Source organism: Pseudomonas sp. P135 (assembly GCF_020312125.1).
GTDB lineage: Bacteria > Pseudomonadota > Gammaproteobacteria > Pseudomonadales > Pseudomonadaceae > Aquipseudomonas > Aquipseudomonas fragariae.
Genome location: NZ_JAGPYR010000003.1, coordinates 1 through 115,343, shown reverse-complemented (window position 1 = coordinate 115,343; position 115,343 = coordinate 1). Strand labels below are relative to the sequence as shown.

General features: G+C 59.4%; 102 protein-coding genes and 1 riboswitch (1 of these 103 running past the window's edge). Of the genes, 49 read left to right on the top strand and 53 right to left on the bottom strand.

Annotation, left to right across the window (positions count from 1 at the left end):
• The 8 genes from KBY08_RS05385 to KBY08_RS05350 all read right to left on the bottom strand — a co-directional run.
• A protein-coding gene (locus tag KBY08_RS05385) for a dermonecrotic toxin domain-containing protein (protein WP_111522079.1) crosses the window boundary here: on the bottom strand, nt 1-2,157 show its 5' portion. It extends 1,179 nt beyond the left edge of the window; the window shows 2,157 of its 3,336 coding nt (coding positions 1-2,157); it begins with the start codon at nt 2,155-2,157; its stop codon lies off the left edge, out of view.
• Nucleotides 2,158-2,286: 129 nt separating this feature from the next.
• On the bottom strand, nt 2,287-4,101 hold the full coding sequence (atzF, locus tag KBY08_RS05380; RefSeq protein WP_111522078.1) for an allophanate hydrolase: 1,815 nt from the start codon (nt 4,099-4,101) through the stop codon (nt 2,287-2,289).
• 35 nt (nt 4,102-4,136) lie between these two features.
• Nucleotides 4,137-8,459, bottom strand: a complete 4,323-nt coding sequence (locus tag KBY08_RS05375; protein WP_111522077.1) for a 5-oxoprolinase/urea amidolyase family protein — start codon at nt 8,457-8,459, stop codon at nt 4,137-4,139.
• A 109-nt stretch (nt 8,460-8,568) separates the two neighbouring features.
• Nucleotides 8,569-9,186 carry an urea amidolyase associated protein UAAP2 gene (locus KBY08_RS05370; protein ID WP_003405298.1) on the bottom strand — a complete coding sequence of 206 codons (618 nt, stop codon included), beginning with the start codon at nt 9,184-9,186 and terminating at the stop codon, nt 8,569-8,571.
• A gap of 11 nt (nt 9,187-9,197) precedes the next feature.
• On the bottom strand, nt 9,198-9,923 hold the full coding sequence (locus KBY08_RS05365; protein ID WP_058399190.1) for an urea amidolyase associated protein UAAP1: 726 nt from the start codon (nt 9,921-9,923) through the stop codon (nt 9,198-9,200).
• On the bottom strand, nt 9,920-10,702 hold the full coding sequence (locus KBY08_RS05360; RefSeq protein ID WP_058399191.1) for an ABC transporter ATP-binding protein: 783 nt from the start codon (nt 10,700-10,702) through the stop codon (nt 9,920-9,922). Before KBY08_RS05360 ends, KBY08_RS05365 begins: the two co-directional genes overlap by 4 nt.
• Entirely contained in the window at nt 10,699-11,514 is an 816-nt protein-coding gene (locus tag KBY08_RS05355; protein WP_111522076.1) for an ABC transporter permease, read from the bottom strand. Before KBY08_RS05355 ends, KBY08_RS05360 begins: the two co-directional genes overlap by 4 nt.
• 27 nt (nt 11,515-11,541) lie before the next feature.
• Nucleotides 11,542-12,609, bottom strand: coding sequence for a putative urea ABC transporter substrate-binding protein (locus KBY08_RS05350; protein ID WP_011268762.1), 1,068 nt, complete (start codon nt 12,607-12,609; stop codon nt 11,542-11,544).
• 63 nt (nt 12,610-12,672) lie between these two features.
• A riboswitch (guanidine-I (ykkC/yxkD leader) is annotated at nt 12,673-12,775 on the bottom strand.
• Between the two features lie 479 nt (nt 12,776-13,254).
• On the opposite strand from KBY08_RS05350, the gene KBY08_RS05345 reads away from it, so the two are divergent.
• Nucleotides 13,255-13,641 (top strand): hypothetical protein, encoded by a 387-nt coding sequence (locus KBY08_RS05345; RefSeq protein ID WP_161632398.1) that lies wholly within the window; start codon nt 13,255-13,257, stop codon nt 13,639-13,641.
• 208 nt (nt 13,642-13,849) lie between these two features.
• Nucleotides 13,850-14,542 carry a uracil-DNA glycosylase gene (gene ung / locus KBY08_RS05340; RefSeq protein ID WP_003405314.1) on the top strand — a complete coding sequence of 231 codons (693 nt, stop codon included), beginning with the start codon at nt 13,850-13,852 and terminating at the stop codon, nt 14,540-14,542.
• A 30-nt stretch (nt 14,543-14,572) separates the two neighbouring features.
• Here ung and KBY08_RS05335 read toward each other — a convergent pair whose 3' ends face one another.
• From KBY08_RS05335 to KBY08_RS05320, 4 genes are all read right to left on the bottom strand, one after another.
• Nucleotides 14,573-15,607, bottom strand: a complete 1,035-nt coding sequence (locus KBY08_RS05335; RefSeq protein ID WP_024651045.1) for an AbrB family transcriptional regulator — start codon at nt 15,605-15,607, stop codon at nt 14,573-14,575.
• Nucleotides 15,600-17,114, bottom strand: coding sequence for a tripartite tricarboxylate transporter permease (locus KBY08_RS05330; RefSeq protein ID WP_003405319.1), 1,515 nt, complete (start codon nt 17,112-17,114; stop codon nt 15,600-15,602). The genes KBY08_RS05335 and KBY08_RS05330 overlap by 8 nt, the downstream gene beginning before the upstream one ends.
• Before the next feature lies 1 nt (nt 17,115).
• Complete coding sequence (locus KBY08_RS05325; RefSeq protein ID WP_011268760.1) at nt 17,116-17,574, bottom strand: tripartite tricarboxylate transporter TctB family protein; 459 nt, start codon at nt 17,572-17,574, stop codon at nt 17,116-17,118.
• Nucleotides 17,575-17,636: 62 nt separating this feature from the next.
• Nucleotides 17,637-18,620, bottom strand: coding sequence for a Bug family tripartite tricarboxylate transporter substrate binding protein (locus KBY08_RS05320; protein WP_173924670.1), 984 nt, complete (start codon nt 18,618-18,620; stop codon nt 17,637-17,639).
• 463 nt (nt 18,621-19,083) lie between these two features.
• On the opposite strand from KBY08_RS05320, the gene KBY08_RS05315 reads away from it, so the two are divergent.
• The gene (locus tag KBY08_RS05315; protein ID WP_003405325.1) at nt 19,084-19,755 is read left to right on the top strand and encodes a response regulator; all 672 of its coding nucleotides are present in this window, start codon (nt 19,084-19,086) and stop codon (nt 19,753-19,755) included.
• Nucleotides 19,748-21,130, top strand: coding sequence for a sensor histidine kinase (locus tag KBY08_RS05310; protein ID WP_003405326.1), 1,383 nt, complete (start codon nt 19,748-19,750; stop codon nt 21,128-21,130). The genes KBY08_RS05315 and KBY08_RS05310 overlap by 8 nt, the downstream gene beginning before the upstream one ends.
• A 10-nt stretch (nt 21,131-21,140) precedes the next feature.
• On the opposite strand, the gene KBY08_RS05305 is transcribed toward KBY08_RS05310, so the two are convergent.
• Complete coding sequence (locus KBY08_RS05305; protein ID WP_003405327.1) at nt 21,141-21,962, bottom strand: HDOD domain-containing protein; 822 nt, start codon at nt 21,960-21,962, stop codon at nt 21,141-21,143.
• A 111-nt stretch (nt 21,963-22,073) separates the two neighbouring features.
• Nucleotides 22,074-23,015, bottom strand: coding sequence for a YgfZ/GcvT domain-containing protein (locus KBY08_RS05300; RefSeq protein ID WP_164990161.1), 942 nt, complete (start codon nt 23,013-23,015; stop codon nt 22,074-22,076).
• 152 nt (nt 23,016-23,167) lie between these two features.
• On the opposite strand from KBY08_RS05300, the gene KBY08_RS05295 reads away from it, so the two are divergent.
• Both KBY08_RS05295 and KBY08_RS05290 read left to right on the top strand, forming a co-directional pair.
• Nucleotides 23,168-23,422, top strand: a complete 255-nt coding sequence (locus KBY08_RS05295; protein WP_003363729.1) for a succinate dehydrogenase assembly factor 2 — start codon at nt 23,168-23,170, stop codon at nt 23,420-23,422.
• Nucleotides 23,406-23,870 (top strand): protein YgfX, encoded by a 465-nt coding sequence (locus tag KBY08_RS05290; protein ID WP_024660704.1) that lies wholly within the window; start codon nt 23,406-23,408, stop codon nt 23,868-23,870. Before KBY08_RS05295 ends, KBY08_RS05290 begins: the two co-directional genes overlap by 17 nt.
• Here KBY08_RS05290 and nadB read toward each other — a convergent pair.
• Complete coding sequence (gene nadB, locus KBY08_RS05285; RefSeq protein WP_003405338.1) at nt 23,839-25,455, bottom strand: L-aspartate oxidase; 1,617 nt, start codon at nt 25,453-25,455, stop codon at nt 23,839-23,841. The two genes, KBY08_RS05290 and nadB, sit on opposite strands and share 32 nt — an antisense overlap.
• A 497-nt stretch (nt 25,456-25,952) precedes the next feature.
• Between nadB and rpoE the strand changes: the two genes are divergently transcribed.
• The 11 genes from rpoE to pdxJ all read left to right on the top strand — a co-directional run bounded on the left by rpoE (nt 25,953) and on the right by pdxJ (nt 36,311).
• A complete protein-coding gene (gene rpoE / locus KBY08_RS05280; RefSeq protein WP_002554912.1) occupies nt 25,953-26,534 on the top strand; it encodes an RNA polymerase sigma factor RpoE in 582 nt (193 codons plus the stop codon).
• A gap of 33 nt (nt 26,535-26,567) precedes the next feature.
• Nucleotides 26,568-27,158 (top strand): anti sigma-E factor RseA C-terminal domain-containing protein, encoded by a 591-nt coding sequence (locus tag KBY08_RS05275; protein WP_003405339.1) that lies wholly within the window; start codon nt 26,568-26,570, stop codon nt 27,156-27,158.
• A gap of 8 nt (nt 27,159-27,166) precedes the next feature.
• Nucleotides 27,167-28,126 (top strand): MucB/RseB C-terminal domain-containing protein, encoded by a 960-nt coding sequence (locus tag KBY08_RS05270; protein WP_024642771.1) that lies wholly within the window; start codon nt 27,167-27,169, stop codon nt 28,124-28,126.
• A 299-nt stretch (nt 28,127-28,425) separates the two neighbouring features.
• Nucleotides 28,426-29,856 (top strand): DegQ family serine endoprotease, encoded by a 1,431-nt coding sequence (locus tag KBY08_RS05265; protein WP_225651094.1) that lies wholly within the window; start codon nt 28,426-28,428, stop codon nt 29,854-29,856.
• Between the two features lie 171 nt (nt 29,857-30,027).
• A complete protein-coding gene (gene lepA / locus KBY08_RS05260) occupies nt 30,028-31,824 on the top strand; it encodes a translation elongation factor 4 (protein WP_024660706.1) in 1,797 nt (598 codons plus the stop codon).
• A 9-nt stretch (nt 31,825-31,833) separates the two neighbouring features.
• A complete protein-coding gene (lepB, locus tag KBY08_RS05255; protein WP_003363711.1) occupies nt 31,834-32,688 on the top strand; it encodes a signal peptidase I in 855 nt (284 codons plus the stop codon).
• 114 nt (nt 32,689-32,802) lie between these two features.
• Nucleotides 32,803-33,180, top strand: coding sequence for a DUF4845 domain-containing protein (locus KBY08_RS05250; protein WP_003405344.1), 378 nt, complete (start codon nt 32,803-32,805; stop codon nt 33,178-33,180).
• The gene (rnc, locus tag KBY08_RS05245; protein WP_002554906.1) at nt 33,177-33,866 is read left to right on the top strand and encodes a ribonuclease III; all 690 of its coding nucleotides are present in this window, start codon (nt 33,177-33,179) and stop codon (nt 33,864-33,866) included. The genes KBY08_RS05250 and rnc overlap by 4 nt, the downstream gene beginning before the upstream one ends.
• Nucleotides 33,859-34,761 carry a GTPase Era gene (gene era / locus KBY08_RS05240; RefSeq protein WP_003363707.1) on the top strand — a complete coding sequence of 301 codons (903 nt, stop codon included), beginning with the start codon at nt 33,859-33,861 and terminating at the stop codon, nt 34,759-34,761. The genes rnc and era overlap by 8 nt, the downstream gene beginning before the upstream one ends.
• Nucleotides 34,762-34,821: 60 nt before the next feature.
• Nucleotides 34,822-35,505: a DNA repair protein RecO gene (recO, locus tag KBY08_RS05235; RefSeq protein WP_003405347.1), complete on the top strand. Its 684-nt coding sequence runs from the start codon at nt 34,822-34,824 to the stop codon at nt 35,503-35,505.
• Between the two features lie 59 nt (nt 35,506-35,564).
• Nucleotides 35,565-36,311 carry a pyridoxine 5'-phosphate synthase gene (gene pdxJ, locus KBY08_RS05230; RefSeq protein WP_024660707.1) on the top strand — a complete coding sequence of 249 codons (747 nt, stop codon included), beginning with the start codon at nt 35,565-35,567 and terminating at the stop codon, nt 36,309-36,311.
• A 55-nt stretch (nt 36,312-36,366) separates the two neighbouring features.
• Here the strand turns inward: pdxJ and KBY08_RS05225 are convergent, their stop codons facing one another.
• The 6 genes from KBY08_RS05225 to lon all read right to left on the bottom strand — a co-directional run bounded on the left by KBY08_RS05225 (nt 36,367) and on the right by lon (nt 44,749).
• Nucleotides 36,367-37,713, bottom strand: coding sequence for a DNA-processing protein DprA (locus tag KBY08_RS05225; RefSeq protein ID WP_080267694.1), 1,347 nt, complete (start codon nt 37,711-37,713; stop codon nt 36,367-36,369).
• Complete coding sequence (locus KBY08_RS05220) at nt 37,710-39,785, bottom strand: RecQ family ATP-dependent DNA helicase (protein ID WP_024660708.1); 2,076 nt, start codon at nt 39,783-39,785, stop codon at nt 37,710-37,712. Before KBY08_RS05220 ends, KBY08_RS05225 begins: the two co-directional genes overlap by 4 nt.
• 152 nt (nt 39,786-39,937) lie before the next feature.
• Nucleotides 39,938-40,897, bottom strand: coding sequence for a tRNA 5-methoxyuridine(34)/uridine 5-oxyacetic acid(34) synthase CmoB (gene cmoB, locus KBY08_RS05215; RefSeq protein ID WP_024660709.1), 960 nt, complete (start codon nt 40,895-40,897; stop codon nt 39,938-39,940).
• Entirely contained in the window at nt 40,894-41,637 is a 744-nt protein-coding gene (gene cmoA, locus KBY08_RS05210; protein ID WP_003405350.1) for a carboxy-S-adenosyl-L-methionine synthase CmoA, read from the bottom strand. Before cmoA ends, cmoB begins: the two co-directional genes overlap by 4 nt.
• Before the next feature lie 100 nt (nt 41,638-41,737).
• Nucleotides 41,738-42,130 carry a protease inhibitor I42 family protein gene (locus KBY08_RS05205; protein WP_003405351.1) on the bottom strand — a complete coding sequence of 131 codons (393 nt, stop codon included), beginning with the start codon at nt 42,128-42,130 and terminating at the stop codon, nt 41,738-41,740.
• 201 nt (nt 42,131-42,331) lie between these two features.
• Complete coding sequence (gene lon / locus KBY08_RS05200) at nt 42,332-44,749, bottom strand: endopeptidase La (RefSeq protein WP_024642772.1); 2,418 nt, start codon at nt 44,747-44,749, stop codon at nt 42,332-42,334.
• A 178-nt stretch (nt 44,750-44,927) separates the two neighbouring features.
• Here lon and KBY08_RS05195 point away from each other — a divergent pair, with 178 nt between their 5' ends.
• Genes KBY08_RS05195 through KBY08_RS05180 form a run of 4 tightly spaced genes read left to right on the top strand, consistent with a single transcriptional unit; the run spans nt 44,928 to nt 49,260 of the window.
• On the top strand, nt 44,928-45,602 hold the full coding sequence (locus tag KBY08_RS05195) for a methylamine utilization protein (protein ID WP_024639458.1): 675 nt from the start codon (nt 44,928-44,930) through the stop codon (nt 45,600-45,602).
• Nucleotides 45,599-47,953, top strand: a complete 2,355-nt coding sequence (locus KBY08_RS05190; protein WP_024642773.1) for a putative bifunctional diguanylate cyclase/phosphodiesterase — start codon at nt 45,599-45,601, stop codon at nt 47,951-47,953. The genes KBY08_RS05195 and KBY08_RS05190 overlap by 4 nt, the downstream gene beginning before the upstream one ends.
• Before the next feature lie 3 nt (nt 47,954-47,956).
• Complete coding sequence (locus tag KBY08_RS05185; protein WP_003405355.1) at nt 47,957-48,832, top strand: DUF3034 family protein; 876 nt, start codon at nt 47,957-47,959, stop codon at nt 48,830-48,832.
• The gene (locus KBY08_RS05180) at nt 48,832-49,260 is read left to right on the top strand and encodes a group I truncated hemoglobin (RefSeq protein ID WP_003405356.1); all 429 of its coding nucleotides are present in this window, start codon (nt 48,832-48,834) and stop codon (nt 49,258-49,260) included. Before KBY08_RS05185 ends, KBY08_RS05180 begins: the two co-directional genes overlap by 1 nt.
• Before the next feature lie 1,062 nt (nt 49,261-50,322).
• On the opposite strand, the gene KBY08_RS05175 is transcribed toward KBY08_RS05180, so the two are convergent.
• Complete coding sequence (locus KBY08_RS05175; protein ID WP_371834307.1) at nt 50,323-51,315, bottom strand: GntR family transcriptional regulator; 993 nt, start codon at nt 51,313-51,315, stop codon at nt 50,323-50,325.
• Nucleotides 51,316-51,662: 347 nt separating this feature from the next.
• On the opposite strand from KBY08_RS05175, the gene KBY08_RS05170 reads away from it, so the two are divergent.
• The 8 genes from KBY08_RS05170 (at nt 51,663) to KBY08_RS05135 (ending at nt 59,527) form a co-directional block, all read left to right on the top strand.
• A complete protein-coding gene (locus KBY08_RS05170) occupies nt 51,663-53,036 on the top strand; it encodes an amidase (protein ID WP_024639275.1) in 1,374 nt (457 codons plus the stop codon).
• A gap of 76 nt (nt 53,037-53,112) precedes the next feature.
• Nucleotides 53,113-53,994, top strand: a complete 882-nt coding sequence (locus KBY08_RS05165; RefSeq protein WP_002554892.1) for a polysaccharide deacetylase family protein — start codon at nt 53,113-53,115, stop codon at nt 53,992-53,994.
• A 27-nt stretch (nt 53,995-54,021) separates the two neighbouring features.
• Nucleotides 54,022-55,362 (top strand): MFS transporter, encoded by a 1,341-nt coding sequence (locus KBY08_RS05160; RefSeq protein WP_011268749.1) that lies wholly within the window; start codon nt 54,022-54,024, stop codon nt 55,360-55,362.
• A 10-nt stretch (nt 55,363-55,372) separates the two neighbouring features.
• Complete coding sequence (locus KBY08_RS05155) at nt 55,373-56,134, top strand: SDR family NAD(P)-dependent oxidoreductase (protein WP_096135700.1); 762 nt, start codon at nt 55,373-55,375, stop codon at nt 56,132-56,134.
• A gap of 124 nt (nt 56,135-56,258) precedes the next feature.
• Entirely contained in the window at nt 56,259-57,008 is a 750-nt protein-coding gene (locus KBY08_RS05150; protein WP_003412971.1) for an SDR family NAD(P)-dependent oxidoreductase, read from the top strand.
• 22 nt (nt 57,009-57,030) lie between these two features.
• Nucleotides 57,031-57,330 (top strand): hypothetical protein, encoded by a 300-nt coding sequence (locus KBY08_RS05145; protein ID WP_003405362.1) that lies wholly within the window; start codon nt 57,031-57,033, stop codon nt 57,328-57,330.
• Entirely contained in the window at nt 57,327-58,334 is a 1,008-nt protein-coding gene (locus tag KBY08_RS05140; protein WP_011268747.1) for a CobW family GTP-binding protein, read from the top strand. The genes KBY08_RS05145 and KBY08_RS05140 overlap by 4 nt, the downstream gene beginning before the upstream one ends.
• A complete protein-coding gene (locus tag KBY08_RS05135) occupies nt 58,331-59,527 on the top strand; it encodes an ABC transporter substrate-binding protein (RefSeq protein ID WP_003405364.1) in 1,197 nt (398 codons plus the stop codon). The genes KBY08_RS05140 and KBY08_RS05135 overlap by 4 nt, the downstream gene beginning before the upstream one ends.
• Before the next feature lie 721 nt (nt 59,528-60,248).
• Here KBY08_RS05135 and KBY08_RS05130 read toward each other — a convergent pair.
• The gene (locus KBY08_RS05130) at nt 60,249-62,672 is read right to left on the bottom strand and encodes a glucose/quinate/shikimate family membrane-bound PQQ-dependent dehydrogenase (protein ID WP_057457071.1); all 2,424 of its coding nucleotides are present in this window, start codon (nt 62,670-62,672) and stop codon (nt 60,249-60,251) included.
• A gap of 440 nt (nt 62,673-63,112) precedes the next feature.
• Between KBY08_RS05130 and KBY08_RS05125 the strand changes: the two genes are divergently transcribed.
• Together KBY08_RS05125 and KBY08_RS05120 are read left to right on the top strand one after the other, a co-directional pair.
• Nucleotides 63,113-63,340, top strand: coding sequence for a VF530 family DNA-binding protein (locus KBY08_RS05125; protein ID WP_003405366.1), 228 nt, complete (start codon nt 63,113-63,115; stop codon nt 63,338-63,340).
• Nucleotides 63,341-63,393: 53 nt separating this feature from the next.
• A complete protein-coding gene (locus KBY08_RS05120) occupies nt 63,394-64,053 on the top strand; it encodes a Pr6Pr family membrane protein (protein ID WP_003405376.1) in 660 nt (219 codons plus the stop codon).
• Between the two features lie 15 nt (nt 64,054-64,068).
• On the opposite strand, the gene KBY08_RS05115 is transcribed toward KBY08_RS05120, so the two are convergent.
• The 4 genes from KBY08_RS05115 to KBY08_RS05100 all read right to left on the bottom strand — a co-directional run bounded on the left by KBY08_RS05115 (nt 64,069) and on the right by KBY08_RS05100 (nt 69,516).
• On the bottom strand, nt 64,069-64,836 hold the full coding sequence (locus tag KBY08_RS05115) for a siderophore-interacting protein (RefSeq protein ID WP_096135630.1): 768 nt from the start codon (nt 64,834-64,836) through the stop codon (nt 64,069-64,071).
• Nucleotides 64,833-65,423: a PadR family transcriptional regulator gene (locus KBY08_RS05110; RefSeq protein WP_096135629.1), complete on the bottom strand. Its 591-nt coding sequence runs from the start codon at nt 65,421-65,423 to the stop codon at nt 64,833-64,835. Before KBY08_RS05110 ends, KBY08_RS05115 begins: the two co-directional genes overlap by 4 nt.
• Nucleotides 65,424-65,510: 87 nt before the next feature.
• On the bottom strand, nt 65,511-68,630 hold the full coding sequence (locus KBY08_RS05105) for a transglycosylase domain-containing protein (protein ID WP_177410918.1): 3,120 nt from the start codon (nt 68,628-68,630) through the stop codon (nt 65,511-65,513).
• A gap of 172 nt (nt 68,631-68,802) precedes the next feature.
• Nucleotides 68,803-69,516: a hypothetical protein gene (locus KBY08_RS05100; protein WP_096135627.1), complete on the bottom strand. Its 714-nt coding sequence runs from the start codon at nt 69,514-69,516 to the stop codon at nt 68,803-68,805.
• 403 nt (nt 69,517-69,919) lie between these two features.
• On the opposite strand from KBY08_RS05100, the gene KBY08_RS05095 reads away from it, so the two are divergent.
• Nucleotides 69,920-70,669 (top strand): hypothetical protein, encoded by a 750-nt coding sequence (locus KBY08_RS05095; protein ID WP_177410920.1) that lies wholly within the window; start codon nt 69,920-69,922, stop codon nt 70,667-70,669.
• A 329-nt stretch (nt 70,670-70,998) separates the two neighbouring features.
• Here KBY08_RS05095 and KBY08_RS05090 read toward each other — a convergent pair whose 3' ends face one another.
• Nucleotides 70,999-72,129 carry an OpgC domain-containing protein gene (locus KBY08_RS05090; RefSeq protein ID WP_011268737.1) on the bottom strand — a complete coding sequence of 377 codons (1,131 nt, stop codon included), beginning with the start codon at nt 72,127-72,129 and terminating at the stop codon, nt 70,999-71,001.
• Nucleotides 72,130-72,423: 294 nt separating this feature from the next.
• Here KBY08_RS05090 and KBY08_RS05085 point away from each other — a divergent pair, with 294 nt between their 5' ends.
• The 3 genes from KBY08_RS05085 (at nt 72,424) to KBY08_RS05075 (ending at nt 74,355) form a co-directional block, all read left to right on the top strand.
• Nucleotides 72,424-72,705 (top strand): type B 50S ribosomal protein L31, encoded by a 282-nt coding sequence (locus KBY08_RS05085; RefSeq protein WP_096135623.1) that lies wholly within the window; start codon nt 72,424-72,426, stop codon nt 72,703-72,705.
• Between the two features lie 151 nt (nt 72,706-72,856).
• A complete protein-coding gene (ddlA, locus tag KBY08_RS05080) occupies nt 72,857-73,948 on the top strand; it encodes a D-alanine--D-alanine ligase (RefSeq protein WP_024660518.1) in 1,092 nt (363 codons plus the stop codon).
• Nucleotides 73,945-74,355, top strand: coding sequence for an NUDIX hydrolase (locus KBY08_RS05075; RefSeq protein WP_011268734.1), 411 nt, complete (start codon nt 73,945-73,947; stop codon nt 74,353-74,355). The genes ddlA and KBY08_RS05075 overlap by 4 nt, the downstream gene beginning before the upstream one ends.
• Nucleotides 74,356-74,395: 40 nt before the next feature.
• On the opposite strand, the gene metR is transcribed toward KBY08_RS05075, so the two are convergent.
• On the bottom strand, nt 74,396-75,313 hold the full coding sequence (gene metR / locus KBY08_RS05070) for a transcriptional regulator MetR (RefSeq protein WP_003405405.1): 918 nt from the start codon (nt 75,311-75,313) through the stop codon (nt 74,396-74,398).
• 106 nt (nt 75,314-75,419) lie between these two features.
• Between metR and KBY08_RS05065 the strand changes: the two genes are divergently transcribed.
• The 3 genes from KBY08_RS05065 to KBY08_RS05055 all read left to right on the top strand — a co-directional run bounded on the left by KBY08_RS05065 (nt 75,420) and on the right by KBY08_RS05055 (nt 77,985).
• The gene (locus KBY08_RS05065; protein WP_003405407.1) at nt 75,420-76,154 is read left to right on the top strand and encodes a 5-methyltetrahydropteroyltriglutamate--homocysteine methyltransferase; all 735 of its coding nucleotides are present in this window, start codon (nt 75,420-75,422) and stop codon (nt 76,152-76,154) included.
• Nucleotides 76,155-76,277: 123 nt separating this feature from the next.
• Nucleotides 76,278-77,270, top strand: coding sequence for an alpha/beta fold hydrolase (locus KBY08_RS05060; protein WP_080267666.1), 993 nt, complete (start codon nt 76,278-76,280; stop codon nt 77,268-77,270).
• A 67-nt stretch (nt 77,271-77,337) separates the two neighbouring features.
• On the top strand, nt 77,338-77,985 hold the full coding sequence (locus KBY08_RS05055) for a DsbA family oxidoreductase (protein WP_011268731.1): 648 nt from the start codon (nt 77,338-77,340) through the stop codon (nt 77,983-77,985).
• Nucleotides 77,986-78,204: 219 nt separating this feature from the next.
• Here the strand turns inward: KBY08_RS05055 and KBY08_RS05050 are convergent, their stop codons facing one another.
• From KBY08_RS05050 to KBY08_RS05005, 10 genes are all read right to left on the bottom strand, one after another.
• Nucleotides 78,205-79,533, bottom strand: a complete 1,329-nt coding sequence (locus KBY08_RS05050) for a sigma-54-dependent transcriptional regulator (protein ID WP_011268730.1) — start codon at nt 79,531-79,533, stop codon at nt 78,205-78,207.
• 10 nt (nt 79,534-79,543) lie between these two features.
• On the bottom strand, nt 79,544-81,451 hold the full coding sequence (locus KBY08_RS05045; RefSeq protein WP_024641755.1) for a sensor histidine kinase: 1,908 nt from the start codon (nt 81,449-81,451) through the stop codon (nt 79,544-79,546).
• Between the two features lie 60 nt (nt 81,452-81,511).
• Nucleotides 81,512-82,246 (bottom strand): amino acid ABC transporter ATP-binding protein, encoded by a 735-nt coding sequence (locus KBY08_RS05040; RefSeq protein ID WP_024639292.1) that lies wholly within the window; start codon nt 82,244-82,246, stop codon nt 81,512-81,514.
• Nucleotides 82,243-82,908, bottom strand: coding sequence for an amino acid ABC transporter permease (locus KBY08_RS05035; protein ID WP_002554865.1), 666 nt, complete (start codon nt 82,906-82,908; stop codon nt 82,243-82,245). The genes KBY08_RS05040 and KBY08_RS05035 overlap by 4 nt, the downstream gene beginning before the upstream one ends.
• The gene (locus KBY08_RS05030) at nt 82,909-83,655 is read right to left on the bottom strand and encodes an amino acid ABC transporter permease (RefSeq protein WP_011268727.1); all 747 of its coding nucleotides are present in this window, start codon (nt 83,653-83,655) and stop codon (nt 82,909-82,911) included.
• Nucleotides 83,656-83,783: 128 nt separating this feature from the next.
• The gene (locus KBY08_RS05025) at nt 83,784-84,698 is read right to left on the bottom strand and encodes a glutamate/aspartate ABC transporter substrate-binding protein (protein ID WP_024641756.1); all 915 of its coding nucleotides are present in this window, start codon (nt 84,696-84,698) and stop codon (nt 83,784-83,786) included.
• 347 nt (nt 84,699-85,045) lie between these two features.
• Entirely contained in the window at nt 85,046-86,584 is a 1,539-nt protein-coding gene (gene glpD, locus KBY08_RS05020; protein WP_024641757.1) for a glycerol-3-phosphate dehydrogenase, read from the bottom strand.
• Nucleotides 86,585-87,104: 520 nt separating this feature from the next.
• Nucleotides 87,105-87,860, bottom strand: a complete 756-nt coding sequence (locus tag KBY08_RS05015) for a DeoR/GlpR family transcriptional regulator (RefSeq protein WP_011169330.1) — start codon at nt 87,858-87,860, stop codon at nt 87,105-87,107.
• Nucleotides 87,861-87,959: 99 nt separating this feature from the next.
• The gene (gene glpK, locus KBY08_RS05010) at nt 87,960-89,465 is read right to left on the bottom strand and encodes a glycerol kinase GlpK (protein WP_003405430.1); all 1,506 of its coding nucleotides are present in this window, start codon (nt 89,463-89,465) and stop codon (nt 87,960-87,962) included.
• 59 nt (nt 89,466-89,524) lie between these two features.
• A complete protein-coding gene (locus tag KBY08_RS05005) occupies nt 89,525-90,382 on the bottom strand; it encodes an MIP/aquaporin family protein (protein ID WP_024642597.1) in 858 nt (285 codons plus the stop codon).
• A 342-nt stretch (nt 90,383-90,724) separates the two neighbouring features.
• Here KBY08_RS05005 and ybaK point away from each other — a divergent pair, with 342 nt between their 5' ends.
• Nucleotides 90,725-91,195, top strand: coding sequence for a Cys-tRNA(Pro) deacylase (gene ybaK / locus KBY08_RS05000; RefSeq protein WP_003405434.1), 471 nt, complete (start codon nt 90,725-90,727; stop codon nt 91,193-91,195).
• Between the two features lie 8 nt (nt 91,196-91,203).
• On the opposite strand, the gene KBY08_RS04995 is transcribed toward ybaK, so the two are convergent.
• Both KBY08_RS04995 and argF read right to left on the bottom strand, forming a co-directional pair.
• On the bottom strand, nt 91,204-92,277 hold the full coding sequence (locus tag KBY08_RS04995; protein ID WP_111522070.1) for an ABC transporter ATP-binding protein: 1,074 nt from the start codon (nt 92,275-92,277) through the stop codon (nt 91,204-91,206).
• Nucleotides 92,274-93,194 (bottom strand): ornithine carbamoyltransferase, encoded by a 921-nt coding sequence (argF, locus tag KBY08_RS04990; RefSeq protein WP_003405436.1) that lies wholly within the window; start codon nt 93,192-93,194, stop codon nt 92,274-92,276. Before argF ends, KBY08_RS04995 begins: the two co-directional genes overlap by 4 nt.
• 453 nt (nt 93,195-93,647) lie before the next feature.
• On the opposite strand from argF, the gene KBY08_RS04985 reads away from it, so the two are divergent.
• From KBY08_RS04985 to grxD, 3 genes are all read left to right on the top strand, one after another.
• Nucleotides 93,648-93,941, top strand: a complete 294-nt coding sequence (locus KBY08_RS04985) for a hypothetical protein (protein ID WP_003405437.1) — start codon at nt 93,648-93,650, stop codon at nt 93,939-93,941.
• Nucleotides 93,942-94,073: 132 nt separating this feature from the next.
• Nucleotides 94,074-96,182: a molybdopterin oxidoreductase family protein gene (locus tag KBY08_RS04980; RefSeq protein ID WP_024660260.1), complete on the top strand. Its 2,109-nt coding sequence runs from the start codon at nt 94,074-94,076 to the stop codon at nt 96,180-96,182.
• An 88-nt stretch (nt 96,183-96,270) separates the two neighbouring features.
• Nucleotides 96,271-96,597 (top strand): Grx4 family monothiol glutaredoxin, encoded by a 327-nt coding sequence (gene grxD, locus KBY08_RS04975; protein ID WP_003405440.1) that lies wholly within the window; start codon nt 96,271-96,273, stop codon nt 96,595-96,597.
• Between the two features lie 126 nt (nt 96,598-96,723).
• Here the strand turns inward: grxD and bfr are convergent, their stop codons facing one another.
• The 4 genes from bfr to pyrC all read right to left on the bottom strand — a co-directional run bounded on the left by bfr (nt 96,724) and on the right by pyrC (nt 99,540).
• Nucleotides 96,724-97,194, bottom strand: a complete 471-nt coding sequence (gene bfr / locus KBY08_RS04970; protein WP_002554851.1) for a bacterioferritin — start codon at nt 97,192-97,194, stop codon at nt 96,724-96,726.
• Between the two features lie 200 nt (nt 97,195-97,394).
• A complete protein-coding gene (locus KBY08_RS04965) occupies nt 97,395-97,613 on the bottom strand; it encodes a bacterioferritin-associated ferredoxin (protein WP_003350768.1) in 219 nt (72 codons plus the stop codon).
• Between the two features lie 209 nt (nt 97,614-97,822).
• Nucleotides 97,823-98,500, bottom strand: coding sequence for a ribonuclease T (gene rnt / locus KBY08_RS04960; RefSeq protein ID WP_003412908.1), 678 nt, complete (start codon nt 98,498-98,500; stop codon nt 97,823-97,825).
• Nucleotides 98,497-99,540 (bottom strand): dihydroorotase, encoded by a 1,044-nt coding sequence (gene pyrC, locus KBY08_RS04955; RefSeq protein WP_024660111.1) that lies wholly within the window; start codon nt 99,538-99,540, stop codon nt 98,497-98,499. The genes rnt and pyrC overlap by 4 nt, the downstream gene beginning before the upstream one ends.
• 149 nt (nt 99,541-99,689) lie before the next feature.
• On the opposite strand from pyrC, the gene KBY08_RS04950 reads away from it, so the two are divergent.
• On the top strand, nt 99,690-100,592 hold the full coding sequence (locus tag KBY08_RS04950) for a flagellar protein MotY (RefSeq protein WP_011268722.1): 903 nt from the start codon (nt 99,690-99,692) through the stop codon (nt 100,590-100,592).
• A gap of 120 nt (nt 100,593-100,712) precedes the next feature.
• Nucleotides 100,713-101,930 (top strand): argininosuccinate synthase, encoded by a 1,218-nt coding sequence (locus KBY08_RS04945; protein WP_003363593.1) that lies wholly within the window; start codon nt 100,713-100,715, stop codon nt 101,928-101,930.
• 383 nt (nt 101,931-102,313) lie between these two features.
• Here the strand turns inward: KBY08_RS04945 and KBY08_RS04940 are convergent, their stop codons facing one another.
• Nucleotides 102,314-102,841: a hypothetical protein gene (locus tag KBY08_RS04940; protein WP_024652099.1), complete on the bottom strand. Its 528-nt coding sequence runs from the start codon at nt 102,839-102,841 to the stop codon at nt 102,314-102,316.
• A 1,271-nt stretch (nt 102,842-104,112) separates the two neighbouring features.
• On the opposite strand from KBY08_RS04940, the gene KBY08_RS04935 reads away from it, so the two are divergent.
• Nucleotides 104,113-104,739: a response regulator transcription factor gene (locus tag KBY08_RS04935; protein WP_002554843.1), complete on the top strand. Its 627-nt coding sequence runs from the start codon at nt 104,113-104,115 to the stop codon at nt 104,737-104,739.
• 156 nt (nt 104,740-104,895) lie between these two features.
• Here the strand turns inward: KBY08_RS04935 and KBY08_RS04930 are convergent, their stop codons facing one another.
• From KBY08_RS04930 to metG, 4 genes are all read right to left on the bottom strand, one after another.
• Complete coding sequence (locus KBY08_RS04930) at nt 104,896-105,078, bottom strand: PA3496 family putative envelope integrity protein (RefSeq protein ID WP_011268720.1); 183 nt, start codon at nt 105,076-105,078, stop codon at nt 104,896-104,898.
• A gap of 106 nt (nt 105,079-105,184) precedes the next feature.
• Nucleotides 105,185-105,823, bottom strand: coding sequence for an endonuclease III (gene nth, locus KBY08_RS04925; RefSeq protein ID WP_003405450.1), 639 nt, complete (start codon nt 105,821-105,823; stop codon nt 105,185-105,187).
• Entirely contained in the window at nt 105,820-106,695 is an 876-nt protein-coding gene (rsxB, locus tag KBY08_RS04920) for an electron transport complex subunit RsxB (RefSeq protein WP_024660110.1), read from the bottom strand. The genes nth and rsxB overlap by 4 nt, the downstream gene beginning before the upstream one ends.
• A gap of 128 nt (nt 106,696-106,823) precedes the next feature.
• Entirely contained in the window at nt 106,824-108,872 is a 2,049-nt protein-coding gene (metG, locus tag KBY08_RS04915; RefSeq protein ID WP_024660109.1) for a methionine--tRNA ligase, read from the bottom strand.
• Nucleotides 108,873-109,057: 185 nt separating this feature from the next.
• Between metG and apbC the strand changes: the two genes are divergently transcribed.
• The gene (gene apbC, locus KBY08_RS04910) at nt 109,058-110,152 is read left to right on the top strand and encodes an iron-sulfur cluster carrier protein ApbC (RefSeq protein WP_011268717.1); all 1,095 of its coding nucleotides are present in this window, start codon (nt 109,058-109,060) and stop codon (nt 110,150-110,152) included.
• Nucleotides 110,153-110,296: 144 nt separating this feature from the next.
• On the opposite strand, the gene KBY08_RS04905 is transcribed toward apbC, so the two are convergent.
• Entirely contained in the window at nt 110,297-110,506 is a 210-nt protein-coding gene (locus KBY08_RS04905) for a cold-shock protein (protein WP_002554837.1), read from the bottom strand.
• 319 nt (nt 110,507-110,825) lie between these two features.
• On the opposite strand from KBY08_RS04905, the gene dcd reads away from it, so the two are divergent.
• Nucleotides 110,826-111,392, top strand: coding sequence for a dCTP deaminase (gene dcd / locus KBY08_RS04900; RefSeq protein WP_002554836.1), 567 nt, complete (start codon nt 110,826-110,828; stop codon nt 111,390-111,392).
• Nucleotides 111,393-111,505: 113 nt separating this feature from the next.
• Entirely contained in the window at nt 111,506-111,727 is a 222-nt protein-coding gene (locus KBY08_RS04895) for a hypothetical protein (protein WP_003405455.1), read from the top strand.
• 65 nt (nt 111,728-111,792) lie between these two features.
• Here KBY08_RS04895 and pdeM read toward each other — a convergent pair whose 3' ends face one another.
• Nucleotides 111,793-112,449: a ligase-associated DNA damage response endonuclease PdeM gene (pdeM, locus tag KBY08_RS04890; protein WP_011268716.1), complete on the bottom strand. Its 657-nt coding sequence runs from the start codon at nt 112,447-112,449 to the stop codon at nt 111,793-111,795.
• Entirely contained in the window at nt 112,446-114,938 is a 2,493-nt protein-coding gene (locus tag KBY08_RS04885; RefSeq protein ID WP_024660108.1) for a ligase-associated DNA damage response DEXH box helicase, read from the bottom strand. The genes pdeM and KBY08_RS04885 overlap by 4 nt, the downstream gene beginning before the upstream one ends.
• A 220-nt stretch (nt 114,939-115,158) precedes the next feature.
• Here KBY08_RS04885 and KBY08_RS04880 point away from each other — a divergent pair.
• Nucleotides 115,159-115,343: hypothetical protein (locus KBY08_RS04880; protein WP_225651087.1), on the top strand; the 185-nt coding region annotated here is incomplete at its 3' end.

Genomic DNA, 115,343 nt, shown 5'->3' with positions numbered 1-115,343 from the left:
ACACAACGAGTGGCTCATGGCCTGTCGCGTGTCAGGGTTGTACAGCGCATCGGTCCAGGGGCGAAGGATGGAAACGGGTGGGTTGGGCGCCTGTGTCCCGCCCCATAATTTGAGCAGGTAGTCCAGGCGCTGGTGATGACGGCGGGGAACATACCGCATGACCGCCTCACGCCATTCCGGATTGGCCGTTGCCCGGTTCAGATGCAGCTTCAGCGCCGTGTCATCTGCAAACTCGATGAACGCATCGGCGTGGCCCGCCTGATAAAGCACGTTCGGTGAGCCCGGTTGCTCAAGAACCAGCAGGCCGGTGTACTGTTGTTGCATGCCGTCGATCAACGCGCCCTGGACGAAAAAACCGAGTGACCGCCATTGATCAGGCGCCGAGGGCGCAAGGGTTTCCACGAGCAGATCGAAGGTGCCGCGCGTGAGGCTGCCGCGCTTGAGGCTGATCAGTGCCTGGCTGATGAACGTGGTTCTGAACGCCTGTTCGATGGCGGTTCTCCGCTGGTCCCAGAAGTCGTGGATGCGCTGGGTCATCCAGGTCAGAAAGTCGAAGGCTCTGATGTAATCCTCGAGCGCCTGCGGACTGATCTCCAGCAACTGACCCTGCTCACTGTCGCCCTGCCCGGTGGGGTCGAGGAAGACGATGGTGCCGCCGCCGTGGTCGATGTAGCCAGCTGGGTGATCGACTCGATAATTGCTTATCAGCGCCTCGCTCAGGCTGATCGGCCTCGGGTCGGGCGTGTGAATATACGTAGGCGGCAATCTGGGGTTGCCCAGGGGGTTGCTCGAATAGCCGGGTTGATAAGCGATGAATACCTGTTCGGGGTTGAGCGTCAGCGCGTGGTTTTCCTGTAGATAGCTCGCCATGACCTGGCCGGCCATTTTCGATGCAGCCGGGATCTGCTCCAGAATGCCTGGCTGTACCTGCCACAGGTCTGCTGCACCAGCCAGCGCCAGACTGCGCGCTACCGGTCTGAGCAGGTCGAGCGTGCTGCGCGCGTGGCTGTCGGCTAGAAGCCCGGCGAACCAGGCCTGGGTCAGTGCGGTGAACAGGTCGCCTTCGATCAGCGGCGCCTCGGCAACGATGCCTGCATGCTGCTCAAGCGAAAGAAATACCTGGCCGTAGAGCCCCGAGGCGTTCATCGCCGCCAACAGGCGTCTGCTCATTTGCCGTGGATCATCGCTGATGTATTCGACGACGTTGCCCTTGGCACCCAGGATGTGAATGAAACAGTGCGAGGTGGTTTTCGAGCTGATCTGAAATATTTCCGGCACCCGTTTGCCATTCAGGGTCAGGATCCGGACCTCGGATTTTTCCCCTCGTCCACTCATGCTGATCGTGTCGGTGTCGATGGGAGACCGGTCAAGTCCCATGGCGTCCAGCGCCAGCCAATAGCCGTCCCGGCTGATGTGCCTGTGATTGAGCTGCCGAGCCAGGTTGTCAAGGAACGCCAGCCGCGACAATGTGCGCCAGGTCGCCTCGTGTCGGGCTCTGAAAGCCTGCAGTACGGCGTGGTAATTGCGTTTGAGCGGCAGCTCGCCAATCAGCTTGAACATCTGCGCGGTTGTCAGCACAGGCGTGTTTTCGCACAGTGAAAGATCGGCAAGGGTGCTACGCGACAGCGCCTGGAAGTGCGCAGGCTCGAAGCTGGCCAGCGCCACATCGGTCAGCGACAGGCTGACGCTGTAATGCTCGTGTCCATTGTCGTCAACAGCAGGTCGGTCATTGTTGCTGAAGGTGATCTGCAGGACGTCCGGGTCGAGTGCCTTGCCGCTTTTCTGTCTGAGCAGCTCGGTCAGGTGCTGGCGAACGTAATCCTGTCGGGTCGGCGGAAAGTCCATGTCCAGCTGGCAGGCTTGCAGGAGCAATGGCGAGTCGGCAATCAGCCGGAAGCCTGCACTGTTACGCATGGCCCTGAGCTGACGTTCGATGTGTGGTGCGGCGTCTTCCGGCTCGCTTTCTTCCGCTACCGCAGGCAACGGCGTTGGTTCGGGCATTGAAAAGCCGTCCGCCAGGGTAAACGGTATCGATGCGTTCAGCGTGTCGTGTCTGCTACTGCTGTGCTCGGGGCGCAGAACGCTGGTTTGTTCCAGCAGCAATGAGGATGGGTGAAACAGCGTGTCCTGGCGAAGCGGACTCCAGATGGGATTCATGACGTGCGGTCAAAATGAATGAATGCCCATTATTTCGAGAAGCGTGATGGGGAAGGTCACAACTATGTATCGCGACACGCCAGCGCGCTGAAAGAGTGAGGCAGCACGCCCGAGCGTGCCGCCTTGCGCTTACTGCTGTTGCAGGTGCGCACGCCAGCCGCCGAGATGGCTGATATCGCGGGCACCCTCCAGGCCATAGGCTTCGCAGATGAAACCGGTCTCCCAGCGGCCGTCGGCCAATTGCACCTTGCCCAGCCCGAGCGGTGCCGGAATGCCGGTCAGGAACGATCCCAGCTCGACACTTGGCAACTCCCAGACCTCCACGTCGATGGCTACGCCCTGTTCGGCCACCCGCACCATGCCGGGCCGAAACGGCGGACCACCGGCCAGCGCATACAGCCGATAGTCGGCCGAGCTTTGCGTGGTTTCCAGCAGGCGTGCCCCGCGTTGCCTGAGCTGCCAGTTCAACGCCAGTCCGTCCAGATGGGCACCGCAGACCACCAACCGCGCCATATCGTTGCGCGCAGTGCTCTGCGGCGCAGGCAGTCGAGGTGCTTCGCCGCCAATCAAGGGCAGGCCGGTTTGCCGCTGCAAGGCGTCGGCCAGGCTGAGCAGGTACTGATCGGTGAACGCTCGTCCGAACAGCGTCACGCCCCACGGCAGACCATTGCTCATGAACGTGCTGGGCACGGCGACGGCGGCGTAGTCGAGCAGGTTGACGAAATTCGTGTAGTAACCCAGCTCCGAATTGCGCAACACCGGCTCGGCCGCCAGCTCTGCGGATGTCACCGGGCGGCCGATGCTTGGCGTTACTACGCACTCCAGCCCTTCAAGCGCCCGATCGCACGTCGCCTTGAGTGCTTGCAGGCGGTATTGCGCGCGAAACGTATCGACCCCGCTGACCTGGGGAGCCTTGGCCAGCACGTCGCGGATCACCGGCAATACCGCGTCAGGACGTTCTTCCATCAACTGCCCGGCGACGCTGTAGCGTTCGGCAACCCACGGCCCCTCGTACAACAACCGCGCCGCTTCGAGAAACGGTGACAAGTCCACCGTGACCGCTTCGCCACCCAGCGCGGTGAGGTGGTCGATGGCTGCACTGAACAGTCCGGGCCCCTCGGCACAGCCAAAGAACTGCAGGTCCTCGGCGCGGGGTACACCGAAGCGAAACGGGCGAGGTGTGCCGAACGCCGAGGCGTCGTTCCACAGCGGGTTGCGATGGCTGTACTCATCGCGCGGATCAAAGGCGGCGATCAGTGCCAATAGCTCGCTGGCTTCCCGCGCCGTGGCGGTGAAGGTCGAGACGCAATCCTGCGTGCGGCATGCGGGCACCACGCCCGCCGTGGAAATCAGCCCCTTGCTGGCTTTCATTCCCACCAGGTTATTCAGTGCCGCGGGCACTCGGCCCGAGCCCGCCGTGTCGGTGCCCAGCGAGAAGCTGCTGACGCCCAGGGCCACGGCCAGCGACGAGCCGGCGCTCGAGCCGCCGGACGGGTACTCGTTCAATACGCTGTTGGGGCAGGCGCCATAGGGCGAGCGGCTGCCGTTCAAACCCGTGGCGAACTGGTCCAGATTGGTCTTGCCCATGGGCACTGCACCCAGTGCGATCAGTTGCGCGACGACGCTTGCCGAGTGCTCGGGTGTGTAGGCGTAGTCCGGGCAGGCTGCGGTGGTTGGAATGGCCGCTAGATCAATATTGTCCTTGATCGCGAAGGGCACGCCGAACAGCGGCCGGTCTCTGGGATCACGATCGTCCAGTGCGGCCAGGTAAGGCTCGAGTTCAGCCGGGCTGAGCAGGTGGATGAACAGGTGATAATCGCTGTTCAGCCTTGCGGCTTTTTCGCGCAGCGCCAGGATCAGCTGGCGCGGGGATATCCGCCCGGACTGGTAGGCCGTGCGTACGGTGTCCAGGCGCAGGTCATTGGGCAGTGCTGTGTCGTTCATGACGGGATTCCCTTGAAAGTGAAAAGTTGTTCGATTCAGTCTGCGCTCAGTACCACCACCCGTTGCCCTGCGCGTACTGCCGAGCCGGGTTGCACCCTGACGTCCTGCACCACGCCGGCGATCGGGGCGAGCAGGGGGATTTCCATTTTCATGGACTCCAGAATCACCAGCACATCGCCTGCTTCCACGCGCGCTCCCGGTTGCACCTGGACTTGCCAGAGATTGCCGGCGATGTGGCTGTCGACGCCTTGCTGGCCGGGTTGCAGGGGCTGTTCTTCAGTGTTCGGCGCCACGCCTTCATCGCTCTGGAAATCGGCCTGCCCGTTGGCGATCCAGCGTTCGCGCTCGGCGTTGAAAGCGGCGTTTTGCTGGGCGCGGAATGCCGTAATGCCTTCGGCTTCGCGGCTCAGGAAGGCCTGGTAATCAGCCAGATTCAGGGTGCTGTGTTCGATGTTCAGGGCGAAGCGACCCAGCGGGAAGTCGCGGCGGATACGCACCAGTTCGTCGGCGCTGACCGGGTAGAAACGGATCTGATCGAAGAAGCGCAACAGCCATGGTTTGCCCTGGAAGGCGGCGACGTCGCGATAGCGATTCCACATCTGCAACGTGCGGCCAACGAACTGATAACCGCCGGGGCCCTCCATGCCATACACGCACATGTAGGCGCCGCCGATGCCCACCGAATTCTCGGCGGTCCAGGTGCGTGCCGGGTTGTACTTGGTGGTGACCAGCCGGTGGCGCGGGTCCAGCGGCGTGGCCACCGGTGCGCCGAGGTACACATCGCCCAGGCCCATGACCAGATAACTGGCGTCGAACACCGTACGTTGCACTTCGTCGAGGTTGGGCAGGTCATTGATACGGCGGATGAACTCCAGGTTGCTTGGGCACCACGGTGCGTCCTTGCGCACGGTGGTCATGTATTTTTCGATGGCCAGCTGGCAGGCCGGGTCGTCCCAGGACAGTGGCAGATGGACGATGCGTGACGCCACTTGCAGGTCTTTCGCGGCGCACACCGCGTCCCATTCTCCGGCGACGATGTCGAGCAGTTGCCGAAGCGGCAGATGCTCGGGGCGGTAGTGGACTTGCAGCGAGCGAATGCCTGGCGTCAGGTCGATCACACCCGCCAGCGCCTTGGCCTCCAGCGCAAGCATCAGTGCGTGGCCACGCAGGCGCAGCACCAGATCCAGCTCCGGCGCACCGATTTCCAGCAGCAGATGGGTATCGCCGGACAGACGTGCGACCAGGCGTTTATCGTCCTGGCCGATGTCGAGGATGACCGGAGTGCGCAGATCCTCTACGCGAACAACTTCGCTCCTACTGGAGTTTGCGGGGCCTTGTGGGAGCGAGCTTGCTCGCGAAGAGGGCGTTGCAGTCGATGGATTTTCCGCGTCAGGAATACTGCCTTCGCGAGCAAGCTCGCTCCTACGGGAGTTCGCGGAGTCTTGTGGGAGCGAGCTTGCTCGCGAAGAGGGAGGTGCAGTCAATGGATTTTCTGCGTCAGGAATATAGCCTTCGCGAGCAAGCTCGCTCCCACGGGAGTTTGCCGGGCCTTGTGGAAGCTGGCTTGCTCGCGAAGAGGGAGGTGCAGTCAATGGATTTTCTGCGTCAGGCATATAGCCTTCGCGAGCAAGCTCGCTCCTACGGGAGTTCGCGGAGTCTTGTGGGAGCGAGCTTGCTCGCGAAGATGGCGGTGCAGTCAATGGATTTTCTGCGTCAGGAATACTGCCTTCGCGAGCAAGCTCGCTCCCACGGGAGTTCGCGGGGCCTTGTGGGAGCGAGCTTGCTCGCGAAGAGGGCGTTGCAGTCGATGGATTTTCTGCGTCAGGCATATAGCTTTCGCGAACAACTTCGCTCCTACTGGAGTTTGCGGGGCCTTGTGGGAGCGAGCTTGCTCGCGAAGAGGGCGTTGCAGTCGATGGATTCTCTGCGTCAGAAATACTGCCTTCGCGAACAAGTTCGCTCCTACGGGAGTTTGCGGGGCCTTGTGGGAGCGAGCTTGCTCGCGAAGAGGGCGGCACAGTCGATGGATTTTCTGCGTCAGGAATACTGTCTTCGCGAGCAAGCTCGCTCCCACATCGTTCTGCATGACACGCCTCGACACTGACCGGGGTGAATCGGACCCTGTCGCCAGCCTTCAATTGCCCCAGCTGCCACAGGTCTGCCTCGATGATGGTCACCGGGCAGACGAATCCGCCCAAGCTGGGCCCATCCGGCCCGAGGATTACCGGCATGTCCCCAGTGAAATCCACCGCGCCGATCGCATACGGGTTGTCGTGAATGTTGGAAGGGTGCAACCCCGCCTCGCCGCCATCGGCACGCACCCATTCGGGTTTGGGACCGATCAGGCGCACGCCGGTGCGGCTGGAGTTGAAATGCACTTCCCAGTCGGTCGCGAAAAACCTCTCGATGTACGCTTCGGTGAAGTATTCCGGGGCTGCATGCGGGCCGTAAATGACCCTCATCCGGCGCACGTCTGTCAGCGCTTCAAGTGCTTCGTCGGCAATCCGCTGCCCCGCACTTCGCTCCACCAGGGGCGCGATGTGCAGCACATCGCCGGCGCGCAGCGCGCGACCGCCATGACCGCCGAACTGGCCGAGGGTAAAGGTACTTTTGCTGCCCAGATAATCCGGCACGTCGAGCCCGCCGCGCACGCACAGGTAGCTGCGTACACCGGCACCTGCGATGGTGCCGAGCGACAACGTCGAACCGGCGCTCACCAATAGCGCGGTGTTCATCGCACAGGATTGGCCATCGAGGGTGATCGGGATGTGCGCACCGGTCACTGCGACCACCGCATCGGTGTTGAAGCGCAGTAGCGGCCCGCTCATGGTGATTTCCAGCGCAGCGCATCCTTCGGGGTTGCCCAGCAGCTCATTGCCCTGGCGCAACGCGCGGCTGTCCATCGGCCCGGATGGCGGTACACCGACCGCCCAGTAGCCCAGTCGTCCCGGGTAATCCTGAACGCTGGTCTGGGTGCCGCCGCTCAGCACTTCGAAGGTGTCAGCGCGATACACCAGATCTTCCAGACAGCGGGTCCATGGCTGGCCACTGGCGAACGGCGCGTCGGCAATGATCTGGCGCAAGTAGTCGCGATTGGTTTCCACACCGTACAGACGCGTTTCGTTCAGCGCGTCGATCAGCCCGGCGCTGGCGTCCTCGCGGGTCGGTGCCCAACTGATCAGCTTGGCGATCATCGGGTCGAAGTACGGCGGTATCTCGCAACCGGCTTCGACCCAGGTGTCGATGCGCAGCGTCCGGCCATCGGCAGGCGGGAAATCAGCCGCAGTCAGCAGGCCAGGGCAGGGCTGGAAGTCACGGCCCGGATCTTCCGCGTACAGCCGCGCCTGAATCGCATGGCCAAGCGGTTTCAGACCGGCCTGCAACTGATCCAGCGGCGGCAGATCACCGGCGGCCAGTTGCACCATCCAGCTGACCAGATCCACGCCCCAGACCTGCTCGGTGACGCCGTGCTCGACCTGCAAGCGTGTGTTCACTTCCAGAAAATAGAAGCGCTGATCTTCACTGTCGAAGACGAACTCGACCGTCCCGGCGCTGCGATAATTGACTGCCCTGGCGAGTTTGACAGCCGCTGCGCAGAGTTCTTCGGCCATGCCGTGCGGCAGGTTCGGGGCCGGGGTTTCTTCCAGTACTTTCTGATTGCGCCGCTGTACCGAGCAGTCGCGTACGCCAAGCGCCAGCACCTCGCCCTGACCGTCGCCGAACACCTGCACTTCCAGGTGGCGGGCGCGCTGGATGTATTTCTCGATGAACACACCCGCATCGCTGAAATTGTTCTGACCGAGGCGCTTGACCGCCTCGAACGAGTCAGCCAGCTCTTCGGCACTGCGACACACACGCATGCCGATGCCGCCACCGCCTGCCGTGCTCTTGAGCATCACAGGGTAGCCGATGGTGCGAGCTGCCGCGATGGCCGACTCCAGACTGTCGAGCAGTTCGGTGCCTTCGAGCATGGGCACGCCATGCTGCTTGGCCAGCGCTCGGGCGGTGTGCTTGAGGCCGAATACGCGCAGCTGCTCGGGCGTCGGGCCGACGAAGGCGATACCGGCGTCTTCGCAGGCCTGAGCGAATGCAGCGTTTTCGGAGAGAAACCCGTAGCCGGGATGAATGGCTTTGGCGCCGCTGGCGTTGGCGATGGCGATGATCTTGTCCACCGCCAGATAGGTTCCGGCTGCGCCACCTTCGCCCAGGCTGTGGGCTTCGTCGGCCTGCATCAGGTGCAGGCTGGCAGCGTCGGCTTCGGAATACACCGCCACGCCCTTGACCTGCAAGGTGCGCAGGGTCCGCAGGATGCGGCAGGCAATGGCGCCACGGTTGGCGATCAGCAGTTTGTCGAACATGGCATAACCCCGGAAACCCAGTCGCACTCGGTTTCGTGATGGGAAGCGGGCCGTCCCGCTATTGATCAATCTACGCAACGGTCGTCCGTTGCTGAGGGCAGGTGCCGGGTCAGTCGCGAATCAACAACTGCGCAGGCGTCGGGTTGTAGCCGTTGCAGGGGTTGTTGAGCTGCGGACAGTTGGAAATCAGCACGATCACGTCCATTTCAGCGCGCAGCTCGACGTATTTGCCGGGCGCGGAAATACCGTCTTCGAAGGTCAGGCCGCCTTCGGCGGTTACGGGTACGTTCATGAAGAAATTGATGTTGGGGCCGATGTCAGCCTTGCTCAGACGGCCGTCATGCACACAGGCGCGCAGGTAGTTGTCGCGGCAGCTGTGCATGTAGCGCTTTTCCAGGGCGTAGCGCACGGTGTTGCTCTCTTGCGCGCACGCGCCACCGAGTGTGTCGTGGCGACCGCAGGTGTCATCGACAATGGTCAGCATCGGCTGGCCGAGGTTGGAAAACAGCACGCTGCCGGTGGTCAGGTACACGCTGTTCTGACGGCGCAGGGTGCGCTGCACGTCGTAGCGTTCACGCGGGTTGCTCAGGCTGAAAAACAGCGTGTCGACGGCCTGATTGCCTTGCAGGTCGAGGATGCGCACGGTCTGCCCGGCCTTGACCTCGGCCAGAAACGGCTCGCCGGCCGGGATGGTCGCGTCGCAGCAAAGGTGAGTGGGTGAGTTCATGACAAGGCTCCTCAGGCGAACAGGCGGTCGGTATTGATGAAGCCGCGCGCGTTTTCCGGGCGCGAGGTGCGGCAGTGCTCGGCAACGCTGGCGTCAGCCTTCATCCAGCTGAGCTTGAGCGGTTGCGGGGCATATTCCGGGTTGGGGTCCATCGGGTGTTGCAGCGCGGTCAGCACCACCAGCGTGTCCATCGGTGCGTAGAGTTCGATGTAGTCGCCGGCTTTGGAATTGTTCGGGGCGAAGTGCAGGGTTCCTGCCTCGTCGACATCGACACGGCTGAACAGGTTGAGGGTCATCAGCAGGTCGGACAGTCCCAGCCCCCATTTGCCCAGCTCGACCAGCAGGTTGTCGACGCCATTGCGAAAGAAGCCGTTGCGCAATTCCTGGTAGCGACCCTGGCCATACTTTTCAGCAACCTCCTGAGCATTGAGCACGCCAGCAATGCTGTCGCTCCAGCCGCAGGTATCAGTGACGATGGCCGCCAGTACGCGGCCCATGTCCGAATACAGGCAATGACCGTTGCTCAGGCGAGCGGTGTGCTGGCATTTGAGGCTGTCGGGCAGGTTCAGCCGCTCGGTTTTTTCGTGGGCGTTGAGCAGGGTCAGGCTGACGTTGGCGTTGCCGTGCAGGTCGGTCAGGCGCAGCAGTTCGCCGCGCTTGAGGATGAACGAACGATGGCCGCCACCGGGTAGCAGTTCTTCGGCGAAAACCGGGTACAGCGTGGTTGAGTCAGTCATTGAACAGGCTCCTCTGAAACGTTGAGCAGCGAATCGATAGCGGCGCGCTCGGCGCGGCGTTCGCTGTTGAGGGGGATGTCGTAAGTGATGCGTGCGCCATAGGCGCCGGGTGCGTGCGGGTCGTGGCGTACCTTGTCGAAAACCAGCAGGCGGGTGCCGAGGTTGAAACCTTCGGACAGGTCGTGGGTAACCATGAACACGGTCAGTTTCGTTTCGCGCCACAGGTCCAGCAGCAGGTGGTGCATGTCCTTGCGGATGCCGGGGTCGAGCGCGCCGAACGGCTCGTCCAGCAGCAGGACGCGCGGTTTCATGATCAGTGCCTGAGCGATGGCCAGGCGCTGCTGCATGCCGCCGGACAATTGTGTCGGATACTTGTCCAGCGCATGCCCGAGGCCGACCTTGCCGAGCAACTGCGCGGCGTGCTCGCGGGCCTCGCCTTTTGCCTGGCCGAACAGCCGGCCGAGCAAGGGCGAGCGTGGCAGCTCCAGACCCAGCGCCACGTTATCGAGCACCGACAGGTGCGGGAACACCGAATAGCGCTGAAACACCACGCCACGGCTGGCATCCGGCTCATTGCGCAGGGGCGTGCCGTCCAGCGTGATCAGGCCGCGACTGGGGGATTCCTGACCCAGCAACAGGCGCAGAAAGGTCGACTTGCCGCAGCCCGACGCGCCGACCAGCGTGCAGAACTCGCCTTCGGCCACGTTCAGGTTGAGGCCCTCGAGCACCACCTGGTCGGCGTATTGCTGCCAGACGTTGCGCACACTGATAAAGCTCATGCCCGCGCTCCTTCGTACCAGGGAAAGGCACGTCGGGTCAGGGCCTTCAGGCCCCAGTCCATCAGCCAGGCGAGCAGGGTGATCCACACCACGTACGGCAGAATCACGTCCATCGCCAGATAGCGCCGCACCAGGAAGATCCGGTAGCCCAGACCGTCAGTCGAAGCAATCGCTTCGGCGGCGATCAGGAACAGCCACGCCGAACCCAGCACCAGGCGCAGGGCGATCAACAGGCGTGGCAGCAATTGCGGCAGGATCACCCGCAGGATCAGTGTCCAGGTCGAGGCGCCGAGGGTTTGCGCCTTGATCAGCAGTTCGACCGGGATTTCACGGGCGCGCTGTTCCAGATCACGGGCCAGAATCGGTGTGATACCGATCACGATCAGCATCACCTTCGACAACTCGCCCAGGCCGAACACGATGAACAGAATCGGCAGAATGGCCAGCGGCGGCACCATCGACAGCACCGTCAGCAAGGGCGACAGCGGTGCGCCGCACAACGGCAGGATGCCCGCTGCGATGCCCAGGCACAGACCCAGCAGCGCGCTGATCCCCAGGCCGATGGCCAGGCGTTGCAGGCTCGATGCGCTGTCCTGCCACAGCAAATAGTCACCGCTGCGCGGGTCGGCAACGAACGCCATGCGCTTGACCGCATCGGCCATCTGTACCGCGCTGGGCAGCAGTTTGTCGCTGGGGTTTTCCGCAAGCCGGGTGGCCGAGCCCATGAAATAGGCGAACAGCAACAGGGCGAACGGCAGGATCACCAGTATCAGGCGACCGGCATGATCCGGATGGCGGTTTATCAAACGCATGGCAATGACCTTTCTACTGAACGTGATTTACAGCTTGCCGTCGACGGCCATCTGCACGTAGCTAGGATCAAAGTGCAGCTTGAGATTGCCCTTGTCGCCGAGCGTCACACCATTGGCGAACGACATGCCGACCGCATCGGCGTCGCGTGCACCTTCGCCGAGCAAACCGTGGGCGAACGAGAAATCAGCCACCTTGCGCTGGGTGTCCGGCAGCTGTTTGCTGGTGGCGAACTCAAGCGCTTCCTTGGGCGTGGCAAACAGCTTGGTGGTGTCCAGTTGCGCCTGGAAACCGGCCAGATCGGTGCCCGATGCCTTGGCCATGTGTTCCAGCGCCGCCTTGGCCTGAGCGTTTTTGGCGTTCATCAGCGCGACCACTTCAAACCAGGCGCCAGTCAGGGCTTTGCCCAGTGCCGGGTTGTCTTTCAGGGTCTGGGTGTTGACGACCATCATGTCCATGATCTCGCCGGGGATCTGGCTGGAGTTGAACACTTCGGTGACGCCGGGCCTGGCCTTGATGTCCGAGAGCATCGGGTTCCAGGTGGTAACCGCCTGTACATCGTCGGTATTGAAAGCGGCCGAGATATCGGCATCCGAGGTGTTGACCACCTTGAGGTCTTTTTCACTGAGCTTGACGCTGTCCAGCGCTCGGGCCAGCAGGTAGTGAGACACCGACAGTTCGACCAGATTGACGTCCATGCCCTTGAGGTCGGCGACTTTCTTGCCTTCGCCCTTGAGCACGATGCCGTCGTTGCCATTGGAGAAGTCGCTGACGATCAGTGCCGTGCTTTCCACGCCACCTGCGGCCGGGATGGTCAGGGCGTCCATGTTGGTCATGGTGCAGCCATCGAACTGGCCGGCGGTGTACTGATTGATGGATTCGACGTAGTCATTGAGCTGGGTGACATCGATCTTGATGCCGTACTTTTTCGCCCACTTGTCGACGATGCCCTGGCTACCTGCGTATTCCCACGGCATCCAGCCTGCGTAGATGGTCCAGCAGACGTTGAAGTGATCTTTCTGGGCGGCATTCGCCGAGAGGCTCAACGCAGCAAGCAGGCCTGCCGTCAGCAGACCGAAGAGACGAGACTTTTGCATGTTGAGAAATCTCCAGTAGTGAAAAAAGGCGGCCAGGAGCAACGTGACACCACTGGTGTCCCTGTCTCCCGGGCTTTTGTCCCGCCGTGTAACCTCTACTGGAGGTCGCCAACTCTCGGACCAGCCACTTGCCTGGCGGCAAGCCGGAACCCTAGTCGGCTATTGCAAATTGTGGTGCCGCGAACCTGTGTTGACTCCTGCACACCGCTCACTCAAGCGAGAGTTGTGCCAACTCGTGCTGCGCCTTGTTTTTCAAGGGCTGGCCGAGTCGTCCACAGTCAGCTGCCGCAGGAACTGCCTTGTGCTGGTGCGAGGGCGCACCGTGATGAGGCAACGGCGGATGAAATGTTTTGTAGCATCTTTGTAGAACGTTGAAATACGCCTGCAGGCCTTGGTCGCAGAGCCTTTGCGAGCCAGTGGGCAACCATTCGTAGTCAGGCCTCAAGGCTGCCCCAAGGCACTAGAAGGCCTTTTCGATGTCAGACAATTCGTCCGCCAACCGCTTTGACGGACGCCGCCCAGCGTCGCTGGTTTGGCCCAATCGCGGTCCAGGAGGCCGCCATGTATCGAAGACCCTTGCTTATCACGTTGCTGACCCTTTTCCTTTCTGGTTGCTACGCAGGTCCCGGTTACTACGAATCCGATGTGTACACGCAGCCGACTGTCGTTGGCGGCGCCTACGCGTATGACAATGGCTATCGCGCTACCTACTATCAGGAGCGACGCATCTATGTGGCGCCTCAACCGCGCTATTACACCCAGCCTCGCTACTACGCCCCGGCACCACGCTATTACGCGCCACCGCCCCCGCCGCGCTACTACCAGCCGGGACGTCCACCGGGCTATGGCTGGAGAAACGACGGCTTTCGTGGCAATGGCGGTTTCGGCCGCAATGACGGCTTCGGACGTAACGACGGCTTCCGCGGCGACCGAGGCAATCGTGGCTGGGATGACCACGGTGGGCGTGGCGGACGAGATGGCCGTGATCATGGACGAGGCGGGCGCGGCGATGGTCGTGGCGGGCATCGCTAGCTGAAAGCCGCGCGCTCACGATCGTGTCAGCGCTGTGAACTGACTGCTGCAAACTGACTGCTGCAACATGACTATGGTGCCGACGCTCCGCGTCGGCACGCCTTTCTGGACGCTCTGCGTCCGATCTTGAAGGTGCATAGCGCGACCGGCATTGACTTTGCTGCCCGGCTTTCCTAGTGTCCGCGCATTGTTTTTACCGGATGTAACCATGACTAGCGACGACCGCATCAAGCTTGAGCCCAGCTGGAAAAATGCCCTGCGTGACGAATTCGAACAACCCTACATGGCTCAATTGCGCGAGTTTCTGCGTCAGGAGCACGCGGCGGGCAAGGAAATCTATCCGCCCGGTCCGCTGATTTTCAATGCGTTGAACTCCACGCCGCTGGATAACGTGAAAGTGGTCATTCTTGGCCAGGACCCGTATCACGGCCCGAATCAGGCGCATGGTCTGTGCTTCTCGGTGCAACCGGGTGTGCCGACGCCGCCATCGCTGGTCAACATCTACAAAGAGCTGAAACGCGACCTGAACATCGATATTCCGAACCACGGTTGCCTGCAATCCTGGGCTGATCAGGGCGTGCTGTTGCTGAACACCACCCTGACCGTCGAACGTGCCAACGCGGCGTCGCATGCGGGCAAAGGCTGGCAGCACTTCACTGACCGGATCATCCAAGTGGTCAGCGAGCATCAGCCGCATCTGGTGTTCCTGCTGTGGGGCGCTCATGCGCAGAGCAAGCAGAAACTGGTCGATGCGACCAAGCATCTGGTGCTGACCTCTGTCCATCCTTCGCCGTTGTCAGCCTACAAAGGCTTCCTGGGCAACGGGCACTTCGGGCGGGCCAACAAGTACCTTGAGCAAAACGGCATCGCGCCGATTGACTGGCGCTTGCCTGCGCTCTGATTTGAATTTGAAAGGGTTCCAGCGACCTGTTCAGTCAGCGAGCCGTTTGTTCCAGCGTCGGTACAGCGGCTCGGCGAGAAACAGCACGAACAGCAGGCGCATGACCTGCATGGCCGTGACCAGCGGCACCGACAGTTGCAGCACTTCGGCGGTCAGGCTCATTTCTGCGATGCCGCCGGGCATCATGCCCAGCGTCAGCGAACGCAGGTCCAGGTGGGTGAGGGCGCTCAGCGCCAGTGCCGCCAGCGCGGCGATCAGCATGGTCAGTGCAGTGCCCAGCAGCGTGCGCGCCAGGAACGATGGCGCACGCCGAAAGAACTCCCGATTGAAATGACAACCCAGCCCGCTGCCGATCAGCAACTGGCCAAGCTGGCTGGCACCGTTGGGCAGGCCGATTTTCAGATCCCAGACCACGCTCACCACGGCACTGAGCAGCAGCGGGCCAAACAGCCACGGATTAGGCTGTTTGAGGCGTTGCCACAGCCAGGCCAGCGCAGCCCCGAGCGGCAGCAGAACGGCCAGCCAGCGCCAGTCGACGACGCTGGCATGCAACGCGGGTGCGCCATCACCCAATAGGTATTTGAAGATCGCCGGCACGCACAGCACGACGGCAAGTACCCGCAGACTTTGTGCGGCCGCGACACTGCTCAGCGTTGCACCGTTACGAGCGCCGAGGTTGACCATCTCCCCGGAACCGCCCGGCATGCTGGAGAAGAACGCCGTAGGGCGATCCTCTCCGGTACGCAGCATCAGCCACACGCCGACCAGACACGACAGACTGGTAACCAGCGCACCGATGAAAATCAGCCCGAAATGCGCCAGTACCTGTTCGATGACTACCGGGGTGAAGTGCAGGCCGATGCCGATCCCGATGATCAGCTGACCACACTTGCGCCCGCCGGGAATCTGCGCCAGCTGCCAGGGTGTCAGGCAGCGCACCAGGATGATTGCCAGCAACGAGCCCACCATCCACGGCAACGGCCAGCCGACCTGGCTGGCGAGGTAGCCGCCCAGCAGGCCGATCAACGGTGTTGCCCACCATTGGCGCAGAGAGGAATCAGCCATGCGTCGCAGCAGCCTGCTGTTTGGCGCGCTTGCGCCAGATGCGCAGCAGCGGGAACAGCAGCATGAACACGGTCACCACCCAGACGCCAAGGGTAATCGGGCTGGACCAGAGGATCCCCAGTTCGCCGTTGGAGATCGACAGGGCACGACGCAGGTTCTGCTCCATCAGGCCACCAAGGATGAAGCCGAGCAGGATCGGCGACAGCGGGAAGTCCAGCTTGCGCAGGATGTAACCGAAGATACCGATGCCGACCATCAGGAACAGGTCGAACGTGGTGGCGTGCACTGCATACACACCGATGCCGGTGATGATCGCAATCACCGGCACCAGCGCCCAGTTCGGCACGGCAAGGATGCGCGTGAAGATGCGAATCATCGGGATGTTGAGGATCACCAGCATGATGTTGGCGATGAACAACGACGCGATCAGGCCCCAGACAATGTCCGGCTGCTGCTGAAACAGCATCGGGCCGGGCGTGATGTTGTACAGCGATAACGCGCCGATCATCACCGCCGTGGTGCCTGAACCCGGAACGCCCAGTGTCAGCATCGGCACCAGGGCGCCACAGGCTGTCGCGCCGATGGCAGTCTCGGGTGCCGCCAGGCCACGCATGTCGCCCTGGCCGAACTTGCCGCCAGCGCCGGCGATGCGTTTTTCCGTCATGTAAGCGACCGCGCTGGCCAGCGTCGCACCGGCGCCAGGCAATACGCCAAGGATGAACCCCAGCAGACCGCAGCGAATATTCACCACGAACACGGCAGCGGCTTCCTTGACGTTGAACATCATGCGCCCGGTGGCCTTGACTGCCTCCTGGCCGCGATGGGTTTTCTCCAGCAGCAAGAGGATTTCGCTGATCGAAAACAGGCCGAGCACCAGCACCACGAACTGAATGCCATCGGTGAGGTGTATGTTGTCGCCCGTGAAACGGTACACCCCGCTGTTGGCATCGATACCGACCGCAGACAGGAACAGCCCGATCAGCGCGGCAATGAACGTCTTCAACGGCCGGTCACCGGCCATTCCGCCCAGGCAGACGATCGCGAACACCATCAGCACGAAGTATTCCGCAGGACCGAAGGCAATCGCCCATTTGGCGAGCAACGGCGCGAACAGCACCATGCCGCAGGTGGCGATGAACGCGCCGATGAACGAGCTCCAGGCCGACAGCGACAGTGCGACCCCGGCCAGGCCCTGGCGGGCCATCGGGTAACCGTCCAGGGTGGTCATCACGGTGGACGCTTCACCCGGAATGTTCAGCAGGATCGAGCTGATGCGTCCGCCGTATTCGCAGCCCAGGTACACGGCTGCCAGCAGAATCAGCGCCGATTCGGGCGGCAGGCCCAGCGCGAAGGCGATAGGGATCAGCAGCGCGACACCGTTGATCGGTCCAAGCCCCGGTAGCAGGCCGACGACAGTACCAATCAATGTTCCGCACAGCGCCGTGATCAGGTTGTAAGGCGTCAGGGCGACACCGAAGCCCTGGCCCAGATAACCGAAAGTATCCATTTTAATTCTCCAGAACGCTGAGCAGGCCCAAAGGCAAGGGGACGTCCATGGCCTTGTCGAACAGCAGGTACAGGCCGACGCTCATCAGAATCACCACCACCACGCTCGGCAGCCAGCGACCGCCATACAGGCGGGCCATGGGGATGCCGATCAGAATGCTGCTGAGGATGAAGCCCAGCGGTTCGAACAGCCCTGCGAATACCAGCAGCAGGACGATGCACACGCCGATCTTGATCAGGGTCTCGCGGTCCAGCTCCGGGTCTTCCTCGGTGTGCACGATGGGTGTGGGTCTGATCAGCAGGTACAGCAGGGCGACGCCCATCAGCCCGAGCATCAGCAGCGGGAAGGCGCGCGGTCCGACCGGTTCATAGGAAAAAGGTGCCTGATAAGGCCAGGCCATAAGGGCAAGGCCTATGCATGCCAGCAACAGCACGCCAGCGAAGATGCGTTGTATGACCATGAGAAGCTCCTGAGTCGCGCCCTTTAGGCGGGCGCAACGGAATGTCAGTCAATTGAGTTCAATCACTGAATCAGGCCGAATTCCTTGGCCATCACTTTGTAGTCGGCAACCTGCTTCTTGACGTAGGTGTCCAGTTCCGTGCCGCTCATGGCGAACGGGAACAACTCGCGCTGGTCGCGCAGTTTGGCGAAGTCTTCGGAGGCCAGGATCTTGTCGAACGAGGCTTTCCACCAGTTGTAGTCTTCGTCGCTGACCTTTGGCCCGAGGTAGAAGCCACGCACTACAGGCCAGACGATGTCGTAGCCCTGCTCCTTGGCGGTAGGGATGTCTTTCATTTCGGGTTCGTCGATACGCTTCTCGGCGAATACCGCGAGCAGGCGCATGTCGCCGCTCAGAATGTGCGGCATGGAGTCGGAAATATCGGTACTGCCCACCTGGATGTGGCCGCCGAGCAACGCGGTGGCGATTTCACCGCCGCCTTCGAGTGCCACGTAGCGCAGGGCGCGCGGGTTGATGCCTGCGGCCTTGGCGATCAACGCGGTCTGCATCCAGTCCTGGCTGCCCACGGTGCCGCCCGAGCCGATCACGACTTTGCTCGGGTCGGCCTTGAGCGCCTGGACCAGGTCGTCGAGGTTCTTGTAGGGCGAGTCGCTCTTCACGGCGATGGCGCCATAGCTGGTGCCCACAGCGGCGAGCCAGCGCACTGCGTTTTCATCGAAACGACCGAATTTGCCCTGTGCCAGATTGAGCAGCGAACCGCTGGACCACGCGACCAGTGTGCCGGCATCGGCGGGGCGCTGCGCGACGACTGCGTTGTAGGCCACCGCGCCGACACCGCCTGGCATGTAAGTGACGCGCATCGGCGAGTTCAGAATCTTCTCGTTGATCAGTGCGCTCTGCACCAGTTTGCAGGTCAGGTCGAACCCGCCACCGGGCGAGGCAGGGGCAATGCATTCCGGACGTTTGGGTTCGGCAAGCAACTGGCTGGCAATCAGCATGCACCCAGCGGTGGCGGCTATATGGCGCAGGGAAAATTTCATGTTCAGTCTCCAGAGATATTGTTGTTTTTGGCAGAGAGAAGCTGTTCAGCAGGCGCTTTTGTCACGCGCATGGCGAAACCTGAGTGCTGTGTCACAGGGGCGGGCGTTTGCGCTGGTGTGTTGTTTCGAGGCGGGTAGCGGTAAGAGTGTGCAGAGCAGCCCTCGACGGGATGTGCTCCATGGGCTGGTGAGCCTGGGCGGGCGTAGACATGGCGTGACTCCGTTTAGCGATTTATTGTTTTTATTGTTCAGACGCATCCGGGCGCCTGTTTTTTACGTACCCTTTTGTCGGGTCTTCTCGCGATGCTAAACGACAAACCTTTCGTAAACCTTTCAGCTGCCTTTCGCGTCGTGATTGAAGAGCCGCGAAGCGTTTCTGGCCTTCACAGACGGCGGCCGGCCTGTAAACTCCACCGCCACGAGCCTCGATACCCCGATCGATAACAACAGTGACAATCAGGAGACGGCGATGCGTGTTCTTCTTGTGGAAGATCATCTGCAATTGGCTGAAAGTGTCGCGCAGGCGCTCAAAAGCGCGGGTTTGACCGTTGATGTGCTGCATGATGGCGTGGCTGCCGACCTGGCGTTGAACAGCGAGGAATACGCCGTTGCCATTCTCGATGTCGGGTTGCCGCGCATGGATGGCTTCGAAGTGCTGGCGCGTCTGCGCGCGCGCAGCAAAAACCTGCCGGTGCTGATGCTGACGGCGCGCAGTGACGTCAAGGACCGGGTCCATGGCCTGAATCTGGGCGCCGACGACTACCTGGCCAAGCCTTTTGAACTCTCCGAGCTGGAAGCCAGGGTCAAGGCCTTGCTGCGGCGCAGTGTGCTGGGTGGCGAGCGGCAACAGTGTTGCGGCGTGCTGGCCTACGATCTGGATACGCGACGTTTCACGCTTGGTGAAGAACTGCTGACCCTGACCTCTCGCGAACAGGCGGTGCTGGAAGCGCTTATCGCCCGGCCGGGTCGGGTGATGAGCAAGGAGCAACTGGCGGCGCAGGTGTTCGGGCTCGATGAAGAAGCCAGCCCCGACGCCATCGAGATCTATGTCCATCGTCTGCGGAAAAAGCTCGACGGGCATTCCGTGGCCATCGTGACCTTTCGCGGTCTGGGGTATCTGCTGGAAAGCCGTGATGATTAACGACAGCCTGCGCTGGCGGTTGTTGTGGAACCTGGCCTTGCTGCTGGTGGTGTTGATGCTGGCCAGCGGCATGAGCGCTTACTGGAATGGCCGCGAAGTGGCCGACACCGCCTATGACCGCACATTGCTGGCTTCCGCGCGGACCATCGCTGCCGGTCTGACCCAGCGTGATGGGACGCTGAGCGCCGACATCCCCTACGTGGCGCTGGATACCTTCGCCTACGACAGCGAAGGGCGCATCTACTATCAAGTCAATGACATTCATCAGAAGCTGATTTCCGGCTATGAAAACCTGCCTTCGCCGCCGCCCGGTACCTTGCGTACCGACGATTACCCGGCCCTGGCGAAATTTTATAACGGAACCTATCAGGGGCAGGATGTGCGTGTCGTCAGCCTGCTCAAGCCGGTGACCGACCCGGGCATGAACGGTACCGCTGAAATCCGCGTTGCCGAAACCCAGGAAGCGCGCAAGGGCATGGCGCGCAGCCTGATGGCCGACACATTGCTGCGCCTGGGCATGCTCGGAGGGGGCGCGCTGCTGCTGGTCTGGTTCACGGTAAGCGCGGCATTGCGACCGCTGGAGCGGCTGCGTACTGCCGTCGAGGAGCGTCAGCCGGATGATCTGCGCGCGTTGCCGATGGTTGAGGTGCAGCACGAACTGCGTCCGTTGGTGGGCGCGCTGAACCACTTTACCGAGCGACTGCGCGTGCAATTCGAGCGTCAGGCGCAATTCATTGCCGATGCCGCCCACGAACTGCGCACCCCGCTGGCCGCCTTGAAGGCGCGGGTCGAACTGGGGCTGCGCGAACGCGACCCGCAGCATTGGCGCAGCACGCTGGAGTCGGCGGCGCTCGGCACCGATCGACTCACGCATCTGGCCAACCAGTTGCTGTCCCTGGCGCGCATCGAAAACGGCGCGCGGGCCATCGCCGAGGGTGGGGCGCAACAGCTGGATCTCAGTCAACTGGCCAGGGAGCTGGGCATGGCCATGGCGCCGTTGGCTCATTCCCGGGGCGTGGCGCTGGCGCTGGAGGCTGATGAGCCGGTCTGGCTGCGCGGCGAGCCGACCTTGCTGAACGAGTTGCTGAGCAATCTGATCGACAATGCGCTGGCCCATACCTCGCCAGGCGGCAACGTGGTGTTGCGGGTCTATGCGCCGGGTGTTCTGGAGGTCGAGGATGATGGTCCCGGCATTCCTGCAGATGAGCGTGAACGGGTCTTCGAGCGTTTTTACCGTCGCAGCCAGCAGGGCAGCGGTGCCGGGCTCGGGCTGGCGATTGTGGGTGAGATCTGCCGGGCACATCTGGCCAGAATCACCTTGCACGAGGGCGCCGAGCGCGGCTTGAAGGTAAGGGTCAGTTTCAGCGCCACCTGATGGGTCGAGGCTAGTAGAGCATGCTCTTGGCTTCGTCCATCTGGGCGCTGAGCACGTCTTCGGCTCTGGCAAGTCTCAACTGGCTGTAGGCAGGCAGGTCGACCATTTCAATGAGGCTGAAGGGGTGGTCGGTATTTCTGTGGATATGCACCGTGGCGATCTGTACCAGATCGGTGTAGTCCGGGTTTTTCGAGACGCGCGCGAAGTTCTGGAACTGGCCTGGCACACAGGCCAGCGGTTCAGGGAAGTCCCATGAGCGCAGCAGGCGCTCGCCGATGACCGGATGAATGCTGTCGATCACGTGGTTGAGGCTGATCGGGTCGGACAGCAACTCGTAATGGTCTTCGGCATAGGTCAGGATCGGCAGAATCCCGATCAGGTGGATCAGCCCGGCGAGCGTGGCCTGATCAGGTTTCAGATTGGTGTAGCGTTGACACAGGGTGTAGCTGATACCGGCAACCTGCAGGCTTTGCTTCCAGATATCGCGCATTTTCTGTTCGATGACCGGCGATTTGGCGTGGAACATCTGCTCGACCACCAGACCAATGGCCAGGTTGCAGGTGTAGTTGACGCCCAGGCGTCGAATCGCGGTATTGACGTCGCTGACTTCAAAGTTCGGGCGCAGCAAGGGGCTGTTCGCAACCTTTATCAGGCGTGCCGAAAGGGCTGTATCGCTACCGATGACCTTGCTCAGGGCCGAGATACTGATCTCGGTGTCCTCTGCAGCCAGGCGAATTCTCAGTGCCACTTCCGGCAGGGTGGGGAGAAACAAGGCATCTCTGTCGATGGCCTTGATCAAGTTTCTCTGCACCTCGTCAGCCATCTTGCTCATGTTGCATCTCGCAGCTGTTGGGGGTGTCCAGAGTTATCCGCGCGCCCTTCAGAGCGCCAGGCTGTACTGGATCGCTCTAAAGACACTAGGAAGCTGAATGTGTTCGTCTGGCTAGCGCTGAGTTTCGAGTTTGCTGTCCAGTGTGTAGGGCAGTTCACTCATTTGCAGCGCTGCGCCTTCTGGCGAGCCAAGATTGATACGGCCGTCTTCTGCCGCATCACCCTGCAATACCGCGAGCAGTTCGATGTTCTGCCCATCCTGTGCGGCGATGACAACGTTGCCCACCGCGCTGGCATGCACCGGTGAGAACAGTGCCGTACCGGGCTGCGGGATATCTTCGCCGCTCAGGGTCAGGCGATAAAGCCTGCGCTTGAGTTTGCCAAGATATTGCATTCTGGCAACGATTTCCTGGCCGGTGTAGCAGCCTTTCTTGAAGCTGACGCCGCCAACCGCTTGCAGATTGATCATCTGCGGAATGAACTCTTCGCGAGTGCTGCCGAACACCTGGCCGATGCCGACACGTATCTGGCCCAGTAGCCAGTTGTTCAGCGGGGCTTCATTCAAGTGCGATGCCAGACGCGACTTGATGCTGTCGGCCTCTGCGCTGCGCACCCAAAGCTCGGCCCGGCCTGGCGAGACGCGGATCGCCATCAGATCGTTGGCGCGCACCACGCTATCGGTTTGCTGTGGCAGATCCAGCCCCAGGCTGACCAGCGCAGCGTCCCCGTCCTGCAGGCCGAAGCGCACCCAGTCTGCGCTTTCGTCCGTTAGCTTCGATTTGGAGAACACTGCGTATTTGCGCAGGTCGAGCAGTTGCGCCTCGATCAGTTCGCCAGCCATCGCCAGCAGGCAGCCATCGCCTTCGAACACGATGCGAAAACTCGACTGCATCCGGCCTTTCTGCGTGCAACGGGCACCCAGGCTGGATGTGTCTTCATTCAGATAGTTGAGGTTGCACGTCAGCTGACCCTGAAGAAACTTGCTGGCATCCACGCCGCGAACGGCGAGAACGCCCTCATGGGTTAGCGTGCAGAAAAAAGCTGTGTGGGCCATGGTCATCGCAGATTGGGAAAAAAGTCCGGGGGCACATCATAGTGCCGAGTCGAGGTTATGCATACGGGTACATGAAAACTGCTGCGACCATTGCGAGATTCGCGCGCCCGGCTCACGGCTGTATACTTGCCGCCTACTTTGAGGAGCGCTCCATGGTCGAAGACGTTGAACTCAACCGCCTTTACTGGCACAGCCGCCGCGGCATGCTTGAACTGGACGTGCTGCTGGTGCCGTTTGTCCGTGAGGTCTATCCACATTTGAATGACGTGGACCGCGATTTATACCGCCGCCTGCTGACCTGTGAGGATCAGGATATGTTCGGCTGGTTCATGCAGCGTGCCGAATCCGAAGATGCTGAATTGCAGCGCATGGTTCGCATGATCCTGGACCGTGTCCAGCCCCAGTGATCGCTTTGAATGTCACTGGCAGGCTTCACGTCTGCTGGTGACGGTGTATCTCGCGGTCCAGTGTCTGGCACTGGTCGCGTTGTACTGGCTGGACATCGCTGTGTGGGCTGCGGCGCTGGGTGTGCTGATATGTCTGGCGCACGCTGTCCGGGTGATACCACGCGCCATCCTGCTGACGCATCCGGCGGCATTCACCGCGCTCAGGCGCGATCATCAAGGCTGGCAGCTGTGGAATGCACGTGACGGCTGGCAGCCTGTGCAGTTATGTCCTGACAGTCTTGCCTTGCCGTGGGTGGTCATTCTGCGTTTTCGCCCGATTATCGCCGGTCGGCCGGCACGATCAATAAACAGTTGTTGTATCCCGCATGACGCATTGACGCCGGACATTCACCGACGTCTGCGCGTGCGTTTGAAATTCAGCAGGCATAGGTGGGCGGCACCAGAATAGTGTCCAGCGCCTCCGGCAACATATCGGGATAGTCCAGCGTGTAGTGCAGACCGCGGCTTTCCTTGCGCTGCATGGCCGAGCGGATCATCAGTTCCGCCACCTGCGCCAGGTTGCGCAACTCGATCAGGTCGCGGCTGACCTTGTAGTTGCTGTAAAACTCGTCAATCTCATCCAGCAGCAAGCGCACGCGGTGCTGAGCGCGCTGCAGGCGTTTGTTGGTGCGCACAATGCCGACGTAGTCCCACATGAACCGCCTCAGCTCGTCCCAGTTGTGCGCAATGATCACGTCCTCGTCCGAGTCAGTGACCTGGCTGGCATCCCAGGCCGGAAGGTCGGCGGGCATCTGCACGTCAGCCAATTGTTTCTCGATGTCTGCGGCGGCCGATCGGGCATAGACGAAGCATTCCAGCAGTGAGTTGCTGGCCATGCGGTTGGCGCCGTGCAGGCCTGTGAAGCTGGTCTCGCCGATGGCGTACAGGCCCGGCACATCGGTATGCCCCTTGCTGTCCACCATCACGCCGCCACAGGTGTAATGCGCGGCGGGGACCACTGGGATCGGCTCGCGAGTGATGTCGATGGAAAATTCCAGGCAGCGTTCATAGACGGTTGGAAAGTGCGTCTTGATGAAGGCTTCCGGCTTGTGGCTGATGTCCAGATACACACAGTCGATGCCCAGTCGCTTCATCTCATGGTCTATCGCGCGGGCCACGATATCGCGCGGGGCCAGTTCTGCCCGCTCATCGAAGCGTTGCATGAAGCGCTCGCCGTTGGGCAGCTTGAGGTAGGCCCCTTCACCGCGAAGTGCCTCGGTGATCAGAAAGCTCTTGGCTTGCGGGTGATACAGGCAAGTGGGGTGAAACTGGTTGAACTCAAGGTTCGCCACCCGGCAGCCGGAACGCCAGGCCATGGCGATGCCGTCGCCGCAGGCTCCGTCAGGGTTGCTGGTGTACAGGTAGACCTTGGCGGCGCCGCCCGACGCCAGGATGGTGAAGCGCGCGCTGTACGTATCCACTTCGCCACTGTGGCGATTGAGCACATAGGCACCAAGGCAGCGCTCTCCGTCCAGGCCGAGACGGCGTTCGGTGATCAGGTCGATGGCAGCGCGCTGCTCGAGCAATTCGATGTTGGGTCGCTTGATGGCCTGTTCCAGCAGGGTGCGAAAAATGGCGGCACCTGTGGCATCTGCAGCATGAATGATCCGCCGATGGCTATGGCCGCCTTCACGCGTCAGGTGAAATTCAAATCCACTTTCGTCGGTGTCTGCGTTATCGCCACGAGTGAAAGGCACGCCTTGATCGATCAGCCATTGAATCGCCTCGCGGCTGTGTTCGACAGTGAAACGCACAGCGTCTTCGTGGCAAAGGCCGCCGCCTGCGTTCAGCGTGTCCTCAACATGAGACTGCACGGTGTCGGTGTCATCCAGCACTGCCGCAACACCGCCCTGCGCCCAGAATGTCGAGCCATTGGCGAGATCGCCCTTGCTCAGGACTGCAATCCGCAGGTGGTCGGGCAGGGTCAGTGCCAGGCTCAACCCGGCAGCTCCGCTGCCGATTACCAGTACGTCATGCTGAAAATGTTGACTCATCTGCGAATTCTGCCCTTGGCGACCACTAGTATAAGTATTGGGGTAACGGCACAATAGCCGCGCCTACATGGCAATGTGAGACCACGGCGGGTCTGGATTGTGCTCCAGTCCCGGACGGCATGCCTATTGTTTTCCTTTTGTTCGGCCACTGGAAATACTCCAGTGTGTTGATTCAAAGGAGTTTTATGCCATTTGCGGCTCACGCCGGCGATTGTGTCAATGGAACTTTTTGTAAAGAACCATGCTCAATAGCAGGTTGCCTACACAGGAACAGCGTCGATTTCGCAGGGTTAGATAAGTGATCATCAACTGCGAAACTGGCGACAAGACTATTCGCGCAGCCGACCGTGTCGAGCTGCGTTTTTCGTGCACGCTTTAAGATGGCTTGCAGGAAACTTGCTTGAAGGGGGAGAACTTTTGCGAAAAGCCCGAGTCTATGTTTGCGAGCCTGAACAATATCAGTTGCAACACTCCTTCATGCTCAACGAGGAGTGTTCATGCTAACCCAGGAAGAGGATCAGCAGCTTGTCGAGCGCGTACAGCGTGGCGATACGCGAGCATTTGATCTGTTGGTGCTGAAGTATCAGCACAAAATTCTAGGGTTGATCGTGCGATTCGTGCACGACACCCATGAGGCTCAAGACGTTGCACAGGAAGCCTTTATCAAGGCTTACCGTGCTCTCGGAAATTTTCGCGGTGACAGTGCTTTCTACACGTGGCTGTATCGCATCGCCATTAACACGGCGAAGAACTATCTGGTCTCGCGAGGTCGGCGACCACCGGATAGCGATGTAAGGTCTGAAGACGCGGAGTTCTACGACGGCGACCACGGCCTCAAGGACATCGAGTCGCCGGAGCGTGCATTGTTGAGGGATGAGATCGAAGGCACCGTCCATCGGACCATCCAGCTTCTCCCGGAAGATTTACGTACGGCACTAACTTTACGTGAATTCGATGGTCTGAGTTATGAAGACATTGCGAGCGTCATGCAGTGTCCTGTTGGTACCGTGCGCTCTCGGATCTTCCGCGCTCGGGAAGCCATCGATAAAGCCCTGCAGCCGTTGTTGCAGGAATCCTGAGACAGCGGCGATAGCCCAAGAGAGGAACCCGCCATGAGTCGTGAAGCCCTGCAGGAATCGCTGTCCGCGGTACTGGATAACGAAGCGGACGAACTGGAATTACGTCGGGTATTGAATGCCATTGACGATGCCGATACTCGCGCCACCTGGTCGCGTTACCAAGTTGCTCGTGCAGCGATGCACAAAGAGCTGCTGGTGCCTCATCTGGATATCTCGGCTGCTGTGTCTGCCGCGATCGCCGATGAAGTCAGCCCGCTCAAGGCAGCTCGCGGTCCTTGGCGTACGCTGGGTCGTCTGGCCGTTGCAGCGTCGGTTACCGTAGCCGTTCTGGCTGGTGTCCGCCTGTATAACCAGGATGACATTGCCGGTGCACAACTGGCACAGCAGACCCAACAGCCTGCCAACCTGACTGTTCCGCAAGTCAAAGGCCCGGCCGTACTGGCTGGTTACACTGAAAGCGCCGAGCAAGCGCCTGGTCCTATGGCCAATGGTGTGTTGCAGGGCGGTGGTCAAGGTGACCAGCGTCTGCCGGGCTATCTGCGCCAGCACGCCCAGGAAGCGGCGTTGAAAGGTACTGAAAGCGCGCTGCCATACGCACGTGCTGCGAGCCTGGAAAACCGTTAAGGAGGATCATGCGAGCCGTCCCTCTACTGCCGTTACTGCTTGGTGGATGGCTTGCCCTCCCGGTACAGGCTGATGATGCGCAAGACGCAATCAATCGTCTTGCCAAGGTTGATCAGCAGCAGAGCTATCAAGGTACGTTTGTATACGAGCGCAATGGTAGTTTTTCTACCCATCGAATCTGGCACCGCATAGCGGACGGTCATATTCAGGAGCGCCTGCTACAGCTTGATGGTTCCGCTCAGGAAGTATTGCGTGTTGACGGGCTTACTCAGTGCGTCAGCGGCACGCTGGAAGCGGGGGTGGCCAATCCGGCCGATTCTTCTGCCCGCGCATTCGATGTCAAAAGACTATCCGCCTGGTACGACATGAAAATTGCCGGCAAATCCAGAGTGGCCGGTCGTCAGGCAACTATCGTTGCGCTGTCCCCCAAGGACCAGCATCGATACGGCCTCGAATTGCACCTGGATAACGAAACCGGTCTTGTGCTCAAGTCGCTTCTGTTGAGTGAGAAGGGGCAGTTGCTCGAGCGTTTCCAGTTTACTGATCTCGATACCGCCAGCGTGCTGTCCGAACAGATGCTCAAGACCAGTGCCGACTGCAAGCCTGTTTCTGTGGTGAAGACCAAGCCTGAGGCCTCCATAAGCCCTGTGGCCTGGCACTCAGACTGGCTGCCGCCGGGTTTTGACGTCAGCAGCAGCGGTGTGCGCAAAGACCCTGCTACGCAGTCGTCGGTGACGCATCTCATGTACAGCGACGGTCTGGCGCGTTTTTCGGTGTTCATCGAATCGGTGAAAGGCGGTGCTTCTTCGGATATTCGCACTCAGCTGGGCCCGACAGTGGCCGTTTCCCGCCGCCTGACAACGCCGCAGGGCGATATGATGGTGACGGTCGTCGGAGAAGTCCCGATGGGCACTGCAGAGCGCATAGCATTGTCGATGCGTAACGACGAACCTTCAGCCAATAAATAAACATTTGGAGTCACGGCTCCCGGGATGTAAAAATTTTCATCCTGGGTTACAGAAGCCGCCAGGCCGCACTCAACCTGGCTTGAGCAAAGGCGCTGAAATGTTTGGTGAGGTTTCCAGATTGCAAAAGCTCGGTTTTTTTTCTATAGGTCACAGCCTCGCAGCTCTGGCCTTTTGTCGTTTCCAGAGGTCATGTCGCTGATCCAGAGATGAGCATCGTTGCTTGAGGTCTTTGAGTCGGTTGCTTCGGACTGCTTAATTTTTTCCTCGTTACGAACGGGAGCCATATGTCGATACCACGCATGAAATCCTACTTTTCATTGATTGCCGCTGTGCTGATACTCGGTCAGGTTGCTACGGCCCAGGCCGAAAACCTGCCGGACTTCACCGGGCTGGTCGAGCAGGCATCGCCCGCAGTGGTGAATATCAGTACACGCCAGAAGTTGCCGGACCGTGCCGTCGCCAATCAGCAGATGCCTGATCTGGAAGGCCTGCCGCCGATGCTTCGCGAGTTTCTCGAGCGCAGCATGCCGCCAGGTTCGCGTCCGCCGGGCTCGGGTGCGGGCAAGGGTGATCGCCAGCGTGAGGCTCAGTCCCTCGGCTCGGGCTTCATCATCTCCCCTGACGGCTACGTGCTGACCAACAATCATGTAATCGATGGTGCTGACGAGATTCTCGTACGCCTGTCCGATCGCAGCGAGTTGAAGGCCAAGCTGGTCGGTACCGATCCGCGTACCGACGTTGCCGTTCTGAAGATTGAGGGCAAGGACCTGCCAACCGCCAAACTGGGCAATTCCAATACGCTCAAGGTCGGTGAATGGGTTCTGGCGATCGGCTCGCCGTTCGGTTTCGATCACTCCGTGACCAAGGGTATCGTCAGTGCCAAGGGGCGCAGCCTGCCTAACGACACCTACGTGCCGTTCATTCAGACCGACGTGGCCATCAACCCGGGTAACTCCGGTGGCCCGCTGTTCAACATGGCTGGCGAGGTCGTCGGGATCAACTCGCAGATCTTCACGCGTTCCGGTGGTTTCATGGGCCTGTCGTTCGCGATTCCGATCGACGTCGCCATGGATGTGGCCAACCAGCTCAAGGCCAACGGCAAAGTCAGCCGCGGCTGGCTGGGTGTGGTCATTCAGGAAGTGAACAAGGACCTTGCCGAGTCGTTTGGTCTGGACAAGCCTGCCGGCGCGCTGGTTGCGCAAGTGCTTGAAGACGGCCCGGCTGCCAAGGGCGGTGTGCAGGTGGGTGACGTGATTCTGAGCGCCAACGGCCAGCCCATCGTCATGTCGGCCGACCTGCCGCACCTGATCGGCAACCTCAAGGACGGCAGCAAGGCCGAACTTGAAGTGATTCGCGACGGCAAGCGTCAGAAGCTGACGGTTACCGTCGGCGCACTGCCTGATGAAGGTCAGGAGATGGGCGATGTTGGCGGTACGGGTGCCGAGCGCAGCAGTAATCGTCTGGGCGTATCGGTGATCGAGCTGACCGCCGAGCAGAAGAAATCCCTGGACCTCAAAGGTGGCGTTGCCATCAAGGAAGTCACCGGCGGCCCGGCTTCGCTGATCGGTCTGCAGGCGGGTGATGTGATCACTCACCTGAACAATCAGGCGATCACGTCCAGCAAGCAGTTCACCGAGGTGGCGAAAAGCCTGCCCAAGGATCGCTCTGTCTCGATGCGTGTTCTGCGTCAGGGCCGTGCGACCTTCATCACCTTCAAGCTGTCAGAGTAACCGGTCGGTTTAAGCGGAAAGGGTGGCCATGGCCACCCTTTTTTGTGCCCGTTTGTTTACCGTGCGCCGATCCGGGTGCCTGTAAGCGTGACGCCTCTTGCTTAGTTCAGGTACAATTCCCGGCTATTTTTCGGCGGGCAATCTGCCTGCAACCTTTTTGAGTGTTGATCCGTGAGTGATTTGAGTCATATCCGCAATTTCTCCATCATCGCCCACATTGACCATGGCAAGTCGACGCTGGCCGACCGCTTCATTCAAATGTGCGGCGGCCTGACCGAGCGCGAAATGGAAGCGCAGGTGCTTGACTCCATGGATCTTGAGCGCGAGCGCGGGATCACCATCAAGGCCCATAGCGTTACCCTGTATTACAAGGCCAAAGACGGTATCACCTACCAGCTGAACTTCATTGACACCCCGGGGCACGTCGACTTCACCTACGAAGTCAGCCGTTCTCTGGCCGCGTGCGAAGGCGCGTTGCTGGTGGTCGATGCAGGGCAGGGCGTCGAGGCGCAATCGGTCGCCAACTGCTACACCGCCATCGAGCAGGGCCTTGAGGTCATGCCGGTACTGAACAAGATGGACTTGCCGCAGGCCGATCCGGACCGCGTCAAGGAAGAGATCGAGAAGATCATCGGCATCGACGCCACCGATGCCGTGGCGTGCAGCGCCAAGAGCGGCATGGGCGTGGACGAGGTCCTCGAGCGTCTGGTCGCGACCATTCCAGCGCCCACCGGCAATATCGAAGATCCGCTGCAGGCGTTGATCATCGACTCCTGGTTCGACAACTACCTGGGCGTTGTGTCCCTGGTGCGTGTGCGCCACGGCCGCGTCAAGAAGGGCGACAAGATTCTCGTCAAGTCGACCGGCAAGCTGCATCTGGTCGACAGCGTGGGCGTGTTCAACCCCAAGCACACGGCGACCGTCGATCTGAAAGCCGGCGAAGTAGGCTTCATCATTGCCGGCATCAAGGACATTCACGGTGCGCCGGTCGGTGACACCCTGACCCTGAGCACCACCCCCGACGTCGACGTGCTGCCCGGCTTCAAACGCATTCAGCCACAAGTCTATGCAGGCCTGTTTCCGGTCAGCTCGGACGACTTCGAAGACTTCCGTGAAGCGCTGCAAAAGCTGACCCTGAACGACTCTTCACTGCAATACCTGCCCGAGAGTTCCGACGCGCTGGGCTTCGGCTTCCGCTGCGGCTTCCTCGGCATGCTGCACATGGAGATCATCCAGGAACGCCTGGAGCGTGAGTACAATCTCGACCTGATCACCACCGCGCCAACCGTAATCTTCGAGCTGTTGCTCAAGACCGGCGAAACGATTTACGTCGATAACCCTTCCAAACTGCCTGACCTGTCGGCCATCGAAGACATGCGCGAGCCCATCGTTCGCGCAAATATTCTTGTGCCGCAGGAGCACCTGGGCAACGTCATTACGTTGTGCATCGAAAAACGTGGCGTACAGCACGACATGCTGTTCCTCGGCACGCAGGTTCAGGTGAGCTACGATTTGCCGATGAACGAAGTCGTTCTGGACTTCTTCGATCGTCTCAAGTCTGTCAGCCGCGGTTATGCTTCGCTGGATTATCATTTTGATCGCTACCAGTCGGCCAACCTGGTCAAGCTCGACGTGCTGATCAACGCCGAGAAGGTCGACGCCCTGGCCCTGATCGTTCACCGCGACAACGCACACTACAAAGGGCGTGCGTTGACCGAGAAGATGAAAGAGCTGATCCCTCGACAGATGTTCGACGTGGCAATTCAGGCGGCTATCGGCGGTCAGATTGTGGCCCGGACAACCGTCAAGGCGCTTAGAAAGAACGTATTGGCCAAATGCTACGGCGGTGACGTCAGCCGCAAGCGTAAATTGCTGGAGAAGCAAAAGGCCGGTAAGAAACGCATGAAGCAGGTCGGCAACGTGGAAATTCCACAGGAAGCCTTCCTTGCAGTGCTCAGGTTGGAATAGTCAGGTCCTATGTCACTAAATTTCCCGCTGTTGTTGGTCATCGCTGTCTTCGTCTGTGGCGTGCTTGCACTGATTGATCTGGTTATCCTGGCGCCTCGTCGCCGGGCTGCCATTTCCAACTATCAGGGCAGCGTCGGCGAACCTGACATTGCTGTCGTGGAGCGCTTGAACAAGGAGCCTTTGCTGGTCGAGTACGGCAAATCGTTCTTCCCGGTGTTGTTTATCGTGCTGGTGCTTCGTTCGTTTCTGGTCGAGCCGTTCCAGATTCCTTCGGGCTCGATGAAGCCGACACTGGATGTGGGTGATTTCATTCTGGTCAACAAGTTCGCGTACGGCATTCGCCTGCCGGTACTGGACCAGAAGGTGATTCAGATTGGTGATCCGCAGCGTGGCGACGTGATGGTGTTCCGCTACCCGAGCGACCCGAGCGTCAACTACATCAAGCGTGTCGTCGGTCTGCCGGGTGATCGTATCCGCTACACCAGCGACAAGCGGCTGTTCATCAATGGCGAGCTGGTCGCCAAGAAGCTGATCGGCACCGAGCCCGGCACATTGGGCAGCGCGGAACTGTACGAAGAGCAGCTGGGCGAAGTCGAACATCAGATCCGTCAGGAAATGAGCCGCTACCGCGCGCCGCCTGACAGTGAATGGACAGTGCCTGCCGCGCACTACTTCATGATGGGCGATAACCGTGACAACTCCAACGACAGCCGTTACTGGGATGATCCCAACATTCCCAAGGACGAGCTGGGTATGGTCCCGGACAAGAACATCGTAGGCAAGGCGTTTGCGGTGTGGATGAGCTGGCCCGAGCCGAAACTGAGCCACTTCCCCAATTTTGCGCGCGTAGGGCTGATCAAGTAATCGATGCGGCGCTGCCTGAGCAGCGCCGCATGTCATTTGGGCTGACTGGAAACGCCTCTGAAGCATGAGTCGACCCGGTCAGGAGGCGTTGCACTCTTGAGGTCGAAGTCGAACATGACGTTCTCTACTTCTCAAAAAGGCTTTTCTTTCGTGGGCTGGCTGTTGCTGCTGGCGCTGGTCGCGTTTGCGACGAGCACGGCCTTCAAGCTGGTCCCGCACTACCTCGACTACATGACGATGAAGAAAATCATCGAAGCGGTCGACACCAACAAGACCCTGGACATCACCACGGTCGACGATTTTTACGGTTATGTCGGTAAGAACATGCAGGTCAACAGCATTCGGGATATAGATTTGAACAAGGCGTTGAAAGTGACGGTGGAGAACAATGCGTTCCAGGCTCATTTGAACTATGAGCAGCGTGAACCGTGGTTCCAGAACATCGATCTGGTGTTGAAGTTCGACAAGCAATTCAGCGTGGGTAAACCGTGAGCGTATCCTTGAGCCGCCTTGAGCGTCAGCTCGGCTACACCTTCAAGGATCAGGAGCTGATGGTCCTGGCCCTGACCCATCGCAGTTTTGCCGGTCGCAACAATGAGCGTCTGGAGTTTCTCGGTGATGCCATTCTCAACTTCGTGGCCGGCGAGGCGCTGTTCGAGCGCTTCCCCCAGGCTCGCGAAGGCCAGTTGTCCCGCTTGCGCGCGCGGCTGGTGAAGGGCGAAACCCTGGCGTTGCTGGCGCGTGGTTTTGATTTGGGCGAGTACCTGCGCCTTGGCTCGGGCGAGTTGAAAAGCGGTGGTTTCCGTCGTGAGTCGATTCTCGCCGACGCGCTCGAGGCGCTGATCGGGGCGATCTATCTGGATGCAGGCATGGAGGCGGCGCGCGAGCGCGTCCTGGCCTGGCTGACCACCGAATTTGACAGCCTGACGCTGGTGGACACCAACAAGGACCCCAAGACCCGACTGCAGGAATTTCTCCAGTCGCGGGCCTGTGAACTGCCGCGTTACGAGGTGGTGGATATCCAGGGCGAACCGCATTGCCGGACGTTTTTCGTCGAATGCGAGATCAACCTATTGAATGAAAAAAGCCGAGGACAGGGTGTCAGCCGCCGGATTGCCGAACAGGTAGCCGCCGCAGCAGCACTCATCGCCCTGGGCGTGGAGAACGGTCATGAATGATACAACCGCAACACGCTGTGGCTATGTTGCCATTGTCGGCCGTCCCAACGTAGGCAAGTCCACGCTGCTCAACCACATTCTCGGTCAGAAGCTCGCGATCACCTCGCGCAAGCCGCAGACCACGCGCCACAACATGCTGGGCATCAAGACCGAGGGCGCCGTTCAGGCGATCTATGTCGACACTCCCGGTATGCACAAGAATGGCGAGAAAGCGCTCAACCGTTACATGAACAAGACCGCTTCGGCGGCGCTGAAGGACGTCGACGTGGTCATCTTCGTCGTCGATCGCACCCGCTGGACGGACGAAGACCAGATGGTTCTGGAGCGCGTTCAGTATGTCCAGGGTCCGGTCATCCTGGCGATCAACAAGACCGATCGCATCGAGGACAAGAGCGACCTGATGCCGCACCTGGAGTGGCTGCAGGGCCAGCTGCCGAATGCGTCCATCGTGCCGATCTCCGCGCAGCATGGCCACAACCTCGAAGCGCTGGAAAGCCTGATTGCCTCGCACCTGCCCGAGAATGACCACTTCTTCCCGGAAGACCAGATCACCGATCGCAGCAGCCGCTTTCTGGCCGCCGAACTGGTTCGCGAGAAGATCATGCGCCAGTTGGGTGCCGAGCTTCCGTACCAGATCACCGTCGAGATCGAAGAGTTCAAGCAGCAGGGCCGCACCCTGCATATCCACGCGCTGATTCTCGTCGAGCGCGACGGACAGAAGAAGATCATCATTGGCGACAAAGGCGATCGCATCAAGCGCATCGGCAGTGATGCGCGTCGTGACATGGAACTGCTGTTCGACTCCAAGGTGATGCTCAACCTCTGGGTCAAGGTCAAAGGTGGCTGGTCCGATGACGAGCGCGCCCTGCGTTCCCTTGGCTACGGCGACCTCTAAGCTGTCCTTTCGCCCGACCTTTCGGTGGTCGGGCGAACACTTCCCTTTCGAGCCAGCCTGATGAGCACGCCCACCGGCCAACCTGCTTATGTGCTCCACAGTCGTGCGTATCGCGAAAACAGCGCGCTGGTCGACTTCCTCACGCCTCAGGGCCGTCTGCGTGCCGTGCTGCGCAGTGCCAAGGGCAAGGCGGGTTCGCTGGCACGCCCGTTCGTGCCCCTCGAGGTCGAGTTTCGAGGGCGGGGCGAGCTGAAGAATGTCGGCCGCATGGAAAGCGCGGGCGTCGCTACCTGGATGACCGGCGAGGCGCTGTTCAGCGGCATGTACCTCAACGAGCTGCTGATTCGCCTGTTGCCTGCCGAAGACCCTCATCCTGCCGTATTCGAACATTACGCTGCCACGCTGCTGGCCCTTGCTCTGGGGCGTCCGCTGGAGCCGTTGCTGCGTTCGTTCGAATGGCGGTTGCTGGATGACCTGGGCTATGGCTTCGCGATGGACGCCGACATCAACGGCGAACCGCTGGCCATTGATGGCATGTATCGCCTGCAGGTCGATGCCGGGCTCGAGCGTGTGTACCTGCTTCAGCCCGGTCTGTTTCAGGGCGCGGAATTACTGGCCATGTCCGAAGCCGACTGGAGCGTCCCGGGCGCGTTGTCCGCTGCCAAGCGCCTGATGCGTCAGGCGCTGGCAGTTCACTTGGGCGGTCGCCCTTTAGTCAGTCGTGAACTGTTTCGCAAGCCTTGATCAGGCTTTATTCTCTACAGCCTGCTTCGACCAGCTCGCCCATTTTTCTGGAGACCACCGTGACCCACAGCACTCGTATCCTTCTCGGCGTGAACATCGACCACGTAGCCACCTTGCGTCAGGCCCGTGGCACGCGCTACCCGGACCCGGTAAAGGCTGCCCTGGATGCCGAAGAGGCAGGCGCCGACGGCATCACCGTCCACCTGCGTGAGGACCGCCGACACATTCAGGAGCGCGATGTCCTGCTGCTCAAGGATGTCTTGCAGACCCGCATGAATTTCGAGATGGGCGTCACCGAAGACATGCTCGCCTTCGCCGAACGCATTCGTCCGGCGCACATCTGCCTGGTGCCTGAGACACGGCAGGAGCTGACCACCGAAGGCGGTCTGGACGTGGCCGGGCAGGAAGCGCGGATCAAGGCGGCGGTCGAGCGACTGGCGAAGATTGGCTGCGAAGTTTCGCTGTTCATCGACGCCGACGAGCGTCAGATCGCCGCTTCAAAGCGCGTCGGCGCCCCCGCCATCGAACTGCATACCGGTCGCTATGCCGATGCTCAGACCCCGACCGAAGTCGCCGAAGAACTGCAGCGGGTCGCCGATGGCGTAGCGTTTGGTCTCGCCCAGGGGCTGATCGTCAATGCCGGTCACGGCCTGCATTATCACAACGTCGAAGCCGTCGCCGCGATCAAGGGCATCAACGAACTGAACATCGGCCACGCGCTGGTGGCTCATGCTCTGTTCGTCGGCTTCAAGGCGGCAGTGGCCGAGATGAAGGCGTTGATCGTGGCGGCTGCGATGTCCCATTAGGTTTTTCCGAGTAACCTGGTATGCCTCTGGGTTACTTTATTTAAAAATTTAATCGCTATTCGAATAAGCGTTCGGGCGCGAGAAAATAGCGTGCAGGCCTGATTTGTTTCTCTATGCGACCTTCTTCCAACAAGCGTTTTAGCCAGATTCGGGTCTGCGTAATCGATACTTCAAGAATGGAGGCTATTTCTTCTTCTTTCATTGGGTGTTTCAAAATATCTTCTAATACTTCATGCACTGTTTTTAATAAAGCCTCCGCTGGGCTGAGTGAAGGTTTTTTTTGTGTTTTCTTTCTGGGCTTTCTTTTTTTAGCCGCAGGTAACGGTGCGCCAGTTTCTAGAGGAACATATTCAGCAGGTGGTGCTTCGTTTATTGCCGTCTGTGATGACAGACTGTCGGAAAGGCTCGTGTCCACGTTATCGTTGGCTAAAGGCAGCAAGTCTTGTTTTTCCCCTATAACGCTTGCGGGATGTTCAAACATATCTTTGAAGTCTGATCTTGTTTTTGGGTTTGGCCACGCAAGTGCGCCCTTCTCTGTCAACAAGTCTAGCGCTTCTGAGGGGGTGCCTGTTGATCGTACGTAGACTTTAACTAATTTAAGTTTGTCCAATTGCTCTACCGCGCCAGACCATGTACCTCCTCTATTAACTTCTGCATTGACTACAAGCGAAGCATCCGAAAGGGCATAAATGAGTTTGTTTCGTTGCATCGCATGCCCAACGCTGAAAACCGAGCCTGGGTCATAGGCAGATACAAGAACGAGCTGTCCACTCATTATATAAGAACGATTATTGCGATCGAGCGCTCCCCGGTCCAGACGCTCGGCCATTACTTCACATGCGTACCCATTTTCATGCAATGACCCATCCATGGCTGCGCGGTCTACGCCCTTTGCCCCCCCAGAGATAATAGGGATAGATGCGCGCGCGGCCAGCTGACCAACAGTAGTCGAGTACTCTATCAGGTCATGAGTGACATCGCGGGGACCTACGACGGCCAGCCCGCCTGATTCAAATAGTTCGACGTTGCCGCATCCATATAAAATAGCTGGCGCATTTTCTTTTAGCCTTGCTTTCAGTCGCCTCGGATAAACACTGTCTGCCCGGCTAATGACCCAGATTCCACGTGACTGCCAGTGTTCAACAACCTGACTTAACAAAAAACCCCTGTTAAGTAGCTTTCTGAGTCTCGCTTCGTCAACGACTGTCTGACAGGCAGAAATCAATGTGGATCCATTCGCGGCCATTAAGTCCGACGGTTGCCGATGCATCTGCCTAAGGTGCACCGCTAAACGTTTATATTCTGCGGGCGAGAGCAGGTCCCTGGAAGGAGTATTTCCAATAATCAATGGTGCCGTCAGTAGTAATATAGCTTGAGTATTCGGAGACAGGTCCGGCGTCATTCTTGGTGTCCGCTAAAGGCAAGTGCTAATGGCCATACCTCGCCACCCCCGCTTTTTCGCAGAAGCCAAGCGGCGGTGGTGAAGGTCCAACGTGAGTTGACGATATCATCTATCAGCAATACAGGGCCAGTCGGGATTTTATCAGTTATCAGTGCCATCGACCCATCGACGTTCAAAGCCTGTTGTGTTGAGTTGGCCATGGCTTTTTGTTCTTGCCGATGCTCGGTTTTTTTCAGAACCTCATGAAACGACAACCCGAGTCTGCGGGCGATGCGGCGAGCAAACTCAGGAACTAGATCAGGGTGACGAAGAGACGGGATAGCAGTCACCCATGTCGGGGCCGGTTGGGGATTCCATGCGTTAAACATTTTTACGCAAGCTTCCACGAGCTCATCGTCGAAAGACTGGCTGACATACCGGCCTTTTCTGACTTGGGCACCCCATCCAGAGTCACCCCATACGCAGAGTGCTCGTCCCTGTTGTGCTTGATGAGCTGGGGTGATTCTACCGCTTGTCTGGTAGTGAGGCATCACGCCGGCAGGCCACATTTTCCGGGGATCAATGGGTAAATTTGATCGGCACAAGAAGTCATGTGCCTCTTGTTCGGCTTGCTTGCTGACGGCCGCAGCAAAAGGTTTAAGTGTAGGGGGTGATACGGATCGGGGATCGCCATCCAGCGCCTCTATCAAAAACTGCATGTGCCGTCCAAATGGAAGTTTACAATAGTCCTTCATTTGTTGAAGTTCTTGCTGGCGCAGACATGTCATTCTCTCTGCGCGTTCCCAAAAGTCGGGGTTCAGCTCTGAAGAAGTGAGCTGCCATCTGGAACTCTCGTACACAACAGGCGTGGGGAGTTCCAAAGCCATCAGCTTGAGTGCTTGATCAATTCGGCCTTTTCCGAAATTCAAACATTTCATCAACGAGGGGAGCGTCATGCCTTCCGGATGATCCGCCAAGGCCTTTAATATACTCTCTACCAGCTCGGGAGAAGGGAAGGCATTATCGATAAAGAAATTATTTACACTTTTTTCTTCGTCACCGAAAAGTAAAATACCATAGGCACTTGGCAACGCTCGACCAGCTCGCCCTACTTGTTGATAATAGGCCACCACTGAGCTGGGCATTTGATAGTGTATGACGAATGAAAGATCGGGTTTGTCGTAGCCCATTCCCAATGCTGTAGTGGCAACGACGGCTTTCAAAACATTGTCATCAAGATTTTTTTCAATGGCTGCCCGGTCCTCCGTTTGCCCAGTATATGCCTCAACGGTGAAGCCTTTGTGCTTTAGCCAGCGGGTAAGCTCCTCTGCGTCGCGGACCGTGAGTGCATATATGATTCCACTGCCTTTCAAATAGTTCAGATGATCTGCAATCCAGGCCATACGCAGTGCTTGGTTAGGTATGTGTAGCGTTTGTAGCGTCAGTGAGGCACGGTTCAAGTCGCCCCTTGATACTTCAATGTCAGGGCCTAACACATGAGTGAGATCGTCGATCACTCTGTTGTTTGCAGTGGCCGTTGTTGCCAATACTTTCATGTTCTGAGGCAGTTTTTTTATTGTTCTTTCAAGCAGTCTGTAATGCGGCCTAAAATCATGCCCCCAGTCGGAAATGCAATGTGCTTCGTCCACAACTAAGAGAGAGATATTTGAGGCTAGCTGTGCCAACGATTTTTCGCGGAATCGACTATTGGCAAGTCGCTCTGGGGAAATAATTAAAACATCAATATCGTCTGTTTTTATCGATTGCTCGACGAGCATCCATTCGTCTTCGTTATCTGAATTGATGTGCGCGGCTTTTACACCCATTCGAGTTGCAGCCAAGGTCTGGTTTCTCATTAGAGACAACAGAGGGGAGATCAATATAGCTGGCCCTTGCCCCTGCTCACGTAAAATCTTAGCTGCGATGAAATATACAAAACTTTTCCCCCATCCTGTTTTTTGCACTACAAGCAATCTATTATGGCCGTCCACAATGCCTTGAATCGCCTCCTTTTGACCATCGCGAAATTGAGCGTTCGGGTTGTTCGAGCCAGTGCGGAGTAATTCTAGGGCGCGCGAGTGGTTGTAATTCAAGTAAGCTCTCCTTGCTTCGAATTGAGTTTTCTTTTGTCGCCTGTAGCAGGCTATACATTATTGGCTTGTGCTTCAGCAGTACAATAAAGTCAAAACATGTTATCAAGTGATGTCTATATGCTATCTATATTTACTACAGATACGGCTGCTGTTCAAGGCTTGCGCCCCACGATCACCGCACGCATGGGGGCAGGCAGGCCCTCGACTGTCTTGCTGTGGTCGGTGGGGTCCAGGTAGTCGCTCAGGGACTGAAAGCGCATCCACTCGGTGCTGCGTTGTTCGTCGACCGTCGTGTGGCTGACGTCGACGCAACGCACATCGGTGAAGCCGGCACGGCGCAGCCACAATTCCAGAGCAGGCACTGAAGGCAGGAACCAGACGTTGCGCATCTGCGCATAACGATCTTCCGGGACCAGCACCTGATGGACATCACCCGGCACTACCAGGGTTTCCATCACCAGCTCGCCGCCTTTTACCAGACAGTCTTTCAAGGCCAGCAGGTGGTCGATGGGGGATTTGCGGTGATACAGCACGCCCATCGAGAACACTGTGTCGAAGCCTTCAAGATTGGCGGGCAAGTCTTCCAGGGCGAACGGCAGATGCCAGGCGGGCAGGTCAGGCAGATAGCGCTGCATGGCCTGGAACTGACAGAAGAACAGCCAGTTGGGGTCGACCCCGATCACGCTGTCGGCCCCGGCGCCAAGCATGCGCCACTGGTAATAACCGTTACCGCAGCCGACATCCAGAACGCGTTTGCCCTTCAGGTCCAGGTGTGGCGAAACCCGCGACCACTTCCAGTCCGAGCGCCATTCGGTGTCGATATGCACGCCGAACACATTGAACGGCCCCTTGCGCCACGGTGACAGGCCCAGCAATGCCTTGCGCAGGACGGTGCGGGTCTCGCCGTTGCACTCGGCTTCCAGGGTAAAACTGTCGATCAGATCGATTCGCTCGGGCTGCAGGTCGGGCAAGGCATCCAGCGCACTTTGCCAGCGCTGCAGGTCACCGTGACCCTTGGCCATCTTGGTGTCGAGCTGGGCCTGCAGGCCATTGGCCCAATTGGCCAGAGGGGTTCCCGCCAGACGACGGACGAGGGGGGCAAGATCAATCATGGCAGGGCAATCAACGAGGTGAAGTTAAGGCATTGAAACCAGGGCACCACCTTGGAAAAACCTGCGGCGAGCAGGCGTTGGCGGTGTTCTTCGAGGCTGTCGGGTTTCATGACGTTTTCGATGGCGCTGCGCTTCTGGGCAATTTCCAGGTCGCTGTAGCCGTTGGCGCGTTTGAAGGCGATGTGCAGGTCGGTCAGCAGCGCCTGTTCTTGCGGGTCATCGAAGCGCAGCTTTTCCGAGAGAATCAGCGCGCCGCCGGGCACCAGTGCATCACGAATGCGCCCGAGCAATGCCAGGCGCTGGTCGGGAGCGATGAATTGCAGGGTGAAGTTCAGCGCCACCACCGAGGCCGGTTTGAACGCCAGCGCGAGGATGTCGCCTTCGAGCACCTGCACCGGCAACAACTCCTGAAACATGGAGTCCTGCGCGTTGAGGTATTCACGGCAACGCTCGACCATGGCACTGGAGTTGTCTATCGCGATGACCTCACAACCCTCACCGCGCACATGGCGGCGCAGGGCCTGGGTGACGGCGCCCAGAGAACTGCCCAGGTCATAGAGCACAGTGTTTGGCTGGGCAAATTGCGCGGCCAGGACACCGAGGTTTTCGACAATCGTCGGATAACCGGGCACCGAGCGTTTGATCATGTCCGGGAATACCCGCACCACGTCTTCGTTGAAGGCGAAGTCAGGTACCTGGGTCAGCGGCTGGGCGAAAATACGATCGGTTTCTTTGCTCACGGCGATTCCGGCGAAGGCTTTGAAAGGCGGGCATTCTAGCCAAGTTGCCGCCGGGATGCATGGTGCAGTACGTGCTGTCGGACAAGCCGCGCGCAACGCCTCACTTCACGCTGATGGCGCACTCGAAGGTCTGCTCCGGGGCGACTTCGGGTGCCCAGGGCTGCTGATAGACCATCATCAGCCGGCCGGTCCCGGCATCGGTGGCCTTGAAGCGCCAGACCGACTGCCCACCGTTGCCGACCATTTCCTTGCTCTCGGCGTTGGCATACACCTCAGGGCCCAGGCTGCGCAGGATGTTCTGGGCCGGGTTCTGGGTCAGCCAGCGAAAGCCGGTGGTCGGGTTGCTGGGCAGGGTCAGGATCAATGTCTGCCCGGACGTGAGTGTCAGCGGGCAGTCGCTTTGCGTGTCGATGGACACAATGTTTTTCGGCGTCTGAGCGCACGCCGTCAGCAGCGCAAGGCTCAGCGGGGCAATGAAACGGGCAGGGGTCATGGCAAGTTCCGGTATCGGGATACGAGGCGCAAGGATAACTGATCGGAGTTTTGTGGGGGAGTACGACGGGTGTCGCGCTGTGGATCGGACGCAGAGCGTCCAGAACTGCATTCTCACTCACGCTGGAGCGTGCGGAACGAGAGGCGCCCGATAGAACACCTCTTGTGCCAGTTCAGCGTGGGACCTGCGCAGTATCAATCTTTAGAACAACACCTTCACCACGTCGGCGAAGCGTTTGGCGAAGTGCACGGTAATGCCTTCCTTGAGATAGTCCGGCAGTTCTTCGAAGTTGCCACGGTTAGGCTCCGGCAGGATCAGTTCGTGGATCTTCTGACGCCGTGCGGCAATGACTTTTTCGCGGACGCCGCCGATGGGCAGTACATGCCCGGTCAGGGTCAGTTCGCCGGTCATGGCGACGCCTTTTTTCGGTGGCTGGTTGCGGGCCAGGGACAGCAAGGCGCTGGCCATGGTCACGCCCGCACTCGGGCCGTCTTTCGGGGTGGCACCTTCGGGAACGTGTACGTGCACGAACGCCTCATCGAAGAACTTCGCATCACCACCAAACTTCGACAGATTGGCGCTGACGTAGCTGTAGGCAATTTCGGCCGACTCCTTCATCACATCGCCCAATTGCCCGGTCAGCTTGAAGCCGCGGTTGAGCGTATGAATGCGCGTCGCCTCGATCGGCAGGGTAGCGCCGCCCATACTGGTCCAGGCCAGACCGGTGATCACGCCGGTGCCGGACAGCACCTGTTCGCTGCGGAACACCGGCATGCCCAGCGACGCTTCGAGGTCTTTCGGCCCGATCTTGATCACTGAATCGGGCTCGTCCAGCAGTTTCACGACAGCTTTGCGCACCAGCTTGCCAAGCTGTTTCTCCAGATGCCGCACACCGGCTTCGCGAGCGTAACCCTCGATGACGGCGCGCAGTGCGCTGTCGCTGATGCTCAGCTTGTTTTTCGCAACGCCGGCTTTCGCCAACTGCTTGAGCCACAAGTGGCGTTTGGCGATTGCCAGCTTCTCTTCGGTGATATAGCCGGACAGGCGAATCACTTCCATCCGGTCAAGCAGCGGGCCGGGGATCGAGTCCAGCGTGTTGGCCGTGCACACGAACAGGACCTTGGAGAGGTCCAGGCGCAGGTCCAGGTAGTGATCGAGAAACTCGACGTTCTGTTCCGGGTCCAGGGTTTCCAGCAGGGCAGACGCTGGGTCGCCCTGATAGCTCTGGCCCATCTTGTCGATTTCATCGAGCATGATGACCGGGTTCATGACTTCAACGTCTTTCAACGCCTGCACCAGCTTGCCCGGTTGCGCGCCGATATAGGTACGGCGGTGGCCCTTGATTTCCGCCTCGTCGCGCATGCCGCCCACGCTCAGGCGATAGAACGGTCGCCCCAGCGACTCGGCAATCGAGCGCCCGACACTGGTCTTGCCCACCCCCGGCGGGCCGACCAGCAGCACGATCGAGCCGCTGATTTCACCCTTGTAGGCACCCACTGCAAGGAATTCGAGAATCCGCGCCTTGATATCGTCAAGCCCGGCATGGTGCTGATCGAGTACCTTGCGTGCGTGCTTGAGATCCAGCTTGTCGGCGCCGTAGACGCCCCATGGCAACGAGCTGGTCCAGTCCAGGTAATTGCGTGTCACGGCGTATTCGGGCGAGCCGGTTTCCAGCACCTTGAGCTTGCCGATTTCTTCGTCGAACTTCTTGCGCGCCTGTGGCGGCAGGGTCTTGCCTTCCAGGCGCTGCTCGAACTGTTCGATGTCGGCGCTGCGATCGTCCTTGCTCAGGCCCAGCTCCTGCTGAATGACCTTGAGCTGTTCCTTGAGGAAGAACTGCCGCTGATGCTCGCCGATCTTGCGGTTCACCTCGGCAGAGATTTCCTTCTGCAGGCGTGCAACCTCGACTTCCTTGCGCAGCATCGGCAGGACTTTCTCCATGCGCCTGAGCATCGGCACGCAGTCGAGTACTTCCTGCAATTCGACACCGGTGGCCGAGGTCAGGGCAGCGGCAAAGTCGGTGAGCGGCGAGGGGTCATTGGGGCTGAAACGGTTGAGATAATTCTTCAGCTCTTCGCTGTACAGCGGGTTGAGCGGCAGCAGTTCCTTGATCGCGTTGATCAGGGCCATGCCGTAGGCCTTCACTTCATCGGTCGGCTCATTGGGCTGCTGCGGGTATTCGACTTCTACCAGATACGGCGGGCGATGATGCTTGAGCCAGGTACGGATGCGCACCCGGCTGAGGCCCTGCGCGACGAACTGTAAACGACCATTTTCACGACTGGCGTGGTGAACCTTGACCAGAGTGCCGTACTCGGGGAGTGCGTCAGTCTTGAAGTGGCGTGGATCTTCCTGCGGAGTGTCCATGAAGAACAGCGCCAGCGAATGATGCTCGGACTTGCTGACCAGCTCCAGCGTTTCGGCCCACGGCTCTTCATTGACGATGACAGGCAGGACCTGCGCCGGAAAGAACGGACGGTTGTGGATCGGAATGATGTAAACCTTGTCGGGCAGGTTCTGGCCGGGCAAGGCCAGCGAGGTGCTGTCGGAACTCAGAGACACGTCGTGCTCGTCTGCGTCATTGGGCAAGTCTGGCGAGTCTGTCTGCTGGTCGCTCATGGGGCACCTGAGAAGTTGAACATGGCTCTTAGATGGGGCAGCGGCTCTCAGGTTTCAATAGTCTTGGTCGATAGTCTGTAAAGCGGTTGGAAAACCGTTATTTATTAGCGGGCCTGTCAGGGCTGACAAGAACGGGCTTACTTCATTTACAGCGCTGCCGGTATGGGTTGAATCAGGCATGACCAACGTATTTATTTCTGCATTAGTGGCGGGACTGTGGATAGCATCGGCTGCAAACGCATCGGCTTCCAGCTTTACTGCCCAGGTAATGGACAAGGAAGGCAAGCCCCTTGCAGATGCGGTGGTAACGCTCAAAGGGCCGTCCGATCCTTCACCTATCGTGTTGAAGGCGTCAATGGACCAGCGTGATCAGGAGTTTGCACCACATGTACTGGCCGTCCACGCCGGCACCCAGGTCAAGTTTCCCAACAGCGACAACATCCGCCACCAGGTCTACTCCTTTTCTCCGGCCAAGCGCTTCGAGTTGCGGCTTTACGAGGGCGTGCCCTCGGATCCGCTGTTGTTCGACAAGCCCGGCGTGGTGGTGCTGGGCTGCAACATCCACGACTGGATGGTCGGTTACATCTACGTCACCGACGATTCATGGTTCGGCGTGACCGACAGAAACGGCCTGCTCAAGCTGGATCAGGTGCCGGCCGGGCATTATGCCGCCACCCTCTGGCATCCGCGCATCGCGGACATGCAGCCTGTATCGGGCGGCGAGTTCGAGGTGCCGGCGGCAGGCCTCACCCAGCGTTTCAACCTGGCGGTCGAAGTGGAGGCCGAGGACAAACCCGGCAAGCCCGCACCGGGCCGCTTCGGTGACGCCTTCCACGAGGCCACGCATGAATGAAATTTAAAGCCAGCTTTCAGGCGCGCATCGCCGGGGTTCTGATTGTCCTGTTGCTGATTGTCGTGAGTGCGGTTTATCTCGCCGTCAAGGTTGCAACGGGCGATGCGGTGCGTACTCAGGCCCAGGCACAACTGGAAGTGGGTAGCCGCGTGTTCGAACGGCTGATCGATCTGCGCGGCAAACGTCTGCGTGACACGGTGCAGTTGGTGGCCGCCGATTTTGGCTTTCGCGACGCCGTGGCCAGTGCCGATTCCTCGACCATTCGCTCGGTGTTGCTCAACCATGGCAAACGCATCAACGCCAGCGACATGTTCCTGCTGGGCATGGATGGCGTGGTGATTGCCAGCACCGTGCCGAAAGTCCCCGAGGGTTCCAGATTTGTCTATGACCAGGCCCTGCGCAACGCCAAACGTGCCGGTCAGTCAGTGCTCATTGTGCCCGGCGGCGGAGACCCTCATTTGCTGGTGGAGGCCACCGTTCTCGCGCCATTGCCGATCGGCCGCGTGGTCATGGGCTTTACCATCGACAGCGATATTGCCGAAGAACTGCGTTCGCTCAGCGGTCTGGAAGTGTCTTTTCTCACCGTAGAAGACGGTAAGACCGGTGATCTGATCAGTACCCAGCCAGCGGCCCTGCACGCGGGTTTGATCGAGCTGATGCGCAGCTCCTCGGAAGGCCAGATGTTGCTGACCGAGCAATCGAACCTTAACTTTCTCAGTCAGACCCTGATGCTCGCCAACACCAGCAATGGCGGCGACGGGCAGGTCATCGCGCTGTTGCAGAGCCCTCTGGACAAGGCCTATCAGGCATTCGCGCCACTGAATCAAAAGATCTTCTGGATTTCCATGGCCGCCCTGGTGGCCTCGCTGATCGGCACACTGGCGCTGGCGCGAAGCGTCTCGCTGCCGGTACGGGCCCTGGCCACGGCGGCCAAACGTATTGGTGATGGCGACTATAAAACGCCGGTCGCGCTGGTGCGTAGCGATGAACTCGGCATGCTCGCCGACGCGATCAACACCATGCAGCAGGGCATTGCCGTGCGCGAGGGGCAATTGGCCCACAACGCCCTGCACGACAATCTGACCGGGCTGCCCAACCGGGCGCTGGTGATGGAGCGTCTGGGCAGTTCGATTGCGGCACATCGCGGGGTTGCCCTGTTGTCTCTGAGCATCGAGAACCTCGCCACGATCAGCGAAAGCGTGAGCGCCGAAGGTGTTGACCAGTTGTTACGGCAGGCGGGTCAGCGCCTGCAAGGTAATCTGCGCGCCGGCGATACCGTGGCGCTTCTGGGGGCCAACGAGTTTCTGCTGCTACTGGACAACACGTCCAGCGCTGGCGCGGTGGGCATGGCAGACGCTGTGCAGCGTCTGCTCAGTGAGCCGCAGCGTATCGACAATCATGAGCTAGAGCTTGAGTGCTGCATTGGTATCACGGTCTACCCGGAACACGGTGATTCCGCCCAGGAATTGCTCAGCCGTGCGGCAATTGCCCGCAAGGATGCCACGTTCCTTCCCGGTCGCCTGCAGATCTATCAGGATGGACGTGACCTGGCCCACCAGCGGCAGATCACGCTCATTCGTGACCTGCGCAAGGCCGCGCAGAATGGCGAACTATCGCTGCATTACCAGCCCAAGCTGGATATTCGTCAGGGCTATGTGCGTCAGGCCGAAGCGTTGTTGCGCTGGGCTCATCCGCAGTTCGGCAGTGTCTCGCCCGCCGAATTCATCGTCCTCGCCGAGCGCACCGGAAGCATTTACCTGCTGACCAACTGGGTGATCGAAGAGGCAATGCGCCAGTTGGCCGTATGGCGCCAGCGCGGTCTGGTCCTGCAGGTGTCGGTGAACATTTCCGCTGATGACCTGCTGGGTGATGACCTGGTCGGCTATGTCGTGAAACTGCTCAAGCAATACGCCGTGCCTGCCGAACAACTGTTATTCGAGATCACCGAAAGTGCAGTCATGAGCGAACCGGAAAAGGCACTGATCGTCCTGCATCGCCTGCGCGATTGCGGCATCAGCCTGTCGATCGACGATTTCGGTACCGGTTACTCGTCATTGGCGCACTTGAAGCGTCTGCCCGTGCAGGAGCTGAAAATCGATCAGTCTTTCGTGCGCAACCTGGATGAAACCAGTGAAGACGCAGTGATCGTGCGGTCGACCATTGAAATGAGCCACAACCTCGGACTGAAGGTGGTGGCAGAGGGTGTCGAGTACCAACACAGCCTGGACCTGCTCCGGCGTTGGCACTGCGATACGGCCCAGGGTTACCTGATCAGTCGACCGCTGACCGCGTCGGCATTCGAGGCATGGATTGCCACGTACCAGGCGTCACCCGGTCTTATGGTGAATTAATTCATGTTGCACAAAACATCGCTGCTGTTAGGGTCTTTGCTGGTGGGTATGGCGGGCGTTGCTCCGACGCCCGCTTTGGGCGACAACGGCCGGTTGATCGCCACGGGCGGCGCGACCAGCATTGAAGGGAGCGCCGGCGGCGGCATAACCCCGTGGGCGGTGATCACCGGCTACAGCGAGCAAGGCGAGTGGGGTGCTACCGCCTTCGCCACGCACGTGAATCTGCCGGACTACAACCTTGATGTGGCAGGCCTGGCGGTCGCCTATGGCAATCGCGTGGAGTTTTCCTATGCGCATCAGCGTTTCGATATCAGCAACCTGCAGCACAGGCTCAGCCTGCCGGACGATAACCTCAGTCAGGACGTGTTCGGCGTCAAGGTACGGCTGTTCGGCGACCTGATCTACGAAAGCCTGCCGCAGGTTTCTCTGGGTGTGCAGTACAAGCATCAGAACGATTTCCTGATCCCCAGCCTGGTCGGTGCCCGGCGTGACTCGGATGTCGAAGGCTACCTGACGGCCAGCCGGTTGCTCATGGGCGCGGCATTCGGCTACAACGTCGTGGTCAACGGCGGCGTGCGTTACAGCCGCGCCAACGAAACCGGACTGTTGGGGTTTGGCGGCGATCGCCGCGACAGCCGCAGCCTGCTCAAGGAGGGTTCGGTGGCGGTGCTGTTCAATCCCCGCTGGGCGCTGGGCGTCGAATATCGCGAGAAGCCGGACAACCTGTCGTTTGCAGGCGAGAGTGACTGGGCCGATGTGTTTCTCGGCTATTTTCCCAACAAGCACCTGTCCGTGGTCCTGGCTTACGCCCGTTTGGGAGAAATCGCCACGCTGGACAACCAGAACGGTACCTATTTGTCTGTGCAGGGGAGTTTTTGATGAGGCGCTTGCTGATAGCCATGATGCTGACGCTGCTGGCCGGTTGCGCGCAGCAGCAACAACCACCCAAGGATGACAGCCTCTACCAGGACCTGGGTCAGCGTGCCGGTATCCAGCGCATCGTCGAAGGCATGCTGATAAACGTGGCCAGGGATCAGCGGATCGTCGAGCACTTCAGGAAAGTCGACATCGTGCGGCTGCGCGACAAACTGGTCGAGCAACTCTGCGTCGAGTCCGGCGGCCCGTGTCGCTATACCGGCGACAGCATGGCCGAGGCGCACAAGGGCCAGAACCTGACGCCCAGCGATTTCAACGCGCTGGTCGAAGACCTGATCGCCTCGATGGACACCGAAAAGGTCCCGGTCCCCGCACAAAACCGCCTCATCGCCCGTCTGGCACCGATGCGCGGCGAAGTGATCGGCAAGTAAGTCGTAGCCTGGATCTTAAGAAATAGAACGCTCGTGTAGGAGCGAACTTGTTCGCGAAGAGGGCGCTTGAGCAGCAGAAATGTTGTGAATGTACAGGCCCTTTCGCGGACAAGTCCGCTCCTACAGAAACCGGGTTTCACACCGAGTGCGAGTTGACTCGTTTGTAGCGTGGCATGCGCTGCCGGGCGCTACGAAATCGGACGCTTGTGCAGGCGCGAACTTGTTCGCGAAGAGGGCGTTTGGGCAGCAGAAATGTTGTGAATGTACAGGCCCTTTCGCGGACAAGTCCGCTCCTACAGAAACCGGGTTTCACACCGAGTGCGAGTTGACTCGTTTATAGCGTGGCATGCGCTGCCGGGCGCTACGAAATCGGACGCTTGTGCAGGCGCGAACTTGTTCGCGAAGAGGGCGTTGGGGCAGCAGAAATGTTGTGAATGTACAGGCCCTTTCGCGGACAAGTCCGCTCCTACAGAAACCGGGTTTCACATCGAGTGCGAGTTGACTCGTTTATAGCGTGGCATGCGCTGCCGGGCGCTACGAAATCGGACGCTTGTGCAGGCGCGAACTTGTTCGCGAAGAGGGCGTTTGGGCAGCAGAAATGTTGTGAATGTACAGGCCCTTTCGCGGACAAGTCCGCTCCTACAGAAACCGGGTTTCACACCGAGTGCGAGTTGACTCGTTTGTAGCGTGGCATGCGCTGCCGGGCGTTACGAAATCGGACGCTTGTGCAGGCGCGAACTTGTTCGCGAAGAGGGCGTTGGGGCAGCAGAAATGTTGTGAATGTACAGGCCCTTTCGCGGACAAGTCCGCTCCTACAGAAACCGGGTTTCACATCGAGTGCGAGTTGACTCTTTTATAGCGTGGCATGCGCTGCCGGGCGTTACGAAATCGGACGCTCCTGTAGGAGCGAACTTGTTCGCGAAGAGGGCGTTTGGGCAGCAGAAATGTTGTGAATGTACAGGCCCTTTCGCGGACAAGTCCGCTCCTACAGAAACCGGGTTTCACACCGAGTGCGAGTTGACTCGTTTATATAGCGTGGCAGCGAGAGTGATCCAGCCCACCTCAACTCAACCGCGTCAGATACCCCGGCACTTCCTGCTCCGGCAATACCGACAGGACTTTCAGGCGTTGCAGCATGCGCTGCCGGGCGCGCAGCAGGTGTTCCTTGAGGTTCAGGGCGGCGGCGTCGAAGGCACCGTGCAGCAGCAATTCGATGATCAGCCGATGTTCGGCCAGCATCGCTTCATCGGCGCCAATGCTCAGCAGGCGATAGAAAATCCGGTTGATGATCATCGGGCTCTGCGCCTGGCTGATCAGCATGGCGATCTTGCGGTTTTGCAGGCCGCCCAGGCATTGCTGATGCAGGTCGTCCTCAAGGCGCTCGATTTCCTCAAGGCTGCACTGTTCGGCGTTTTGCGCCTCGACGACCCTGGCCAGCATTGCCTCCAGGGTTTCGCGGCTCAGCTGTGGCGCCGTCTGGCGCAAGGCTTCGGGCTCAAGGCAGGCACGCAGTTCGTAGTCTTCAGTGATTTCCCGGGCCGTCAGCGGCCCCGCCAGCCATTGCGAGTAAGGCTCTTTTTCCACCAGGCCGCGATCGCGCAGACGCATCAGCGCCTCACGAACCACTGCGCGGCTCACTCCGTAATGCTGCGCGGCGCTCTGTTCATCCAGCCGGTAGTGACCAAACGCGATACAGGCCGACAATGCCGCACCGATCTCATCATGAATACGTTCGCCGAGCGGGCGGGTGTCGACCAGTTCTTCACTGCTGTCCAGCCCGAACTGCTTGTGGCTCAGGCTCAGGCGCAGCGGCTCGACTTCCTGCGCGTCAGGATTGACCAGATAACCCCGACCGTCGAAACGGCTGATCAAGCCTTCTTCATGCAGCAGATTGAGCGCCTTGCGCACCGGCACCCGGCTGGTGCCGAACAGTTCTGCCAGCGGTGCTTCAAGCAGTACCAGTCCATTGGCGGCCGCGCCCGAGACGATAGCGTTACGCAACACCTCGCGGATCATGGCGTAGCGCGACGCGGTGCGCGGGTCCTCTTCTGACATCGGTTTCATACACTTCTGGCGGTTGACGGACGATTCTCGCACAGAAGCGCTGTTGTCACCTTGGCACACGTCCTTATGCTCGTTCATGGGGCCCCCGTTACTTTTCTGCACTGAAATGTACCTTTTATAAAAGATACATTATTTCTTTATGACGATCTGGTGCGCCGGCGAAGCTTTATCGCAACTGATTGATGCCTTTGCAAAAAGGTTTCTAGTACGGCGGTTCCAGCGCGAAAGGGCCATCAGCTCGATCGGGTCAGGGCGTCGCGACGTGCAGATTGGCATGGAACCTGCCTTTGTTAAATGTACATTTTATTAATAAGTACATTTTTAAAGGTGTGATGTGCATGACCGATACCGGGAGTCACAGCGTTACCCGTGATGCCTGCGCACTGGCCGAGGATTTTGCTCAGGGGCGCAGTGACCCTGTGCAGGCTCTGGACAAGGCACTGCAACAGGCAGAAACCGCCGATCATGTGTTCATTTCCATGAGTATCGAACGGGCACGTCGGGAAGCTGAAGCGTCTGCGGCCCGCTGGCAGCAAGGGCAGCCATTGAGCCCCTTCGACGGCGTGCCCATCGCCTGGAAGGATCTTTTCGACGTGGCAGGCAGCGTCACAACCGCCGGTGCCGCGGTGCGCAACAACCTTTCGCCCGCGCTGCTGGATGCGCCGAGTGTCGGGCTGCTGGCAAGGTCCGGGATGGTCAGCCTGGGCAAGACCAACCTCAGTGAATTCGCTTATTCAGGGCTGGGCCTGAACCCGCATTTCGGCACGCCGATCAACCCCAACAGCGACAGCTCGCCGCGCATTCCGGGCGGTTCGTCTTCGGGTTCGGCAGTCGCCGTGGCCAACGGAACAGTACCGATTGCAATGGGCACCGATACCGCCGGTTCTATTCGTGTGCCGGCAGCGCTCAATGGCCTGGTGGGGTTTCGCAGCACCAGCCGCCGCTACAGCCGCGACGGCGTTTTCCCGCTGGCGCTGACGCTGGACAGCGTCGGGCCACTGACCCGCAGCGTGCGCGACGCTCTGGTGATTGACGATCTGCTCTGTGCGCGCAGCAAACCTTCATCGCTGATACCACGCAGCCTGGCCGGTCAGCGTTTTCTGCTCGATCAGGCGGTGCTGGAAGACGAGCGGGTCACGCCGGCCGTTCGCGACAACCTGTTACGTGCCGTCGAAGCCTTGCGTGCAAGTGGCGCGCTGATCGAGGTCAAGCCTTGCCAGGCATTTCAGGCCACCTTGCTGTTGATCCAGCAACAGGGCTGGCTTGGCGCAGCCGAAGCGTTCGCGCTGCATCAGGCGTTGCTCGACAGCGACGCCGCCAGCCAGCTCGACCCCAGGGTTCGCAAGCGCCTGGAGGCCGCCCGTTCCATGCCGGCCAGCCTGCTGGTCAATCTGTATGCCGCGCGCGAGCGCTTGCAGGAGCAGTTGACCCTCGAACTGGACGGCGCGCTGCTGATTACCCCGACCGTGGCCCATGTGGCGCCGCCGCTCGTACCGCTGCTCAAGGACGACGATCTGTTCGTTCAAACCAACCTCGCCACGCTACGCCTGACCATGCCCGGCAGCCTGCTGAACATGCCCGGCGTGTCATTGCCCAGCGGCCGCGATGCCTCGGGCCTGCCCACCGGGCTGTTGCTCAGCGCACCGGCAGGCGAAGACGCACGGCTGCTGCGTGCGGCGCTGACCGTGGAGTCATTGATCGCAGCCCCTTGAACACGTTTTGCAATGCCAACCGGCCCGCGTGCCGTACCGCGCGAAACCGATCTGATTAACCCGTGGGAGAACAACGATGGCCAAAGAAATTCTGTGTGCGTTTGGTGTGGATGTGGATGCCGTTGCCGGCTGGCTGGGCTCCTATGGTGGCGAGGATTCGCCGGACGACATTTCCCGCGGCCTGTTCGCCGGTGAAGTCGGCGCGCCGCGTCTGCTCAAGCTGTTCGAGCGTTACGGTCTGCGCACCACCTGGTTCATTCCGGGGCACTCCATGGAGACCTTCCCCGAGCAGATGAAAGCCGTGGCGGATGCCGGGCATGAAATCGGTGTGCATGGTTACAGCCATGAAAACCCGATTGCGATGACCCCGGAGCAAGAGGAGATCGTCCTCGACAAGTCCATTGACCTGATCACGCAAATGACCGGCAAACGTCCGACCGGCTATGTCGCGCCATGGTGGGAGTTCAGCAACGTCACCAACGAGCTGCTGCTCAAGAAAGGCATCAAGTATGACCACAGCCTGATGCACAACGACTTCCACCCTTACTACGTTCGGGTGGGCGACAAGTGGACCAAAATCGATTACAGCCAACATCCGGATACCTGGATGAAGCCTCTGGTGCGTGGCGAAGAAACCGATCTGGTGGAAATCCCGGCCAACTGGTACCTGGACGATCTGCCGCCAATGATGTTCATCAAGAAGGCGCCGAACAGCCACGGTTTCGTCAACCCTCGGCACCTGGAAGAAATGTGGCGCGACCAGTTCGACTGGGTCTATCGCGAACATGAACACGCTGTATTCACCATGACCATTCACCCGGACGTGTCTGGTCGCCCGCAAGTGCTGCTGATGCTGGAGCGCTTGATCGAGCACATTCAAAGCCATGCTGGCGTCAAGTTCGTCACTTTCGACGAGATTGCCGACGACTTCGTGCGTCGCAACCCCCGTACCCGCTGATTCATTGCCCTGTCCGAGGCGTCACTCATGTCCATTTACAATAAGCTCGACCTGACCGGCTGGAAACCTGAGCAACTGACTCCGGAGCAAGTACGGTTCGCCACATGGATTGCGTTTTTCGCGTGGGTGTTTGCGGTATATGACTTCATTCTGTTTGGCACGCTGTTACCGGAAATCGGTCGGCATTTCAGCTGGAGTGAGGTCGAACAGGCCGAAATCGCGACCTGGGTCGCAGTCGGCACCGCGGTGGTGGCTCTGGCCATCGGCCCGCTGGTAGATCGCCTGGGACGGCGCGTGGGTATCATTTTTACCGTGAGTGGCTCGGCGATCTGCTCGGCGCTCACGGCCATCGGCGGAGCGTGGGGCAAGTCGCCCCTGATCCTCATTCGTTCGCTGGGCGGTCTGGGTTATGCAGAGGAAACGGTCAACGCGACCTACCTGAGCGAAATCTATGCTGCATCCGACGACCCGCGACTGACCAAGCGCCGTGGCTTCATCTACAGCCTGGTGCAGGGCGGCTGGCCGGTCGGTGCGCTGATCGCGGCCGGTCTGACGGCGGTGCTGTTGCCGGTCATCGGCTGGCAGGGTTGCTTCGTCTTTGCTGCGATCCCGGCCATCGTCATCGCGATCCTGGCGCGCAAGCTCAAGGAGAGTCCGCAGTTTCAGATCCATCAACGCATCACCCAATTGCGCAAGAAGGGCGACCTCAGCCAGGCGAAGGCCGTGGCGCAGACTTACGGGGTGGATTACGAAGAACACAGCAAGGCCGGTATCGGCGCTGCCTTTCGCGGTTCGTCGCGTCGCGCGACCCTGGTGATCGGTGCTGCGATCCTGCTCAACTGGGCGGCCATTCAGGTGTTCAGTGTGCTGGGTACGACGGTGATCGTCAGCGTCCACCACATCTCGTTCGAGAACTCGCTGATCATTCTGGTGCTGTCCAACCTGGTGGGCTATTGCGGCTACCTGTGTCACGGCTGGATGGGTGACCGGATCGGTCGCCGTAATGTCATCGGCCTCGGCTGGATGTTCGGCGGCCTGGCGTTTGCCGGCATGCTTTACGGGCCAAGCAACATGGTGACGGTGGTCGGCTTGTACAGCCTGGGGCTGTTCTTCCTGATCGGCCCTTACTCGGCGGCATTGTTCTTCATCAGCGAAAGCTTCCCGACCAGCATTCGTGCCACGGGCGGCGCAATCATCCATGCCATGGGCCCGCTCGGTGCCGTGGTCGCAGGCTTTGGTGCCACATCGGTACTGAGCGCCGGCGGCGACTGGCAGACCTCGGCGTTGTACTTCGGCGCAGTGCCTTGCTTCCTGTCGGGTGCGCTGATGTTCGCGGCTAAACACGTGCGACCTGAAACGGTGAAATGAGGAGCAGCACATGACGCGTAAAGTTGCAGTGATAACCGGTGCCGCCAGTGGCATTGGTCAGGCCCTGGCAGTGGCTTTTGCCCGCCAGGGGGTGGCGGTGGCAGGCGGGTTCTATCCGGCTGATCCGCATGATCCGGACGAAACCCGCAGGCTGGTGGCGGAGGCGGGCGGCGAATGCCTGATGCTGCCACTGGACGTGACCTTCACCGAGTCGGTCGATGACCTGGCCGCGCAGGCGGTCAAGGCATTCGGCCGCATCGACTACGCGGTTGCCAATGCCGGATTGTTGCGCCGCGCGCCGTTGCTGGAAATGACCGACGAGCGCTGGAACGAGATGCTCGACGTCGACCTGACCGGCGTGATGCGTACCTTCCGCGCCGCCGTCCGGCACATGGGTGAGGGCGGGGCGCTGGTGGCGATTTCCTCGATTGCCGGCGGTGTGTATGGCTGGCAGGACCATTCCCATTACGCAGCGGCCAAGGCCGGCGTACCTGGGCTGTGCCGGTCACTGGCGGTGGAGCTCGCCCCGAAGGGCATCCGTTGCAACGCGGTGATTCCCGGCTTGATCGAGACGCCGCAATCGCTGGACAGCACGAACTCGCTGGGGCCGGAAGGTCTGGCGCAGGCGGCCAAAGCCATCCCGCTGGGCCGGGTCGGTGGAGCGGATGAAGTCGCTGCGCTGGTGCGTTTTCTGTGCAGCGATGAAGCCAGTTACCTGACCGGGCAAAGCATCGTGATCGACGGTGGCCTGACCGTGCGCTGGCCCGAGTAGATCGATTCGGATCGGGAGCGTGCTCGCGAAGCGTTCAGTACAGACGCCGGGAATGGCGTGCCAGTGACTGAGCGTTCGCGAGCCATACGCCGTGATCCCCAAATCAACCAAGGAATCCGACCCCATGCAGCAACTCAAACAAAAGCGCGCAGTGATCACCGGAGCCGGCAGTGGCATCGGCGCAGCCATCGCCCGCGCCTATGCGGCTGAAGGCGCGCGTCTGGTGCTGGGCGACCGAGACGCCGACAGCCTGGCGAAGATCGCTGCAGAGTGCCGCCAGCTTGGCGCCCAGGTTCAGGAATGCGTGGCCGATGTCGGCAGCGTCGACGGCGCGCAAGCCAGCGTCGATGCCTGTGTCGAACAGTTCGGAGGTATCGACATTCTGGTCAACAACGCGGGCATGCTGACCCAGGCACGTTGCGTCGACCTGACCCTCGATATGTGGAACGACATGCTGCGTATCGACCTGACCAGCGTCTTTGTGGCCAGCCAGCGTGCATTGCCGCACATGATTGCCCAGCGCTGGGGGCGCATCATCAATGTCGCTTCGCAACTGGGTATCAAGGGCGGTGCCGAACTGACCCATTACGCCGCCGCCAAGGCCGGGGTGATCGGTTTCAGCAAGTCCCTGGCGCTGGAAGTCGCCAAGGACAACGTGCTGGTCAACGCCATTGCGCCCGGTCCTATCGAAACCCCACTGGTCGCCGGGATCAGCAGCGCCTGGAAAACCGCCAAGGCTGCCGAGTTGCCGCTGGGCCGCTTCGGTCTGGCCGAAGAGGTCGCCCCGGTGGCGGTGCTACTGGCCAGCGAGCCGGGTGGCAATCTGTTCGTCGGTCAGACACTGGGCCCAAATTCCGGCGACGTCATGCCATGAGCAAACAGCCGGAGAACACCTGATGTGTGGATTGTGCGGGCTGTTGGGAGAGGACGTGCACTGGAGCGATCCGCTGGCGGCAGAACTGCCCCGGCGGCGTGAGCGCTTGCGGCGTATTGCTGCCATCAACAAGGTGGTCGCGCCGTTTCGTCTGAAGGTCGAAGATTTTCAGGGCGTTTCCTATCTTCTGCTCGGGGCCACCGGCAAGCAGGAACTGGCGACCGGTCTGGAGCAGCTCTGGCAGAAGGCCGAGTTGCTGATCGGCCGACCGCTGGATCCGCTTGATTCAGGTCTGCTTGATCATCTGCAGAGGTCATCATGAGCATTGCCCTGAATGTGATTACCGGCTTTCTCGGCAGCGGCAAGACCACATTGCTCAAACGCCTGCTGGCCGATGAAAACATGGGCGACACCGCACTGCTGATCAACGAATTCGGCGATGTCGGTATCGATCATCTGCTGGTTGAAGAGGTCGCACCGGACACCGTGCTGCTGCCCAGCGGTTGTGTCTGTTGCACCGTTCGCGGTGAATTGAAAGACGCGCTGCTCGGTCTTCTGGAGCGGCGTAATCGAGGTGAAATTCCTGCGTTTCGCCGGGTGATTCTGGAGACTACCGGCCTGGCCGATCCGGCACCGATTCTCACCACGCTGAGCAACGACCCGCAACTGCGCGGGCGTTTTCATATCGGCCTGATCGTCACGCTGGTGGACGCCTGCCACGCGACGCTGCAAGAGCGTCTGCATCCGGAGTGGCTGGCGCAGGTCGCGGCGGCGGACCGGCTGCTGTTGAGCAAGACCGATCTGGTCGACGAGTCGGTGCTGGATGGCCTGCGCGAGCATCTGCAAGCACTGAATTTTTCTGCGCCGCTGCTGGATACGGCGGATGTCCACAGCGGCGATCAGTTGTTGCTGGGCGAGGGCATGCGCAGCGACGAACCGGCCGCTGAAGTGACGCGCTGGCAACTGCACCGGGTACTGTCGACCTCCGCGCGGCATGGTGATGCGCAAGTCTGTTGCCTGACGTTCGAGCGCCCTCTGGACTGGGTCGGCTTCGGGGTGTGGCTGTCGATGCTGTTAAGATGCCACGGTGAACGAATCCTCCGCGTCAAAGGGCTGCTCAACGTGAACGACAATCAGGCTCCCATCGTGATTCATGGTGTGCAGCATTGCCTGCATGCGCCGGTGCACCTTGCCGCCTGGCCGGGCGAGGATCGCACCTCACGGCTGGTGTTCATCCTGCGCGGTCTCGATCCCGATCTGCTGCGTCGTTCGTTTGAAGTCTTCTCCGGCAGCTTCGCGCCGCCGCTCGGCGAGTCTTCAGCATGACCATCACCTTGCGTGTGCTGGGCACCTCCGTGACCCTGCTGGAGTCTTTGCGTGAGCGGGCCGAGCAGGAGCTGGGGATCAAGCTGGTCTACCAGATTCACGACGTGCAAACCGCGCAACGCATCGCGGTCATGCAGCCAGACAGCTACGACCTTTACGATCAGTGGTTTCATAACGTCGATTTCGTCTGGCCTGCGCGGGCGATTCAACCCATCGACACGCGGCGCATCGCGCTGTGGCACGAAATCAACGACCTGCCCAAGCAGGGCCGGCTGCGGCCTACCGATCAGCCTGGTAGCGGCAGTGTGCCCAGCGAGCGTTTGTTCGTGCAGCACGACGGCAGCCTGGGCAGTGCGGTGACCGAGCGCATCAGCATGTTGCCGCTGACCCATAACGCCGACAGCTTCGCCTATCGCCCCGAGCGCTTGCCGGATGGCTTGAGCTCTGCGGACGAAAGCTGGGGCTGGTTGCTCGACCCTGTATGGGGCGGGCGCATCGCCTTGCAGAGTGACGCGGCCATCGGCGCGCTGGATGCCGCCCTGGCTGTGCAGGGGGCGGGGCTGGCGAGCTTCAAGGACATCGGCAACATGAGCATCGAAGAGATCGATCGGCTCGCTGATGTGCTGGTGCGCAAACAGCAGCAAGGGCATTTTGGTGCGTTCTGGTCAGGTGACGAAGAAGCCGCCGAACTGATGCTCAGCCCGAACATCGATATTCAGAGCCTCTGGTCACCGACCCTGGTCAGGCTGCACCGTGCGGGGGTCAAGTACCGCGTGGCGGTGCCCAAGGAAGGTTATCGCGGCTGGTTTGGCGGGCTTTCCCTGTCACGTCACGCCAAGGGTCCGGTGCTGGATGCCGCCTATGCGTACCTGAACTGGTGGCTGTCGGGCTGGCCCGGCGCAGTGATGGCGCGGCAGGGCTATTACATTGGCAACCCGGCACGCAGCCGTGATCACCTCAGCGCTGCCGAATGGGATTACTGGTACGCCGGCCTGCCTGCCCGCGAACAACTGCTCGGCAGCGACGGCTTGCCGCTGATCGACGCCGGAGAGGTCCGCGACGGCGGCTCCTACGAAGAACGCATGGGCCACATCGCCGTGTGGAATTCGGTCATGAACGAGCACAACTACCTGGTCCGCCGCTGGAACGACATCCTGCGCGCCAGTGACAAAAGCAGCGCCAAAGCGCGCTAGCCATAGGCACTGGGGAGCGGACGCAGAACGTGCGCAACGGTAATCGTGTGAACCCTATCGTGCCAATGCTCCGCGTTGACATGCATTTCGTGACGCTCCGCGTCACAGATCTGCGCCGCATATTCAAGAGAGGACGCAGAGCGTCCGGAACGGCATTCCCACGCTGGAGCGTGCGCAACGATAGTCGTGTGAACACTATCGTGCCAATGCTCCGCGTTGGCATGCATTTCGTGACGCTCCGCGTCACAGATCTACGCCGCGCCGTACATTCACGAGAGGACGCAGAGCGTCCAGAACGGCATTCCCACGCTGGAGCGTGCGGAACGATGATCGTGTGAACCCTATCGTGCCAATGCTCCGCGTTGGCATGCATTTCGTGACGCTCCGCGTCACAGATCTGCGCCGCGCCGCATATTCAAGAGAGGACGCAGAGCGTCCGGAACGGCATTCCCACGCAGAGCGTGCGGAACGATAGTCGTGTGAACCCTATCGTGCCAATGCTCCGCGTCACAGATCTGCGCTGCGCCGCACACTCAAGAGAGGACGCAGAGCGTCCGGAACGGCATTCCCACGCTGGAGCGTGCGCAACGATAATCGTGTGGGAGAGCGCACAGATCCGCAGCCCGGCCTGGTAGCTGGCGCCACTGAAATCAAGTTTCAGTGGCGACAAAAAAAAGCGGCTACCTCTCGGTAGCCGCTTTTCATTGACCTCAGCAACGCATTACTTCGGCAGTTTGAACGCCATCACGTAGTCACCCTGTTTGGTGCCCAGTGAGCCGTGACCGCCTGCAACGACCAGCACGTATTGCTGACCGTCCTTGCCGGTGTAGGTCATCGGGGTGGTTTGCGCACCTGCTGGCAGGCGGGCTTCCCACAACTGCTTGCCGTTACGCACGTCATAAGCACGCAGGTACTGGTCAAGCGTAGCGCTCATGAACGCCAGGCCGCTGGCGGTTGTGAACGTACCACCCAGGCTTGGAACGCCCATGGTCAGCGGAAGCGGGATCGGCGAGCTGTCGCGCACGGTGCCGTTCTTGTGCATCCAGATGGTTTTTTGGGTGGTCAGGTCGACAGCCGCCACGTAACCCCATGCAGGTGCCTGGCAAGGCAGGCCCATCGGCGACAGCAGTGCTTCCAGGATCACACCATAAGGCGCGCCCTTGTTCGGCTGTACGCCTTCGGTTTCGCTCTTGCGGCCCGGGCCGCCTTCAACTTCGGCAGAAGGCACCAGCTTCGAACGGAAAGCCATGTAGTTAGGATTGACGAAGGCGATCTGACGCACCGGGTCGACGGAAATACCACCCCAGTCGAACACACCGAAGTTGCCCGGATAAACGATCGAACCCTGCAGCGAAGGCGGGGTGAACGGACCATCGTAGCGCAGCGACTTGAAGTCGATCCGGCACATCATCTGGTCAAACGGTGTCACGCCCCACATGTCGCGCTCTTTAAGCGGCGGCGGCATGAAGTTCAGGTCGGACTTGGGCTGGGTTGGCGAGGTGTGATCACCCGCGACAGCGCCTTGCGGGACCGGCACTTCATTGATCGGCACGATCGGTTTGCCGGTGCTACGGTCCAGGACGTAGATGCTGCCCTGCTTGGTCGACGCCAGTACGGCGGGTTTGATGCCGTCAGCGGTTTTCATGTCCAGCAGGGTCGGCTGACCACCGACGTCCATGTCCCACAGGTCGTGGTGAGTGAACTGGTAGTCCCAGCGCACGCGGCCGGTTGCGATGTCCAGTGCAACCAGGCCCGCGCTGTACTTCTCGGACTCTGGCGTACGGTCGCCGCCCCACTGGTCAGGCGTCTGGTTACCCATCGGCAGGTAGATCATGCCGAGCTTTTCATCGACGCTGAACATGGACCACATGTTCGGCGAGTTGCGCGTGTAGATCTTGCCTTCGGCAATCGGCGCAGTTTCTTCCGGATTGCCGCTGTCCCAGTTCCACACCAGACGGCCAGTGTGTACGTCATAGGCGCGGATCACGCCGGACGGCTCGTCCATGGAAACGTTGTCAGTGACGTGGCCACCGATAATCACCAGGTCCTTGGTGACCGCCGGTGGCGACGTGGAGTAGTAGCCGCCCGGAGCGAAGGTGCCCATGTTGGCGGTCAGGTCAACCGAACCCTTGTTGCCGAAGTCTTCGCACATCTTGCCGGTGTCGGCGTTCAGCGCGATCAGACGGGTGTCGGCAGTCGGCAGGAAGATTCTGCGCGGGCAGGCAGCACTGGCAGTGGCCGTGCCGTCGGCAGCCGGGACCGTCGGGCTTTGCGCCGGGGTGCTGGCGGCATAGGCAGCGTCGTCATGATAGGTGACGCCACGGCAGGTCATGTGCGCCCAACCCTTGAAGTTGGCAGCGTTCTGAGTGCTGAGCTTCGGATCGAAGCGCCAGATTTCCTTGCCCGAATCCGGGTCAAGGGCGATCACCTGACTGTGCGGCGTGCACACGTAGAGCATGCCGTTGACCTTGAGCGGGGTGTTCTCGGCAGTGGTTTCACCTGGGTCATTCGGCCCCGGAATGTCACCCGTGCGATAGGTCCAGGCCGGCTCCAGCTTGTTGACGTTTTCCGGCGTGATCTGCGCCAGTGGCGAGTAGCGGTCACCGAACGCGGTGCGGCCGTAGGACTGCCAGTCGCCGTCAGGCATCGCTGGGGCGGTGTTGGTCGTGCCAGCCGTCTCGCGATCCAGTTGGCCTTCGATACGACCCGGATTGGTGAACTGGCTTGCCAGTGCGGTCAGGCCGGCCAGCACCACAGCGATGCTCAGTGCACCGGTGCCCATGCGTGCCGGACCGTTGCGCAGTAGCGGCTCGCGGAACCATGGCAGCAGCAACACGATACCCAGGGCGAACCACAGCGCCAGGCGTGGCACCAATTGCCACCAGTCGAGGCCGACTTCCCACAACGACCAGACCGTGCTCGCGAACAGCAGCAGTGCATAAAGGCCCAGCGCAGCCGCACGACCAGTGATCAGCAGCACGCCGGTCACGGCAAAGCCGATACCGGCCAGCAGGTAATACAACGAGCCATCCAGTTGCAGCAGTCGGGCGCCACCGACCAGCAACGCCAGCCCCATCAACAGGATCACCAGCCCGAGCAGGGTCGGTAACAGGCGATTTCTATTTGAAGCACTGTCAGTGCTCATAATGCGAATCTCCGCGAGAAGTAAGTAATTGACATCTTGTTTTAAGCATCGCCTGCCTTGGCGCCATTCCTTGAAGCTGCTTGTTGAGACGAATCGCCGACGGTGGAATTAAACCGTCAGGCAGAGCGCGGTTGCACGTTCGGTCGCGCGGTCATTGAGTCGTAGACCCTTGCCGCCCGAATTCGTGCATAGGCTTTTGTCCGAAGGAACATCTGCAGAAGGGGGAATCTTCAATCCTTAACCCGGCAATGATAGGGCGCTAACGATTTTTCTAAAAGAGAAAAACCTGACATGGATCATTGCGAGGCCGGCAATAGTGCTGCAGGCCGACTGTGTTTTATCAAGGCGTGGCGCTTACAATGGCAGACTTTCGGAACGCACCTGCGTACTCCGGAGATCCGTTCAGGTTCGTCTCTTCTTCATCCGTTTCAAGGCTCATCATGACAACACCCCACTCCGACCCGTTGCACGGCGTCACGCTGGAGCAGATCCTCAGCGCGCTGGTCGAACATTACGAATGGTCCGGCCTTGCCGAGCGCATCGATATTCGCTGCTTCAAAAGCGATCCGAGCATCAAGTCCAGTCTGACCTTCCTGCGCAAGACACCCTGGGCGCGGGAGAAGGTCGAAGCGCTGTATGTGAAGTTGCATCGCAGCAAGGGCTGGTAACAGGCCCGCCAGAACAGCCCGGCATGGAGGCCGGCACTCAAGGATACCGATAGATGCTCAGCGAACATCCACAACCTGCGCAGGGACAGCGCTATTACGCCCTCGTGGCTGCTTGCCTCGGCTGGTCGGGACTGGTGATTCAGCTTTACCTGATCCTGATTGGTCGTTATGCCGATCACGCCAGTCTGCTGGGTGGGCTGGTACGCTTTTCAAGTTTCTTCACCGTACTGACCAACATGCTTGTAGCGGTCGCGCTGAGTTGCGCCCTGACGACACAGCAGTCGGCAGGCCACCGGTTCTTCCGGCATCCGGTGGTATGCGGCGGCATTGCGGTAAGCATCGCGCTGGTGGGCATCGCCTACAACATCCTGCTGCGCCACTTGTGGCACCCGGAAGGCTGGCAGTGGGTGGCCGACGAACTGCTGCACGACATAATGCCGCTGGCGTTCGTGATTTACTGGTGGCTGTACGTGCCCAAGGGCGCGCTGCGTCTGGGCCATGTAGCGCTCTGGGCGATCTATCCGATCGTCTACTTCGCCTATGTCCTGCTACGGGGCCACATGTTCGGTGATTACCTGTACCCGTTCATCGATGTCGGTACGATCGGTTTTCCGAAGGCATTCATCAACGCGCTGGGTGTGCTGCTCGGTTTCGTGCTCATTGCATTGTTGTTGCTGGGCGTCGATAAACGGGCGTCTCGTCGTACGCTGTGAGTCGCCCGGTCCTGCTCATTCTTCAGTGCTGTCCAGCTTCCAGTAACCGGCGGCCTTGACGAATTCCTCTTCCAGGCCGAACTCGTCGAGCAGTACACGACGTAGCTTGCGTGACTGCGCGGATTCGGTCGCGACCCAGGCGTACAGCTTGCCCTCGGGCATCTCCAGGCGCCGCGTGACGTCCAGCAGATTCTGTTCGCCGCGTACAATCCAGATCACGTCGACCTGCGCGGCGCTGTAGAACACCTGCTGTTCCTGCGGGTTGGCAACCTCGACCACCACCAGCGCAGCGCGGTTGGCGGGCAGCGCTTCGAGGCGTCGGGCGATGGCGGGAATGGCTGTTTCGTCGCCGATCAGCAGGTAGCTGTCGAACATGTCCGGCACCACCATCGAACCCTTCGGCCCGGCGATGTGCAGGAATTGCCCGGGCGCTGCCTGAGCGGCCCAGGTGGCCGCCGGGCCTTCGCCGTGCAGCACGAAATCGATATCCAGTTCCCCGGTTTTTTCGTCGTAGCGACGCGGCGTGTAATCGCGCATCGGCGGGCGCGGCGTGTCCTTGTCACCGGCAGGGTTGAGGTTTTCCAAGGCGGCCTGTTCTTCTGCCGTTTGCGGGAAGAACAGTTTGACGTGGTCATCCGTGCCCAGGCTGATGAAACCCGCCAGCTCCGGCCCCTGCAAGGTAATGCGGCGCATCAGGGGTGTCAGTTCCGTGACCCTCACCACCTGCAGCTTGCGTCGCTTGATTTCATGCATGACGCGATGGATTGACTGGGGCGAATTCATGCCGACTCCTCCGAGGCAGGTTTAGGCCCATCGACGACAGCCTTGGCCGTGCTGTTGAGCAGTTCGCTGACCCGTAGAATCTCTTCCGGGCTCCAGCGGCCATGGTGCATCTGCAGCGCGTGGCGCAGGTTGTGCACCGCTTCATGGATTTCCGGCGGACGATCATGGCCGCGCAGTGAGCGCTTGCTGACATCGATGCGCATGCGCACACCTTCCAGCGCCACGGCCTGATCTTCCAAGGACTGGCGACCCGCATCGGTGACGGTGTAGAGCTTCTTGCCGGCCTGTGCATCGCCGACCACCATTTCGCTTTCTTCAAGGAATGTCAGGGTTGGGTAGATAACGCCGGGGCTGGGGCAGTACGCACCCTCGAACAGACCTTCGATCTTGCGGATCAGGTCATAGCCGTGAGCAGGCTGTTCGGCGATCAACGCCAATAGCAGCAATTTCAGATCGCCAGGGGCGAAAACCCGAGGGCCACGTCCACCGCGTTCGCGGCCGGGGCGTTTTTCAAAACCGTCGCGATCTTCACCTGCGTCACGAAGATGCGGCGGACGATGGTGGGGTGGATGTTTATCTTCACGCATGTTTTTGCTCTCTGGTTACAAGTTAGATATACCTTAAGATATATCTTATTGTAATCACAGAGCTGGCAGACGAGCGGTCATTGCCGCTCAGACACCCTTGGGCGCATCGGCGAGCGGGGCATTGCACATCGCCTGTCCGTGGTTTTCCAGGTAAGGCGTCAAAATCGGTGCCATGCCTTTGAGCACCTGCACCGGCAACGCCGAGGTGAAGCGAAAGCCCTCGGCAGCGCGCCCCGGCACGAACGCCGTGAGCGCGCCAAAGTGGTTGTCGCCGATATAAAACACGAAAGTCGCCGTGCGGTTGATCGCTCTTGAGCTGAGAATTCGCCCGCCCGCACCGACGCTTTCGATCCTGTTGTCGCCGGTGCCGGTCTTGCCGCCCATCGCCAGCACGCTGCCGTCCTGCATCTTGAACGTGCCTTGCACGCGTTTGGCCGTGCCGCCGTCCACCACTTGCGACAAGGCCTCGCGCATTGCCGCGGCGACTTCCGATGGCAACACACGCTTGCCCAGCTCCGGGTTGATGCTCAGTTGAGTGTCATAAGGCGTGTCGGCGGCAAAGTGCAGACTGTCGATGCGCACCGCAGGCAGGCGGATACCGTCGTTCTGGATGATGCCGATCAGCTCGGCAAGCGCCGCCGGACGGTCTCCCGAGCTGCCGATAGCCGTCGCCAGCGAAGGCACCAGATGGTCGAACGGATAACCCACGCGCTGCCAGCGTTGCTCGATGTCCAGAAACGCTTCGACCTCCATCATGGTCCGCACCCGGCTGTCGCGAGCGCCTTTGTGGCGACTCTTGAACAGCCAGCCATAGACTTCCTGACGTTCGTAACGACTGGCGGCCACCGCGTCCTTGAACTGTGCTTCCGGGTGCTTGAGCAGGTAGCCTACCAGCCACAGTTCCAGCGGATGGACGCGGGCGATGTAGCCTTGATCGGGCAGGTCATAAGTGCCCGGACCGTAACTCTGGTACAGATCGGCGAGACGTTTGTCGGTGAGTCTCGAACTCGCCCTGGGCTCGTCCAGGTGGGCGCGGATGAACGCGTTGAATGTGCCCTGATCAGCGCCCGGCAACAGGTAACGGTGTACCGCAGCCAGGCGGATCGCCGTCGGGTGAATGCCGTCGAGGAAGGTGTCGAGCCGCTCCTGCGTGGTCTTTTCCTTGTAGCGTTTCCAGAAGCGCAGCAGGAATACCGTGCCTTCGCGGTCGGCAAACTGCGCCAGGTATTCCTGGCGGCGCGGGTTGTCATCATCCTTGAGCAGCTCGGCGCTGTTGTTGGGCGCCTGATAGGTGCTGTAGCGCACCACATCGCGCATCAGACGAATGAACGGCAGGTTGATCGACTCACGCAGCGACTCGCGCAGGGTCGGAATCCGCTCGTTGTCTTCGCGCCGGAAATTATTGAAACGGTGCATGCCGCCACCGGTGAAGAACGCTTCTGCGGGGCTGGCCGAATAGGTGCGGTCGAGTGCGGCCGAAAGCATTTTCGCCAGGTCACGGTCCTTGCTCAGTTGCAGATAATCCACCGCCCAACGGGTCAGCCGATCCGGTTCCTCGACCGGGACTTTGCGCAACTGCGCAGGGCTCAAGCCCGAATAGCGCCCATGCAACTCGGCGATGATCTCCAGATACGTCGTCAGCACGCGCATCTTCGCCGTCGAGCCCAGCTCCAGCTTGCTGCCTTCGTTGATATCGAACGGCTGATCGGTGCTGTCGGTCTGGACCCTGACCCGCGAGCCATCCACGCCGCGTTCAAACAGCGTGAAGCTGTAGCGCACTTGCGTTGTGCTGGCCGGGGTCAACAGGCGCTCGCCCATCAAACCGGTCTTTGCCGCAAACTCAGGGTTGGCGAGGTCGCGCAGGTACTGGCTGACGCTGCGCTGCAATTCGCCATGCAGCGTGCTGGTGGCGGACAGGTCGAGACGGTCCAGGTCGTAAAGCGGACGATTGAGCAGATTCGACAGGCGAGTGCGCGCGACACTGATGCCCTTGTTGGTTTCGATGGGCTGCAGGGTCGGTTGCTGCGCCCAGTCGCGGTAGGTGACCTGGGCTGCCAGCGCGGCCTCGGCCAGCGGTCGGTCGATGACGTTGGCCTGGGCCAGCAGGCGGATGTGGCTGTCGGTCAGCTCTGCCAATTCCTGGCGTCCCTTGGCCAGATAGTGCGACGGGCGACGTTGGGCGATTACCAGTGAGAGCACTTCACGCAGCGCCAGCGCCTTGTCGGCCAGCGCCTGTTTATTGCCCGGATTCGAAGCCAGTATTTCGTTGGTTTTGCCGAAGTCTGCGCCGAACCACACCCGCAGTCCTTCGGCCAGACCATGCACCTCGCCATGCCCCGGCACCGCAGACAGCGGCACGCTGTTCAGGTAGTCACGCACCACTCGCTGGCGCACGGCGAGTGTCTCGGTCCCTGGCTGATAGGCGCGAACGCTGGCGGAAATCATCTGCCGCAGCTTTTCCGAACCCGACAGCGTCAGCCCGTCGGGGGAATGGCGGTATTTTTCCAGCTGAGTGGCCAGCGTGCTGCCCCCAGCCGACTGGCCGGGGAGGGCAAACATCTTAGCCAATTGCGACCAGGCGGCTTTGACAAAACGTGGCCAGTCCACCGCAGGGTTGGCCATGGGCTGCTGCGGATCAAGCAGATCACGGTTTTCGATAAACAGCAGACTGTTCACCAGCATCGGCGGAATGGCGGCGAAGGTCGGGTAAAACTGCTGTGGGTATCTGAACTCGTACAGCGGCTCGTTTCGGCAATCGGTGATCGACAGCCCGGCCTGGGTTTTTTCCTCGTAAGGCACGAAAAAACCATGCCGGACGTAACGCAACAGTTCCGGCGAAAACCGGGTCTGACGCGTAATCACATAATCGCGCTTGAGCAGGCGCGAGAGGAATTCATCCATGGATGAATAGCCCAGGCGCCGGTCGAACGGCCCGTCACCGGGATACACCACGTCATGACTAGGCCCGGGCTGCATTGAATAACCCAGGCTCGCGGCAAAGCGGCTGAATTCCCGCGCCTGAAGCCTGGAGGTCCTGCTCTCCACCGCCACCGCCACGCCCAATGCAACCCCTGCCAACACCACCACGACCCAGAACACCCGCCATCCGTATCGCTTGCGACGCGGATATTTGGGCGTACGAGGATCATCCTCACGATCAGCGGATAGCATCTCTTGCTTGCTATCGGAATGCCGAAATGCGCCCATAGTCGATTGTCCGGTCATCCTGTCAAAGCACCTGACCCAAGCTTAGACGCTGGATGGAATTGTGGGAGGGAATTGTCTGGTGGTTTTCGAGGGCGGAAGGCGCGCAGTGGGGACGAGCGTCATGAACTAATCCCACTGCAGTCACACATGAACTGCAGTGGCGCTGGCTTGATCAGACGTGAAGATCAACCAACGGTTTGCGCTCTTCTTCACGCTTCGGCGCATTGCGCTCGATCTGGTAAATGATCGTGTCCATGAAGTTGCCAATGTGGTTGCGGCTGAAGACCTGTCCGTAATCGATAACCTTGCTGTAATTCTCAAGGTTGAGTGTGTGCTGGTTGCCGAATTTTTCCGTGTAGTGATCGAGTAACGTCATCACAATTTTTGCGTGCGCACGCAGATCCTCCTTCAGTGGTTGACGTTCGTTCAGCTTCTCGGTCAGGTACGTGAACTCTGCCGGGGTGAGCACATCGTCTGGGTCGGTCACCTGGATTTCCTGATTAAAACCCAGCGTGAAGCCGAAGTGCTTATTTGACAGCTCCGTATTAAGGTAAAAAAGCTGCTGCTTGAAATCATGAAAATTGTCGTACATACGGCATAGGGTCTTTTCAAAATCTTTAGTTAAGTCACCCAGGTATGTACTTCGGAGTAGGTTCGATATCTCTTCAGACATACTTTCCAGCATAACCCGTCCTGCCGCCGACGTTTTGTAGTCGGATAACCAGGGTGTTTCCTCGGTGGTATAGAACTCAGCGTTCGGATCACGCACGTTATCACGCGCCTGAGGGATTTTGATCGGCGAAGCAGCAGGTGAGGTGAGGGAGCTCGAGCCTGAGAGAGTGCGCTGTTGATTTTGTGATGCAGAAGCTAAAGGGTTGATATGCATGCTAGGCGCTCTTTGGTGTCAATGATAACTAGCTAGCGGCAGACCTTCGCAAAACTTTGCCTGATAAGTATGTAGGATTTTTCCTAGACTATAGTGGTGATTATTTTTTGTAGGAAGTTTCCTTGGTTTTAATGTGAGGGTTGACTAGTCGCCTAACTTTCTATTGCGTCAATTTTGTCAGTGGCAACCTGCCTCTGCATAATCTGCGAGAATACCTATGAATACTTATGGAAGAAAATGTGTTGGTTTTTGCTTGTTGTCCATTTTCGTGATAATGGCATTGGCTTCCGGCGCTCATGCCAATACAGGTGCCGAGGACCCGGTCGGTGCATCAAGTAATGAAACCAACGAAGCCGTTGCGGCTGAAGCTGTGCAAGAAATTTCCGAGCCAAGATTTACCGTCATGCTGGATAAACTACACTCGGTGGCAGATGTGTTGACAGCCAAACACCCCGTCCACTACTACGGCTTTGTCTCGCATCGTGGGCAAGATGTATTGCTCTATGCGCCTGTGGGTGACCCGGTCACTAACGAGTGGAAGACCGAGTATTACGAAAATGGTGAATGGGTTGCCCAGACACTTAATACTAAGGTGTTTAAAGATCTGGCTCCTGGGGCTGAGGTGATCATCAGGGGCACGCCAAGAAACTCACTGGCAGGTGGCAGGCTTCCATACACTGTCAGATTGGGTTCCTATCCTGTTCTAAAAAGCTATGAACTGCTCGACGAACCGGGAGTGATAAGAATTCCAAGTGGGTATACGGAACCTCAGTGGTTGGCAACCCAGATTTATAAAGAAGCTGTCCTTGAAGTAAGATTCAGCGATACTAAAGGTACGCCGTTGGAAGGCGGTATGGCTATTTTGGATCTGAGCTTTGGTGAAAAAGGCGCCTCGATTAAGCATATTCTGGTTAGCGGTGCTGATGGGTTCGCCTCTGAGCGCATTGAGTTCGGACGTTGCTATGGAGGTACGGAGGCCCAAGATTTTGTCCACACGCAAAGGGGGTTCAATACTTGGAGAAGTAACTATAGAGTCGCTCGCTACTTCGTAAGTAATTTCTCTTTAGGGCCCATCACGGCGATGCCTCATATTTTTTACATGGGACACATCTGCACACAAACCGTTCTGCGAACTGTTGCTCCACGAGGTTAACGTCTAACTCAGCCTGGCGAATCATTTGTCTCGCCAGGCTGATGTCTCATACCGCCATGGAAATAGATGAGGGATCTCGTTTTTCAGCATTGCTTTAGACTTGCTGTATCCATTTGTCATGCCTTTTGTACGATGCTATTCATGAATTTGCTGTAGTCGATCATGTCCTGAGGGTTACTGATGTCCAGGTTTATATTAGCCGCCAAATGTTTTATGAGTTCGGGGGGTATCTTGTTGGTCTCGTACTGAATAGCGGCCAGTTCCTGAAAAACTTGGCCTGACAAACCAGTAGGAAATCTCCGAGAGGGCATGCAAACGTGACGCTGTTCTCAAGTTGGCAACAGGTGTGGGGATGTCCCCAGGCGTTTATTCAACTCCAGCCCATTGGCCATCAGCATCATTAACCCCAACCCGACAATCGCCGTGGTCACTTGCATGGGCCATGTATCGCCTGCCAGTGCATTGGCCATGTCTGCCAGTGGCGCGAGCAGGACGCCCAGGCAAAAGACTTCCAGTGAATAGCGGCCCATGCGACAGGTCTGGCGCGCGGGCCAGTTTTCCAGCCAGGTGCTTGAGGTTGGCAGCAGTCGGGCGACGACGTAGACCAGGGCAAGGAAGTGCAGTAACCGGACGGGCGCAAGGTCGGTCTTGCTGATCGGGTAAAGGCTTTCAAGGTGCAGGCTGGAGACCAGCGCGGCGTGCAGCCCGGGCCATTTTTCGCTGAAGGTCAGGATGCATGCGATCAGCACGTAGATGGCGGCCAGCATGAACAAGGGTTGCTGGCGCAACGGAGGGCGCTCAGCTGTCGTGGCTGTTTCGCTGCGCAACGCGCACGCACCGCCGAGCACGAACAGCAGCTGCCAGGCCACCGGGTTGAAGTACCAGACACCGCCGCCTTCGTAAGCGCGCAGGTTCCAGCCCAGTAACGGCACCATCAGGTACAGGGCAATCGACAGGCCGACTGCCACTTCGAGTTTGCGCAGCATCAATGGCAAGCTCAGCGGCAAAGTCAGCAACAGCACGATATACAGCGGCAACGGGTCGGTCAGGTTGGGTTTGAAGCGCAGCAGCAGTTCATCGGCCAATGCCTGTTGCGGGTTGCCGACAAAGTATTCAAGGCCCATCTGCTGGACCATGTCGCGCGTCTCGACGTGGTTGTTGGCGACGAAGACGATGCCCATCAGCAGGGTCAGCAGAAAGATATGCACCACATACAGCACCCAGGTCCGGCGCAGGATTCGCACGCCAGCCACCAGCATGCCGTCACGTCGGGCGATCCGTCCGTAGGCCAGGATCGACGCGTAACCGGCGAGGAAAACGAAGATTTCCGCTGCGTCGCTAAAGCCGAAGTTGCGTACGGTCAGTTGCGCCAGGGGATTGTCCGGCACGTGATCCCAGAATATGAAGATCAGCGCCAGGCCGCGAAAGAAATCGATTCGATGATCGCGTCCGTTATTCATAACGGTGGACTCTTGAAAGTGCTAATGAGTAAAGATAGGCCACAGAGGCTCAGGTTCCAGGCCAGCGACGAGTGACGTTCGGCGGCGCGGCAGGGTGCCGCTAATCGAGGGCAATTGCAAAGGCGCGCTATTACAGAATGTCTCTGCGCCGTGCGGTCCAGTGGCTTCCCGCCGACAGCGGCGCCATGTGCGTGTTCGATCAACCTCACCGATGATGGCAATCAACAGCAATCATTCTCATCTTCCGTTATGTTACTGTATAACTATTGCAGTCAACTCACCGGAGAGATCACGATGAAACCCGATATCCATCCTCAATACCGCACCGTGCTGTTCCACGACACCGCTGCCGACGTCTACTTCCTGATCGGCTCGACCGTAGACACAGACCGCACGCAACAGCACACCGACGGCGCTACCTATCCTTATGTTGCGCTCGACGTTTCCAGTGCCTCGCACCCGATGTACACCGGGCAGCAGCGCAAGGCCACCACCGAAGGCCGGATCGCGGGTTTCAACAAGCGTTTCGCCACCTTTGGCTCTGCTGGCAAGAAAGAAACCGCAGCCGCTCAATGAGTGGTTTGACCTCCCGGTCGTGGGCATTTCGCATGGATTGCCCACGACCGGGATTTTTTTGGCTGAATTTCAGGCCAACGGCCAATCATCTACTGGACTAACAGCCGACATTGCTTTTATCTTCGCGGCCTGAAAAACAGGAGTAACCGCTTTGAAAAAGTCAGTCGCCATCGTTTTCGGTGGGCAATCCAGCGAGCATGAGGTTTCGTTGCAGTCGGCACGCAACGTGATCAATGCGATTGATCGTGAACGCTATGCGCTGACCCTGATCGGCGTCGACAAGCTGGGCCGCTGGCTGCATTTCGACGAAGCCGATTACCTGCTTAATGCCACTGATCCTGCACGGATCAAACTAAGCGCATCAGGCAAGCCATTGTCCTTACTGCCGGGCAGTATCGGCGGGCAGTTTGTCGACGTCGAGTCAGGCCAGCCACTGGCAGCCATCGATGTGGTATTCCCGCTGATCCACGGCGCTTTTGGTGAAGACGGCGCGTTGCAGGGTCTGCTGCGCATGCTGGCCGTGCCTTTTGTCGGCGCCGATGTGCTGTCCTCTGCGGCCTGCATGGACAAGGACGTGACCAAGCGTCTGCTGCGCGATGCGGGCATTGCCGTCGCGCCGTTCAGGGTCCTGTCGCGTGGAGAGAGCCTTTCTTTCACGGAGGCTGCCGACCAGTTGGGGCTGCCGATGTTCGTCAAGCCGGCCAACCAGGGTTCATCGGTGGGCGTGAGCAAGGTGTCTGACGAGGCCGGTTTCGCGGCAGCACTGGCGCTGGGTTTCGAGTTCGATCACAAGCTGCTGATCGAGCAGGGCATCGTTGGCCGGGAAGTGGAGTGCGCGGTATTGGGTAACTTCGATGCGCAGGTCAGTGTCTGTGGCGAAGTGATTGCCAACGATGAATTCTATGCCTACGACACCAAGTACCTGAATGGCGATCAGGCACGCATCGCCATTCCCGCCGAGCTGCCCGCCGATCTGAGTGATCAGGTGCGTGACGTCGCGTTGCAGGCGTACAAGGTGCTGGGCTGCGCAGGGCTCTCGCGGGTCGATTTCTTCGTCACCGAAGGGCGCGACATCATCATCAACGAGGTCAACACGCTGCCGGGCTTCACCTCGATCAGCATGTACCCCAAGCTCTGGCAGGCCAGCGGTCTGTCGTATGCCGAACTGATCCATCGCCTGATCGTTCTGGCGCTGGAACGGGCTGATCAGGCGCGGCTGCTGAAAACGGAGATCTTTCCATGAAGATCATCCGCATCGCGGCGGCGCTGCTGATCGGTGCAGATGGCCGGACCCTGCTGGTGCGCAAGCGCGGTACCCAGGCCTTCATGCAGCCGGGCGGCAAGATCGAGCCCGGTGAACCGGCAGCGCAAGCCTTGGCCAGAGAGCTCGAAGAAGAGCTCGGGCTGAGCGTCGATCCGGCGCAGGCGGTGTTTCTTGGTGAGTTCACGGCACCTGCCGCCAACGAGCCCGGTTTCGAGGTCAACTGTCAGTTGTATGAGGTCAGGACTGACGCTGAGGCAGTGCCTGCCGCGGAGATCGAGGAAGTGCTGTGGGTTGACGCGGACAGTCATGCGGGTTTGCAACTGGCCCCGTTGACCCGCGATCTGATCCTGCCGCTGTATCTGAAGCGGCAGGCAGCACGTAGCTGAACGGCGCAGTCGTCCTGCATCGTGGTGCAGGACGGCACTGTCAGCGAACCACACTTACCCCGTCCAGCGTCGAGAACGAGGTGTCCTTGGCGGTCAGCAGGAAATCGCGCATGTACGGTGCGTCGAGCATGTCGGCGCGGATACCGGCATAGAGCGTCGCAAACAGTCCTTTCTCGCCCAACCGCTTGGCCTTCACATAGCCGCGTGAGCTGTATTCATGCAGCGCCCAGTGCGGCATGCCGCAGACCCCGCGCCCGCTGGCGACCAGTTGCATCATCATCACCGTCAACTCTGATGTTCGTACCTGTGCCGGTTCGATGTCGGCGGGTTCCAGAAAGCGCGTGAAGATGTCCAGCCGGTCGCGTTCCACCGGGTAAGTGATCAGCGTTTCACTCAGCAAGTCTTCCGGGACGATGTAGGGCCTGGTTGCCAGCGCATGTTGATTGGCCACCGCCAGCATCGCTTCATAGGTAAACAGCGGCACGTAGGTGATGCCGGGCAATTCCAGAGGGTCGGAGGTCACCACGAGGTCCAGATCGCCACGCGCCAGGGCAGGCAAGGGCGCGAACGAGAAACCGGAAGACAGGTCCAGTTCGACCTCGGGCCAGGCATCGCGGAACTGGTCGATGGTCGGCATCAGCCACTGAAAACAGCTGTGGCACTCGATTGCCATGTGCAGGCGTCCCGCCGTACCACCGGCCAGTCGGGCGATGTCGCGCTCGGCACTGCGCAGTTGCGGCAGGATGGAGTCGGCCAGTTGCAGCAGGCGCAAACCGGCGCTGGTAAAGCGCACCGGTTTGGTCTTGCGTACAAACAGCGGCATGCCCATGCGCTCTTCCAGCTCCTTGAACTGATGGGACAGCGCCGACTGCGTCAAATGCAGGCGCTCGGCTGCCTCCACAAGGCTGTCGGCCTCGCGCAGGGCATGCAGGGTTTTGAGGTGGCGTATTTCAAGCACGGTCAGTGCTCCATGAGCAGTATTTGTGATCAACACGAAAAAAATGAGTTTGTCTCATGTTGTGTCAGCTGTCGACAATAGCCCCATCTTTTATGGAGGACGCATCGTGGCCCTGACTCAACACCCGGACTATTTTCACATTGGCGCAGACCGTGAACTGCAGCACGCTCTGCAGGCTTTCTGGAAACAGGATCAGGGTGTTACGACCACGGGCGCCGAATTGCGCACCTGGTTGATGGCGCGTTACCCGCAGCAGGTGCCACACCTGAAACGCGACCAGCGTTTTCAGCCCGATTGGGCGTCTTTGCTGGCGAGCGTCGCTGAAGCAGGCGAACAAGGCCGCAAACCTGCATTGATCGGTCCTCTGACACTGCTCTGGCTAAGTGACGTTCAGGGTGACGAGGTAGATCGCCTCGACCTGCTGGAGCATCTGCTGCCGGTGTATGGCGAGATCTTCGGGCGTCTGGCTGCGCGCGGTGTCGAGTGGATTCAGATCGACGAACCGATCCTCGCGCTCGACCTGCCGCTGGCATGGAGCAACGCCTTCGAACGTGCCTATCACATTCTTCAGTATTCGCCGTTGAAGAAGCTCATCGGCCTCTATCACGGTGACCTGCGGCCCAACCTGGGTGTCGCGGCCTTGCTGCCGGTTGCAGGGTTGCATCTGGACAGCGTGACCGAACCGGAGCTGCTGGCCCCGGTGTTTGATCGTCTGCCCGTTTACAAGGTTCTGTCTCTGGGCGAGTGCGATACGCATTCGAACTGGCATCAGGAATCGTTGCTCGAAGCGCGCGCCCGTTTTGGGGAAAACCTGATGGTGGCGGATCAGGTCGCTGCGTAATGTAATACCCGATTAACGACCGCTCAGCGCCATTCATCAAACTGTCACGCAAGTGTGGCAGCGCGCTTGGAAAAACATCATCAGACTCGCGGCCTACTGGGGTTCTGTTTTTTGGTGTTTTTCATGCGGGTTTTAATTTTTCTGGTCGCGCTTCTGTGCGGCTTGCCGTCTTTTGCGGCCGATCGTTGTGATACCGATGTTCCTGTACAGATGGCCAACCTCAAGGATGTGCGGATTGCCTACCAGAGTATTGGCAGCGAGTCCGACCCTGCCTTGCTGTTGGTGATGGGGCTGGGTGGGCAGTTGATTCACTGGCCGGATGAGGTCGTGGTCGCGTTGTGTCAGCAGGGCTATCGGGTGATTCGTTACGACAATCGCGATGTGGGTCTGTCTTCGTGGGTGCAACAGCCAGCGGATGCCAATCTGACGTTCGAAGTGCTGCGTTACAAACTTGGCCTGCCTGTCTCGGCACCCTATTCGTTGACTGATATGGCCGACGATGCGCTGGGTTTGATGGATGCATTGCAGATTCGCCAGTTTCACGTGTTGGGCGCGAGCATGGGCGGCATGATCGCTCAGCATCTTGCCGATCTGGCGCCGTCGCGGGTCGAAAGCCTGACGCTGATCATGACCAGTTCCGGTGCGCAGGGTTTGCCTATGCCCAGTACCGCGCTTATGCAACTGTTGGCGCGGCGCGGCGCGCCCAATCGGGAAGTGGCGATCGAGCAACAGGCCGATCTGCTTGCCGCGCTGGGCAGCCCGCAGGTCAAGGACGATCGCCAGCAATTGCTGCATCAGGCGGCTGTTTCCTATGACCGGGCGTTCAATCCCGAAGGTGTGAAACGCCAGATCATGGCGATTCTGGCCGAGCCCAGCCGCGTGGAACTGCTGAACCGTCTGCGTCTGCCGGTACTGGTGGTTCACGGCACGGCTGACCCGCTGCTGCCGGTCATGCATGGTGTGCATGTGGCCGCGCACATTCAGGGCAGCCAGCTGCGCCTGATTCCGGGGCTGGCGCACCGTTTTCAGGAGGCCTTCAAGGCCCCGTTGCTCGGTGCAGTGCTGCCGTACCTGAAGGCCCAGCATGAAGACGGACGCAACCTGGCTCAGTTGTAAGCCGGCCCGGTTGTCAGGCATGGGCAGAGGTGTATCGTGTGACCTTTGCTTACCGAAAAGGGCCGACATGACAACTGCACTGAAGATCGACTTCATCTCCGATGTTTCCTGCCCCTGGTGCGTCATTGGTCTGCGCGCGCTGGATCAGGCGCTGGAGGCACTTGGGGATGAGGTGCAAGCGCACATTCACTTCCAGCCTTTCGAGCTGAACCCGAACATGCCTGCCGAAGGGCAGGACATCAAAGAACACATCGCCGAAAAGTACGGCTCCACGCCGGAACAGATCGAAGGTATTCACGAAACCATCCGTGAACGCGGTGCTGAACTCGGCTTCACCTTTGCCAGCGGCGAGCGGCGTATCTACAACACGTTCGATGCCCATCGCCTGCTGCACTGGGCCGAACAGCAAGGCAAGCAGCACGCGTTGAAGCAGGCGCTGTTCGAGGCGTATTTCAGCGACCTGAAAGACCCGTCCGATCACCAGACTCTGGCAGCTGTGGCGCAGAAGGTCGGCCTGGACCGTCTGCGTGCTCAGGCCATCCTGGGCAGTGACGAATACACCGCCGAGGTTCGCGAGGCCGAGCAGCTCTGGACGTCTCGCGGTATCACCTCCGTGCCGACCATGGTCTTCAACGACCAGTATGCCGTCTCGGGCGGTCAGCCGGTCGAGGTATTCGTCAGCGCGATTCGCCAGATTGTCGGTGAATCGCAGTAACGTGCTGCCTGTGCAGGATAGGACGCAGAGCGTCCGGAAAGGCATGCCCACGCGGAGCATGGGCACGATCGGTGTCTTGCGCACACCTATCGTTCCTCACGCTCCGGCGTAGGGGCGTGAACGCCTATCGTTCCTCACGCTCCAGCGTGGGAGTGCAGTGGGTGACGCTCTGCGTCACAGATCTGCGCTACGCCGCGTGCTCCAGATCGGGCGCAGTGCTCAAAGCCCGTATTTCTTGACCTTGTCGAACAGTGTGGTCTTGGCCATGCCCAGTTCCTGACTGGCCTGGCTGAGGTTGCCGCCGCTGCGTTGCAAGGCGTCGCCGAGCAATGAGCGTTCGAAGGCTTCGACCGCTTCGGCAAACCCCAGACTCTGGTTTTCACTGACCGTGCCTGACTGCTTGAACGCTGGCAGACCCAAGGCAAACCGCTCGGCCACGTTGCGCAGTTCGCGTACATTGCCCGGCCAGTCATGGCTCATCAGGTTCGAGCTGGTTTGCCGATCCAGCACGGGCGGTTCGCGGTCGAAGCGTAACGACGACAACTGCAGGAAGTGTTCGAACAACTGCAGAATGTCTTCGCGGCGCTCACGCAAGGGTGGCAGTTCAAGCGTGACGACGTTGAGGCGGTAATACAGATCGCTGCGGAACTGATTGGTTTTGCCCAAGGCATTCAAATCGGATTTGGTCGCCGCTATGACCCGGCAATCCACGGCGACGCTCTGGTTGGAACCCAGCCGCTCGAGGGTTCGCTCCTGCAGGACGCGCAGCAGCTTGATCTGCAGATTGACCGGCATGCTTTCCACTTCATCGAGAAACAGCGTGCCGTTGTGCGCGTGTTCGATCTTGCCGATGCGCCGCTTGCCCGCGCCGGTAAAGGCGTTGGCTTCATGGCCGAAGATTTCCGACTCGAACAGGCTTTCCGCCAGCCCGCCACAGTTGAGCGCCACGAACTGGCTGTCCTTGCGCCGACTGAAATCGTGCAGGCAGCGCGCGACCAGTTCCTTGCCCGTGCCGGTTTCACCTTCGATCAGTACGTTGGCCGAGGTGTCGGCGACGTTGGCAATCAACGCACGCAGGTTTTGCATGGCCGGGGAGCGGCCGATGATCCGGCCTTCCAGCGAATCGCGTTCGGCCAGTTGCTTGCGCAAGGCCCACACTTCACGGGCCAGGCCGCGTTGCTCCAGTGCGCGCCGGGTGACGTCGACCAGACGCTCAGGCGAAAAGGGTTTCTCCATGAAATCGTAAGCGCCATCGCGCATTGCGTTGACGGCCATGGTGATGTCGCCATGGCCGGTGATGAGCACCACCGGCAGGCTGCTGTCACGTGCCTTGAGACGGCTCAGCAACTCCAGCCCGTCGATACCCGGCAAGCGAATATCGCTGATGACGATACCGGCGAAGTTGTCATCAATACGTTTCAAGGCCTCTTCGGCGCTCGAAACGCCCTCGCTGGCGATGTCTTCCAGCGCGAGGGCCTGCTGGCAGCCGAGCAATACATGCGGATCGTCTTCGACGATCAGGACGGTCAGGTCGCTGTTTATGCTCATGGGTGTCGTCTCATGTCGGGCTGTCCGGGTGGCGGGCATCGGGGATGAACGGCAGGCTCAGGACAAACGTCGTACCGCCGTCCTGCGGATGCTCTGCGCTCAGGCTGCCCCCGGCTGCGGCGGCAAGGCTCGCCGACAGTGTCAGGCCCAGGCCCAGGCCTTGTTCGCCCGGTTTGGTGGTGAAAAAAGGTTCAAACAGATGCTTGCGCGCGTCGGCATCGACGCCGTGCCCGTTATCACGTACCCGCAGACGGTATCGGCCGTCGATAACCGATCCGGTGAGCCATAACTCCGGTTGCTGCAGGTCGAACATGGCGTCCAGTGCGTTGCCGATCAGGTTGACCAGAATCTGTTCCAGGCGGGTCTGGTCGATGGTCAGGGTGGCGTCGATGAAGTCTCGATGCAGCGTCAGACCGGACTGCTCCACGCGCACGCCCAGCAATTGCATCGCCGCATCGACAGCCTTGCTCAGTTGCGCCTGGCCCTGATCGTCGCCGCGTCTGGCGAATGCGCGCAGGCTGGCGGTGATGCGGCCCATGCGATCGACCAGATCATTGATGGTACGCAGGTTGGTGCTCGCGGTGTCCAGCGCACCTCGTTCCAGAAAGCGCACGGTGTTGCCGGACAAGGTGCGCAGTGCGGCCAGAGGCTGGTTCAGTTCATGCGCGATGCTGGTCGACATCTGGCCGATGGCTGCCAGCTTTCCGGCCTGTACCAGCTCGTCCTGCGCCTTGCGCAAGGTGTCTTCAGCCTGCCTTCGTTCACGAATCTGCGCCTTGAGGCGTTCGTTGCTGGCCCGCAGGTGTTCGGTACGTTCGGCGATCTTGCGTTCCAGCTCGTTGTTGGCAGCCTGCAGCGCTTCCCTGGCCGCAAGCCGGGTCGAGATGACCTTGCGCCGCTCGTTCCAGGCGATCAGCAGAAAGGTCACCAGCGCGCAAGCCACGGCGACCAGCATGCCCTGATTGGCCGCTTCACGGCGCAGATTCTCCAGCGGGGTAAGCAGTGTCAGGTGCCAGGCGGTGTCACTCAGCGGGCGGCTCTGGGCCAGATAACTGACCTTTTTGTGTTCGCGGTCGACACTGATGTTGGCGGGGAAAACCAGTGTCTCGACGCCCTCGGACAAGGTTTCCCGTTCCAGTGGCACCAGTTCGTTGAGCGGCCACCAGTAATATTGCAGGCTGCGAGCCAGGCGCTCCTTGACCTCAGCCGTGAGCGGGCGCACTGATTTCAGACGCCGGGCCGGGTCGCTGGAGAGGATGATGATGCCATTCTCGTCGCTGACAAACGCCTCCAGCCGTGCCCGCTGCCAGCGTTCTTCGAGTGCTTCGAGGCGCACCTTGATCACCGCAACGCCGATAATGCGGCCTTTGTCTTCCAGCCCGTGCGCCAGGTAATAGCCCGACTCTCCGGTGGTGGTGCCGATGCCGTAAAAGCGCCCGGGCAGGCCGCGCACCGCGTCCTGAAAGTAGGCACGGAAAGACAGGTCTTCACCCTGATAACTGTCAGCGTCACGCCAGTTGCTGGTGGCCAGCACGCGTCCGGTGGTATCCATTACATAAATGGCGCGGCTGCGACTGCGTCGATTCAGCCCTTCGAGGTAGCGGTTGACCTGCTGCTGAAGCTCGGGTCCCGGTTCGTTCAGCAACTGCGACACGCTGGATTCGAGCTCCAGCACGCTGGGCAGGTAGGTGTATTTGCTGATTTCGCTCTCGACCGTGCGCGCGTGCAGCTCGAGCTGGCGTTCGCCGGTTTCGCGCAGGCTCTTGATGCCGCTGTGTTCACTGACCAGATAGGCGATATAGCCCAGCCCGATCATCAGCATGAGAATCAGCGGCGGCAGAAACAGTTGACGGATCAGACGGGGTTTCACGGCGAGTGATGGCGGGGCGGCGCGATAAAGAGTGGGGTCGCATTTCATCACAGTCGTCCTGGACCGAACAGCTGCCCGCTGATAGGCGGACAGCCGTCAAGCTATTGCCTAGTGCTGAAGAATCTTGGCGAGGAATTGCTGGGCGCGTTCCGAGCGTGCGCTCACGTCACCGAAAAACTCTTCCTTGGCGCAGTCTTCGACGATCTGCCCCTTGTCCATGAAAATCACCCGGTTGGCGACTTTGCGCGCGAAGCCCATTTCGTGGGTCACGCACATCATGGTCATGCCTTCCTGGGCCAGTTGCACCATCACATCGAGCACTTCATTGACCATTTCCGGGTCAAGTGCGGACGTGGGCTCGTCGAACAGCATGACCACCGGGTCCATCGCCAGCGCGCGCGCGATGGCGACACGCTGTTGCTGCCCACCGGAAAGCTGGCCGGGATGCTTGTGCGCATGCTCGGAAAGACCGACGCGGTCCAGCAGCTTCAGACCCTTCTCGGTGGCTTCGGCCTTGCTGCGGCCCAGTACCTTGATCTGCGCGATGGTCAGGTTTTCGACAATGCTCAGGTGCGGAAACAGTTCGAAGTGCTGAAACACCATGCCGACCCGCGAGCGCAGTTTCGGCAGGTTGGTCTTCGAGTCGGAGATCGATGTGCCGTCGACGACGATCTCGCCTTTCTGAAACGGCTCCAGCGCGTTCACGCATTTGATCAGGGTCGATTTGCCGGAGCCGGACGGGCCGCACACCACCACCACTTCACCCTTGCTGACCTCGGTGCTGCAATCGGTCAGTACCTGGAAGTCCCCATACCACTTGTTGACGTTTTTGATGGAAATCATACGGCAAACCTTTTTTGCAGACGCTTCACCAGCAGCGAGGCGGCAAAGCTGATCGTGAAATACACCAGACCGGCAATGATCAGGAACTCGTTGGCGCGCCCGATGATGTCGCCACTTGAGCGCGATGCGTTGAGAAAATCGACGAGGCCGACGGTGTACACCAGGGAGGTGTCCTGAAACAGAATGATGCTCTGTTGCAGCAGCAGCGGGGTCATCTTGCGAAACGCCTGGGGCAGGATGATCAGTCGCATCATTTGCGAGTAGTTCATGCCCAGCGCCTGAGCGGCGCCCATTTGTCCCTTGGAGATCGACTGCACACCGGCACGGACGATTTCGCAGAAGTACGCGGCTTCGAACATCATGAAGGCCACGACGCAGGAGGCGAACGCACCGATGGGCGTGTCCTCACCGGTAATCCAGCGCAGCACGAACGGCACGGCCAGATAGAACCAGGTGATCACCAGCAGCAGCGGGATCGAACGAAAGTAGTTCACGTAGGCGCCGGCCACATTGGCCAGCAGCTTGTTCGACGACAGGCGCATCAGCGCCAGCAGCGTGCCAAGCACCAGGCCGCCGACGACACCCATCGCCATCAGCTTGAGGGTCATGACCATGCCGTTCCACAGACCGGGAATGGCCGGAACGATTCCAGTGAAGTCCATTTATTTGCCCCCCAGTGAGATGAGTCCCGGTACGGCGACTTTCTTCTCGATCGCACGCATCAGCAGCATCAGGCTCATGTTCAGCGTGAAGTAGATGAGCGTCGCGAGGGTGAAGGCCTCGAACAGGTTGGCAGAGAACTCGGCGGTCTGTTTGGTCTGTGCGAGCAACTCCATCAGGCCGATCAGCGACGCTACCGATGAGTTCTTGAACACGTTCAGGAATTCGGAGGTGAGCGGCGGAATGATGATCCGGTAAGCCTGCGGCAACAGCACGTTCCAGTAGATCTGTGGCAGCTTGAAGCCCATGGCGCGTGCGGCCGATTCCTGGCCCTTCGGCAGTGCTTCAATGCCGGTACGCACCTGTTCGCAGACCCGTGCAGCGGTGAACAGGCCAAGGCAGACCACTACGCTGAGGAACGCGGAGGTGGTCGGGTTCAGGTCTTGCTTGTACCACTCCTGCAGGTTTTCCGGCAGCAGGTCGGGCACCAGGAAGTACCAGATGAACAGCTGCACCAGCAGTGGCACATTACGGAAGATTTCCACGTATACCGCGGCGATACCTGACACCAGACGGTTTGGCACGGTGCGCATGACGCCCAGCACCGAGCCCAGTATCAGGGCAATGATCCAGGCAACTACAGCAATGGCGATGGTCCAGCCCAGCCCGGAGATGAACCAGTCCAGATAGGTCTCGCTGCCGACGCCGGTGGACTTGAAGAATACGCCCCAGTCCCAGTTGTAATTCATCAGGGTCTCCCCCTCTTTTTATTGCTATCGAAATGCACGCACTGTCGTCAGTCAGGAGTGACGAGGCGATCCCGGCCAGGCAGTGCCCGCCCGGGATACCGTCAGTTCGGACTGGCCGAACCGGTCCTTCAGGCTTTTTTGTCGTCAGCCGCTTTGTCGGTCGGGTTCTGAATCAGCTCCTTGAGCTTGTCGCTCATCGGGAAATTCAGGTTCAGCCCTTTAGGCGGGACTTTCGACATGAACCACTTGCTGTAGATGGCATTGATTTCGCCAGACTTGTAGGTGGCGACAATGGCGTCATCCACGGCCTTCTTGAACGGGGCGTCACCCTTGCGAACCATGCAGCCGTATATTTCGTAGGATTGTGCAGTGCCGGTCACTGCCCAGTCGTCCGGCTTCTTGGCCTTGGCCATTTCGCCTGCCAGCAGCGCGTCGTCCATCATGAACGCGACGGCACGGCCGGACTCGAGCATCTGGAAGGATTCACCGTGGTCTTTGGCGGAGATCACGTTCATGCCCATCTGCTTGTCAGCGTTCATCGCCTTGAGGATGCGCTCGGAAGTAGTGCCGGCCGTGGTGACGACGTTCTTGCCTTTCAGGTCGTCGAAATCCTTGTAGCTGGAGTCCTTTTTCGACAGCAGGCGTGTGCCGACTTCAAAGATGCCGATGGAGAAATCGACCTGCTGCTGACGCTCGACATTGTTGGTGGTCGAGCCACATTCCACATCGACGGTGCCGTTCTGAACCAGCGGGATACGGGTCTGCGAAGTCACCAGGTTGTACTTGACCTTGAGGTCAGGCATGTCGAGGTCTTTCTTGATGGCTTCGACGATTTTCAGCTGGATGTCATGGGAGTAGCCCACAGGTACGCCTGAAGCATCCGCTGTGTAGGAAAACGGAATGGAGGCGTCACGATGGCCCAGCGTGATGGTGCCGGATTCCTTGATCTTCTTCAGAGTGCCGGTGAGTTCGGCGGCGAAAACCGGCGTGCTGATCAGAGCGGCAGTGATTGCTGCGCCCAACAGGTGGGGAACGATGCGCATGGGTGAGTCCTTGATTTCATTTTTTATTGATGGGGCCGCCATCAGAGTCGGCCCGCTTCTTGGCGAATGCTTCAACGGCGTCCACATCCAGACACACGCCCTTGTCGAAACGCTCGGTTCAGAATGTAGAGCATGAGTCGTGCCAAGCTTTTTTAAGAAGTCAACATGCTGAATTTAAAGGGATTTCTTTATATTGGCTCTGGTGTTACGGATCAATGCGTCCGGGAAGCCGAATAAGGCGGGGTCGATTGTTCGGAAAACCGAATGGAAGGGGTTGTGCAGGAAGAGGGCAGCAAGTAGAGAAGCCTGTTCACCCCGCTAGGGGTGAACAGGTTGCAGGCGGATGATCAGGCCGCTTCGAAAGAGGCTTTGTTGCGCACGACTGTTTCCAGGTAGCTGCTCACGGCAGCCTGTTCCTCAGGCGTCGTGAACAGACCAAGCTTGGTGCGGCGCCAAAGGATGTCTTCGATGCTGGTGGCCCATTCCTGGTCGCACAGGTAATCGACCTCGCGGGTATACAGGCCTGCCCCCAAATGCTGACCAAGGTCTTCCAGGCTTTGCGCACCCTCCAGCAAGCGCCAGCTGCGGCTGCCGTAGGTAATCGACCAGCGTTTGGCGATAGGGGCTGGCAGCCAGCTGCAGCGGCGGGTCATTTCTGTTGCCAGCGCTTCGGCGGTGGTCATGTCTTCGCCACCCGGCAGGGTAGCCTTGGCCGTCCAGCTCGGTTTCATCTGTTTGAAGAACGGTGCCAACTGCGCCATCGCCGACTCGGCCAGTTTGCGGTAGGTGGTCAGCTTGCCGCCGAACACCGACAGAATCGGCGCTTCGTCAGCGCCGCCTGACAACGAAAGCGTGTAATCACGGGTGATGGCAGACGGATTATCGGACTCATCGTTGCACAGCGGGCGCACGCCAGAGAACGTGTGGAGCACGTCTGCGCGACTCAACTGTTTCTTGAAGTGGTCATTGGCCACTTTCAGCACGTAATCCATCTCGCCTTCAGTGATATCCACCTTGTTCGGATCGCCCTGATACTCACGGTCGGTGGTGCCGACGATAGTGAAGTGCTCCAGATACGGAATCGTGAACACGATGCGCTTGTCTTCGTTCTGCAGAATGAACGCGTGCTCACCTTCGTACAGTTTCGGCACGATCAGGTGGCTGCCCTGAATCAGGCGGATGCCGTAAGCCGAGTCGAGCTTGAGGTCTTCACGGATGAACTTGGCCACCCATGGGCCTGCCGCATTGACCAATGCCTTGGCATGGATCGAAAACAGGCTGCCGTCGCTGCGCTCCAGGTGCAGATGCCACATGCCCTTGATACGGCGGGCGCTGACACAGCGGGTCTGAGTATGAATATGCGCACCGTTTTCACGAGCGGACATGGCGTTGAGCACTACCAGACGCGCATCGTCGACCCAGCAGTCGGAATATTCGAAACCGCGGGTGATGCTCGGGTTGAGCGGGCTGTCCGCACCGAAATGAATGGTTCGCGATGCCGGCAGCTTTTCGCGCTTGCCGAGGTTGTCATACAGGAACATCCCGGCGCGAATCATCCAGGCCGGACGCAGGTGCGGACGATGAGGCAGCACAAAGCGCATTGGCTTGACGATGTGCGGTGCTTTGGCAAGCAGCACTTCGCGTTCTGCCAGGGCTTCACGCACCAGGCGGAACTCGTAATGCTCCAGATAGCGCAAGCCACCATGGATCAGCTTGCTGCTGGCCGAGGACGTGTGGCTGGCCAGGTCGTCCTTTTCGCACAGAAAAACCGAAAGGCCGCGACCGGCGGCATCCGCTGCAATGCCGACACCGTTGATGCCACCGCCAATAACGGCAATGTCGTAAACCTCTGAGAGGGGCGGGGTTGGCACGTTGGTGTGGGGCATTGGTGGCCTCCTGGACAATTCGTGAGCAGTGCTCGAAAGGCGAATCTGAACATTAATGTTCATTTCCGAAAATCATAGCTCAATAAAATGACCGTTGCCAGCACGTATCGATTGAAAATACTGATGATGAAATAAAGAAAAGAACAAATGTGAACATTGTAGGGCGGGAATTAGCACAGGGAGGATCGGTGCACAGTCGGCACGGAACTGCTCTGCGTCACAGCTCTGAGCTGCCCCGCCGAAACAGGAGAGGACGCAGAGCGTCCGGAACGGCATACCCACGCGGAGCATGGGCACGATAGTGTTCTTACGGGCGGCTATCGTTCCTCACGCTCCAGCGTGGGAATGCCTTGGGTAACGCTTCGCGTCACAGATGCGCGCTGCGCCATACATACACAAGTCTTGTGGGAGCGAGCTTGCTCGCGAAGAGGCCGGTACAGACTCCAGAAAATGGGGCGCTCGATGCACCGTCTTCATGAGCACTGCGGACCGCCGCGCGAACACCGCTCGCGCCTGACAATCACACCACTTCCAGACGAATCTTGTGCTGGGTCAGCAGTTGCTGCAGTGCGGGCACCGGTGGCTGGTCGGTGACCAGGCAATCGATGAGGGTGATCGGCCCCAGGCGGACCATGGCGTTGCGCCCGAACTTGCTGGAGTCAGCCGCCAGCAGCACTTTGCGAGCGTTGGCGATGATCGCCTGGGACACCCGCACTTCCTGGTAATCGAAATCCAGCAGGCTGCCGTCTTCGTCGATGCCACTGATGCCCACCAGGGCGAAGTCCACTTTGAACTGGGTGATGAAGTCGATGCTGCCCTGGCCCACAACGCCGCCGTCACGCCGCACATTACCGCCTGCTATCAGCACCTCGAAATCATCCTTGGTGCTGAGGATCGACGCCACATGCAGGTTATTGGTGATGATCTTCAGGTTGTTGTGGTTGAGCAACGCACGTGCGATGGATTCGGTGGTGGTACCGATATTGATGAACAACGAGGCGTTGTCCGGGATCTGCGCGGCGATGGCCTCGGCGATCCGTTGTTTTTCGTCGCGCATCTGGTCCGCACGCATGGCGTAGGCGGTGTTTTCGATGCTGGAGTCATAGGCCGCGCCGCCGTGGTAGCGGCGCAACAGGTTCATTTCCGCCAATTGATTGATATCACGGCGAATGGTTTGTGGGGTCACGACGAACAGCGTCGCCATCTCCTCGATGCTGACATAGCCACGGTCGCGGACCAGTTCGAGGATCTGTTGTTGGCGGGGAGGCAGGTTCATTGTTTTTCCTTGGGCGCCCTCTACAAATGGCGCCCATCATGCCGCAGGAAAGTGCAACCTGTCAGCCGGAATCCTGCTCCCCTCCTTACAACAGCGCTGTCACTCTTCGTTTTCGTGCGGTTCCCAGTCACGAGTACGCGCGACGGCTTTCTGCCAGCCTGCGTAAAGTTTTTCGCGATGCGCTTCTTCACACGATGGCTCGAACACACGCTCGATCACGGCCTTGTTGCGCAACTCGTCCAGGCTGCTCCAGAAACCAATCGCCAGACCGGCCAGGAAGGCGGCACCCAGTGCCGTGGTTTCACGCATTTGCGGACGCTCGACGTGGGTGCCGAGAATGTCTGCCTGGAACTGCATCAGGAAGTTGTTGGCCACGGCACCGCCGTCCACGCGCAGCGACTTGAGGCGTTCGCCGGAGTCCTGTTGCATGGCATCGAGCACGTCGCGGGTTTGATAGGCGATGGATTCCAGCGCTGCACGGATGATGTGATCGACTTTCACGCCACGGGTCAGGCCGAACAATGCGCCTCGTGCGTACGGGTCCCAGTAAGGTGCGCCCAGGCCCGTGAACGCCGGCACCAGGTATACGCCGTTGCTGTCCTTGACCTTGCCGGCGAAGTATTCGGTGTCCAGCGCGTCGTTGATGAGTTTGAGTTCGTCGCGCAGCCACTGCACCGTCGAGCCACCGTTGAAGACCGCGCCTTCCAGCGCATAGGCCACTTCGCCACGCGGGCCACAGCCGATGGTGGTGAGCATGCCGTGCGCCGATTTCACGGCTTTCTTGCCGGTGTTCATCAGCAGGAAGCAGCCAGTGCCATAGGTGTTCTTGGCCTGGCCGGGTTCGACACACATCTGGCCGAACAACGCCGCCTGCTGGTCGCCTGCGATACCGGCGATCGGGATGCCGCTCTTGCTGTGGCCGTAAACTTCGGAGGAGGCTTTGACCTCCGGCAGCATCTCGCGCGGGATATCCAGCACGTCGAGCATGCGCTGATCCCATTCCAGCGTATGGATGTTGAACAGCATGGTCCGCGAGGCATTGGTGTAGTCGGTGACGTGAACCTTGCCGCCGGTGAATTTCCAGATCAGCCAGGTATCGATGGTGCCGAACATCAGCTCGCCTTTGCGGGCGCGCTCACGGCTGCCTTCGACGTTGTCCAGGATCCACTTGACCTTGGAGCCGGAGAAGTACGGGTCAATCACCAGGCCTGTGGTGTCCTTGATGTACTCCTCAAGGCCATCGCGCTTGAGTTGCTGGCAGATCTCGGTGCTGCGGCGGCACTGCCAGACGATGGCGTTGTAGATCGGGCGGCCGGTGTCGCGTTCCCAGATGACGGTGGTTTCACGCTGATTGGTGATACCGATCGCGGCGATCTGGTTGTGGTGCAGATCGGCCTGCGCCAGCGCCTTGGTCATGCACGCGGTCTGAGTGGCGAAGATTTCCATCGGGTCGTGTTCGACCCAGCCTGCCTGCGGGTAATGCTGAACGAATTCGCTTTGGGCAGTGCTCACCACGTTGGCGTCGCGGTCGAAGATGATCGCGCGCGAGCTGGTGGTGCCCTGGTCAAGAGCAATGATGTAGTTCTTGTTCTGTGTGTCAGTCATGTCGATTGCCTTGCATTATTGGGTGGGATTCAGTTGGGTGAGATTCAAATTGAGTGAAATCAAGATGAAGCCTGAACTTTGCCGCGAACCACAGGAGCCTCTTTTTCATTTTCAACAGGAGCGGCGCTTGGCAGATGACGCGCAATCAGCGCGCGGTAGCCGGCAGCACCAAGGCAGGCACCCAGAATGGGCGCAAAAATCGGAACCAGGAAATAAGGAATGTCGCGACCACCGGTGAAGGCCATTTCACCCCAGCCAGCGAAGAAGGTCATCAGCTTCGGACCGAAGTCGCGTGCCGGGTTCATGGCGAAACCGGTCAGCGGGCCCATCGAGCTGCCGATCACGGCTACCAGCAGGCCGATCAGCAAGGGTGCCAGCGGGCCGCGTGGCAAACCATTGCTGTCATCGCCCAAGGCCATGATCACACCCATCAGAATGGTGGTGATGACCACTTCGACCAGAAAGGCCTGACCGACCGAAATGGCCGGGTTCGGATACGTCGAGAACACCGAGGCCAGTTCAAGACTCTGCTCGCTGCCGCGAATGATGTGGTGAGCATGTTCGAAGTCGAAAAAAAGGCTGATGTACAGCAGGTACACCAGACCCGCTCCGCAGAACGCGCCTGCGATTTGCGCCGAGATATAGAGGGGCAATTTACGTTTTTCAAAACCGGCGAACAGACTCAGCGCGATGCTGACGGCCGGGTTGAGGTGGGCACCCGAAATGCCGGCGCTGAGGTAGATCCCCATGCTGACGGCAATGCCCCAGATGATGCTGATTTCCCAAAGGCCGAAGGTGGCTCCCGCTACCTTGAGCGCTGCAACGCATCCTGTGCCGAAAAAAATCATCAGGGCGGTGCCAAGAAATTCAGCCACACATTGCCCGGTGAGCGTCGGTTGTTTTAGTGCGATGGACATGGATACCTCATTTTTTGTTTTTGTCTCGGCACCCTGAGACAGGTGTGGGTGCTCGTTATTCGTGCGTCTCAGAAAAAACCCCATTTCTGATCGCCGTTGCGAGTTATACCGAAAAATCGCTTTCGATAATATTCGTAAACGAAAAAATATAGGCAAGAAACACCGCTGTCAAAGGTCGGAACCGAACGGTCAGAAAGTCGCCAGCACCCCGCAAGGCCCTTTTATACCGGGTAATTCAGGCTGTTATCAAAAGGCTATCAGTGTCGCAGGTGGCGTGAATCAAGGCATGTTCACTTTACTTCGCTTAAAGTGATGGGCATTCGGAACCTTTTGGAGCGCTGCATGACACCCGCACTGGATTTGCTGAAAAAAAACCGCGCCGAACATCGCATTCACAGTTATGAACATGATCCGAAAGCGCCGTCATATGGGCTGGAGGCAGCGGAAAAGCTGGGTCTGGAGCCTGCACAGGTTTTCAAGACGCTGCTCGCCAGTACCGAAAAAGGCGAGTTACTGGTCGCCGTCGTGCCGGTCGTCGGAACACTTGATCTAAAGGCGCTGGCGCAGGCTGCCGGAGCAAAAAAAACCGAGATGGCCGACCCTGCGGCGGCGCAACGCTCGACGGGTTACCTGTTGGGTGGTATCAGCCCTTTGGGCCAGAAGAAGCGCCTGCGCACCTTTATCGACGAGACCGCGCAGCGCTTTGCAAGCATTTACGTCAGTGCCGGGAGGAGGGGGCTTGAGGTCGAGCTTTCGCCAGCAGTGCTGGCTGAACATACCCAGGCCAGGTTTGCCCCGATCGGCAGGGAATGACCTGCGCCTCAGTTATTGAGCGTCTGCACGGCCACACTGCCGGGCGCCGGGAACAGCACCAGATGGTCAGCTGCCACACGAATACCGACTTCCTCACCCTGGCCGTGGTCGGCGTGGCTGGGGAAAATGGCTTCCAGTTGACTGCCGGTCGACAGTTGCAGGCGATACAGGGTCGAGGCGCCCTGAAAGGTTCGACCGATGACCCTTGCTTTCAGGTCGCTTTGCGGCGCGTAGACGATATCGTCAGGACGTAACAAGACATCCACGGCGGTGCCACTGACGCCCGGGTATGCCCGGTTGCCGCGCAATACGCCGAGTTCGGTATGCACCGATTGCGGGTCCATCATCTGCCCGCGAATGAAATAGCCTTGGCCGATGAAGCTGGCAACGAACGGCGTACGGGGTTCGTGATAAAGATTGTAGGGCGTGTCCCACTGTTCCAGGCGCCCTTCTTTGAATACACCGACGTGATCGCTGACGGCAAAAGCCTCTTCCTGGTCATGAGTCACCAGAATCGCGCTGGTGCCACGCGCCTTGAGAATATCGCGCACCTCATGGCTCAGGCGCCGACGCAACTCGCCGTCCAGGTTGGAGAAGGGCTCATCGAGCAGCAGGAGCTGCGGCTCGGGCGCCAACGCTCTGGCCAGCGCCACTCGCTGTTGCTGCCCACCGGACAGCTCGTGAGGATAACGCTTGCCCAGCGCGCCGAGGTTGACCAGTTCAAGCAACTCGGCGATCACCTGATCCAGGCGCGGGTGGTTGCGAATGCCGAATGCGATGTTTTCGGCGACACTCAGGTGCGGAAATAGCGCGTAATCCTGAAACACCATGCCGATGTGGCGTTTCTCCGGCGGCAGGGTCCAGCCCGGCCGGGAGATCACTTCGCCCGCCAGGGTGATCTCACCCGCATGGATCGGTTCGAAACCGGCAATGGCGCGCAGTGTGGTGGTCTTGCCGCAGCCCGACGAGCCCAGCAGGCAGCCGATATCGCCCGCGTTGAGGTGCAGGTTCAGATCCTGCACCACGCGCTGGTTCCGATAGCCGCAAGCGAGGTTGCGCAGATTCAGCAGCAACGGGTTCATGCGGGCTTGCAGGACGGCGCGACGAGAAACTCCAGCAGTGCTTTCTGCGCGTGCAGGCGATTTTCTGCCTGATCCCAGGCGACCGAGCGCGAATCATCCAGCAGGTCGACACTGATTTCTTCGCCGCGATGGGCAGGCAGGCAGTGCATGAACAGCACGTCCTTGTCGGCCAGGTCGAGCAGGGCGCGCGTGACCTGAAACGGCGCGAACAACTTCTTGCGCCGGGCGGTTTCCTCTTCCTGACCCATGGAGGTCCACACATCGGTGCTGACCAGATGGGCGCCGGCAACTGCGGCTTTCGGATCGCGGACCACGGTGACCCGCTCGCCAGCCAGTGCCAGGAACTCGGCGTTTGGCTCGTAGCCGGCAGGGCAGGCCACACGCAACTGGAAGTCGAATTGAATCGCCGCTTCTATATAGCTGTTGCACATGTTATTGCCATCGCCGACCCAGGCAACGGTCTTGCCCTTGATCGAGCCGCGATGCTCCAGGAAGGTCTGCATGTCGGCGAGCAACTGGCACGGGTGCAGGTCATCGGACAGGCCGTTGATAACCGGCACGCGTGAATTGGCGGCGAATTCGGTCAGATTGCTGTGCGCATAAGTACGGATCATGACCGCATCCAGCATGCGCGACATCACTTTTGCACTGTCGGCAATCGGCTCGCCACGGCCCAGCTGGGTGTCCCGATGCGACAAAAAGATGGCCTGGCCACCGAGCTGAATCATCCCTGCTTCAAAAGAAAGACGGGTACGTGTCGAGGATTTCTCGAAAATCATCCCCAAGACCCGGTTCTTCAGCGGTTCAAAAAGTACACCGCGATTTCGCAGGTCTTTAAGCTCTACGCCACGACGGATCAAGCCCAAGAGTTCATCCGGGGTGTAATCCATCATCGAGAGAAAGTGCCTGGCGTTCATGATTAACTACCTTTTCTGCAACAGACCGCAGGTTATCAAAGCCGGTTTTTATCGATAAAACGGGCTAGACCTGCGGCGGAAGCCGCACGGGGCGACGAATAAGAAAGGCGCGATAGTATAAAAAAATGTCGCGTCTTACCAATAGCATGCGTTTTTCTGAAACATGGGTACTAGTGGCGTCCCGGATAGAGGGGACGCCGTTATTCTGTGTTGACGGGGCAAAAACTGGCTACGCTGAGAAGGTTGACAGCCATCTGCACTTTTTCCGAAGGCAGCATTTGTACACTGCCCAAATAGCGCTTGGCAATTAGTACCAATCCTGTAACAGTCCACGTCTGCGCGGGCGTTGCCTGATGGGACGCGCTTCACGGGCTTGAAACAAGGACCGTTTCTTTAATCCCGGACGTGAGTTATAAATCGTTGCCGATACATTACTGATCAAGGGGTGGGGGAATGGACTCAAAAGAGCATCAATTAACGGAGTTGCTCGGGCTCACCGCCCGCACACTTACCCATCTGACAGCGTCGATGACCTCGATGTCTTTCGAGTTGCTGCGCAGCGAGGACGAAGTCACGCGTACGGCGGGGCGGCGCATGATCGATCGCATGGCCACCATCAGCTCCGGCCTCGACGAGCACTGGCGCCTGATCGGCGACCTGACCGGCGTCCACCTGGCGCAGGAACAGATCGAAACCGTGGCTGAAATCCAGCAACAGCGCAAGGTCGTCACGCCTATCGGCGGTTGATTCGGCCAACTCATCCGCGCGCCTGATGCCCCTCGATTCACGGGCCGAACATCAGTGGCGCGGGGCATGAGCAGACAGCATAGTGAGTGTTCGGCAATCAACCGGATTGCCATGACACGATCTGAGGCTGTGATGACCCGGACTGAACACTACCGAGCCTGCCACCTGTGCGAGGCCATTTGCGGTCTTGTGATCGAGACCGTCGTGGAGGCGGATTCTGCGCCGCGCATTGCCTCGATCAAGGGCGACCCGCTGGACACGTTCAGCCGCGGTCATATCTGCCCCAAGGCCGTAGCGCTGCAGGACATCCAGAACGACCCTGATCGTTTGCGCCAGCCGATGCTGCGCAGCGGTGATCAGTGGCAGCCGATTGCCTGGCAGCAGGCGTTCGATCTGGTGGCGGAGCGGCTTTACGCCATTCAGCAGCGCCGTGGGCAGAACGCGGTAGCGGTCTATCAGGGCAACCCCAGCGTGCATAACTACGGGTTGATGACCCACAGCAATTACTTTCTCGGCCTGCTCAAGACCCGCAATCGTTTTTCGGCGACGTCGGTCGATCAGTTGCCGCACCACCTCAGCAGTTTCCTGATGTATGGCCACGGCATGCTGTTGCCGATTCCGGATATCGATCACACCGACTTCATGCTGATTCTCGGCGGCAATCCGTTGGCGTCCAATGGCAGCATCATGACGGTTCCGGATGTTGAAAAGCGTCTGAAAGCGATCCAGCAGCGCGGCGGCAAACTGGTGGTCATCGACCCGCGCCGCAGTGAGACGGCTGCCATCGCTGACCAGCATCTGTTCGTACGTCCGGGCGGTGACGCAGCGTTGCTGTTCGGGCTGCTCAATACGCTGTTCGAAGAGGGGCTGACCCGCGAGAGCCATTTGCCTGTCGACGGCCTGGAGCAGGTTCGCCAGGCCATTGCCGGCTTCACTGCAGAGGCCATGAGCCCGCGCTGCGGTATCGCCGCCGAGCAGATCCGGCAACTGGCACGGGATTTCGCGGCCGCTGACAAGGCGGTGTGTTATGGGCGAATGGGCGTGTCGACTCAGACCTTTGGCACGCTGTGTCATTGGCTGGCACAACTGATCAATCTGGTGACGGGCAACCTGGACCGTGTGGGTGGCGCACTCTGTACGGAGCCCGCCGTCGACCTCGTCAGCTCGACATCCGGCGGTCATTTCAATCGGTGGCAAAGCAGGGTGTCCGGCCTGCCAGAGTATGGCGGCGAGTTGCCGGTTTCGGCGCTCGCCGAGGAAATGCTTGTGGACGGGGAAGGGCAGGTTCGCGCGTTGGTGACCGTTGCGGGTAACCCGGTTCTGTCGACGCCCAACGGCCGTCAGCTGGAGCAGGCGCTCGAAGGGCTTGAGTTCATGCTCAGCATCGATCTTTACATCAACGAGACCACTCGCCACGCCGACTTGATCCTGCCGTCCACCTCGGCACTGGAAAATGATCACTACGACACCACCTTCAACACGCTCGCAGTGCGCAACGTCACGCGCTTCAATCGGGCCATTTTCGACAAGCCCGAAGGTGCCCTGCACGACTGGGAGATCTTCGTCGGGCTGGCCAGCGCCTTTGCTGCCAAGGCCGAGCGAGCGCTGAAACCCACGTTGCCGCCTGCGCAGATGATCGATCGCGGGCTGCGTGCAGGCCTCTATGGCGATGCATCGTCCCATAAGCTGTCACTGGAAACCCTGGACAGTCATCCGCACGGCCTCGATCTGGGGGCGTTGAAGGCCAATCTTGCACAGCGCCTGAAGACCGCCAATGGCCGCATTCAGGCCGCGCCTGAGGTGATCATGGCCGACCTGGCGCGCTTTGCAGCCGACCCTTCTCCTCAGGCAAGCGAGTTGCTGCTGATTGGCCGCAGGCATGTGCGCAGTAACAATTCATGGATGCACAACTACCATCGGCTGGTGAAGGGCAAACCCAGGCATCAACTGTTGATGCATCCTGACGATCTCGCGTGCCGTGGTCTGAGTGACGGCCAGCAGGTCCGGGTCAGCTCCCGGGTCGGGATGATCGAGGTTCAGGTGCTGGGCAGTCTGGACATGATGCGCGGGGTGGTCAGCCTGCCGCACGGTTGGGGGCATTCGCGTTCAGGGGTAAAAATGGCGATCGCGCAGAGCCTGCCCGGCGTCAGTGCCAATGACCTGACCGACGAACGGCAACTCGACGTGCTGTCCGGCAACGCGGCGTTGAACGGCGTACCGGTGCAGGTCGTGGCGTGTTAAGCCTCAAGACAGAGCGTCATGCTTGGGATTTCGTTACAATGTGTCACCGTGCCGACAACTGAGTCGGATATTTCAGCCGAGGTGCTCCATGGATATCATCGAAACGATCAAAGAGCAGATTGCCAACAACACCATTCTGCTTTACATGAAAGGCGCTCCGAACGCTCCGCAATGCGGCTTTTCGGCCAAGGCTTCCCAGGCATTGATGGCGTGTGGCGAAAAGTTTGCCTACGTCGACATTCTGCAAAACCCTGAAATCCGCGCCAACCTGCCAAAGTACGCCAACTGGCCGACTTTCCCGCAACTGTGGGTTGCCGGTGAGCTGGTCGGTGGTAGCGACATCATCACCGAGATGATGGATGACGGTTCGTTGCAGACGTTGGTCAAGGAAGCATCCGCCGCCAAGGCCGGGTAAAGCCTTGCGCAGAGCGTCGCACGATAGTCGAGATTATCGTTCCCTGCGCTCCAGCATGGTTTTACACACAAGAAAAAGCCCGCTCTCGATTGAGGCGGGCTTTTTCATTGCGGCGCGATGGGGGAATCAGTCACCCATCTGCGACTGCAGATAGTTCTCGATACCTACCTTGACGATCAGACCCAACTGAGTCTCCAGCCAGTCGATTTGCTCTTCCTTGGGCTCAAGGATGTCTTCCAGCAGCTCACGGCTGCCGAAGTCACCGACGGTCTCGAAGTGAGCGATCGCGGCTTTCAGATCGGCCAGACCTTTTTGCTCGATCTTCAGGTCGCACTCCAGCATTTCCTTGGTGTGCTCACCGATGAGGATCTTGCCCAGGTCCTGCAGGTTGGGCAGCCCTTCCAGAAACAAGGTGCGCTTGATCAGCTTGTCAGCGTACTTCATCGCATGGATGGACTCTTTATATTCGTGGCCACCCAGCTTTTTCAGACCCCAGTCTTCGTACATGCGCGCATGCAGGAAATACTGATTGATAGCGACCAGCTCGTTCCCGAGGATCTTGTTGAGATGCTGGATGACGGTAATGTCGCCTTTCATGTTCGAGGTCCTGCCGGTGGCTTGTGTATATAAGTGCCGAGTGTGAGCTGCGCTTAAACGTCTGTCAAACCTAAGTTGTTGAATAATAAGTGAAATTAAATAGGAATAAGAATGTTTGAGTTCCGCATCTTGACGCTAAGCGCTTGAATTACAGACATAAAAAAACCGGACGTGGTGTCCGGTTCTTTAAAAGAGGGGATTCAGGCAGCTGAAAATTTTGCCGGATAGGCCAGCAAGGCATGGCTGGTTTGCAGCTCGGTCAGCGTATCACGCACCACTTCCTTTGCCAGGCAGGCGCATTTTCCACATTTACTCGCAACACCCAGTGTTTCACGGACTTCACGATAACTGCAGCAGCCTTCCAGAATTGCATCCCGGATTTGACCGTCGGTGACACCTTGGCAGAGGCAAACATACATAAGCTATGGACCGTCGCTGGTTTATTGCTTGGTGCCGAGGAGCTTAATGTTAATGAGAATGCTTGTCAAAACTGTTTTGGGTTGTATTCAGGTCGAGCGATGAGCGGTTGCTTTCGCGAGAATCGCATCATTTGTCCGCCCTCTGGATCGTCCCGCTGCAGACATGAAAAAACCGGCGCAAGGCCGGTCCATTCACAGACGTAACGACGTCAGTCGTCGAAATCTTGCCAACCGCCCATTTCTTTCCAGCGATTGACGATGCCGCAGAACAGCTCGGCGGTCTTCTCGGTGTCGTAACGGGCCGAGTGCGCCTCGCGTCCGTCGAAGTCGATGCCGGCCGCCTGACAGGCCTTTGCCAGTACGGTTTGACCATAGGCCAGGCCGGCGAGGGTGGCGGTGTCGAAGCTGGAGAACGGGTGAAACGGATTGCGCTTCATGTCCATCCGCGCGACGGCGGCATTGACGAAGCCGAGGTCGAAGCTGGCGTTGTGGCCGACCAGCACCGCGCGTTTGCAGCCATTGGCCTTGAGGGCCTTGCGCACGCCGCGGAAGATGTCGTTCATCGCGGTTTCTTCGCTGACCGCCATGCGCAGCGGGTGATCGAGCTTGATGCCGGTGAACTCCAGCGCCGCCGCTTCGATGTTGGCACCCTCGAACGGTTCTACGCGGAAGAAATAGGTGTGTTCCGGGAACACGAAGCCTTTTTCATCCATGCCGATCGTCACCGCAGCGATTTCCAGCAAGGCGTCGGTGGCTGAATTGAAGCCGCCGGTTTCTACGTCGACGACCACTGGCAGGTAGCCGCGAAAGCGCGCCGCCATCGGGTGACGGGAACCGCCGCCACCGCCGTGGCCTTCGTGTTCGTCGTCAAAATGATCTTCACTCACGCGTGTTCCTCCAGACGCCAGCGCAGTGTTTCACCTGCGCGCAGCGGGATAACGGTCAACTCGCCAAACGGCAGGCTGGCAGGGGCGGTCCACTCGTCACGCACCAGCGTGATGGTGTCCTGATTGGCGGGCAAGCCGTAGAACGCCGGACCGTGAAGGCTGGCGAAGCCTTCCAGCTTGTCCAGAGCGTTACGCTGCTCGAAAGCTTCTGCATACAGTTCGATGGCTGCGTAGGCGGTGTAGCACCCGGCGCAACCGCAAGCGTTTTCCTTGGCATGCTGGGCATGCGGCGCCGAGTCGGTGCCCAGGAAGAACTTGCCGCTGCCGCTGGTGGCCGCGTCGAGCAGGGCTGTCTGATGAGTATTGCGCTTGAGGATCGGCAGGCAATAGAAGTGCGGACGAATCCCGCCGACCAGCATGTGGTTACGGTTGTACAGCAGATGATGCGCGGTGATGGTCGCCGCGACATTGGCTGAAGCTTCATTGACGAACTGCACCGCTTCACCGGTGGTGATGTGTTCGAACACCACTTTCAGGGTCGGGAAGCGCTCGACTACACGGCGCAGGTGCTCATCGATGAAGACCTTCTCGCGATCGAATACGTCGATTTCGCCACGTGTTACTTCCCCGTGCACCAGCAGCAGCATGCCGACGTCGGCCATGGCTTCGAGGGCGGGGAAGATCTTGTCGATGCTGGTGACACCGGAATCGGAGTTGGTGGTCGCGCCGGCCGGATACAGCTTGGCCGCATACACGAAGCCACTGGCCTTGGCGGTGCGGATGTCGTCGGGCGTGGTCTGGTCGGTGAGGTACAGCACCATCAATGGCTCGAAGCGGCTGCTGGCCGGACGTGCCGCCAGAATGCGCTGGCGATAGGCATCGGCTTGCTGCGCGTTGCGTACCGGAGGCACGAGGTTGGGCATGATGATTGCGCGGCCAAAAGTTCGCGCTACGTCAGCAACGGTATGAGGCAAGACAGCTCCGTCACGGAGGTGAATATGCCAGTCGTCGGGACGCAGGAGGGTCAGGCGGTCAGACATTGGGGATTCCAGGCGGGTCAAACTCGCTGGGAATGCTACCGGAAAAGACTCTCTCAGGCATCCGCTATCAAGTTTTGCATGAAGTTACCGATAGCTCCCTTGTCAGTCGGTAATTTTCTGTTTCGCGTTCATTTCCAGTGGAGCCTCCCGTGCGCCAGCGATATTTAGCCCTGCTCAGCATGTTTGCCAGCCTCCCGGCGATGGCTATCAGTTTCCAGACGCGTCTGGAGAGCATTGAGTGGAAGGTCGAAGGCGATCAGTTCGAGTGCCGCCTGACTCAACCGATCACCGACTTCGGGGCCGGTGAGTTCGTGCGCCGCGCGGGCGAGCAGGCGACGTTTCGCCTCAAGGCTTCATACAACATGCTCGGTAACGGCTCTGCGACGCTGCTGGCCGCTGCGGCACCGTGGCAACCGGGTCGCGGCGATATCAACCTGGGATCAGTGCGCGTCAGCAATGGCGATATTCCCTTCAATACCTCCCAGGCCCAGGCCGGCCGCCTGATCAGTGGTCTGATGGACGGGCGCAGTCCGCTGATTCGCCATTACACCCGGGATGGCGGCCAGATGGAGGTACGTCTGCTGCCGGTCAAGTTCAGCAAGGCATTCAGCGATTACCAGGCATGCACTGCCAAGCTGCTGCCGATGAACTTCGATCAGATCAAACAGGCTGAAGTGGGTTTCCCTGGCGGCGGTATCGAACTGGATGCCCGTGCCAAGGCGCGCCTGGATAACATGGTCGCCTACTTGAAGGCTGACCCGACCGTGAACCGTATCGAACTGGACGGTCATTCGGATAACAGCGGCAATCGCCTGACCAACCGTGACCTGTCTCGCCGTCGCGCGCTGGCGGTCATGGATTATTTCAAGGCTCAGGGCGTTCCCGAGCAGCAAATCACCCTGCGCTTTCACGGCGAACGTTACCCATTGGCGCCCAACACCAACGAAGCCAATCGTGCGCGCAACCGTCGGGTGAATGTGCACCTCGAGCGTGTTGCGCCCGATGAGCGCCCGGTGCCGGTTGCGTCTGCCAGCGCAGCGCACACCTCTTAAAGCCTGTAAAAAGCATCTGTCAGACGTCGCCTTGTCGTCACAAGCTGTCGCGCCCCTGTAAATTTGCTGGTTTGAACGGTAGAATCAGCGGTTTTCCGTACAACCCGGTGGAGTGATGGCATGGCGGACGTAAACAAGGTAGTTCTCGCGTATTCCGGTGGCCTGGATACTTCGGTAATCCTCAAGTGGCTGCAAGATACGTACAACTGCGAAGTGGTGACCTTTACCGCTGACCTGGGTCAGGGTGAAGAAGTCGAGCCGGCACGCGCCAAGGCTCAGGCCATGGGCGTGAAAGAAATCTACATCGATGACCTGCGCGAAGAGTTCGTGCGCGATTTCGTCTTCCCGATGTTCCGTGCCAACACTGTCTATGAAGGCGAGTACCTGCTGGGTACCTCCATCGCCCGTCCGTTGATCGCCAAACGTCTGATCGAGATCGCCAACGAAACCGGCGCTGACGCCATTTCCCACGGCGCAACCGGCAAGGGTAACGACCAGGTACGTTTCGAGCTGGGTGCCTATGCGCTCAAGCCAGGCGTCAAGGTCATCGCTCCGTGGCGCGAATGGGATCTGCTGTCGCGTGAGAAACTGATGGACTACGCCGAGAAGCACAACATTCCCATTGAGCGTCACGGCAAGAAGAAATCTCCGTACTCCATGGACGCCAACCTGCTGCACATCTCTTATGAAGGCGGCGTGCTGGAAGACACCTGGACCGAGCACGAAGAAGACATGTGGCGCTGGACCAAGTCCCCTGAGGACGCGCCAAACGTTGCGACCTACCTTGAGCTGACCTATCGCAATGGCGACATCGTTGCCCTGGATGGTGTCGAAATGACCCCGGCCACTGTGCTCGCGACCCTGAACCGCATCGGTGGCGAAAACGGTATCGGCCGTCTGGATATCGTTGAAAACCGTTATGTGGGCATGAAGTCCCGTGGCTGCTACGAGACGCCTGGTGGCACCATCATGCTGCGTGCTCACCGCGCCATCGAGTCGATCACCCTGGACCGCGAAGTCGCCCACCTCAAGGACGAACTCATGGCCAAGTATGCCAGCCTGATCTACACAGGTTACTGGTGGAGCCCTGAGCGTCTGATGTTGCAGCAGATGATCGACGCGTCCCAGGTTCACGTGAACGGCGTTGTGCGTCTGAAGTTGTACAAGGGCAATGTGATCGTCACCGGTCGCAAGTCGGATGATTCGCTGTTCGACGCCAACATTGCCACGTTCGAAGACGATGCAGGTGCCTACGATCAGGCCGATGCAGCGGGCTTCATCAAGCTCAACGCATTGCGCATGCGGATTGCCGCCAACAAGGGCCGCAAGCTGTTCTGATACAGCAAGTTGTTCGACAAGTGCAGCCCGTTCAGGGCTGCACTGCAAATAATATCGACAGGGTTATTCCTTCCGGGCGTCATGTAAAAAGACGCTAAGTCAGTGTCGTCATAATGGTTGATAGGCAGGGTATATGTGCGATGCAAGGTAGCCTTATGCCTGTAGGGTTATGCCTGTTTTACCCTGCATTCTCAGCGTGCAGCGATCGCCAGGCGCATCAAGTATTGAATCTTTGAAGTCCTTCTTACGATTAGCGTCGAAAAGTGCGTATTTGTTTTAGTCTTTTCCTACAACAGCTGTGGAAGTTCAGGGCAGGGAATAACAGGGTTTTCCATCGGCTCCCTGATACGTATCGCAGTCTGCTTCTTTTTTTGCGTCGTTATTCAGAGCTTGTCGCTCTCCCGTCGTTGGCTGAACTCAAATCGATAGGCCTTGCCAATACCGAGTACCTGACGAAGGCTCAGATCGAGTATCCGGGCTATCTCGGACGCGGTGTAGCCCAATGCCGAGTAGTGCATGGCGTGACCTGCAACGACGTCATCGATATCCGTAACGTCATCGAGGGCCTTCCTGCGCGGGGTAAGCAGGGGCTGGCTGAGGTTGATGGTCACGCCATTTTCTGTGGCCAGCCGGCGCACATCCCTTTTACTCATTCGCAGTGAATACTGTAGCGCGGTAAAACCGGCGCCCTTGGCCGCCAGGTACCTCAGTTGCTGCACCTTACCCGCGAGTTCAAGCCCCTGTTCCTGCGCAGGTTTTGTACGAGGTGATGACGGGGCGGCCAATTCAGCGGTCTCTCCTTCGGGAATGACTGCAACAACACCACCGCTGGCAATAAAGGCTTCTACTGCGGTGGCGAGATCAGACGCGGTGGGCGTTGATGACCGCGTACGAGTGTATTTAGTGTTCATGGTACATCCCTTTTTGAACATGGTTATACACAGGGGCCATTCAAAAAGTTGCCAGGCGCCCCGGGAGTTTGCAGAGAGCAGCGATGCCGGATCGGCTATATACCCAGTGCCCGAACTCATTCGGACGTGCACTACATGAAGCCTGCTTAAATGCATCGCTGATGAAGTACACAAGTACAGTGCGCAGCGACGGTGTTTCATATAGCTGCGCGTGTTCAAGGGCAGTAAGTAATGAAGTTGCTGTTAAAAAAGTAACGACTGGTAATAAAATTTGCAAGGGAAAAATAGCGGGTTACAAGAATTGATTGGGCGGTTTTTATAATGTCTTACGGGTTGTAATGTTGCGTCCGCTAATCGTGTAGTCCGTTTCCTATTCGAAAGAATGCGTCTGGCTTTGAAATGAAAAATGGTATTTGCTACTTGTCGAAAGACCTACTGATGGTCTTGAATGATGTAGGCTAATGCTAGTGTGTATGTAAGATTTTGCGACAGTGAGACTGTGGGCTTGTTGAGCATAGACATGTCAATGAGCGGTTCGTAGCGGTGTGGCACGTTGCTGCCGTGCGTTTTGTTTGTAGGATTTTTCTTGCTGTTCTGTGAGGTCTTTCCTTAAATAAATATTTGTACGAAAATCTGTAAATAATGTGTAATTTTTAAACCTTGTTTACGTATTTAGCGTGTGGGATGCATCCAGTAGTCTTCGATCATATGTCTGCAGGCTAGGGCATCCGCATGCAGAAGCTTTTCAGTCGCCCTGCTACAGGGGCGTTATGTGCAGGTGTCGCTTTCCACTCCGCAGACCGGTTACAAGGGGCTGTGACAGCAGCTGTGCTCTATCGGGCACAGGGAACGACCTGTTTTCTTAATGATTCAGCTAAAGGGAATTGGTTTTACATTGCTGGCGATAAGCCATGTATTGGTCGGTTTGTGACACTGATGCAGGAATGTTCCGGCAATACTTTTAACCGGTGTGGCAGGGTCACCTTTGAATGTAAGCGTTCGGTGGGCGCCTGTTGCACGCATTTATCTACTGATGTTGCGATGCTTGTGCCGCGGCTATCAGCAACACATTCACCAGGTTCCCAAAAGGAAGGCTTTGTGAGAATTAATAAAAAATGTACGTTCCTGCCAAGTATTGTAGGAAGTTTCTGCTGTAATTGTAGGAACGGTCTTTGGCTGTCAGTCCACAAGGGTGAGCGCCATGCAAAGCAGTAAACGACTAAGTTATTGTGCTGGCTCTGAAAATTCGAATAGCGAAAAATGGACTGCCCATGAATAAAGTGCTGATCGTGGATGATCATCCCGTCATTCGCCTTGCTGTACGCATGCTGATGGAGCGTCATGGCTATGAGGTCATCGCGGAGACTGACAACGGTGTGGATGCGCTGCAACTGGCGCGTGAGCACCTCCCGGATATCGTCATTCTTGATATCGGTATCCCCAAGCTCGACGGGCTGGAGGTGATTGCCCGTCTGTCAGCCATGACGCTGCCATTCAAGGTGCTGATCCTGACCTCCCAGGCGCCAGGCCATTTCTCCATGCGCTGCATGCAGGCCGGGGCCGCCGGCTATGTCTGCAAACAGCAGGATCTGACCGAACTTCTCAGTGCCATCAAGGCGGTACTGTCAGGGTACAGCTACTTTCCCAACCAGGCATTGCACACCGTTCGCTCCAGTATGGGCAACGCGAGTGAGTCGGACATGGTCGACCGACTTTCCGGCAGGGAGATGATGGTTCTGCAGCAGTTGGCTCGAGGCAAGACCAACAAGGAAATTGCAGACGGCATGTTTCTGAGCAACAAGACCGTCAGCACCTATAAAACGCGTTTGTTGCTCAAGCTCAACGCGCATTCGCTGGTCGATCTGATCGAGCTCGCCCAGCGTAACGGGCTTGTCTGAGTAGGGATTGTCGAAAAGGGTTGTGGCTGATGCCTGGCCATGCAGGTCAGCCATTCAGTATTCATTTCCTGTATTGATCACGTATTGAAGCCTCTTCTGCGAGAGGCTTCAAATGTCTTGATCGAGCAGGGAGTCAATGCGGGATTTCAGGCCTGCCTAGAAATCGAAGTCGTAATCAGCCAACTGCTTCTGCAAACGCCGCTCTTCAAGCAGGTTGTCGATGGTGCGTCGTTTGCTCAGGTTGGTCTTCGCTGGCTCGACAGTCGCGGGTTCTGTGTCGTCCGTGTCGATGGAGACAAGGTCGTCGTCTACATCCAGTTGTTCGTTGTCATTGCTCATGAAGTCGACTCCAGGGCTTGGGCTCTCTGGCGCTTCTTATATCGACAATCCACAGGTCGGTAAAAAAGATTTTTTCAATCGCCAGGACAGCAATGAGCTGTCTGGCTCAATCGTCGGACGTTTTTGCCTTGTAATCGCACAGGTCTTCTATACGGCAACTGCCACATCGCGGTTTACGGGCCTGGCAAACATAGCGCCCGTGCAGAATCAGCCAGTGATGAGCGTCGAGCAGGTAGTTTTTCGGCACAAATTTCATCAGTTGCCTTTCCACCTCCACCACATTTTTCCCTGGCGCGATGCCTGTGCGGTTACTGACGCGGAAGATATGCGTGTCTACCGCCATCGCGATCTGGCGGAAAGCGGTGTTGAGCACAACGTTAGCGGTTTTGCGCCCGACGCCCGGCAACGCCTCGAGTGCTTCTCGGGTTTGCGGTACTTCACCGTTGTGCAGTTCCACCAGCATGCGGCAGGTTTCGATCACGTTTTTGGCTTTGCTGTTGTAGAGGCCGATGGTCTTGATGTACTCGGAAAGCCCCTCTACACCCAGTTCATAGATGGCCTGTGGGGTGTTGGCTATCGGGTAGAGCCTGGCAGTCGCCTTATTGACGCTTACGTCGGTGGCCTGGGCGGAAAGGATGACGGCTATCAACAGTTCGAAAGGCGTGGTGTAGGCCAATTCGGTTTTTGGGTCCGGATTGTCCTCATGCAGCCTGCGAAAGATTTCCTGGCGTTTTGCGGCATTCATGGGCGGAGCTTTTCCTCGGAATGAGCCTGTGCGGGTGGCGGTAGAAGTGCTGCAAGTGCCTGCTCGGCAGCTTCGTATTCGCGCTGCAATTCCACAAGCCTGGCGGCCTGCTCCGCAATGGGAGGGTGCCCAAATGCCTTGAGTGACTTGTTGAGCTGCGCGCGGCTCATGGCCAGGGCAATCCGGGCTTTTTTCACTGCTTCATCCGGACCGGCAGGCTTGTCGTTCCGGGCGAGTGCGGCGGCGGATCGAGGCAGCACGTCACGAGCGGATTCAACGCGCTGCGACCGCGCAAGGCGCTCTGCCAGCCGCGTTTGCTGCTCGCGGTGCAAGCGTGCATTTCGGGCTTCGAAACGCATCCGCGCATGGCTACGCTTGCGCTGCCGCGCCTCCTGCAGCTCGGGAGTAGGGGCCAGACCACCCACGACGGGCGTGACCGTTGCCAGTGGCAGCGGGTGCATTTCAATGCAATCCACCGGGCATGGAGCAATGCACAGATCACAGCCTGTGCATTCATTGATAATCACGGTGTGCATCAGCTTGGCTGCGCCGAGAATGGCGTCCACGGGGCAGGCCTGAATGCATTTGGTACAACCGATGCACTCTGCTTCGCGAATGAAGGCAACCTGTGCAGGTGCAGTGCCGCGTTGCAGGTCCAGTGTCAGGACCGGAACAGACAGCAGTTCGGCCAGCTGGACTATCGTTTCGTCGCCGCCCGGTGGGCATTTGTTGATGGCTTCACCGCCAGCGATACCTTCGGCGTAAGGCTTGCAGCCGGGATGGCCGCACTTGCCGCACTGAGTCTGCGGCAGGCGGGCGTCGATACTGCGGATGAGGTCCACGTCGGGAAGCAGGCGAATCAATTCAGTCATGGTCTTGCCAGGTGACCAACAGGTGTTCTGTCTATCGAGAGAGCAGCATTATCGGACAGATCAGGGAGCTTGCGAATGCGCAAAGGCCCGGTATCCGCCTGATGGCAGGATACCGGGCCTCGCGTCGTTTACTTGATGCGCTGGCCTGGCTTGGCGCCGCTGTCCGGGCTGAGCAGATAGATCTCCTCACCGCCGGGGCCTGCAGCCATCACCATGCCCTGCGAAATGCCGAAACGCATTTTTCGCGGCTTGAGGTTGGCGATCATCATGGTCAGACGGCCTTCGAGTTCAGACGGGTTCGGGTATGCGCTCTTGATGCCGGAAAAGACATTGCGCTGTTCGTCGCCGATGTCCAGAGTCAGGCGCAGCAGTTTGTCGGCACCCTCTACATGTTCGGCCTTGAGAATCAGCGCGACGCGCAGGTCGATGGCGGCAAAGGCATCAAAGTCGATTTCCGCCGACAGCGGGTCCTTGGCGAGTTCGCCATTACCGGCAGGCGCGGTGTCCGCCGACGAGTCGGTAGCGGTCAGGTCTTCCTTGGAGGCAGTGGCCATGGCCTCGACCTTGACCGGATCAATACGGGTCATCAGGGCCGAGAAAGGGTTGAGCTGATGATTGGCCAGCAGGGTCTTGTGGTCTTCCCAGGTCAGTGGTTCGACGTTGAGGAATTTTTCTGCATCGGCGGCCAGATTCGGCAGGACCGGCTTGAGGAAAATCACCAGTTGGCGGAACAGGTTGATGCCCAGCGCGCATACGGCCTGGACCTCATCCTGCTTGCCTTCCTGTTTGGCCAGCGCCCATGGCGCTTTCTCCGCGATGTAGGCATTGGCGCGGTCCGCCAGGGCCATGGTTTCGCGCATGGCGCGGGCGAAGTCGCGGGCTTCGTAGGCGTCGGCGATGCTGGGTGCAGCCGTCAGAAACGCGTCGGTCAGTTCGGGCGCCGCATTGGCTTCGACCATCACACCGGCGTTGCCCTTGTGAATGAACCCGGCGCAACGGCTGGCGATGTTGACGACCTTGCCGATCAGGTCGGAGTTGACCTTTTGCACGAAGTCTTCGAGGTTCAGGTCCAGGTCGTCGACGCCACGGCCCAGCTTCGACGCGTAGTAATAGCGCAGGTACTCGGGCGGCAGGTGGTCGAGGTAGGTGCGCGCCTTGATAAAGGTGCCACGCGACTTCGACATCTTCTGACCATTGACGGTCAGGTAGCCGTGGACGTTGATGCCGGTCGGTGTGCGCAACTCAGCACCTTCCAGCATGGCTGGCCAGAACAGCGCATGGAAGTTGACGATGTCCTTGCCGATGAAGTGATAGAGCTCGGTGGTCGCGCCCTTTCCCCAGTACGCATCGAAGTCCAGGTCCGGACGACGCGCGCACAGGTTCTTGAAGCTGGCCATGTAGCCGATTGGCGCATCGAGCCACACGTAAAAGTATTTGCCGGGCTCGTCGGGAATTTCAAAGCCGAAATAGGGCGCATCGCGGGAGATGTCCCACTGCTGCAGGCCGCTGTCCAGCCATTCGGCGATCTTGTTGGCAACGGCATCCTGCAGGGTGCCACTGCGTGTCCAGCTCTTGAGCATGGCGTCGAATGCAGGAAGGTCGAAGAAGAAGTGCTTCGAGTCCTTGAGCACCGGCGTGGCCCCGGAAATCGCCGACTTGGGGTCTTTGAGGTCCGTCGGGGCATAGGTGGCGCCGCACTTTTCACAGTTGTCGCCGTACTGGTCCTCGGCCGCGCATTTCGGGCAGGTGCCCTTGATGAAGCGGTCGGCCAGGAACATTTTCTTTTCCGGGTCGAAGTACTGGGTGACCGAGCGCGTCGCGATATGACCGGCATCGCGCAGACGCTTGTAGATCATGCTCGACAGCTCGCGGTTCTCGTCCGAGTGCGTCGAGTGGAAATTATCGAATTCCACCAGGAAGTCGGCAAAGTCGGCGCTGTGCTCGGCCTTGACGTTGGCGATCAGTTGCTCTGGCGTAATGCCTTCCTTTTCGGCGCGCAGCATGATTGCCGAGCCATGGGCGTCGTCCGCGCAGACATAAATGCATTGATTGCCGCGGTGCTTCTGAAAACGCACCCACATGTCGGTCTGGATGTACTCGAGCATGTGGCCAAGGTGAATGGAACCATTGGCATAGGGCAGGGCGCTGGTAACGAGAATCTTGCGTGGCTCGGACATGGGGCTCGGCTACTTGAAGTGAAACGGAGACCGGCCACTATAAAGGTCTGAACGATTTTTTTCACCCGTGCGGTTGTGGGAATGCTCCTGAAAGGCTGGGCGCAGTTCAGTGAAATCATGTGGGCTGCTGGCAGAACAGGTACGATAGTCGGCTGTTCCAGTCAGTCTTTTTACGGAGTAAGCCCATGAGCGCAGTCAATCGCGCAGCGGTGGAGACGATTCTTCGCCAGTACACCGACCCCTATCTGAATCAGGATCCGGTCACTGCCGGTTGCGTGCGGTCCATCGATATTCAGGGGGCACAGGTCAGCGTGCAACTCGAATTGGGCTATGCCGCCGACCTGTTCAGGAACGGTTGGGCGCACGTGTTGAAAACTGCCATCGAGAATCTGGACGGTGTCAGTTCGGCCACGGTCGCCATCAGCAGCGTGATCAGCGCGCACAAGGCGCAGAGCCAGATTCCGGGGCTTGCCAATGTGAAAAATATTGTCGCCGTCGCGTCCGGCAAGGGCGGTGTCGGCAAGTCCACTACCGCCGCCAATCTGGCCTTGGCGCTGTCTCGCGAGGGCGCTCGCGTCGGAATCCTCGATGCCGATATCTACGGGCCGAGCCAAGGGGTGATGTTCGGCATTCCCGAAGGTACGCGACCGAAGATCAAGGATCAGAAGTGGTTCGTGCCAGTCGAGGCGCATGGCATCGAGGTGATGTCGATGGCTTTTCTGACCGACGACAACACGCCGATGGTCTGGCGCGGGCCGATGGTTTCAGGGGCGTTGCTGCAACTGGTCACACAGACTGCCTGGAATGATCTGGATTATCTGGTCATCGACATGCCGCCCGGCACCGGTGATATCCAGTTGACGCTCGCGCAGAAAGTCCCGGTCGCAGGTGCCGTAATTGTCACCACACCACAGGATCTGGCTTTGCTGGATGCGAAAAAAGGTGTCGAGATGTTCCGCAAGGTCAACATTCCGGTGCTGGGCGTGGTGGAAAACATGGCGGTGCACATTTGCTCCAACTGCGGCCATGCCGAGCATCTGTTCGGTGAGGGTGGCGGCGCGAAGCTGGCGACGCAGTACGATGTCGAACTGCTGGCGTCACTGCCGCTGTCGATGCTGATTCGCGAGCAGGCAGATGGCGGCAAGCCTACGGCGATTGCCGAGCCGGAGAGTCAGATTGCGATGGTGTATCAGGAACTGGCACGTCACGTCGGTGCACGGATCGTGTTGCAGGAAGCTGCAAGTCCGGCCATGCCGACCATTTCGGTAAGCGACGACTGATTGCATGGCGGTGATCGGGCGGGGGGAGGTGCTTCTCTCGTTCCGGTCAGCTGTGCAGCAGGTGCTCAAGCCGCGAGAGGTCAAAAGACGGACAATAAAAAACCCCGCTTTTAAGGGCGGGGTTTTTAAGCGAATCAGTACAAGTTAGATAACTTGAACTTCTTCAGCTTGCATGCCTTTCTGACCGCGGGTAGCGATGAAAGAAACCTGTTGGCCTTCTTTCAGGCTTTTGAAGCCGTCGGATTGGATAGCTTTGAAGTGCACGAACAGGTCGTCACCGGATTGTGGAGTGATGAAGCCGAAGCCTTTTTCATCGTTGAACCACTTAACGGTACCAGTTTGGCGATTGGACATAGTAAATCTCCTTGGACAAAGTTAACTGCGGCGTAGGAAGAGCCCTGGCCGAGACTGAGTGCAAAGAGCTGGAAAATTCATGGAGATGGTTGGATCGAAATTCAACATCGTGTAGAGATTCTCAGTGACACAAGCAACACAGTGACGCCACCTTAACCCTTTTTTCCGAACGTGCCAATGGTCTGTTGATGATTATTTCCATTCGCGGCGAAACAGCCCGGCCGGTCACGCAAACTCGCGATCTGTTGCCTTTGAACCGTCGGCCTCAGCCCGGTAAGATGCCGGATATCTTTTTCACCTCGCTATTCAGGACACCGCCATGAGCATCAAATCGGACAAGTGGATTCGCCGCATGGCGCAGGAACACGGGATGATCGAGCCCTTCGTAGAGCGCCAGGTACGTGGCGAAGGTGCCGATCGGGTGATCTCTTTCGGGGTGTCCAGTTACGGCTACGACGTGCGTTGCGCCGACGAATTCAAGGTGTTCACCAACATCAATTCGGCCACGGTCGATCCGAAAAACTTCGATGAAAAAAGCTTCGTCGATATCAAGAGCGACGTATGCATCATCCCTCCCAACTCATTTGCACTGGCGCGCACCGTCGAATATTTCCGCATTCCGCGTAACGTTCTGACCATCTGCCTGGGCAAGAGCACCTACGCGCGCTGCGGCATCATCGTCAATGTCACGCCGCTCGAGCCTGAGTGGGAAGGCCATGTGACGCTGGAGTTTTCCAACACCACGACACTGCCGGCCAAGATCTACGCCAACGAGGGTGTGGCGCAGATGCTCTTCCTGGAGTCCGATGAGGAGTGTGAAGTCTCCTACAAGGATAGGGGTGGCAAGTACCAGGGCCAGCGTGGCGTCACCCTGCCGCGTACCTGATTTGCGGTCCAGGTGACTAGTGGAATTGAATTAATACTCTATTTCGCACTCTATCTGCTCACATGCTTTCGCATAATTCATTACGTGCGGCGGCCTTTGATCTGGAGTGCCCTATGAAGACTACTTTCAAAATCTCTGAACAGGTTCAATCTCCGCTTAACGAGATCGGGTTACTCGCCTGGTCATTGATGGCTCATTCCGATCTCAGCCCGGAGCTGAACATGGTCGGCGGCGGGATCCCGGGTGATCCAGGTCCCGACACGCCGTTCCCGGAGCCTACCGAGCCAGGCGGTCCTACTGTTCCTGACGAGCCGCCACCTGCACCTGTGGCCTGATCATCACAAAACTGCCTGCTGCGCTCGCGGGCGGCAGGCAGTTTTGCGTGTGGCGACCGGTGCCGCTATGCCACCCGCCACACTGCATCACCGCCGGTTACATAGATCGTGCTGTCCGGTGCCGGGCGAATCTGAAAACCGCCGGTAAATTCACCGAAGGCTGGCAGCAGGCTGACGCGCTGGCCCAGGTAGAAGCACGCCAGCCGCAAGCTTTGCCGACCGCGACCATTTAGCCGATACACCGGATGAACATGCCCGGCCAGTACATGCAGGTCAGGGTGCGCATCGGGCTCGTGCTGCAGGGCAAAGGGCCCAAGAGCCAAGGGCTCGGGAACCACATCGATGCCCAGGTAGGCAGGCGGGTCGCCGGCCCGCTTGTCGTGGTTGCCGCGGATCAGTGTGATGCGCAGTGTCGAGCGCTCTGCCCGCCATTGTTCCAGCGCTGCCAAGGTGCCGACTGCGTGAGATTCCGGCGCGTGCAGGAAATCGCCCAGAAAGATCAGATGATCGCAGGGATAGGCATTCAGAAGGCTGTCCAGGCGGCGCAGATTCGCCTGTGTAGTGCCGTGCGGCACCGGTTGGCCGAGCTTGCGATAGGCGGCCGCCTTGCCAAAGTGCGCGTCGGCAATCAGCAAGGATCGTTCGGCAGGGTAGTAGATGGCCTTGTCGGCCAGCAACCACAGTTCTTCTCCTGCCAGCGTGACAGCAAGATACGGCGTCATCGTTCAGGCTCCGGGCCAGCGGCTTTCTCCAGATCGCGAACCATGCGCGCGATGCGGTCGGCAAGTTTCTCCGAACTGAGGCTTTCGCGAAAGCGTTCGACCAGCAGTGGAAAGGCCAGCGGGGTCGCGCGTTTTATAGCGTGCAGGTCCAGCTTGCGGCTGTTGATCTGGCGCAACGTCAGTTCCAGACGCTGCAGGTCCAGTTCCTGACGCAGGACTTCCTGTTCGGCCTGGGTCAGCAGCATGTTGTCAGCGTCGTATTGCTTGAAGACCTCGAAAAACAGTCCGCTGGATGCCTGAAGCTGACGATTGCTCTTGGCCGCGCCAGGGTAGCCGGAAAACACCAACCCGGAGATACGCGCGATTTCCCGAAAGCGCCGCAGGGCCAGCTCGCCAGCGTTCAGGCTGGCGATGATATCGGGTAAAAGATCCGTTTCGCTGAACAGGTCAGCCTGCAAGGTCTGCGCCCAGTCGATCTCGCTGGCGCTGAGTAGCTCTAGCCCGTAGTCGTTGACGGCGATGGAAAAGGTCAGCGGCTGATGTCGGCTCAGGCGCCAGGCCAGCAGGCTGCCCAGCCCAAGATGTACGTGGCGGCCGGCGAACGGGTAGAGGAACAGATGCCAGCCTTCGCGGGATTTGAGTGTCTCAGCCAATAATGTGTCGCGTCGTGGCAGCCCTGACCACTGCTGCTGCACTTCCAGCAGGGGTTTGATGGCGCGCATTTCCGGACTGTTGAATTCGCCCCGCGCAGCGGCATCGAACTTCTCCACCACGGCATCCGCCAGTTCGCTGGACAGCGGCATTCGACCGCCATTCCAGCGTGGCACGGCGGCTTTCTTGCCGGTCGCGCGCTTGACGTAGGCCGTCATGTTTTCTACTCGAACCAGCTCCAGCAAGCGTCCGCCGAACAGAAAGCCGTCACCGGGTTTGAGTCTGGCGATGAAGCCTTCTTCGACGCTGCCCAGCGAGCCACCGCCGCCGCCTTTTTTCCAGTATTTCAGGTTGACGGTGGCCTCGCTGACGATGGTCCCCACGCTCATGCGGTGGCGTCTGGCAAGGCGCGCATCGGGGACCCGCCAGACGCCGTCCTCGTCAGGTTCGGCGCGGCGGTAATCGGGGTAGGCGGTCAGCGAGTGGCCACCGTTGCGAACAAACGCCAGCGCCCATTGCCATTGCTCGTCGCTGAGGTCGTGGTAAGCCCAGGCGCTGCGTACTTCGTCCAGCAGTTCATCGGGCAGGAAGCCACCGCCCAAGGCGATGCTGACCAGGTGCTGGACCAGCACGTCCAGCGGCTGGTGTGGGGATTCGCGGGGCTCGATCATCCGAGCTTCGACGGCGTCATGGGCAGCAGCGGCTTCGACCAGCTCCAGGCTGTGGGTCGGCACCAGCGTCACGCGCGAAGGGCGACCCGGCGCGTGGCCCGAACGCCCGGCGCGCTGCATCAGGCGCGCGACACCTTTGGGCGAGCCGATTTGCAACACGCGCTCGACCGGCAGAAAGTCCACGCCCAGGTCCAGGCTGGAGGTGCATACCACGGCCTTGAGTGCGCCTTCTTTCAACGCGCGTTCGACCCAGTCGCGTACCTCTCGGGCCAGCGATCCATGGTGCAGGGCAATCAGCCCGGCCCAGTCGGGGCGGGCTTCCAGTAGCGCCTGATACCAGATTTCCGACTGCGCCCGGGTGTTGGTGAACACCAGACAGCTCGCGCTGCTTTCCACCTCGGCGACGACCTGCGGCAACATGCGCAAGCCCATGTGCCCGGCCCACGGGAAGCGTTCGATGGAAGACGGCAACAGCGTATCGACCTGCAAGTCCTTGACGATCTTGCCTTGCACGGTCACGCCGCCGTCGCCGATCAGTACCTGCTGCGCGTGTTGCTGATTACCCAGCGTCGCGGAAATGCCCCACACGATCAGCTGTGGATTCCAGCGCCTCAGGCGGGCAAGGGCCAGTTGCAACTGCACGCCGCGCTTGTTGCCGATCAGCTCGTGCCATTCGTCCACCACCACCATCTTCAGCGTCGACAAGGCGACCTGAGCGTCGGCACGGGTCAGCAGCAGCGTCAGGCTTTCAGGGGTGGTGATCAAGGCCGAGGGCAGCCGCCGGCTCTGCCGGGCGCGTTCACTGCCGCTGGTATCGCCGGTGCGCAAGCCGACCGACCAAGGGATATCCAGTTCGGCCAGTGGCGCCTCAAGGGCCCGGGCGGTATCGGCGGCCAAGGCGCGCATGGGCGTTATCCACAGGACACTCAGCGGTTCAGCAGGCGGTTTGCGTTTGCGGGGTTTGTTGTCAGCGGTGAGCGTATTGGCTTTGGCGAAGCGGTTGAGCGCGGCGAACCACACGGCGTAGGTCTTGCCCGAGCCGGTGCTGGCATGCAGCAAACCGGACTCGCCATTCTTCACCGCTGCCCAGACCTCTTTCTGAAACGCAAAGGGCTTCCAGCCCCGGGCGAGAAACCATCGTCGAGCGAAATCGGTGGGTCTGCTCATCCGTCTGAGTGTGCTCTGAGTGGCGTTAAGTCAGAGACAGCAGAGAAAGGGTAATAGTTTAAATGGTTATGTGGCTGATCGTTCCTGGATTGACTATCGTGCCGATGCTCCGCGGCGGCATGCCGTTCCGGACGCTCTGCGTCCTCTTGATGACGCGGAGCGTCATGAAATGCGTTCCCACGCTGGAGCTTGAGGAACGATAGTCGTCAGGGGTAACACCATGACTATCGTGCCGATGCTCCGCGTCGGCATGCCGTTCCGGACGCTCCGCGTCCTCTTGATGACGCAGAGCGTCATGAAGTGCGTTCCCACGCTGGAGTGGTGTGACCCCCGAAGGTTGGATGCAACCTTTGGAGGCGTCATGGGTAAATATACAGAGCAGGCAAAACTCGCAGCCGTGAAAGA

Coding starts and splice junctions, on each gene's coding strand:
- atzF (WP_111522078.1), bottom strand. CDS start 4,101: ATGAACGACACAGCACTGCCCAATGACCTGCGCCTGGACACCGTACGC.
- KBY08_RS05375 (WP_111522077.1), bottom strand. CDS start 8,459: ATGTTCGACAAACTGCTGATCGCCAACCGTGGCGCCATTGCCTGCCGC.
- KBY08_RS05370 (WP_003405298.1), bottom strand. CDS start 9,186: ATGAACTCACCCACTCACCTTTGCTGCGACGCGACCATCCCGGCCGGC.
- KBY08_RS05365 (WP_058399190.1), bottom strand. CDS start 9,923: ATGACTGACTCAACCACGCTGTACCCGGTTTTCGCCGAAGAACTGCTA.
- KBY08_RS05360 (WP_058399191.1), bottom strand. CDS start 10,702: ATGAGCTTTATCAGTGTGCGCAACGTCTGGCAGCAATACGCCGACCAG.
- KBY08_RS05355 (WP_111522076.1), bottom strand. CDS start 11,514: ATGCGTTTGATAAACCGCCATCCGGATCATGCCGGTCGCCTGATACTG.
- KBY08_RS05350 (WP_011268762.1), bottom strand. CDS start 12,609: ATGCAAAAGTCTCGTCTCTTCGGTCTGCTGACGGCAGGCCTGCTTGCT.
- ung (WP_003405314.1), top strand. CDS start 13,850: ATGACTAGCGACGACCGCATCAAGCTTGAGCCCAGCTGGAAAAATGCC.
- KBY08_RS05335 (WP_024651045.1), bottom strand. CDS start 15,607: ATGGCTGATTCCTCTCTGCGCCAATGGTGGGCAACACCGTTGATCGGC.
- KBY08_RS05330 (WP_003405319.1), bottom strand. CDS start 17,114: ATGGATACTTTCGGTTATCTGGGCCAGGGCTTCGGTGTCGCCCTGACG.
- KBY08_RS05325 (WP_011268760.1), bottom strand. CDS start 17,574: ATGGTCATACAACGCATCTTCGCTGGCGTGCTGTTGCTGGCATGCATA.
- KBY08_RS05315 (WP_003405325.1), top strand. CDS start 19,084: ATGCGTGTTCTTCTTGTGGAAGATCATCTGCAATTGGCTGAAAGTGTC.
- KBY08_RS05310 (WP_003405326.1), top strand. CDS start 19,748: ATGATTAACGACAGCCTGCGCTGGCGGTTGTTGTGGAACCTGGCCTTG.
- KBY08_RS05305 (WP_003405327.1), bottom strand. CDS start 21,962: ATGAGCAAGATGGCTGACGAGGTGCAGAGAAACTTGATCAAGGCCATC.
- KBY08_RS05300 (WP_164990161.1), bottom strand. CDS start 23,015: ATGGCCCACACAGCTTTTTTCTGCACGCTAACCCATGAGGGCGTTCTC.
- KBY08_RS05295 (WP_003363729.1), top strand. CDS start 23,168: ATGGTCGAAGACGTTGAACTCAACCGCCTTTACTGGCACAGCCGCCGC.
- nadB (WP_003405338.1), bottom strand. CDS start 25,455: ATGAGTCAACATTTTCAGCATGACGTACTGGTAATCGGCAGCGGAGCT.
- rpoE (WP_002554912.1), top strand. CDS start 25,953: ATGCTAACCCAGGAAGAGGATCAGCAGCTTGTCGAGCGCGTACAGCGT.
- KBY08_RS05275 (WP_003405339.1), top strand. CDS start 26,568: ATGAGTCGTGAAGCCCTGCAGGAATCGCTGTCCGCGGTACTGGATAAC.
- KBY08_RS05270 (WP_024642771.1), top strand. CDS start 27,167: ATGCGAGCCGTCCCTCTACTGCCGTTACTGCTTGGTGGATGGCTTGCC.
- KBY08_RS05265 (WP_225651094.1), top strand. CDS start 28,426: ATGAAATCCTACTTTTCATTGATTGCCGCTGTGCTGATACTCGGTCAG.
- lepB (WP_003363711.1), top strand. CDS start 31,834: ATGTCACTAAATTTCCCGCTGTTGTTGGTCATCGCTGTCTTCGTCTGT.
- KBY08_RS05250 (WP_003405344.1), top strand. CDS start 32,803: ATGACGTTCTCTACTTCTCAAAAAGGCTTTTCTTTCGTGGGCTGGCTG.
- era (WP_003363707.1), top strand. CDS start 33,859: ATGAATGATACAACCGCAACACGCTGTGGCTATGTTGCCATTGTCGGC.
- recO (WP_003405347.1), top strand. CDS start 34,822: ATGAGCACGCCCACCGGCCAACCTGCTTATGTGCTCCACAGTCGTGCG.
- KBY08_RS05225 (WP_080267694.1), bottom strand. CDS start 37,713: ATGACGCCGGACCTGTCTCCGAATACTCAAGCTATATTACTACTGACG.
- cmoB (WP_024660709.1), bottom strand. CDS start 40,897: ATGATTGATCTTGCCCCCCTCGTCCGTCGTCTGGCGGGAACCCCTCTG.
- KBY08_RS05205 (WP_003405351.1), bottom strand. CDS start 42,130: ATGACCCCTGCCCGTTTCATTGCCCCGCTGAGCCTTGCGCTGCTGACG.
- lon (WP_024642772.1), bottom strand. CDS start 44,749: ATGAGCGACCAGCAGACAGACTCGCCAGACTTGCCCAATGACGCAGAC.
- KBY08_RS05195 (WP_024639458.1), top strand. CDS start 44,928: ATGACCAACGTATTTATTTCTGCATTAGTGGCGGGACTGTGGATAGCA.
- KBY08_RS05190 (WP_024642773.1), top strand. CDS start 45,599: ATGAAATTTAAAGCCAGCTTTCAGGCGCGCATCGCCGGGGTTCTGATT.
- KBY08_RS05185 (WP_003405355.1), top strand. CDS start 47,957: ATGTTGCACAAAACATCGCTGCTGTTAGGGTCTTTGCTGGTGGGTATG.
- KBY08_RS05180 (WP_003405356.1), top strand. CDS start 48,832: ATGAGGCGCTTGCTGATAGCCATGATGCTGACGCTGCTGGCCGGTTGC.
- KBY08_RS05175 (WP_371834307.1), bottom strand. CDS start 51,315: ATGTCAGAAGAGGACCCGCGCACCGCGTCGCGCTACGCCATGATCCGC.
- KBY08_RS05170 (WP_024639275.1), top strand. CDS start 51,663: ATGACCGATACCGGGAGTCACAGCGTTACCCGTGATGCCTGCGCACTG.
- KBY08_RS05165 (WP_002554892.1), top strand. CDS start 53,113: ATGGCCAAAGAAATTCTGTGTGCGTTTGGTGTGGATGTGGATGCCGTT.
- KBY08_RS05160 (WP_011268749.1), top strand. CDS start 54,022: ATGTCCATTTACAATAAGCTCGACCTGACCGGCTGGAAACCTGAGCAA.
- KBY08_RS05155 (WP_096135700.1), top strand. CDS start 55,373: ATGACGCGTAAAGTTGCAGTGATAACCGGTGCCGCCAGTGGCATTGGT.
- KBY08_RS05150 (WP_003412971.1), top strand. CDS start 56,259: ATGCAGCAACTCAAACAAAAGCGCGCAGTGATCACCGGAGCCGGCAGT.
- KBY08_RS05145 (WP_003405362.1), top strand. CDS start 57,031: ATGTGTGGATTGTGCGGGCTGTTGGGAGAGGACGTGCACTGGAGCGAT.
- KBY08_RS05140 (WP_011268747.1), top strand. CDS start 57,327: ATGAGCATTGCCCTGAATGTGATTACCGGCTTTCTCGGCAGCGGCAAG.
- KBY08_RS05135 (WP_003405364.1), top strand. CDS start 58,331: ATGACCATCACCTTGCGTGTGCTGGGCACCTCCGTGACCCTGCTGGAG.
- KBY08_RS05130 (WP_057457071.1), bottom strand. CDS start 62,672: ATGAGCACTGACAGTGCTTCAAATAGAAATCGCCTGTTACCGACCCTG.
- KBY08_RS05125 (WP_003405366.1), top strand. CDS start 63,113: ATGACAACACCCCACTCCGACCCGTTGCACGGCGTCACGCTGGAGCAG.
- KBY08_RS05120 (WP_003405376.1), top strand. CDS start 63,394: ATGCTCAGCGAACATCCACAACCTGCGCAGGGACAGCGCTATTACGCC.
- KBY08_RS05115 (WP_096135630.1), bottom strand. CDS start 64,836: ATGAATTCGCCCCAGTCAATCCATCGCGTCATGCATGAAATCAAGCGA.
- KBY08_RS05110 (WP_096135629.1), bottom strand. CDS start 65,423: ATGCGTGAAGATAAACATCCACCCCACCATCGTCCGCCGCATCTTCGT.
- KBY08_RS05105 (WP_177410918.1), bottom strand. CDS start 68,630: ATGGGCGCATTTCGGCATTCCGATAGCAAGCAAGAGATGCTATCCGCT.
- KBY08_RS05100 (WP_096135627.1), bottom strand. CDS start 69,516: ATGCATATCAACCCTTTAGCTTCTGCATCACAAAATCAACAGCGCACT.
- KBY08_RS05095 (WP_177410920.1), top strand. CDS start 69,920: ATGCTGGATAAACTACACTCGGTGGCAGATGTGTTGACAGCCAAACAC.
- KBY08_RS05090 (WP_011268737.1), bottom strand. CDS start 72,129: ATGAATAACGGACGCGATCATCGAATCGATTTCTTTCGCGGCCTGGCG.
- KBY08_RS05085 (WP_096135623.1), top strand. CDS start 72,424: ATGAAACCCGATATCCATCCTCAATACCGCACCGTGCTGTTCCACGAC.
- KBY08_RS05075 (WP_011268734.1), top strand. CDS start 73,945: ATGAAGATCATCCGCATCGCGGCGGCGCTGCTGATCGGTGCAGATGGC.
- KBY08_RS05060 (WP_080267666.1), top strand. CDS start 76,278: ATGCGGGTTTTAATTTTTCTGGTCGCGCTTCTGTGCGGCTTGCCGTCT.
- KBY08_RS05055 (WP_011268731.1), top strand. CDS start 77,338: ATGACAACTGCACTGAAGATCGACTTCATCTCCGATGTTTCCTGCCCC.
- KBY08_RS05050 (WP_011268730.1), bottom strand. CDS start 79,533: ATGAGCATAAACAGCGACCTGACCGTCCTGATCGTCGAAGACGATCCG.
- KBY08_RS05045 (WP_024641755.1), bottom strand. CDS start 81,451: ATGAAATGCGACCCCACTCTTTATCGCGCCGCCCCGCCATCACTCGCC.
- KBY08_RS05040 (WP_024639292.1), bottom strand. CDS start 82,246: ATGATTTCCATCAAAAACGTCAACAAGTGGTATGGGGACTTCCAGGTA.
- KBY08_RS05035 (WP_002554865.1), bottom strand. CDS start 82,908: ATGGACTTCACTGGAATCGTTCCGGCCATTCCCGGTCTGTGGAACGGC.
- KBY08_RS05030 (WP_011268727.1), bottom strand. CDS start 83,655: ATGAATTACAACTGGGACTGGGGCGTATTCTTCAAGTCCACCGGCGTC.
- KBY08_RS05025 (WP_024641756.1), bottom strand. CDS start 84,698: ATGCGCATCGTTCCCCACCTGTTGGGCGCAGCAATCACTGCCGCTCTG.
- glpD (WP_024641757.1), bottom strand. CDS start 86,584: ATGCCCCACACCAACGTGCCAACCCCGCCCCTCTCAGAGGTTTACGAC.
- KBY08_RS05015 (WP_011169330.1), bottom strand. CDS start 87,860: ATGAACCTGCCTCCCCGCCAACAACAGATCCTCGAACTGGTCCGCGAC.
- glpK (WP_003405430.1), bottom strand. CDS start 89,465: ATGACTGACACACAGAACAAGAACTACATCATTGCTCTTGACCAGGGC.
- KBY08_RS05005 (WP_024642597.1), bottom strand. CDS start 90,382: ATGTCCATCGCACTAAAACAACCGACGCTCACCGGGCAATGTGTGGCT.
- ybaK (WP_003405434.1), top strand. CDS start 90,725: ATGACACCCGCACTGGATTTGCTGAAAAAAAACCGCGCCGAACATCGC.
- KBY08_RS04995 (WP_111522070.1), bottom strand. CDS start 92,277: ATGAACCCGTTGCTGCTGAATCTGCGCAACCTCGCTTGCGGCTATCGG.
- argF (WP_003405436.1), bottom strand. CDS start 93,194: ATGAACGCCAGGCACTTTCTCTCGATGATGGATTACACCCCGGATGAA.
- KBY08_RS04985 (WP_003405437.1), top strand. CDS start 93,648: ATGGACTCAAAAGAGCATCAATTAACGGAGTTGCTCGGGCTCACCGCC.
- KBY08_RS04980 (WP_024660260.1), top strand. CDS start 94,074: ATGACCCGGACTGAACACTACCGAGCCTGCCACCTGTGCGAGGCCATT.
- grxD (WP_003405440.1), top strand. CDS start 96,271: ATGGATATCATCGAAACGATCAAAGAGCAGATTGCCAACAACACCATT.
- bfr (WP_002554851.1), bottom strand. CDS start 97,194: ATGAAAGGCGACATTACCGTCATCCAGCATCTCAACAAGATCCTCGGG.
- KBY08_RS04965 (WP_003350768.1), bottom strand. CDS start 97,613: ATGTATGTTTGCCTCTGCCAAGGTGTCACCGACGGTCAAATCCGGGAT.
- pyrC (WP_024660111.1), bottom strand. CDS start 99,540: ATGTCTGACCGCCTGACCCTCCTGCGTCCCGACGACTGGCATATTCAC.
- KBY08_RS04945 (WP_003363593.1), top strand. CDS start 100,713: ATGGCGGACGTAAACAAGGTAGTTCTCGCGTATTCCGGTGGCCTGGAT.
- KBY08_RS04940 (WP_024652099.1), bottom strand. CDS start 102,841: ATGAACACTAAATACACTCGTACGCGGTCATCAACGCCCACCGCGTCT.
- KBY08_RS04935 (WP_002554843.1), top strand. CDS start 104,113: ATGAATAAAGTGCTGATCGTGGATGATCATCCCGTCATTCGCCTTGCT.
- KBY08_RS04930 (WP_011268720.1), bottom strand. CDS start 105,078: ATGAGCAATGACAACGAACAACTGGATGTAGACGACGACCTTGTCTCC.
- nth (WP_003405450.1), bottom strand. CDS start 105,823: ATGAATGCCGCAAAACGCCAGGAAATCTTTCGCAGGCTGCATGAGGAC.
- rsxB (WP_024660110.1), bottom strand. CDS start 106,695: ATGACTGAATTGATTCGCCTGCTTCCCGACGTGGACCTCATCCGCAGT.
- metG (WP_024660109.1), bottom strand. CDS start 108,872: ATGTCCGAGCCACGCAAGATTCTCGTTACCAGCGCCCTGCCCTATGCC.
- apbC (WP_011268717.1), top strand. CDS start 109,058: ATGAGCGCAGTCAATCGCGCAGCGGTGGAGACGATTCTTCGCCAGTAC.
- KBY08_RS04905 (WP_002554837.1), bottom strand. CDS start 110,506: ATGTCCAATCGCCAAACTGGTACCGTTAAGTGGTTCAACGATGAAAAA.
- dcd (WP_002554836.1), top strand. CDS start 110,826: ATGAGCATCAAATCGGACAAGTGGATTCGCCGCATGGCGCAGGAACAC.
- KBY08_RS04895 (WP_003405455.1), top strand. CDS start 111,506: ATGAAGACTACTTTCAAAATCTCTGAACAGGTTCAATCTCCGCTTAAC.
- pdeM (WP_011268716.1), bottom strand. CDS start 112,449: ATGACGCCGTATCTTGCTGTCACGCTGGCAGGAGAAGAACTGTGGTTG.
- KBY08_RS04885 (WP_024660108.1), bottom strand. CDS start 114,938: ATGAGCAGACCCACCGATTTCGCTCGACGATGGTTTCTCGCCCGGGGC.